The 110,996-nt window shown below is 67.9% G+C and carries 110 protein-coding genes and 3 pseudogenes (2 of these 113 only partly in view); 47 read left to right on the top strand and 66 right to left on the bottom strand.

What is annotated here, in order from left to right:
* From J2X45_RS17330 to J2X45_RS17280, 11 genes are all read right to left on the bottom strand, one after another.
* On the bottom strand, positions 1-1,094 hold the 5' portion of the coding sequence (locus J2X45_RS17330; RefSeq protein WP_310217263.1) for a terminase gpA endonuclease subunit. Its footprint begins 1,039 nt before the window's first position; the window shows 1,094 of its 2,133 coding nt (coding positions 1-1,094); its start codon is at positions 1,092-1,094; its stop codon lies off the left edge, out of view.
* Positions 1,091-1,747, bottom strand: coding sequence for a hypothetical protein (locus J2X45_RS17325; protein ID WP_310217261.1), 657 nt, complete (start codon positions 1,745-1,747; stop codon positions 1,091-1,093). Before J2X45_RS17325 ends, J2X45_RS17330 begins: the two co-directional genes overlap by 4 nt.
* Positions 1,748-2,115: 368 nt before the next feature.
* The gene (locus tag J2X45_RS17320) at positions 2,116-2,820 is read right to left on the bottom strand and encodes a transcription termination/antitermination NusG family protein (protein WP_310217259.1); all 705 of its coding nucleotides are present in this window, start codon (positions 2,818-2,820) and stop codon (positions 2,116-2,118) included.
* A gap of 88 nt (positions 2,821-2,908) precedes the next feature.
* Positions 2,909-4,807 carry a hypothetical protein gene (locus J2X45_RS17315; protein WP_310217256.1) on the bottom strand — a complete coding sequence of 633 codons (1,899 nt, stop codon included), beginning with the start codon at positions 4,805-4,807 and terminating at the stop codon, positions 2,909-2,911.
* Between the two features lie 8 nt (positions 4,808-4,815).
* The gene (locus tag J2X45_RS17310; RefSeq protein ID WP_310217253.1) at positions 4,816-6,012 is read right to left on the bottom strand and encodes a CHC2 zinc finger domain-containing protein; all 1,197 of its coding nucleotides are present in this window, start codon (positions 6,010-6,012) and stop codon (positions 4,816-4,818) included.
* A complete protein-coding gene (locus J2X45_RS17305) occupies positions 6,012-6,497 on the bottom strand; it encodes a winged helix-turn-helix domain-containing protein (protein ID WP_310217251.1) in 486 nt (161 codons plus the stop codon). The genes J2X45_RS17310 and J2X45_RS17305 overlap by 1 nt, the downstream gene beginning before the upstream one ends.
* On the bottom strand, positions 6,494-7,234 hold the full coding sequence (locus J2X45_RS17300; protein ID WP_310217248.1) for a hypothetical protein: 741 nt from the start codon (positions 7,232-7,234) through the stop codon (positions 6,494-6,496). Before J2X45_RS17300 ends, J2X45_RS17305 begins: the two co-directional genes overlap by 4 nt.
* Positions 7,231-7,863 (bottom strand): AsnC family protein, encoded by a 633-nt coding sequence (locus J2X45_RS17295; RefSeq protein ID WP_310217244.1) that lies wholly within the window; start codon positions 7,861-7,863, stop codon positions 7,231-7,233. Before J2X45_RS17295 ends, J2X45_RS17300 begins: the two co-directional genes overlap by 4 nt.
* Positions 7,860-8,237, bottom strand: a complete 378-nt coding sequence (locus J2X45_RS17290; protein WP_310217242.1) for a hypothetical protein — start codon at positions 8,235-8,237, stop codon at positions 7,860-7,862. Before J2X45_RS17290 ends, J2X45_RS17295 begins: the two co-directional genes overlap by 4 nt.
* Before the next feature lies 1 nt (position 8,238).
* Positions 8,239-8,568, bottom strand: coding sequence for a hypothetical protein (locus J2X45_RS17285; protein ID WP_310217240.1), 330 nt, complete (start codon positions 8,566-8,568; stop codon positions 8,239-8,241).
* The gene (locus tag J2X45_RS17280) at positions 8,565-8,807 is read right to left on the bottom strand and encodes a hypothetical protein (protein ID WP_310217238.1); all 243 of its coding nucleotides are present in this window, start codon (positions 8,805-8,807) and stop codon (positions 8,565-8,567) included. Before J2X45_RS17280 ends, J2X45_RS17285 begins: the two co-directional genes overlap by 4 nt.
* Positions 8,808-9,339: 532 nt before the next feature.
* Here J2X45_RS17280 and J2X45_RS17275 point away from each other — a divergent pair.
* Positions 9,340-9,618 (top strand): hypothetical protein, encoded by a 279-nt coding sequence (locus J2X45_RS17275; RefSeq protein WP_310217236.1) that lies wholly within the window; start codon positions 9,340-9,342, stop codon positions 9,616-9,618.
* Positions 9,619-9,622: 4 nt separating this feature from the next.
* Here J2X45_RS17275 and J2X45_RS17270 read toward each other — a convergent pair whose 3' ends face one another.
* The gene (locus J2X45_RS17270) at positions 9,623-9,886 is read right to left on the bottom strand and encodes a hypothetical protein (RefSeq protein ID WP_310217233.1); all 264 of its coding nucleotides are present in this window, start codon (positions 9,884-9,886) and stop codon (positions 9,623-9,625) included.
* Positions 9,887-9,982: 96 nt separating this feature from the next.
* On the opposite strand from J2X45_RS17270, the gene J2X45_RS17265 reads away from it, so the two are divergent.
* Complete coding sequence (locus J2X45_RS17265) at positions 9,983-10,576, top strand: S24 family peptidase (protein WP_310217231.1); 594 nt, start codon at positions 9,983-9,985, stop codon at positions 10,574-10,576.
* Here the strand turns inward: J2X45_RS17265 and J2X45_RS17260 are convergent.
* Entirely contained in the window at positions 10,573-11,205 is a 633-nt protein-coding gene (locus tag J2X45_RS17260; RefSeq protein WP_310217228.1) for a hypothetical protein, read from the bottom strand. The genes J2X45_RS17265 and J2X45_RS17260 overlap by 4 nt on opposite strands.
* Positions 11,206-11,422: 217 nt before the next feature.
* Here J2X45_RS17260 and J2X45_RS17255 point away from each other — a divergent pair, with 217 nt between their 5' ends.
* The 19 genes from J2X45_RS17255 to J2X45_RS17165 all read left to right on the top strand — a co-directional run bounded on the left by J2X45_RS17255 (position 11,423) and on the right by J2X45_RS17165 (position 20,926).
* Positions 11,423-11,704, top strand: a complete 282-nt coding sequence (locus J2X45_RS17255) for a DUF6948 domain-containing protein (RefSeq protein ID WP_310217226.1) — start codon at positions 11,423-11,425, stop codon at positions 11,702-11,704.
* 20 nt (positions 11,705-11,724) lie between these two features.
* Entirely contained in the window at positions 11,725-11,922 is a 198-nt protein-coding gene (locus J2X45_RS17250) for a hypothetical protein (protein ID WP_310217223.1), read from the top strand.
* 111 nt (positions 11,923-12,033) lie between these two features.
* On the top strand, positions 12,034-12,456 hold the full coding sequence (locus J2X45_RS17245) for a helix-turn-helix transcriptional regulator (protein ID WP_310217220.1): 423 nt from the start codon (positions 12,034-12,036) through the stop codon (positions 12,454-12,456).
* On the top strand, positions 12,456-12,794 hold the full coding sequence (locus J2X45_RS17240; RefSeq protein ID WP_310217217.1) for a hypothetical protein: 339 nt from the start codon (positions 12,456-12,458) through the stop codon (positions 12,792-12,794). The genes J2X45_RS17245 and J2X45_RS17240 overlap by 1 nt, the downstream gene beginning before the upstream one ends.
* On the top strand, positions 12,794-13,360 hold the full coding sequence (locus tag J2X45_RS17235; protein ID WP_310217214.1) for a hypothetical protein: 567 nt from the start codon (positions 12,794-12,796) through the stop codon (positions 13,358-13,360). The genes J2X45_RS17240 and J2X45_RS17235 overlap by 1 nt, the downstream gene beginning before the upstream one ends.
* Positions 13,357-15,000: a ParB/RepB/Spo0J family partition protein gene (locus tag J2X45_RS17230; protein ID WP_310217212.1), complete on the top strand. Its 1,644-nt coding sequence runs from the start codon at positions 13,357-13,359 to the stop codon at positions 14,998-15,000. The genes J2X45_RS17235 and J2X45_RS17230 overlap by 4 nt, the downstream gene beginning before the upstream one ends.
* A complete protein-coding gene (locus J2X45_RS17225) occupies positions 14,987-15,298 on the top strand; it encodes a hypothetical protein (RefSeq protein WP_310217210.1) in 312 nt (103 codons plus the stop codon). Before J2X45_RS17230 ends, J2X45_RS17225 begins: the two co-directional genes overlap by 14 nt.
* Before the next feature lie 18 nt (positions 15,299-15,316).
* Positions 15,317-15,619 (top strand): hypothetical protein, encoded by a 303-nt coding sequence (locus J2X45_RS17220; protein WP_310217208.1) that lies wholly within the window; start codon positions 15,317-15,319, stop codon positions 15,617-15,619.
* A gap of 12 nt (positions 15,620-15,631) precedes the next feature.
* Positions 15,632-15,892 carry a hypothetical protein gene (locus J2X45_RS17215; protein ID WP_310217205.1) on the top strand — a complete coding sequence of 87 codons (261 nt, stop codon included), beginning with the start codon at positions 15,632-15,634 and terminating at the stop codon, positions 15,890-15,892.
* A 68-nt stretch (positions 15,893-15,960) separates the two neighbouring features.
* Positions 15,961-16,239, top strand: coding sequence for a hypothetical protein (locus tag J2X45_RS17210; RefSeq protein WP_310217202.1), 279 nt, complete (start codon positions 15,961-15,963; stop codon positions 16,237-16,239).
* Positions 16,240-16,242: 3 nt separating this feature from the next.
* The gene (locus J2X45_RS17205) at positions 16,243-16,479 is read left to right on the top strand and encodes a hypothetical protein (protein WP_310217200.1); all 237 of its coding nucleotides are present in this window, start codon (positions 16,243-16,245) and stop codon (positions 16,477-16,479) included.
* Positions 16,480-16,482: 3 nt separating this feature from the next.
* On the top strand, positions 16,483-16,965 hold the full coding sequence (locus tag J2X45_RS17200; RefSeq protein WP_310217197.1) for a hypothetical protein: 483 nt from the start codon (positions 16,483-16,485) through the stop codon (positions 16,963-16,965).
* Positions 16,955-17,266 carry a hypothetical protein gene (locus J2X45_RS17195; RefSeq protein WP_310217195.1) on the top strand — a complete coding sequence of 104 codons (312 nt, stop codon included), beginning with the start codon at positions 16,955-16,957 and terminating at the stop codon, positions 17,264-17,266. The genes J2X45_RS17200 and J2X45_RS17195 overlap by 11 nt, the downstream gene beginning before the upstream one ends.
* On the top strand, positions 17,259-17,663 hold the full coding sequence (locus tag J2X45_RS17190) for a hypothetical protein (protein WP_310217194.1): 405 nt from the start codon (positions 17,259-17,261) through the stop codon (positions 17,661-17,663). The genes J2X45_RS17195 and J2X45_RS17190 overlap by 8 nt, the downstream gene beginning before the upstream one ends.
* A gap of 3 nt (positions 17,664-17,666) precedes the next feature.
* Positions 17,667-17,951, top strand: a complete 285-nt coding sequence (locus J2X45_RS17185) for a hypothetical protein (protein ID WP_310217190.1) — start codon at positions 17,667-17,669, stop codon at positions 17,949-17,951.
* A gap of 3 nt (positions 17,952-17,954) precedes the next feature.
* Positions 17,955-18,503: a hypothetical protein gene (locus J2X45_RS17180; RefSeq protein WP_310217187.1), complete on the top strand. Its 549-nt coding sequence runs from the start codon at positions 17,955-17,957 to the stop codon at positions 18,501-18,503.
* A 2-nt stretch (positions 18,504-18,505) separates the two neighbouring features.
* Positions 18,506-18,745 carry a hypothetical protein gene (locus tag J2X45_RS17175; RefSeq protein ID WP_310217185.1) on the top strand — a complete coding sequence of 80 codons (240 nt, stop codon included), beginning with the start codon at positions 18,506-18,508 and terminating at the stop codon, positions 18,743-18,745.
* A gap of 238 nt (positions 18,746-18,983) precedes the next feature.
* Positions 18,984-20,243 carry a tyrosine-type recombinase/integrase gene (locus tag J2X45_RS17170; protein WP_310217183.1) on the top strand — a complete coding sequence of 420 codons (1,260 nt, stop codon included), beginning with the start codon at positions 18,984-18,986 and terminating at the stop codon, positions 20,241-20,243.
* On the top strand, positions 20,240-20,926 hold the full coding sequence (locus tag J2X45_RS17165) for a hypothetical protein (protein WP_310217181.1): 687 nt from the start codon (positions 20,240-20,242) through the stop codon (positions 20,924-20,926). The genes J2X45_RS17170 and J2X45_RS17165 overlap by 4 nt, the downstream gene beginning before the upstream one ends.
* A gap of 276 nt (positions 20,927-21,202) precedes the next feature.
* Here the strand turns inward: J2X45_RS17165 and J2X45_RS17160 are convergent, their stop codons facing one another.
* The 3 genes from J2X45_RS17160 to J2X45_RS17150 form a co-directional block, all read right to left on the bottom strand.
* Entirely contained in the window at positions 21,203-21,841 is a 639-nt protein-coding gene (locus tag J2X45_RS17160; protein WP_310217179.1) for a protocatechuate 3,4-dioxygenase, read from the bottom strand.
* A gap of 126 nt (positions 21,842-21,967) precedes the next feature.
* Positions 21,968-23,587 (bottom strand): AbgT family transporter, encoded by a 1,620-nt coding sequence (locus J2X45_RS17155; RefSeq protein WP_310217176.1) that lies wholly within the window; start codon positions 23,585-23,587, stop codon positions 21,968-21,970.
* Positions 23,588-23,922: 335 nt separating this feature from the next.
* On the bottom strand, positions 23,923-25,899 hold the full coding sequence (locus tag J2X45_RS17150; protein WP_310217173.1) for a M10 family metallopeptidase C-terminal domain-containing protein: 1,977 nt from the start codon (positions 25,897-25,899) through the stop codon (positions 23,923-23,925).
* A 256-nt stretch (positions 25,900-26,155) separates the two neighbouring features.
* On the opposite strand from J2X45_RS17150, the gene J2X45_RS17145 reads away from it, so the two are divergent.
* The gene (locus J2X45_RS17145) at positions 26,156-27,373 is read left to right on the top strand and encodes an OmpA family protein (protein ID WP_310217170.1); all 1,218 of its coding nucleotides are present in this window, start codon (positions 26,156-26,158) and stop codon (positions 27,371-27,373) included.
* Between the two features lie 239 nt (positions 27,374-27,612).
* Here J2X45_RS17145 and mnmD read toward each other — a convergent pair whose 3' ends face one another.
* The 3 genes from mnmD to motA form a co-directional block, all read right to left on the bottom strand.
* A complete protein-coding gene (gene mnmD / locus J2X45_RS17140; RefSeq protein WP_310217168.1) occupies positions 27,613-29,388 on the bottom strand; it encodes a tRNA (5-methylaminomethyl-2-thiouridine)(34)-methyltransferase MnmD in 1,776 nt (591 codons plus the stop codon).
* A 207-nt stretch (positions 29,389-29,595) separates the two neighbouring features.
* Positions 29,596-29,922, bottom strand: coding sequence for a hypothetical protein (locus J2X45_RS17135; protein WP_310217165.1), 327 nt, complete (start codon positions 29,920-29,922; stop codon positions 29,596-29,598).
* A gap of 110 nt (positions 29,923-30,032) precedes the next feature.
* Complete coding sequence (gene motA, locus J2X45_RS17130) at positions 30,033-30,899, bottom strand: flagellar motor stator protein MotA (RefSeq protein ID WP_310217162.1); 867 nt, start codon at positions 30,897-30,899, stop codon at positions 30,033-30,035.
* Between the two features lie 134 nt (positions 30,900-31,033).
* On the opposite strand from motA, the gene J2X45_RS17125 reads away from it, so the two are divergent.
* Positions 31,034-32,350, top strand: a complete 1,317-nt coding sequence (locus J2X45_RS17125) for an MFS transporter (RefSeq protein WP_310217160.1) — start codon at positions 31,034-31,036, stop codon at positions 32,348-32,350.
* A gap of 124 nt (positions 32,351-32,474) precedes the next feature.
* On the opposite strand, the gene fixK is transcribed toward J2X45_RS17125, so the two are convergent.
* A complete protein-coding gene (gene fixK, locus J2X45_RS17120) occupies positions 32,475-33,125 on the bottom strand; it encodes a transcriptional regulator FixK (protein ID WP_310217156.1) in 651 nt (216 codons plus the stop codon).
* Positions 33,126-33,298: 173 nt separating this feature from the next.
* Between fixK and fixT the strand changes: the two genes are divergently transcribed.
* Positions 33,299-33,676, top strand: a complete 378-nt coding sequence (gene fixT, locus J2X45_RS17115) for an oxygen-responsive sensory/signaling system negative regulator FixT (protein ID WP_310217154.1) — start codon at positions 33,299-33,301, stop codon at positions 33,674-33,676.
* Between the two features lie 306 nt (positions 33,677-33,982).
* The gene (locus tag J2X45_RS17110) at positions 33,983-34,270 is read left to right on the top strand and encodes a hypothetical protein (RefSeq protein WP_310217332.1); all 288 of its coding nucleotides are present in this window, start codon (positions 33,983-33,985) and stop codon (positions 34,268-34,270) included.
* 349 nt (positions 34,271-34,619) lie between these two features.
* On the opposite strand, the gene J2X45_RS17105 is transcribed toward J2X45_RS17110, so the two are convergent.
* A complete protein-coding gene (locus J2X45_RS17105; RefSeq protein ID WP_310217152.1) occupies positions 34,620-35,831 on the bottom strand; it encodes a glycosyltransferase in 1,212 nt (403 codons plus the stop codon).
* An 88-nt stretch (positions 35,832-35,919) separates the two neighbouring features.
* Between J2X45_RS17105 and J2X45_RS17100 the strand changes: the two genes are divergently transcribed.
* The gene (locus J2X45_RS17100; protein WP_310217150.1) at positions 35,920-37,284 is read left to right on the top strand and encodes a glycosyltransferase family 1 protein; all 1,365 of its coding nucleotides are present in this window, start codon (positions 35,920-35,922) and stop codon (positions 37,282-37,284) included.
* Positions 37,285-37,324: 40 nt separating this feature from the next.
* Positions 37,325-38,518, top strand: coding sequence for an LptF/LptG family permease (locus tag J2X45_RS17095; RefSeq protein ID WP_310217148.1), 1,194 nt, complete (start codon positions 37,325-37,327; stop codon positions 38,516-38,518).
* Between the two features lie 10 nt (positions 38,519-38,528).
* On the opposite strand, the gene fixJ is transcribed toward J2X45_RS17095, so the two are convergent.
* Positions 38,529-39,137: a response regulator FixJ gene (gene fixJ, locus J2X45_RS17090; protein WP_310217147.1), complete on the bottom strand. Its 609-nt coding sequence runs from the start codon at positions 39,135-39,137 to the stop codon at positions 38,529-38,531.
* A complete protein-coding gene (locus J2X45_RS17085) occupies positions 39,130-40,617 on the bottom strand; it encodes a PAS domain S-box protein (RefSeq protein ID WP_310217144.1) in 1,488 nt (495 codons plus the stop codon). The genes fixJ and J2X45_RS17085 overlap by 8 nt, the downstream gene beginning before the upstream one ends.
* A gap of 110 nt (positions 40,618-40,727) precedes the next feature.
* On the opposite strand from J2X45_RS17085, the gene J2X45_RS17080 reads away from it, so the two are divergent.
* A complete protein-coding gene (locus tag J2X45_RS17080; protein WP_310217329.1) occupies positions 40,728-40,835 on the top strand; it encodes a hypothetical protein in 108 nt (35 codons plus the stop codon).
* An 8-nt stretch (positions 40,836-40,843) separates the two neighbouring features.
* Here the strand turns inward: J2X45_RS17080 and J2X45_RS17075 are convergent, their stop codons facing one another.
* Both J2X45_RS17075 and cydD read right to left on the bottom strand, forming a co-directional pair.
* A complete protein-coding gene (locus J2X45_RS17075) occupies positions 40,844-42,448 on the bottom strand; it encodes an ATP-binding cassette domain-containing protein (RefSeq protein ID WP_310217141.1) in 1,605 nt (534 codons plus the stop codon).
* Complete coding sequence (gene cydD / locus J2X45_RS17070) at positions 42,445-44,085, bottom strand: thiol reductant ABC exporter subunit CydD (protein WP_310217327.1); 1,641 nt, start codon at positions 44,083-44,085, stop codon at positions 42,445-42,447. Before cydD ends, J2X45_RS17075 begins: the two co-directional genes overlap by 4 nt.
* A 123-nt stretch (positions 44,086-44,208) precedes the next feature.
* Here cydD and J2X45_RS17065 point away from each other — a divergent pair, with 123 nt between their 5' ends.
* The 4 genes from J2X45_RS17065 to J2X45_RS17050 all read left to right on the top strand — a co-directional run bounded on the left by J2X45_RS17065 (position 44,209) and on the right by J2X45_RS17050 (position 47,804).
* The gene (locus J2X45_RS17065; RefSeq protein ID WP_310217138.1) at positions 44,209-45,771 is read left to right on the top strand and encodes a cytochrome ubiquinol oxidase subunit I; all 1,563 of its coding nucleotides are present in this window, start codon (positions 44,209-44,211) and stop codon (positions 45,769-45,771) included.
* Between the two features lie 14 nt (positions 45,772-45,785).
* Positions 45,786-46,937: a cytochrome d ubiquinol oxidase subunit II gene (gene cydB / locus J2X45_RS17060; RefSeq protein WP_310217136.1), complete on the top strand. Its 1,152-nt coding sequence runs from the start codon at positions 45,786-45,788 to the stop codon at positions 46,935-46,937.
* Between the two features lie 133 nt (positions 46,938-47,070).
* Positions 47,071-47,190: a cytochrome bd-I oxidase subunit CydX gene (gene cydX / locus J2X45_RS17055; protein WP_310217135.1), complete on the top strand. Its 120-nt coding sequence runs from the start codon at positions 47,071-47,073 to the stop codon at positions 47,188-47,190.
* A gap of 161 nt (positions 47,191-47,351) precedes the next feature.
* Positions 47,352-47,804 carry a chemotaxis protein CheW gene (locus J2X45_RS17050; RefSeq protein ID WP_096053661.1) on the top strand — a complete coding sequence of 151 codons (453 nt, stop codon included), beginning with the start codon at positions 47,352-47,354 and terminating at the stop codon, positions 47,802-47,804.
* A gap of 64 nt (positions 47,805-47,868) precedes the next feature.
* Here the strand turns inward: J2X45_RS17050 and J2X45_RS17045 are convergent, their stop codons facing one another.
* From J2X45_RS17045 to J2X45_RS16975, 14 genes and pseudogenes are all read right to left on the bottom strand, one after another.
* Positions 47,869-48,354 (bottom strand): ASCH/PUA domain-containing protein, encoded by a 486-nt coding sequence (locus tag J2X45_RS17045; protein WP_310217131.1) that lies wholly within the window; start codon positions 48,352-48,354, stop codon positions 47,869-47,871.
* Positions 48,355-48,585: 231 nt separating this feature from the next.
* The gene (yihA, locus tag J2X45_RS17040; protein WP_310217128.1) at positions 48,586-49,275 is read right to left on the bottom strand and encodes a ribosome biogenesis GTP-binding protein YihA/YsxC; all 690 of its coding nucleotides are present in this window, start codon (positions 49,273-49,275) and stop codon (positions 48,586-48,588) included.
* Positions 49,275-51,122, bottom strand: a complete 1,848-nt coding sequence (gene yidC, locus J2X45_RS17035; RefSeq protein WP_310217127.1) for a membrane protein insertase YidC — start codon at positions 51,120-51,122, stop codon at positions 49,275-49,277. The genes yihA and yidC overlap by 1 nt, the downstream gene beginning before the upstream one ends.
* A 7-nt stretch (positions 51,123-51,129) precedes the next feature.
* Positions 51,130-51,567: a ribonuclease P protein component gene (gene rnpA / locus J2X45_RS17030; RefSeq protein WP_310217124.1), complete on the bottom strand. Its 438-nt coding sequence runs from the start codon at positions 51,565-51,567 to the stop codon at positions 51,130-51,132.
* A 93-nt stretch (positions 51,568-51,660) separates the two neighbouring features.
* The gene (gene rpmH / locus J2X45_RS17025) at positions 51,661-51,795 is read right to left on the bottom strand and encodes a 50S ribosomal protein L34 (protein ID WP_004622337.1); all 135 of its coding nucleotides are present in this window, start codon (positions 51,793-51,795) and stop codon (positions 51,661-51,663) included.
* Positions 51,796-52,019: 224 nt separating this feature from the next.
* Positions 52,020-52,997 carry an NADPH:quinone oxidoreductase family protein gene (locus tag J2X45_RS17015; RefSeq protein ID WP_310217123.1) on the bottom strand — a complete coding sequence of 326 codons (978 nt, stop codon included), beginning with the start codon at positions 52,995-52,997 and terminating at the stop codon, positions 52,020-52,022.
* Positions 52,997-54,067, bottom strand: a pseudogene (locus J2X45_RS17010) (alpha/beta hydrolase); the annotation flags it as partial. The gene J2X45_RS17015 and the pseudogene J2X45_RS17010, both read right to left, overlap by 1 nt.
* Positions 54,068-54,083: 16 nt before the next feature.
* On the bottom strand, positions 54,084-54,719 hold the full coding sequence (locus J2X45_RS17005; protein WP_310217119.1) for a TetR/AcrR family transcriptional regulator: 636 nt from the start codon (positions 54,717-54,719) through the stop codon (positions 54,084-54,086).
* 221 nt (positions 54,720-54,940) lie between these two features.
* Positions 54,941-55,192 (bottom strand): DUF2164 domain-containing protein, encoded by a 252-nt coding sequence (locus tag J2X45_RS17000; protein WP_310217116.1) that lies wholly within the window; start codon positions 55,190-55,192, stop codon positions 54,941-54,943.
* A 112-nt stretch (positions 55,193-55,304) separates the two neighbouring features.
* Positions 55,305-56,687, bottom strand: coding sequence for an NAD(P)/FAD-dependent oxidoreductase (locus J2X45_RS16995; RefSeq protein ID WP_310217114.1), 1,383 nt, complete (start codon positions 56,685-56,687; stop codon positions 55,305-55,307).
* A 94-nt stretch (positions 56,688-56,781) separates the two neighbouring features.
* Positions 56,782-57,093 (bottom strand): hypothetical protein, encoded by a 312-nt coding sequence (locus tag J2X45_RS16990; RefSeq protein ID WP_310217112.1) that lies wholly within the window; start codon positions 57,091-57,093, stop codon positions 56,782-56,784.
* Between the two features lie 155 nt (positions 57,094-57,248).
* The gene (locus J2X45_RS16985) at positions 57,249-58,700 is read right to left on the bottom strand and encodes a carotenoid oxygenase family protein (protein WP_310217110.1); all 1,452 of its coding nucleotides are present in this window, start codon (positions 58,698-58,700) and stop codon (positions 57,249-57,251) included.
* A gap of 75 nt (positions 58,701-58,775) precedes the next feature.
* Positions 58,776-58,958: pseudogene (locus J2X45_RS16980) on the bottom strand (hypothetical protein); the annotation flags it as partial.
* Positions 58,934-60,262, bottom strand: coding sequence for a sorbosone dehydrogenase family protein (locus J2X45_RS16975; protein WP_310217108.1), 1,329 nt, complete (start codon positions 60,260-60,262; stop codon positions 58,934-58,936). The gene J2X45_RS16975 and the pseudogene J2X45_RS16980, both read right to left, overlap by 25 nt.
* An 84-nt stretch (positions 60,263-60,346) precedes the next feature.
* Here J2X45_RS16975 and J2X45_RS16970 point away from each other — a divergent pair, with 84 nt between their 5' ends.
* The gene (locus J2X45_RS16970; RefSeq protein WP_310217325.1) at positions 60,347-61,006 is read left to right on the top strand and encodes an arylesterase; all 660 of its coding nucleotides are present in this window, start codon (positions 60,347-60,349) and stop codon (positions 61,004-61,006) included.
* 148 nt (positions 61,007-61,154) lie between these two features.
* On the opposite strand, the gene J2X45_RS16965 is transcribed toward J2X45_RS16970, so the two are convergent.
* The 12 genes and pseudogenes from J2X45_RS16965 to J2X45_RS16910 all read right to left on the bottom strand — a co-directional run bounded on the left by J2X45_RS16965 (position 61,155) and on the right by J2X45_RS16910 (position 72,827).
* Complete coding sequence (locus J2X45_RS16965) at positions 61,155-64,235, bottom strand: efflux RND transporter permease subunit (RefSeq protein ID WP_310217105.1); 3,081 nt, start codon at positions 64,233-64,235, stop codon at positions 61,155-61,157.
* Between the two features lie 11 nt (positions 64,236-64,246).
* On the bottom strand, positions 64,247-65,383 hold the full coding sequence (locus tag J2X45_RS16960) for an efflux RND transporter periplasmic adaptor subunit (protein WP_310217102.1): 1,137 nt from the start codon (positions 65,381-65,383) through the stop codon (positions 64,247-64,249).
* Positions 65,384-65,472: 89 nt separating this feature from the next.
* A complete protein-coding gene (locus J2X45_RS16955; RefSeq protein ID WP_310217099.1) occupies positions 65,473-66,105 on the bottom strand; it encodes a glutathione S-transferase family protein in 633 nt (210 codons plus the stop codon).
* Between the two features lie 144 nt (positions 66,106-66,249).
* Positions 66,250-67,422: an acetyl-CoA C-acetyltransferase gene (locus J2X45_RS16950; RefSeq protein WP_310217096.1), complete on the bottom strand. Its 1,173-nt coding sequence runs from the start codon at positions 67,420-67,422 to the stop codon at positions 66,250-66,252.
* A 44-nt stretch (positions 67,423-67,466) separates the two neighbouring features.
* Positions 67,467-67,916 (bottom strand): hypothetical protein, encoded by a 450-nt coding sequence (locus J2X45_RS16945; RefSeq protein ID WP_310217093.1) that lies wholly within the window; start codon positions 67,914-67,916, stop codon positions 67,467-67,469.
* A gap of 71 nt (positions 67,917-67,987) precedes the next feature.
* On the bottom strand, positions 67,988-68,332 hold the full coding sequence (locus J2X45_RS16940) for a hypothetical protein (RefSeq protein ID WP_310217091.1): 345 nt from the start codon (positions 68,330-68,332) through the stop codon (positions 67,988-67,990).
* Between the two features lie 185 nt (positions 68,333-68,517).
* Positions 68,518-68,880, bottom strand: coding sequence for a hypothetical protein (locus tag J2X45_RS16935; RefSeq protein ID WP_310217089.1), 363 nt, complete (start codon positions 68,878-68,880; stop codon positions 68,518-68,520).
* A 133-nt stretch (positions 68,881-69,013) separates the two neighbouring features.
* A pseudogene (locus tag J2X45_RS16930) lies at positions 69,014-69,214 on the bottom strand (helix-turn-helix transcriptional regulator); the annotation flags it as partial.
* A gap of 60 nt (positions 69,215-69,274) precedes the next feature.
* Positions 69,275-70,333: an L-glyceraldehyde 3-phosphate reductase gene (mgrA, locus tag J2X45_RS16925; protein ID WP_310217086.1), complete on the bottom strand. Its 1,059-nt coding sequence runs from the start codon at positions 70,331-70,333 to the stop codon at positions 69,275-69,277.
* Between the two features lie 77 nt (positions 70,334-70,410).
* Positions 70,411-71,139 carry a FadR/GntR family transcriptional regulator gene (locus J2X45_RS16920; protein ID WP_310217084.1) on the bottom strand — a complete coding sequence of 243 codons (729 nt, stop codon included), beginning with the start codon at positions 71,137-71,139 and terminating at the stop codon, positions 70,411-70,413.
* A gap of 162 nt (positions 71,140-71,301) precedes the next feature.
* On the bottom strand, positions 71,302-71,910 hold the full coding sequence (locus J2X45_RS16915; RefSeq protein WP_310217081.1) for a 2-dehydro-3-deoxy-6-phosphogalactonate aldolase: 609 nt from the start codon (positions 71,908-71,910) through the stop codon (positions 71,302-71,304).
* Positions 71,907-72,827, bottom strand: a complete 921-nt coding sequence (locus J2X45_RS16910) for a 2-dehydro-3-deoxygalactonokinase (protein WP_310217079.1) — start codon at positions 72,825-72,827, stop codon at positions 71,907-71,909. The genes J2X45_RS16915 and J2X45_RS16910 overlap by 4 nt, the downstream gene beginning before the upstream one ends.
* A 337-nt stretch (positions 72,828-73,164) precedes the next feature.
* Between J2X45_RS16910 and J2X45_RS16905 the strand changes: the two genes are divergently transcribed.
* The 4 genes from J2X45_RS16905 to J2X45_RS16890 all read left to right on the top strand — a co-directional run bounded on the left by J2X45_RS16905 (position 73,165) and on the right by J2X45_RS16890 (position 82,572).
* Entirely contained in the window at positions 73,165-76,125 is a 2,961-nt protein-coding gene (locus J2X45_RS16905; RefSeq protein ID WP_310217076.1) for a TonB-dependent receptor, read from the top strand.
* A 133-nt stretch (positions 76,126-76,258) separates the two neighbouring features.
* Complete coding sequence (locus J2X45_RS16900; RefSeq protein WP_310217074.1) at positions 76,259-77,770, top strand: tryptophan 7-halogenase; 1,512 nt, start codon at positions 76,259-76,261, stop codon at positions 77,768-77,770.
* A 297-nt stretch (positions 77,771-78,067) separates the two neighbouring features.
* Positions 78,068-79,708 carry a DUF5597 domain-containing protein gene (locus J2X45_RS16895; protein ID WP_310217072.1) on the top strand — a complete coding sequence of 547 codons (1,641 nt, stop codon included), beginning with the start codon at positions 78,068-78,070 and terminating at the stop codon, positions 79,706-79,708.
* Positions 79,609-82,572: a TIM-barrel domain-containing protein gene (locus J2X45_RS16890; protein ID WP_310217067.1), complete on the top strand. Its 2,964-nt coding sequence runs from the start codon at positions 79,609-79,611 to the stop codon at positions 82,570-82,572. Before J2X45_RS16895 ends, J2X45_RS16890 begins: the two co-directional genes overlap by 100 nt.
* Before the next feature lie 126 nt (positions 82,573-82,698).
* Here J2X45_RS16890 and J2X45_RS16885 read toward each other — a convergent pair whose 3' ends face one another.
* Positions 82,699-83,598 (bottom strand): LysR family transcriptional regulator, encoded by a 900-nt coding sequence (locus J2X45_RS16885; RefSeq protein ID WP_310217065.1) that lies wholly within the window; start codon positions 83,596-83,598, stop codon positions 82,699-82,701.
* 138 nt (positions 83,599-83,736) lie between these two features.
* Here J2X45_RS16885 and wrbA point away from each other — a divergent pair, with 138 nt between their 5' ends.
* From wrbA to J2X45_RS16870, 3 genes are all read left to right on the top strand, one after another.
* Complete coding sequence (wrbA, locus tag J2X45_RS16880; RefSeq protein ID WP_310217062.1) at positions 83,737-84,336, top strand: NAD(P)H:quinone oxidoreductase; 600 nt, start codon at positions 83,737-83,739, stop codon at positions 84,334-84,336.
* 527 nt (positions 84,337-84,863) lie between these two features.
* On the top strand, positions 84,864-85,685 hold the full coding sequence (locus J2X45_RS16875; protein ID WP_310217059.1) for a flagellin: 822 nt from the start codon (positions 84,864-84,866) through the stop codon (positions 85,683-85,685).
* A 338-nt stretch (positions 85,686-86,023) separates the two neighbouring features.
* Positions 86,024-86,845 (top strand): flagellin, encoded by an 822-nt coding sequence (locus J2X45_RS16870; RefSeq protein WP_310217057.1) that lies wholly within the window; start codon positions 86,024-86,026, stop codon positions 86,843-86,845.
* A 94-nt stretch (positions 86,846-86,939) separates the two neighbouring features.
* Here J2X45_RS16870 and J2X45_RS16865 read toward each other — a convergent pair whose 3' ends face one another.
* Positions 86,940-88,523 (bottom strand): alpha-L-fucosidase, encoded by a 1,584-nt coding sequence (locus J2X45_RS16865; protein WP_310217054.1) that lies wholly within the window; start codon positions 88,521-88,523, stop codon positions 86,940-86,942.
* A gap of 8 nt (positions 88,524-88,531) precedes the next feature.
* A complete protein-coding gene (locus J2X45_RS16860; protein WP_310217051.1) occupies positions 88,532-90,508 on the bottom strand; it encodes a glycoside hydrolase family 97 protein in 1,977 nt (658 codons plus the stop codon).
* 122 nt (positions 90,509-90,630) lie between these two features.
* On the opposite strand from J2X45_RS16860, the gene J2X45_RS16855 reads away from it, so the two are divergent.
* Together J2X45_RS16855 and J2X45_RS16850 are read left to right on the top strand one after the other, a co-directional pair.
* Complete coding sequence (locus tag J2X45_RS16855) at positions 90,631-93,111, top strand: exo 1,3/1,4-beta-D-glucan glucohydrolase (protein ID WP_310217049.1); 2,481 nt, start codon at positions 90,631-90,633, stop codon at positions 93,109-93,111.
* A gap of 82 nt (positions 93,112-93,193) precedes the next feature.
* Complete coding sequence (locus J2X45_RS16850; protein WP_310217046.1) at positions 93,194-95,119, top strand: sialate O-acetylesterase; 1,926 nt, start codon at positions 93,194-93,196, stop codon at positions 95,117-95,119.
* A gap of 14 nt (positions 95,120-95,133) precedes the next feature.
* On the opposite strand, the gene mutL is transcribed toward J2X45_RS16850, so the two are convergent.
* Positions 95,134-97,047 carry a DNA mismatch repair endonuclease MutL gene (gene mutL, locus J2X45_RS16845; RefSeq protein ID WP_310217043.1) on the bottom strand — a complete coding sequence of 638 codons (1,914 nt, stop codon included), beginning with the start codon at positions 97,045-97,047 and terminating at the stop codon, positions 95,134-95,136.
* 154 nt (positions 97,048-97,201) lie between these two features.
* Between mutL and J2X45_RS16840 the strand changes: the two genes are divergently transcribed.
* Positions 97,202-98,212, top strand: a complete 1,011-nt coding sequence (locus tag J2X45_RS16840; RefSeq protein ID WP_310217323.1) for a TraB/GumN family protein — start codon at positions 97,202-97,204, stop codon at positions 98,210-98,212.
* A 58-nt stretch (positions 98,213-98,270) separates the two neighbouring features.
* Entirely contained in the window at positions 98,271-99,212 is a 942-nt protein-coding gene (locus J2X45_RS16835) for a TraB/GumN family protein (protein ID WP_310217039.1), read from the top strand.
* A gap of 45 nt (positions 99,213-99,257) precedes the next feature.
* Here J2X45_RS16835 and J2X45_RS16830 read toward each other — a convergent pair whose 3' ends face one another.
* From J2X45_RS16830 to J2X45_RS16795, 8 genes are all read right to left on the bottom strand, one after another.
* Positions 99,258-99,827 (bottom strand): DUF3035 domain-containing protein, encoded by a 570-nt coding sequence (locus J2X45_RS16830; protein ID WP_310217037.1) that lies wholly within the window; start codon positions 99,825-99,827, stop codon positions 99,258-99,260.
* A 112-nt stretch (positions 99,828-99,939) separates the two neighbouring features.
* Complete coding sequence (gene lspA / locus J2X45_RS16825; protein ID WP_310217035.1) at positions 99,940-100,440, bottom strand: signal peptidase II; 501 nt, start codon at positions 100,438-100,440, stop codon at positions 99,940-99,942.
* A 123-nt stretch (positions 100,441-100,563) separates the two neighbouring features.
* Positions 100,564-103,473: an isoleucine--tRNA ligase gene (gene ileS, locus J2X45_RS16820; protein ID WP_310217033.1), complete on the bottom strand. Its 2,910-nt coding sequence runs from the start codon at positions 103,471-103,473 to the stop codon at positions 100,564-100,566.
* Between the two features lie 76 nt (positions 103,474-103,549).
* Positions 103,550-103,594 (bottom strand): hypothetical protein, encoded by a 45-nt coding sequence (locus J2X45_RS16815; protein ID WP_181242883.1) that lies wholly within the window; start codon positions 103,592-103,594, stop codon positions 103,550-103,552.
* Between the two features lie 177 nt (positions 103,595-103,771).
* Complete coding sequence (locus J2X45_RS16810; protein ID WP_310217030.1) at positions 103,772-104,863, bottom strand: trypsin-like peptidase domain-containing protein; 1,092 nt, start codon at positions 104,861-104,863, stop codon at positions 103,772-103,774.
* 122 nt (positions 104,864-104,985) lie between these two features.
* Entirely contained in the window at positions 104,986-105,927 is a 942-nt protein-coding gene (locus J2X45_RS16805; protein ID WP_310217028.1) for a bifunctional riboflavin kinase/FAD synthetase, read from the bottom strand.
* Positions 105,927-106,352 carry a MaoC family dehydratase gene (locus J2X45_RS16800; protein WP_310217026.1) on the bottom strand — a complete coding sequence of 142 codons (426 nt, stop codon included), beginning with the start codon at positions 106,350-106,352 and terminating at the stop codon, positions 105,927-105,929. The genes J2X45_RS16805 and J2X45_RS16800 overlap by 1 nt, the downstream gene beginning before the upstream one ends.
* 112 nt (positions 106,353-106,464) lie before the next feature.
* Positions 106,465-107,325, bottom strand: coding sequence for a TIGR01459 family HAD-type hydrolase (locus J2X45_RS16795; protein ID WP_310217024.1), 861 nt, complete (start codon positions 107,323-107,325; stop codon positions 106,465-106,467).
* A 147-nt stretch (positions 107,326-107,472) separates the two neighbouring features.
* Between J2X45_RS16795 and J2X45_RS16790 the strand changes: the two genes are divergently transcribed.
* A complete protein-coding gene (locus tag J2X45_RS16790; RefSeq protein ID WP_310217022.1) occupies positions 107,473-108,039 on the top strand; it encodes an NnrU family protein in 567 nt (188 codons plus the stop codon).
* Between the two features lie 147 nt (positions 108,040-108,186).
* Here the strand turns inward: J2X45_RS16790 and J2X45_RS16785 are convergent, their stop codons facing one another.
* The 3 genes from J2X45_RS16785 to J2X45_RS16775 form a co-directional block, all read right to left on the bottom strand.
* A complete protein-coding gene (locus tag J2X45_RS16785; protein ID WP_310217020.1) occupies positions 108,187-108,873 on the bottom strand; it encodes a 2OG-Fe(II) oxygenase in 687 nt (228 codons plus the stop codon).
* Positions 108,870-109,097, bottom strand: a complete 228-nt coding sequence (locus tag J2X45_RS16780; protein ID WP_310217017.1) for an Ada metal-binding domain-containing protein — start codon at positions 109,095-109,097, stop codon at positions 108,870-108,872. The genes J2X45_RS16785 and J2X45_RS16780 overlap by 4 nt, the downstream gene beginning before the upstream one ends.
* Before the next feature lie 78 nt (positions 109,098-109,175).
* Entirely contained in the window at positions 109,176-110,444 is a 1,269-nt protein-coding gene (locus tag J2X45_RS16775; protein ID WP_310217014.1) for an EAL domain-containing protein, read from the bottom strand.
* A gap of 188 nt (positions 110,445-110,632) precedes the next feature.
* On the opposite strand from J2X45_RS16775, the gene J2X45_RS16770 reads away from it, so the two are divergent.
* Positions 110,633-110,953 (top strand): ferrous iron transport protein A, encoded by a 321-nt coding sequence (locus tag J2X45_RS16770; RefSeq protein WP_310217012.1) that lies wholly within the window; start codon positions 110,633-110,635, stop codon positions 110,951-110,953.
* A 4-nt stretch (positions 110,954-110,957) separates the two neighbouring features.
* Positions 110,958-110,996: the 5' portion of a ferrous iron transport protein B gene (gene feoB, locus J2X45_RS16765; RefSeq protein ID WP_310217009.1), read on the top strand. Its footprint extends 1,869 nt past the window's final position; the window shows 39 of its 1,908 coding nt (coding positions 1-39); its start codon is at positions 110,958-110,960; its stop codon lies off the right edge, out of view.

Here is a 110,996-nt window from a genome sequence, read left to right as displayed (position 1 = left end):
TGCCAGAAATGATAGCTGCCCAGGCGGCCTTCGGTCGGGCGCTGGCGCCAGCGATTAAACTCCGATCGCGGCACCGAATTGCCCGGCGCAGGGTTTTCTGGATTGTCGGATTTGAAGGTCGGCAGATAGCCGGCCGCCAGATGGTCGCCGATTTCATGCAGCCGATCCGGCCCGAGGGTTTCCTCCAGCTCGAGGCGCTCGCGGATCAGGCGCTTGAGGGCGGGAAGGTCGCGCTCCTCGACAATGGCCCCCGTCTCATGGCCGCAGCAGGGCGGAATGACGTAGGGATCCTGTGAACCATCGTCCGGCACCACGAAATCTTCCCAGTCGATCCGGAAGGCGTGGTCGCAGTGCGGACAGGGTAGGTAGATTTGGCGCTGGTCGCCGGCCATGTACTCGGCCGAGATCGGGCACTCGCCCTCTTCGCCGGGCGTGCTTTCGTGCAGTTCCTTGGTGCCGGCGGCTTCCCAGCCGTCCATCCGCGAGCGGGCCTGGCCGATCGGCGAACCGCGCGAGCCCAGCTCTGCCTTGAAGTTCGGCGTTTCGGTGAGCCAGAGCGCGCCGTAGCTTTCCGCCTGCAGATCGTTGACCGACGCGGCGCTGAAGATCGTCAGCGAGCCGCCGGGATAGTTCTTCTGGATCGACGTCGAAGCGCGGGCCTTGCGCGAGCCCTCCGGCACGACACGCTCGCGCAGGATCGGCGTCTGGTCGATGACCGGCTGCAGCTTCTTGCTGTTGAACGCCTGAGCCTTCGGGCGGCTCGGAACGCCCAGACCCATCGGGCGCGGGGCGCGGACGATCATCCAGGATGCCCAGGTAACGCCGATGTTCGACTTTCCCGTCTGGGCGGCGGCCATCACGAGCACGCGCAGGCTGGGGTGATCGAACTTCAGGCGCTCCAGCGGCTCCAGGCAGTACTCGAACCCATCCCAAGACAGCGGGCCGGGGCGCGCGGTGTTCGCCTCGGCCGGAATCACCACCCGACCTTCCGCCCAGGCGTAGATCGGCTCGTCCGGCGGAGGCGCGACGACCTGCGCGAGAGACAGAAACAGGGCGGCGACCTGGGGGCCGGCGCCGATCAGCGCCGGGTTCATTGCGCGGCGAGGGCTTCGGGCTGGGCGGCCAGCGCTAGGTCATTGAGGGCGTGTGCGAACGCCGCTCGCACGTCGCGCTCATAGGTCCGCATCGCCTGGTCAGCGCCTCGGGCGTCCTGGGCGGCGCGGATCGCGTCGACGACGCCCCGGCGCTTGTCCTCCATCGCCCGCAGCAGGGCGACGCCGGCGGCTTGGAACGCCAACGAGACCTGATCCTTGTCGATCAGGCGGCCTTCCAGCTCCTGGGCGCGGATCTTGGCCGAGCGCGCGTTGAACTCGGCCGTCTCGGTGTCAGCGATGGCCTTCCGCTTCGCCAGCTCGGTGCTGAAGGTCGCCTCGCGAGAGGGCTTCTCTTCGGCTTCGGGCTCAACGGCCGCGACCACCAGGTTGAGCGTCGGCGTCTCGCCGATCGGCAGCTGGTGCACCGGCGTCGGCGTCGAAGACGGACCGCGACCACGGCGAGTCGCCCGAGACCGCACCAGGCTGGCGAAGTCGATCATCTGAGCCTTGCCCGGGCCCAGGTCCTTCCGCGCAACCTCGGGGTGCTTCTTCAGGTACTGGCTGAGCGCGGGCTGGCTGATCTCGTCTTGACGGGCCGCCAGGAGGCGGACCGCCTCTGACTGCGAGACCCATTCGGTTGTTTCGGCGGTCATAAGGGCGACCTCCGGGGTTATAAGTGGTTGTCACTCATAATGTTTTTCCACAACGAGCGATCTTTTGAAGGTCACGCTCCGCTGTACCGTATACGCCCGGCGGCGGGGGAAGGACCCGTCGACCCCAGGGGGTGCGGCGCGAGGGGCGGGCAAAAGGCCTTGTGGTTCAAGGGTTTGGCGAGGGCAATGCTGCGCTAGCGTGCTCGGGATGGCTCTGGCGATCGCCGAACCTCCGAACCGGGTGGCCTGCCGCTCTCTGGCGGTCGGTCTTATCGGGGCTAAGCCCTGGGCCATCGTCCGCGACCCCGAATAGCAGGGCCATTGGTCCATGTTGTGCCGCTATTCGGGCGCGAACGCAATAGGTTGCGTTATGGGGTTATGTCGGGTGACGGCGGCCAGAGGTTCTTGGACGGGTCGACCGGCAGTGGATTGGCCGGCTCGACCGCTTCCGGCTCGACTTTGACCCGGATAGGCTGGCCGTTCGCGATGGGCTGACCTTGCGCGTCGATCGGCTCGAGCAGCAGCTTGAGGCGGCCGCTCTTGTTGGCGACGAACTGAGCGATGCGACCCGCCATGGCGCCGGTGACGATCCGAACCTCGTCGCCCTTGGCGTAGTTAGGCCGCCCGCGCGGCTGGTAGTCGAAGGCGCCCTTGGCTTGGGCCGCTTGCAGAGCGTCGATCCAGCGATCCGAGATCGATCGCACCTTGCCCGCCACCACCACCAGGCCCTTCACCATCGGCGAGGCCTCGCGCAGTGCGTCGCGGTCCAGCGTCGGCAAACCAAGATCCGTCACCGGGAGGCGGACGAACACATAGCCCGGCAGCAGGGGGACCTCATAGCGCTTGCGGGCCTGCTTTCGCGAGTGGCGGGTCAGATGCGTCTCGACCGGGCAATAGGCCTCAACGCCAGCGTCTTCCAGCTGGGCCAGGGCGCGCGGCTCTTCCTTGGAAACGACCTCAGCGACGAACCACGCCGAGCGTTCCGGGGCGTTCCGGGGGGCGTTCCTATCTATCTCTTTGATAGTCTTAGAAGAAATAGAAGGTGGAACGGATGGAACGCATGGAACGGACATGTACACTCCCGCGCCCGCCTGCCCATGTGCATGCAGGAGACCATCTGGCGTTCCATGCGTTCCACCCGTTCCAGGTGGAAGATTGTCGTTACCAGTCAACGCTTTCCTCCGGAACGCTGGTCGGAACGGCCCTGGAACGGCCGCCGGGCAGATTGTCGAGCAAGGGGGTGAGGGGGATCGCTAGGCCGCGCTGTTTGACGCCCGCGCCATAGCGCAGGGGCTTGGTCGGCCAGGTCTGGAAATCCGGTCCGAGGTCATCCAGGAACGACAGCGAGCGCCGCCAATCTCGCCAGACCGTGCCGGCGAAGATCTTCTCCAGCGCAGGGTGCTTGTTGGCCACGATCAGGAACGGCCCAGGACGGCCGCCAGGGCCGCCGCTGGACGCCTCCCAGGCCGGAGGGTCGCCATCCTCCCAGAGCTGGATCCCGTAGCCCCTGAGGGTCTCGGCGAACTCTCGCTCGTGCTTGGCGATACGCTCAACCATGGCGCCTATCGAGAGCCGCCTGTCGGACCTGTAGAGCGAACTCTCCGCAGCCATCATGTGCGCAAAGGCGTCGGCCCCCACGTTGGTCACCAGATCCTGCGATTGGCGCTGATAGATCAGAGGCGCCCAGAACCGGACCTCATCGTCGGCTGAGGCCTCATCGAGCGGCTCGTCGACCAGCAGTAGCCTTCGCCCCGCCGCCAGCATGGCCACCAGGTCGGCCGTGCGCGGGCTCTGACCGCTTCGTCGCAAGGCCGCCTTCATGGCCGCCACGTCGGCCTTGTAGCGCCCCGCATTGGCCAGAGCGCGCCCTAGCAATGCAGGCGCCAGCTTCTTGGCCTTCTCGCGGGCCTCGCGGATTGTCGCGTCCGGATCCCGGCCGTCCTGGGGGAGCGGGGGAAGGGGGCGAAGCCGGATCTCGACCATGCGCGTCGCGTCGGCCGACTCGAGCTTTGGCGGCGTCACAGCCCCCAGCATTGCAGCGCCCACAGCCGTCTGGGTGGTCACACCGCCGTCGCCGCCGCCCTGCTTACGCACCGAGCCGTCGCCGGTGGCCATACGGCGCAGGAGGCCTAGAGCTTGCTCCACAGGCCCAGGCCCATGGCCGTCAGACGCCGCTTCGGCCTCATCCAGGAAGGCCGCTCGCGCCATGCCCGAGATCTCGGCGCGGAAGCCGGCTTCGGAGAAGCTGTCCAGCAGCGGCCCAGCGTTGGCCGAGACCAGATCGCGCGCTAGTTTAACCAGGGTGGTCTTGCCTGCCCCAGGCGGGCCGTAGACGATCAGGTGACCCCGGAACGGGGCGACCGCGCCCAGCAACGCCGGCAGCAGCCAGCCGGCCACGATGTCAGCCCCGCTCAACCCCTCGTCGTCGAGACGCTCGAACCCCCAGTGGTCCAGTTGGTCGCGGACCCAGGCGCCGTCCGCCGCCGTTGCAGGCTTGGCCGGCCGCATCGCCGGCGGCTGGACGCGATACAGCGGCCCGTTCCTGTGGCGCAGCATGTCGGCGATCGACCGCTTGACCGCCTTCTTGCCGCCCAGCAGCCAGACCTCGTCGCCTAGGTGGATCACCGGCGCGCCGTCGTCGCCGGGCCATACCCCCAGCAGGCGGACCTCGCGGCTGTTATCCCAGTAACCGGCGTCGCGGCACTGGCGCACAAACCACACGACCGCGAGCTCGCGGTGAAACTTGTCCTTCTTGTCGCGCCAATAGGTCAGGAACGATCGCGACGCCTCGCTGGCGAAAATGTCGACCGTGATCATCTGGCCCAACTTCGCGGCCGGCTCGATGCGGATCTCGCCCTCTGGCATGGCGAACACGACGTTCTTGCCGAACCAGCCCAGCGGCACGACGGGACACTCGCTCAGCGGAGGATTCGGGAAGCCCTTCAGCCCTTCGCCGCTGTCATTGTCGGCGTCACCGCCGTCCTGGGGCTCTTCCAGGTTCAGCGGCTCATAGTCCGCCGCCAGGGGCTCTTGCCCCGCGCCCAGGTGATCTTCGTCCATGCCCTCGCTCACGCGCACGCCCCTATCCGCGCCTGGTCAGCCTCGACCCGGCGCTGCAGTTCGTTGTTCCAATCCTTGTTGGGCGGCGGCAGCAGAGGGCGGACGCTCGGTTGCCCGAACGCCCGCCACTGCTGCTTCACCAGGATCCCGCACAGGGCCGCCCGGGCCTGCGCGTCCAAGACCATCTGCACCGGCTTTCCGCGCCCGGTGCGGCCCATGGTCTTCCAGGGCTTCATGTCGTGATCGATCCCGACCAGGATCTCTGGCCAGGGCTGGGCTTCAGGCGCGGGCCAGAGGAACGGCGGATGCTCGAGATCCGCCTTCGGCGCATCCAGATCCATGCAGCCTTCGGCGTCGCGCGCAATCAGGCCCTGCAGCCGGTCCAGCGACAACGCCGCGACAGCTCGCACGCGACGCCCCTGGGTCCAGGCCAGCGAGGCCAGAGACAGCGTGGTTTCCAGCCCTTCGGCAAGCACCAGCGGCGTGCCGTCATAGCCCTCGCGCACGGGCCCGATCAGCCAAGCCCCCGCCCGCCGACCGTCCTGATCGGCGTGCGCGCCCCACATCTTCTTGCCCAGCGCCTTGTCGCGACCTGAGCCGTCGCGCAGCAGGTAAGTCGCGTGAATCCCTCCGGTGGGCCCGCTCACCGTCTCAACGCGCAGCAGCAGCGCCGGCGCGGTCACCCACACCCGCAGCCCCTCGTCGAAGCTATGCAGAGCCGCAGGGTGGAAACGCAGCGCCGGCGCGGCCGCCACGATCACCGCCGGGTGGATGAACCGCGCCAGCAGGTACTTTTCGGCCAGGGTCCCCAGGATGGGCTTGGCCTCGCGCCACATGCGCTCCGCCAGCTCGAGGCGCTTGCGATCGCGCGCCTGCTCTTCCACCGGCGTGTAGACCTTGCGCGGGGCCGAGGGCTTGAAGTGCTCGCCCAGCAGCCGCCGCGCCGCATCCGACGCGGTTCCGCCGCCCAGCTGCTGCTCAAGATCGATCACGTCGCCCCAGACGCCGCAGCTGTAGCAGCGGAACCAGCCCTTGGCGGGCCAGACGGCGAAGGGCGAGGTCTTGGACTTGGTTCCGCAGCCCTGCACCGGGCACACGCCGCGCTGCTGAGTCTGGCCGCCGCGCAGCTTCGATCCCGCATGCGTGGCCAGATCGGCGACCGACACGCGATCGCGCGCGCGTGCGAAGAGGTCTTCCTCGCGCATCACGCCCCCACCATGCGAGCGCCGCTCGCATCCCGGCGAACCAGCTCTCCGCTTTCGAGATCCGCCAGCCAAGCCTTGATCGCGGGCGCAGCGGCAGGCGCGATGCGATAGCCGTGACCCCAATAGGTCTCGATCACGTCGTGAAAGCCCGCTACCCGCAGGAGCCGCCGCAGGCGCGAGATCCGCACCTTGACGATCTCGATGCTTGTGTCGCTTTCCAGCCCCCGACTGGCGACCGTAAACAGTCTCGGGTGCGGGCAGATTTCGGGAGAGGCCTGCAGCAGCGCCAGGAGCACCCGGAACTCGGCCGGGCCAAAGTACTTCAGGTCTTGCTTGAGAACCCTGACCGCCTGGCGCACCAGGGTGGCGATCTGAATGTCCAGCGCAGACGCCGCGACCTGGTCGCGCACACGCCACTCGGCAAGCTCTTCCTGCAGCTCGCGGATCTGCCGGCGCAGGCCGTCGCAGTGGGCGCAGCCGATCATGCAACGCCCCCGTCGAACAGCGGCGCCGGAGCCAGCTTGGCGTATTTGCGCACGTCATCCGCATGCCACAGGCGATCGCGGGTGCCCGGCGGAAACAGCCCGTGCAACCACAACCCCTCAGCGCGCGCCGCCTCGATCGCCAGCGCCAGCGGCGAGGCCGCCTCAGCCGCCGGGTGCATCCAGTAGAACCAGCCGTAGGATGTCGCCGAGCTGGCCTCCGGATCCCAGCGGCCAAGCACCATCGGAACGCGCTCGCTGAACGTCACCTGCACCGCCAGGCGCTGCATGATGTCGTGGCGCTTGATGCTCTCGACCGCCGATGTCCTCAGCAGCAGAGCCACGCCCGCCTTGGAGGCCTCGAGGCCTCGCGCCACGAACGCTTCCAGATCCTTGAACGGTGGATTGGTCTTGACCCAGTCCGCCTTCCAGAATCGTCGCGTCGGGCTGGGCTGCAGGAAGTCCTCAACCAGGCCAAAGCCGTGCGGATGGATGTCGGTCACGCAGACCGCGAAATAATCCTGCAGCGGTCCGGCGATATGCCCCTCGCCGCAGGCCGGCTCCCATATCGTGCGCGCCGTCGGATCAAGGCGCAGCAGCATCTCGGCGCCAGCCCGAGCCGCCCAGGGCGGCGTCGGCAGATAGTTGAGCGCGCGATAGAGCGCGGTCTGCGCATCGTCGGTTTCGACGAGGGCGGGCGCGTGGCCTTCCATCACGGCGCGGCTGGGCTTGCGGCTCATGCAGCTTCACCCAGCGCCGAGGCCAGCGCGTCTTCCGACACATCGAACAGATGGGCCACTTCCTCCAGGGACCAGCGCGCCCTGCGGAAGTGGCCCGCCCACGCCGCCACCCGTGGGCTGACGGGCTTCAGCCGAACAGCGCCGAGGAGGGCGCGCCGTGCGGCAGGCGGCGGGGGAACGGATGCGGCGACCGGCAGGGGCGTCTCGCCCTGGACGGCCTGGCGCGATGGACGCGGCGCCGCCGGCTTGCTGCGCTCGACCCGAGGCGCAGGAGGCTTGGGAGCGGAGCGGGGCGGAGCGGGGCGAGGCTGAGCCCTGACGGCTTCCACGCGGACGGCCGCCGGCGCAGGGGGCGCGGGGACCGCCGTCGCCTGCGCGATCACCTCGACCATCGACTTGAGCAGCAGCGCGAACGCCTCGTCGCCGAACGCCGCCAAGCCCGCCAGATTGACCGCCGTCTTGCCGGCGATGCGATCCAGCGCATCGGCCGCCGAATAGACCTTCAGCGCGTCCAGCCGATTGTAGACCTTGGCTTCCGACCAGCCGACCATGACGGCGATCGAGGCCGACGACATGCGCGCGGCCCTCAGGTTCAGGATCTCGAGATCCTTCTTCGACAGTGCGGTCATCCGCGTTGCTCCTGGAAGAAATCTTCGACCAGCTGCGCTGCCGCGATCAGGGCGGGTGCAAAGGCCCGCCGGCGGCGCGAGGACGCGGCGACAAAGGCCCGGCCGGCGCTGACCAGCAGCGCCCAGGCCTGTCGGCCGTCAGGGTCGCTCAGGGCCGGGGCGACGGCGCTGCAGCCGTGCGCCAGCTCGTCGTTGAAGCGGATCAGATCCCAGCGGGCCGAGCCGCTGGGGTCGGGCTGCGCCCCGTTCATTTCACCCAGCGCCGCGCCGCCCAGATGCAACGCCGCCAGCGCCAGCTTTCGGCAGCGCACATGCGGATCCATCGCTTCCTTGCGGCGGGCCTGTTCGACGGTGAAGGACCGGCGGCGCGTCATCTCAGCCATCCAGATCCGCGCGCTTGCGGGCTGGGCGCGAGGCCAGGGCCTGGTCAACCTCGTCGGCTAGGCACAGCAACTCGGCCGCCTTCGCGGCGCGCTGGTCCTGATGCAGGCCGGCAAACACCTTGCCCAGCTCGACCAGGCGCTGGAACGGCGAGCCCTTCACGCAATAGGCGGGCGGGATCTGAGCGCGGCTGGCGACCTTGGCGCGCTTACCGAGATCTCCAGCCCAGGCCATGGGCGAGGCGGCTTGCTCGCGCGCGGCCTTGGTCAGGCGCGCCCACTTGGCCAGGTCTTCGGTGCTGGGTTCGGGCAGACGGCGGCTCATAGCGCGGCGCCCTCGTCGGCGGAGGCGGTTTGGCCGCCCCCGCCGACTCGGCTTTCCATGAGGGAACCACTACCCACGGAGAAGCTGAAATGAGTGAAGCCCCGACCCAGACCGAGATCGAGCTGCGCGCCGATGTGCTGGCGCTGAAGATCCTCTTGGGAAACCTGCTGTTGGTCTTGGCCGCCGAGGAACCGGTCGAGCCCCACCTTGAGCGCATGGTGGCTGTTATCGGGGATCATGAGCTATCCCCCACTCGTCTTCCCCTATCGGCAGGATGGGGAGACGCACACCGTCAATTGCTATCCGCCCGAGTCGTGGCGACAGCGCGTGAGATCGTCGATATGGCGCAGCACCAGCTGAGGGCGCAGGGGCGCTGAAATTGGAAAACTGCAGGCGCTGTCGGATCCGGGCCGTGGCCTTGAAAGCCGCATAGTCCGAAGCCAGTAGCTCGCGGGTCCGAGCGATCGCCTGCGAACGCGCGGCGACGTCCAGCCGTAGCCGCTCAAGGCGGGCCTCGAAAGACCTTCTCCAGTGAAGGTCTGAGATCGCGCCGGGGCGGAAGCCGGTTAGCGTAAGCCGGGCGCTCATCGGCCGCCCTCGCGACGCGAGGATTTCGCGGCCCGCGCGAGATCCGGCTTATGACTCGGAATGCAACCAAAGGTCAATTGAGTCACACTGTCGCAACCGAAGCGTTGCCTTTTAGGTTGCACGCAATTCAAGTATCGCCTTGAATTACCCGTGCGACGAGTTGTCGCGGCAGGAGTAAAGCCAGTGTTGAGTGAGAGAGAAGCCGCCGTTGAGCGCGTGCTCAGCGACTTGCGCGTGCTGCTGATCGGCCGCGCCGATACCGCCTGCCCCTGCGGAAGGGGCGAGCGATACACGGTGACGCAGGGGGAGGTCTTGGCGGAGCCCAAGACGTTTAGTGCCGGCGAGCATGAGACGCGCAGGCGCCAGATCGGCCGCGCGCGACTGCACCTAGAAATCGCAAGCGAGCAGCTGGATCGCGCTTTCGACCAGGTGGACGCGCTGGGCGACCGGATGGGCATTTGAGCAGTCACGCCAACAACCCCGCCAGGCTTGGGAAGAGGATGTCCGGTCGGATATCGAGCTTCTCAGCCCTGGCCCCGGCGACGATTTTCGCCGCGTAGTCCAGCGGGATCGGCTGTTCGTCGCCATTCCTGCTAAGCCATTGATAGGGTGTTGCGTCGCTGACGCCGCACCACGCGGCAAGCCGCTTTGCTCCGATCACCTTGAGGATGATCTCACGGGCGGTCGGAACAGCTTCCGACGCGGGCGCGTGACAGGCGCCATCGGTCATGACATAAGCTCCTGACGAAATGTCATGACGAGGGGTGAAGTGATCCGCGCGAGTCGTCAACGACTGCGTTCTGACATTTCGTCAGAGTCCGGCTCCATGATGGATCCGGAAATCGCCGCAATTGACGCTGCCATGCAGGAGCAGGGCAAGACGAAGGCCGACCTCGCGCGTCTGCTCGGCCTGGATAGCGCTTCGGTCAGTCGCATTTTTGGCGGCAAGCGACGCCTACAGCTTCACGAGGCGCGCACCATTCAGGAATGGCTCGGCGGTCTCCCCAGCACAGTCGCGGCGGGCGGCAAGGTAATGCCGATGCCTGGCCTGGTGCCCCTCTACGGATGGGTTGGGGCGGCCAGTGAAAGCCGACTGACGATCGCGGAGCAGAGCTTGCGTGGATACGTGCCCATGCATCCAAACCAGCAGCACGTGCGCGACGCGTTTGCGCTTGAGGTGGCGGATATCAGCATGAGCCCCCGGTATGAGCCGGGCGAGATCATCTATGTTGCTCCCAACCGCTGGCCGTCACGAGGGCAGGATTGCGTGCTCGTCACGACCGAGGGCGGCGGGTTTCTTAAGCGGTTTATACGTCGCGAGGCCGAACTGCTCGTCCTGCATCAGCTCAATCCGGACCAGGATCTTGAGTACCCAATCACTATTGTGCAGGCCATGCACAGCGTAGTGGGGCGGGGCTAGAAGGCCGTGGTGCTGCGAGCGATCTCGCGCGGTTTGGATGTCATTGAAAGCCAGCTTTTATCGTAAACAAAGAAGCGAGCATAATCCTCTACCAACCACTTGCCTTCTACTTTCGTCAGAACGACTTTGAATCGGTCGCCAGTAGTGGCGTCTTCTTTGCTATATTCAGAAAGGCTGTAGCCCTCAGGAATCGGTGTTTCATCGTAGACGGTGTAGAATGCAACAGCCCTGCTTTCGGTCTCCGTCTTTATTTCATTGATTTCTCGACGCAGTACGTCTGGCTTGCAGCTTTCGGTCAGCGCCCTCGCCGCCAAGAAGCTTTCTTTTGCTGCGCCCGTCAACGTGTCGGCTGGAGGGAGTGGGCGCACAAGTATGCCGAACCGCTTTGCCTCCGCAGTCTCCCCCTTAACTAGCTCGTTCCGGACCGTGCAGGACGATGCTCGGTACCAATCCGCGTAGGCCCATTGCGACTTTAGCGCCCGGTCAGGTGTGGACAGGTCCATGGCCGGCGCAGCTGCGGGCGCGGCCACGCCTTGAGCCGTCGGCTCTTTGGGCTTTGCTGCCTGCGGCGCTTCGCAGCTCATCAAGCCGATAGTGGCCAACCCGGCGAAAACGGCCAGCGCCCTCATATTCAACCTCTCGGAAGCTTGAGCAGCAACGCTATCGCCAGGGCCGCAACGCGTCTCCTGACATGATGTCTTGACAGAATGTCAGAATAGGCGCTGACAATCCCTCAACCTCCCGCCGACTCACGACGCCCCAATCGTCGTTTCGGAGAGGCCGACCAGGTTCCCGCCAGCCGCCGGGAATGTCTGGCGAGCGGCGGGAGGCCTGAAGGAGAGCAAGATGACGGAACAAACTCAAACCACAGGCGAGGCCCACGGGCTGGCGCTGGTGGTGGCCGACCGGGGCTTTGTCTGGGTCGGCAAGGTGATCACGACGCCGGATTGGGTCGAGATCGAAGGCGCCCGGCCGGTGCGCCGCTGGGGCACCAAGGAGGGCCTGGGCCAGCTGGCCAAGGAAGGCCCGCTGCCTGACACCCGCCTCGACGCCGCCGCCGACCTCAAGGTCAGCCGCAAAGCCCTCATCGCCATCATCCCGTGCGAGGCCGAGAAGTGGGCCGCTTAGCGACCCTCGACGGCCAAGGAGTGGGCGGTGCCCGCTCCGACGGCTACGGCGACGGCTACGGCGACGGCTACGGCTACGGCGACGGCGACGGCTACGGCTACGGCTACGGCGACGGCGACGGCTACGGCTACGGCTACGGCGACGGCTACGGCGACGGCGACGGCGACGGCTACGGCGACGGCGACGGCGACGGCTACGGCTACGGCGACGGCTGGTGAGCCGGAGGGCCGGCCAGGGCTCGGCGTAGCCCTACCGCCCTGGCCGGCCCTCCTCATTCCGAAAACTTCAAACCCCGGAGCGCCCAGCGCGCGCTCCTACAGGAGACCCCCATGGCCTTCGACGATACGAGCGACGCTCGCACCGCCAATCCGGTCGACGAACACGTCGGCCGCCGGATCCGGATGCGGCGCAAGCTGCTGAACATGAGCCAGACCGAGCTGGGCGACGCCCTCGGGCTCACCTTCCAGCAGGTCCAGAAGTACGAGCGCGGCGCCAACCGCGTGAGCGCCAGTAAGCTGTATGAGACCGCGCGGACCTTGAAGGTCGAGATCGGCTACTTCTTCCACGGCCTGGCGGACACGGTCGATCCGGACGCTGAGTTCGATCCCGAAAACCCCTGCCTGGCTCTGGCCGGGCTGTCGCACGGCGCGGATCTGGCGCTGGCCCTGCAGCGCATCGATGGCCGCCTGCGCGGCAAACTGCTGGGCCTGGTCGAGCAGATGGCCGCCGACGCCGAAAAGGCGGCTGCGTGATGGCCCGCCCCGCCGCTCTCTACGCCCAGGGCCAGCACGTGGCCGACGCCATCGCCGCCCTGGCCAGCGCCCCCGCGATCAGCATCTGCGCCGCGCCGCTGGTCGTGCTCTCGCCCGATCGTGACCCGCGCCAGGTCATCGGGCTTCACGCCGGTGGCCGAACCATCCGCCTGGACGCCGACGAAACCATCCTGGTGGCCGTCACCTTGGAGCAGGAGCGCCCGTTCGTCGGCGCCGAGGCCTTGGCCGCCGGCCTGCGCAGCGCGGTGGCATTGACCGACCTGCTGGCCTTGGGCGCGCGCATGAAGGTCCTGCGCTCGCCGACGGGGCAGGGGTGATGAGCGCCGACGTCGTTTCCTTCGCGGCCGCCGCCGCCCAACTGGCCAGCGCTGGCGAAGTGACCGAGGCCCGCGGCCCTGCCGGCGCGGATTTCGGCGCGGCCCCGCCGGCTGAGGTCAAGTTCGCCGAGGGCGACGACGTCACGATCATCTATCGCGCGGTTGAGGGGCGGCCCGAGATCCGCTCGGTCCTTTACGGACCGACCACGCGGCGGGTGGCCTGGGGCCTGTGTCGTGAACTGGCCAAGCGCGGCGCTGACGACGTTCCAACAGCCCAGGCGATCGCCCAGACCGCCGACCGCATCATCGCCCGCCCGGCCGGTAACCCGCGCCCCTTCGACCTTACGTGGATTGAGATCGCCCCGGGCCATCCGGACGCCGGCCTGCGTCTCGCCCGGGTAAGCGGCGTCACCCACACCCAGCTCAACATTGCGCTCGGCCGACCCGTCGCGCGCCTCGAGCACAGCCACACCGGCGGGCGCGCCGTGCCGCTGTTCGATCCCGAGGGCCTGGCGATCGGAGCCGAGCCCGCGCCCTTCCACATCGAGACCGGAGAAGACGAATGACGTCGCTGTCGCCCACCACACTGACCTTTGAAGACGTGCTGCGCGCCCTCAGCGGCCCTTGGACCGGCACCGGCAACACGCTCGACCAGTTGGTCGACAGGACAGGCCGCGTGCGCTCCAACCTCAAGCGCGACCTGGGCAAGCTCGTCGAGCTGGGCCTGGTCCAGGGCGATGCGGATCTCGGTTGGACGCGCACTCCGCAAGGCACGGAAGCCCTCGACGCGATCGATCGCGCCAACGGCTTCGTGCCCGCCGGAGCCATCGCGCGCTTTGCGCTCGACCGCATCGACTTCAATCCGGACAATCCGCGAAAGTCGGTCGACCAGGACGCCCTGGAAGGCCTCGCCGACTCGATCGCTGAGGCGGGCGACCTGCTGCAGCCGATCGTCCTCTACAAGGCCAGCCCCGGTCAACTGAACCGCATGCTGCACGCCGGTGAGCGCCGCGTGCGCGCCTGCCGCCTCCTGCAGGCGCAGGGCCGTCTTCCCGAAGCCCTGGCCCAAGGCCTGCCGTTCATCCAACGCGAGGCCAGCAAGGCCGAGGCGCTTTTCATCGGCCTGGTCGAGAACGGCCAGCGCGAGGACCTGTCGCCCTGGGAAGACGCGCAGGCGCTGAAGGCCTACCGCGACGAGACTGGCCTCTCGGCGCGCCAGATCGCGCTCAAGCTGGGGCGCGCTCAGGAGGGGAGCGAGAAGGGCGTGCGCGACGTCCAGGAGAAGATCGCCACCCTCGACCGCGCCAAGCCGGCAGCGATCGAAGAGGTCCGTAGAGGCCGCCAGAACTTCGACTGGCTCAAGCGCCAAGTGCGCAAGCGGATCGAAGAGGTCTCGTCGCAGCTGCGGTCGATCGACCTGATGACGATCGCCGAGGTCGTCCACAAGGGTCGCAACACGCCGTTCACGCGCTTCACCTATGGCCTCGAAACCGAGTGCGACCATGACGCGCCCAAGGATCCTGTCTTCAAGGGTCTCGTAAGCCAGGGCGTCTTCCGGTTCACCGCTCTCAACTACAACGACCCCAGGTCATCGGTGAACTTGGGCAGCAGCGACCAGCTGAGCGAAGTCCTCATGTCCGAGGAGTTCCTGCCGATCTACACGCCCGGCAGTAACGCTGCTGACGCCATCGCTGCTCTCCACGCGCTGCGCGTGGCGGCCGTGGGCGAAGAGAAGGCGAACGCCGCAACCGAGGCCGGCCAGTATGTTTCGAGTTGGCTGAACGCGCCCTTCGCCTACACCGAAGAGCAGCAGACCAAGATGGCCGCGCTCAAGACGGCGAAGGCCGCCAACCGCGCCGAGACCAAGCGCATCAGAGAGCGTGACGCAGCCAGGCTCGAGCGCGTGATCTCGGTCGACGAACAGGTCATCGCCAACGGACTTAAGGATCACATCATCAAGGGCCTGCGCGAAGAGTTCGCGGAAAAGGCTGTTGATTTCCCGCTGCGGCCAAAGCGTCGGGGAATTGTCGACGCGCAGGGGCGCTACCTCGTCATGAGCGGGGGCATTGGCCACCAGTATCAGCCGCGCGAGACCGAACTTCTCCACCTGATCTGTACGGTCATGAACGCCGCGCTGGCGCCGACGCCGCTTGAAGCTGCGATCAACAAGGCCGCCAGCCAGGACGCGTCCGATGCGGCTGCTTAACGCCCCGGCCGCCCAGGCCGCCGCCGACATGGCTGCGCGCTACCAGCTGGTGGCGTCTGGTCACCGCTTGGCGGCGGCCGTCGCCCACCCCGTCCGCGCCGAACGCCTGCAGGCCGCCGCGCTGGAGGCGGGCCGGATCTCCCGGCGCTTCGCCCAGCTCGCCCAGGCCCTGCAGGGCCGCGAGCTCGGCCGCGCCACGCTGCGCCAGCTCAGCCTCGACCCCGCCGCCGGCGACGAGCTGCTGCGCCTTCTCGCCGATCTGTCGATGCGAGCGCCGCTCGCACGCCCCGCCGCCTAACCCACAGGAGACTGAGCCTTGGCCTACGACGATACCTCGCCCTATCCGCGCCTACCCGATCCCGCGCCGCGGCCGGCCAGCCGCCACGAAGGCTGGGTGCGGTTCTATCTCCTGGTGCAGTTGGGCCTTGGCCTGCTGCTCGGCTTCTATTCGGTGCTGCTGGCGGCCTCGACTTTCCTGCCGATCATCGCCGGACGCGGCGCCGACGCCATCAACGTGCTGCTGCTGGCCACCTGGAGCATCGCCGGCCTGGTCTGCGCCACGCGCTGCATCAAGGCCTGTTGGCGGGTGCTGGCTCGCTCCTCGCGCGGGGAGGGCTGAGCGGTGCAGGAAATGGATTTTGAAGCCTGCCAAGCGATCGCAGCCGTGCTGGTCCAAGTTGCAGGAGAAGCCGCCGAACGGCTTGGCGGGGAGCCAGAGGTCGGCAGCGTCTTCCTGCTGATCAATGCGCTCTCGCAAGCGCTTGTCACGCTAGCCGGCGACGGCGCGGACCAAGATCGCCTGCAACAGGGCATTGACCTGGCGACGTCTCAGCTCGGCGAGCTCACGCCGTTGGCGTTTCAGATGCGCCAGCGCCCCACCTTGCACGCCTAGCGCTGCGGTCGAGCCATCGGCCCGCCGGTGGTTCCTCCGCATCGCTCGGATGCGAACGGGAGACCCCTATGAAGAACGTTCACCGCTGGACGGCCAATCGGTCGGGCCCGGCCATCACTATCACCGGCGACGACGACCAGGGCGTGGCCGTGAAGATCACCGGCGTTAAGGCGATCTCGGCCGACGCCCTGTGGCCGATCGCCACCGACGAGCACGGCCAAAGCTGGCGCCTGCTGCCGGCGAACTACGCCCAGATCCGCGCGGCGATCGCCGCCTCGGTCTCGCCCAGCGAGCTGGTGGGGTTCCTGGGCGAGGACGAGGACGACCTTGAGATGGCGGAGGCCTGAGCGATGGGCTTCGGAAATCCTGCCGGCCTGATGAAATCGGGCCTGGAGTTCGCGGCCGAGAAGATCGCCGACCACATGGACAAGATCCTCACCCACTTCAAACCTGGGTCGAAGATCACCGTGCTGGTGCGCCAGCCCGACAACGACCAGGCAGACTTCTGCTTGTCGAACGACGACATCGCCCAGGCCCTTGCCGCCCTGCAGCGCCGACTCGACGCCGGCCAGACTGGGGAGGTCTGAGCGATGGACCTTGCGAACCTCCCCCTAGGCCACACCGCGTGGCACTCGAGCGACGAGGACAGCGGGCCTGACGTGGGCCTGCAGCTGGGACTGGGTGACGGCGCGTCGATCTATGTCGGCGAGCTGGCGACCACGACGGTGATCGATAACCTGGACAACGCCGGCGAGTTTCCTGACCGGTCGTGGATCGCCCTATTGGACGGCGACGAAACCCGGATCGCCGGCGCGGTTGCTGACGACGAAGCCGCCAGGGCCGTGTTCGACATCGTCGCGAGCCTGGCGCGGAAGGCCGCCGCCTGGGACCGGATCGACTTCGAGGCTTTGGCCCAGGAGCTCACCCGAGCCGCCGCCGATCCCGGCGCCTTCGTCGGCCTCAAGGACAACCGAAGCCTGATCCAGTGGCAAGGGGACGCGCTGCGCGTTGCACTTAAGCAGACGCTGATGGCGCAGGCCTCGAGCGGGGAGGGGCCGACCCATGGCGAATGAGATCACCAAAGACCCAACCATCCAGCGCTGCCTGGACCTTGGGGTCACGCCCCTGGAACTGGATGCGCTTCGCCGATGCGTTGAACGCGGCTCTACCCGGACCAACGACGGCGGCATGACCGACTGCCTCCTGAGCGGGCTTTGCTCGAAGCCTGCTGACGGGCCGCTCGTCGCTTGGCGGGTCAATCCTAATAGCTGGATCGACGGCTATATCAGCCTCTATGAGCCGACAGAAGCCGGCCGCCGCGTCGTGGCCGCCGCCGCCGACTTGGTGTTTCCGGAGGCGCCCGCCCATGGCTGACGGAACCGCCAAGAGCCTGGGCGAGAAGCTGCTCGAGGCGCTCGTCATTGCCCGCGCCGAAACGACGACGTGGTTCGCCCTGTCGGATGCCGAGCGTACGATCTGCGAACAGGCTGGCGTCGCTTTCGCCGCCAGCATCTCTCACGACGAGACCGCGAACGCAGTCATCACCGATCTACGCGAGCGCCTGCAAGCTACCGAGGTGCGGGCGCAGAAGGTAGAGGCGGCGCTGAAGAACGCAGCCGCCTATGTAGATGAAGCGGGCGGGATCTGTCTCGCCTTGGCGATGTCCGGCAAGGATCATCCACGCCTAGACGAGTTGCTGATGGGCCTGCAGGCGAAATCGCAGGCCATTGCCCCAACGCTCCGCGCCGTCCTCAAGACTGAGGGGGCTTGATACATGAGCGACGAAAACTGCCACGAACAGACCGAGTTCACGGCGCGCCTCAAGGCGATGTCGGCCGATGAACAAGCCGAGCTGCTGCGCTTTGCCAACATGGTGCAGGCGTGGTCGCTAAGGGGTCACCGACGGACACCGCGCTACGGCACGTTCGCCCAAGCAGCGCAGCACTTCGGAACCTCAGTCGAGCGGATCGCCCTCGCCGTCGAGGCTCACTACTGGATGTTCGCCGACGACCCGACCGCGCCGCCTGGCGAGCGCCAGATCGAGCACGAGGGGGAGTGAGCGATGGATCAACACGTCAAAGACGCCATCGCCGATCTCAGCGCGTGGGCGGCGACCGCGCCCAGCAAGTTCAAGCTCCGCAAGGCGCGGATGCGCGATGAGCGCCTGGCGAACGCGATCGCCGTCGTTGTCAGCGAGCTGAAGCGCAAGGATCAGCTGGTCGAGGACATCGTGTTCGTCCTGACGCATCCCCATGAACCCGCGGACTACCAGCCCACACCGTTTGAGCGCGCCAGCATGACCATGCGCGGCTATTGCCACAACCTCGCCCTGGTCGATGACGCACTCTACGGCCCTCAGCTGCTGGACATCGGCTGCAGGCGCACCGAGGCCGCGATGCGGGCGCTGTATCAACTCAATCCGGTGACGGAAGAACCATCGAGCCCAGACAGCAATCCGACCGGGCCGACCAGGCCGGTTCCCTTCGAAGCCCTTGAGGCGGCCTATCCGGGCGCCTGGAGACAGCTTCGGGCCGAGGCGGTGGCCGTGACTGTGGCCCTTGGGCCTCTCTGGATCCCCGGAACAGCGAAACCCTCCGAGCGGGAGGCGTAGACATGGGTGATGCAGTCAGCCGCTTCATCGTCGCAAAGTTCGGCCATGAGATTCGCCATGATGAGCCCCTGGAGTTCACCGTCGACGAGTTCCGCCAGGCGGCGCGCTTAGCTGCGCTGGCTGGCGACGAGGAACGTATCGCTCTGCGGGCGGCCCTCGAGGCGATCAAGGATCTGTCACCGGCGGAGATCAATCACCGGGCGCGGATCATCGCGCGCGACGCGCTAAAGGCCTTCGCCTAATGCCCGCCCGCCGAGACCCCCTTGCCCGCGCCCACCGCCGGCCGGATCCGGCCGACTGGGCCGACGACGACCAGATGACCCTGGCCGAGTATGTGGCTGTGTTCTGGCCGCACGGGCCGGTCACCGTCTCGTCGCTGCGCACTGAGATCGCGCGGGGTCGATTGACCCCGGCGCGAGTCCGTGGACTTTTGTGGGTGACTCCAGCGAGCGTAAAAGCGCTCTTTCAACCCGCAGAAGCATGCCCCGTCCGTCCAAAGGCCCCCGGCTCCACCTTCGCAGTGGTCGCGTCCACCCCAGGACCGGCAAGCCGATCCCAGACATCTACTACATCCGAGACGGACAGACTGAGATCAGCACAGGCTGCGGTCCTGATCGCCTCTCAGGCCCTGAAGGGGCAGAGGCCCAGCTCGCCGCCTACATCAGCCAGAAATGGGCGGTTCGGGCCGAGGAAGAAGAAGCTGCAGATGATCGGCGGCGGCGAGGTGACCCGTCTAAGGTCCTGATCGCCGAGGTCCTGGCCTACTACCTCAAGGGCCGGGCGCCCAAGCTGGCCGACCCCAAGGCCACCGCCGTCCGGGTCGATGCCCTGATGCGGTTCTGGGGGACCAAGAAGCTGAGCGAGGTCTATCGCTCCGAGTGCGAGGCCTATGTGGCCGAGCGCATGACCCACACGATCAAGGCCGCCCGGCGCGGCCCGGCGCTGGAAAAGCGCGTCACCGACCAGGGCGCCCGGCGCGAGCTCGAGGACCTGTCGGCCGCCATCCACTACTGGAACGGCGAGTACCCCCTGACGGTCCGGCCGAAGGTCTGGATGCCCGAGAAGCCCGACAGCCCCCGCGACGCCCTCACGCGGGGCCAGGCCGCCCAGCTGCTGCGCGCCGCCATGGGCTACCGCAACGAAGGGCTCGACGCCCAGGGCAAGATCATCTGGAAGCGCCTGGGCGCCAGCGCGATCGCCAACCGCATGCACCTGCGCCGCTTCGTTCTGATCGGCCTCTACACGGGCAACCGGCCGGCCGTGACCATGGCGATGCTGTGGCAGGAATCGCCGCTGCAGGCGTGGGTCGATCTCGACAGCGGCATGATCTGGCGGCGCGGCAAGCGCGAGAAGGATCACAAGACCAAGCGTCGGCCGGTCGTGAAGATGCCGCGCGGCCTCCTGGAGCACATGCGCCGCTGGAAGCGCCTGGACGAGGCAAAGGCGGCCGAGATCCGCGAGCGCGACAGCCTGGAGATGGCCAACAGCGTCCTGCACCACGGCGGCGCGCCGGTGGCCAAGGTGCGCAAGGGCTTCGAGGCGATCGTCGCCGACGCCGGCCTGCCGGCCGAGATCACGCCGCACTGGCTGCGGCACACCTGCTGCACCTGGTTGATGGAAGCCGACGTCCCTGCCTGGGAAGCGGCCGCCTTCGCCGGCATGACGGTCAAGGCCCTCGAGGACAACTACGGCCACCACCGGCCGACCCACCAGGCGCGCGCGCGAAAGGCTTTGGGATGAAGGCGGAGCTCACTGTCATCAACATCAACGGCGCGGCCGAGTACCTAAAGTTCATCGCCGAGATCGTCAAAGCCATCGCTTGGCCTGTCGTCGTTCTGCTGCTGGCGGCACGGTTTCACACCGCCATCCAGAATTTCGCGGCCGAGCTCGCGAAGAGAATTAAGCAGCTCACAGGCCCTGGCGGCATCAGCGCTGACTTTGACATGGGCAAGGCGGTCGAGGAACTACAGGAGGATACAGAGAGGGCGCAGACCAATCGGCCCGGCGAGTTTGAAGGGCAGCAGGAATTCATCGTCGCAGGGACGCTTCAGCCGCCTCAAATAAAGAGCGATGCCGATATGATGGCCACCGTTCTAAAGCACCAGCCGCTCAGCCCACGCGAGGTGAACGCGTATGTCATGGTGCTCGTTGTCGCTGCTTGGACCTCGATCGAAAGCGAGTTGCGGCGAGTTTGGGCGCCGATCGAGTCTTGGAAATCGAGCAGCAGCCCTGATGTCATCACCATGCTCTCGGATCTAGTGGCGCAGAATAGACTGGCCGAAACAACCGCGGGTTTGATCTCCCGGGCCTACGAGATCCGGAACAAGGTCGTCATCAACGATCACGCCAACATGAGCAGGAGCGAAGGTCTAGCTTACTACCGCACGGCTCGAAAGATCTTGAGGCTGCTGCAGAGCAAATGAACGCCCCTGGTTCCCAGTTATTTCCCAGAAACCCCACGAAAAGACGTGAACAAAACGGGGAACCAACGAACGCCAAGCGCTGAAAATTCAATGCCTTAGCGCCATGTCGCTACGTTGACATCGTAGGGGTCACAGGTTCAATCCCTGTCGCGTCCACCATTCCCCCCCACTCTCAAAGCCGAACGCTCGCGCATTTCGCGCGACTGCGTTGCCGTGCAGGTCCGGGCTGCCTCTGGCGCTTTGAGCTTTGAAGACGAGGGCGGCTGGAAGCCCGCTTCAGCCTTCCAGCATGAGCATTGTCCAGCCGAAGCGCGCCACGCCGTCGGCGCCGCGCTCCAGGGGACGGGCCAGGGTCATGGCCAGGTCGGCGGGGCTCAGCGGCGTGACCACGCGGTCCTGGGCCAGCAAGGGGTCGTCGAACATCATCTGGAAGGTGCTGCGGGCGGCCTTTCCGGTGGCGTCCATATGGATGTGCGGCGCCCGCATCCAGCCGGGTCCCGCCGGGTAGGGCGCGGGTTTGATGGTGGTGATCCGGAATTCGCCGTTTGAGTCCGTGGTCAGATTGGCGAAGCCCTGGAAGTCCGGATCCAGCGGCGCGGTGTGGGTGTCGGACGGATGGGCGTAGCGACCGGCGGCGTTGCACTGCCAGATCTCGACCTTGCCGCCCACGATCGGGCGTCCGCGCTGGTCGACCATGCGGCCCATGACCTGGATCACTTCGCCCTTGGCGCGGCCGCTGCGGCCGGCGATCCGGGTCAGATCCGCGTCGGTGTCGGTGGGGCGCAGCACCGGATAGAAGGGGCCCAGCTCCAGCGCCGGCGTGGTCGTCAGCGGCTCCTCGCCGCGCGCGGCGCCGCCGACCAGGCCCAGCGCCAAGCCGCCGGCCAACACCCTACGCCTGCTCCGATCCGTCATCGCCTTGCCCCCTAAAAGCCCGCAGGCAGCGTAGCGGCGTTCCGTCTCTCGTCAACGTGGCGCCGGTGAGGGGCTGTCGGATGAGGGCCCGAGACGCCGTGCGGCGCCTCGGGTCTTGATCGCGGACTATTTCAGCAGCCCGCCCGGCGGGGTGTAGTGAACCTGGGCCGCCGGGCCCAGCGGCCAGTCGAAGGCCACCCAGGCCAGGGTCATCAGCACGCCGGCGACCATGAAGGCCAGGGCGTAGGGCAGCATCAGGGCCAGCAGCGAGCCGACGCCCATGCTGGGATCCCAGCGCCGCGTCATGGCCAGAACCAGCGGGAAGTAGCTCATCAGCGGCGTCATGAGGTTGGTGAAGCTGTCGCCCATGCGGTAGGCGGCGGTGGTCATCTCGGGCGAGACGCCCAGCAGCATGAACATCGGCACCACGACAGGGGCCAGGGCGCTCCACTTGGCCGAGGCCGAGCCGATGAAGAGGTCCAGCACCGACGAGAAGCCCAGCACGCTGACCAGCAGCAGGGGCGCGGGCAGGTTCATCGCCTTCAAGGCTTCGGCGCCGTGGATGGCGGCGATGGGACCCAGGCGCGACCAGTTGAACATCGCCACGAAGTGGGCGGCGAAGAAGGCGAAGACGATATAGGGGGCCACCGAGCGCACCCCGTCGGCCATCATGGTCACGACGTCGCTTTCGGACTTCACCGATCCGACCCCGACGCCGTAGGCGACGCCGCTGGCCAGGAACAACATCATGAAGGCGGCGATCAGCGCGCCGTAGAATGGCGTCAGCTGGGCGGGACCGGTCTTGGTCTCGTCGATCAGCGGGGTGAACCCGGGAATGAGGCTGAGCGCCGCGAACAGGGCGACGATGGCCAGGGCTGCGAGGCCCGCGAACTTCAGGCCGCGCTTTTCGTCAGGCGTGACGGCCGACTTGGCCAGCTCCGCCTTCAGGGCGTCGTCGGCCTGACCGCCCCAGGGGCCCAGGCGCGGCTCGACCACCTTGTCGGTCAGGAACCAGGCGATCGGCGTGAAGACGATGACGATGGCCAGGATGAACCACCAGTTGCCCAGCGGGTTCATCGTCCAGGTGGGGTCGATGATCCGGGCCGCCTCCTGGGTGAAGCCGAACAGCACGACATCGAACTGGCCGGGCGTCAGATTCCCGGCGAAGCCGCCCGAGACGGCCGCGAAGCCGGCGGCGATGCCCGCCAGCGGATGGCGGCCGACGGCGGCGTAGAGCAGACCGGCCAGCGGGATGAACACCACATAGGCCGCGTCCGAAGCGTGGTGCGAGACCATGCCGATGATCACCACCAGGGGCGTGAGGATGCTCTTGGGCGCCTCGCGCAGGCTGGCGCGGATCAGGGCGCTGAACAGGCCCGAGCGCTCGGCGACGGCGGCGCCCAGAATCACCACCAGCACCAGCCCCAGTGGGGCGAAGCTGGTCAGGGTCTTGGGCATCTCGGTGAACAGGCGGGCCAGATTCGCCTCCGAGAACAGGCTGCTGGCGGCATAGGTGAGGACGCCGTTCTCAAGTTCGCCGAACTGTGGAGCTTCATCGCCCGCATAGGTGATGGACGCGGACCAGCCCAGAGCCTGCCCGATCGCCGACAGGACCATCAGGCCCAGGATCAGCCAGACGAAGATCATCACGGGTTCGGGGAGGAGATTGCCCAGTCTCTCGACGGCTCCGAGAAAACCCTTCTGGCGGGGCGGCGGAGACGTGGCGGGGGGCGCGGCGTCGCTCATTCGGCGTCCTGATCCGTTGTTGGAGCCCCCTCCATCGACATGGCTAGCGGGCGCCGCGCGCAAGGTAAAGCTGCCCGGGTGCTGAAAACGACGGGCCCTCATCGGTGAGCGGGTGATGAGCCTTGCGTCCGCTGCGCTTGGCGTGGGCAAAGCGACGCCAAACTCCATTCTGGGTATTTTGGGCTTGCTAGTCATGGCGGCCTGCGGCTAGCTCTGCGTCCCCTTCACCACCCCACCGGTGAAGCAACTCGGGCGGCGACCTTTTCGGGGGAGGGCCGCCCGCCCTTGCCCAAAAATCAGTTTTCGCGAGTCTGCGGGCGCTTGCCGTCGCCCGCTCAGGTCAGGGCGTATTCCGGCCTAGCGTAGACGCCGATGAGATCCACCCCATAGACGTCCTTGGTGGCCTGGTCGGCGAAGAAAGCCTCCGCCGACTTGGCGTACACGCCGATATCGGCCTTGCCGGCCTCGGCCATCAGCCAGCCGACCATGGCCGCCTTGGTCCCCAGGCCGTCCACGCCGTCCCGTCCGTAGGCGGCGAAGTAGTCGGCGCGGCCGTCGATCAGGGCGCGCACCTTCTCGTCGGTCGGTGTCAGGCCGAAGATGGTCGCATAGGCTTTGCGCGTCGCGTCGAACAGGCTGAGACCGCCGTAGTCGGCCGAGAACTGGGCCGCGCCTTCGCCGATCTTGCCCAGATTGACCGCGAAATTGATGTAGCGGTTCTCGAGGTTGAACGACTGATAGTAGGCGCTGTTGAGGTTGTTGGCGTTCACCCCGTCCGGATTGACCAGATAGTCCATGCCCGCGGCTGTCGGCGTCTTGCCGGTGAAGAACTGGTAGGCCAGCACAGCGACCGCGCTGGTCGAGAGCGCAGCCTTGGACACCTGATCGATCGCGTCAGAATAGCTGGTTCCGGCCGCCATCGCGGTCGCCAGGCTCTTGGTGATCGGCTCGGCTGCGGCGCTGAAGGTTTGAAGGCGCAGGATGTTGCTGATCGCGGTCGCGACGCGGCTGTCGACCAGCGCGACGGTCCGGTCGGCGAAGGCCATGAACTCGATGTTCAGCAGGCTGTCGGTCCCGTCGCCGCCGGCGCGATCCAGCACCGTCCAGGCGCCGTTCGCGCCGGCGGTGAGGGTGTAGCCGCCATAGGCGCCGGAAAAGACGGCCGTATCGACGCCCCGTCCGCCGTCCAGGATATCGGCGCCCGCCCCGCCCGTGAGCCGGTTGCCGACCGCGTTGCCGTTGATGGTGTCGGCGGCCGAACCGCCAATGGCGTTCTCGATCACCGCGTTCATGGCGATGGTGACGTTGCCCTTCAGCCCGCCGACGCTGGAGAAGTAGCCCGACCGCAGGTCGATGGTCTGGGCGACGCGGTAGCCGGAGAAGTCCAGGGTGTCGACGCCGCCCGCGTCCCAGACCGCGAACACCAGACGGCTCGAGGATGAGGTGGCCAGGAACCAGTCGCGCTCCGCCGTTGAGTTGAAGCCATACACCGTATCGCCGGTACGGGTGGTCATGTTGGCGCCATAGGCCAGCTGGGCGGCGGCGATGTCGTCGAGCAGAGGCGACGACGCGTAGGCCCCGGAGAAGGAGCCTCCCGTGTTCGCCTCCCCGAAATAGGACATCACCGTGTACTGGCGGCTGTCTTGGTAATAGGTGGCGTCCTTGGAGTAGGTCAGGGTTTCGTCGGCGCTGGCGTTGTATTCGCTGGGGTGGGCCAGGCCGATGGCATGTCCCAGTTCGTGCACCAGCACCATGCCGCCATAGTTGGAGCCGGTCGGATTGGTGTTGTAGCTCGCCGTCGACTTGATCCAGACGTCGCCGGACCGACTGCTGACCGCAGTGTTGCCAGGGTAGTAGGCGAAACCGGCCGAGCCGTCGCTTCCCGTGCTGAAGTTGGCGAACAGGATCGAGGCGTTGTTGCTATAGGCTTCAGGGCCGGACGTGCCTTCTCCGACCCGCACGAACGTGATGTTCGCCACGTCTGACCAGGACTGCAGCGCCTTCTCGGCCTGGAGAATCTGGGCGGCGTTGAACTGGGAAAAGCCGCCGGTGTCGGTCGGCATGGTCGCCGGCGCCGTTTCGCGGAACGCGTAGGTCACGGTGGCGGGTATGAGGAATTGGTTCGACCAGCCCGGCTCGCTGCGCAGCAGCTGCAGGGCGGCCTCGGGGACCGTCAGGCTCTTCTTGCCTGCGACGGTTCCTTCGCGCGAGTCCGCGTCGACAAAGGCGTGGGGACCCTCGCCGCCCCAGACGGCGGCGGAGATGTCATCCCCGTGGAGGTTCAGGCCAAACCGCTCGCACTGAATACACACCGACGCGCTCCACTCACCAACCAGGCGAGTATGGAGAAACCGATTTTCTTCTGCAATCTTAGCTATTTGCGACAGTTTCGCACGGCGCCGAGCAACCCATAGCTTCGCTGTGGCATGGCGCGTCTCGCCACATTTTTCGCAATTTCGCCGATTTTGTTGCTCTGGCGCCACACCTGAATCCGCGCATGGCGCGTTTGTGCTCCAGGTCCCGGGGAAGATGTCGGGTCCGCGACTTTCGTAGGAAGAGGGTTTTCAAATGAACATGCGGTTGCTGGTCGGCGTCGCGGCGGTAGCGCTCTGCGCCGCCTCGGGCGCTTCGGCCCAAAGCGCCCTGAGCGGCTGGTACGTCGCGGGCGACGCCGGCTATCACGAGCCGAAGGACGTCAAGGCGACGTCCTCGAACGGCTATCAGTGGAACTTCAACGCCGACAAGGATTGGGCCGCCTTTGGCCGCTTCGGCTACAAGTTCTCTCCGAACTGGCGGGTTGAAGCCGAATACGGCTATCGCCCCAGCGATATGGAAGGCGTGCGCGGCGCCGGTCTGAGCGGCGCCCAGCCAATCGGCCTTTGCGCTCCGGGCGTGGCCCGGACCTCCGCCGCTCCGGATTGCGTCGCGCCGAACGGCAAGCTCAAGGCTTCCACCCTGATGGCTAATGTCATCTTCGACATGGGCGGCGACTCGCGCTTCAGCCCGTTCATCGGCGTCGGCGCCGGTACGGCCTGGGTGCACAACAAGGTCTATGGCCAGCTGTCGGGCGTTCCGGCGGGCGCGGCCATCTACCAGAACACCAACTTCGACGACGTGGACCAAGCGTTCGCCATGCAAGGCCTCCTGGGCGTGGCCTGGAACTTCGCCGACAACTGGTCGATGGACCTGACGGGCCGCTACCTGCGGACCTCGAAGCTCGACTGGGGCTCGGTGACGCAGAACACCGGTCCGGCCGGCGGTTCGATCACCGACGTCGGCACGTTCTCGGGCCGCTACAAGGACACCTCGGTGACCCTGGGCCTGCGCTACACCTTCGGCGCCCCGCCGCCGCCGCCGCCGCCACCGCCCGTGCTGCCGCCGCCGCCGCCTCCGCCCCAGCCGGCTCCCCCGCCGCCGCCTCCGCCGCCGCCGGCCGCTCCGGCCTATGAGGCGCGTGAGTTCGTGGTCTACTTCCCGTTCGATCAGTACGTGCTGACGCCGGAAGCCCAGGCCGTGGTCCAGCAGGCCGCCGAATACGCCAAGGGCGGTTCCGCCACCCGCGTCGTGGTGACCGGCCACACCGACACCTCGGGTTCTGACGCCTACAACCGCAAGCTCTCGGAGCGCCGTGCGCGCGCCGTGGCCGACGGTCTGGTGAGCATGGGCCTGAACGCCACCACCGTGGCGGTCGACTGGAAGGGCGAAAGCGCTCCGGCCGTCGCCACCGGCGATGGCGTCAAGGAGCCGCTGAACCGCCGCTCGGCGGTCTCGATCAACTTCCAATAAGGATGTTCTGATCGACGGAATGGGGGGCTGGCCGCAAGGCCGGCCCCTTTTCTGTTGCGTGAGACCGTCCAACGAAAAGACGCTCCCGATGGGGCGTCGGGAGCGTCTGATCCGGCGGGCCAAGAGGGCGGCGGTCCGCCGTCACGTGGCCGGCTATGAAGGGGGCGCCGGCCAGATGTGTTCTCGTGGGGCCCGGAGCGCGCCAACGTCGCCAACGACGCTCCGATAACCGTGTTCGACTATACGCCGATGCGCGTCACAGGCGAGTCGAAACGCGTCAGTTTGAGCAGGTGCGACAATTGGCGCGGAAGCGGTGAGGGAACGCCGAGCAACCGGGCGACCAGATGCTCGGCGAGCAGCGGCGCGAGGCAGAACCCGCGCGAGCCCAGGCCGGTCAGGACGATCACGCCGTCTTCGCGGACGTCCGCCAGCGGCAGCCGGTCGGGCGTGGTGGCGCGAACAGCCGCTCGCCCCTCGAAGGTCGACCCCGTCAGGCGCTCGGCCAGGGCCGGCAGGCCCTTGGCCAAGGTCGCGAGGTTTCGGGCATGGTCCTCCGGACGCACGTCGGTCTGGACGTCGTCCCGGTCGTGCGTGGCGCCGAACAGCAATCCGTCGCGGGTGGGGATCGCATAACCGCCGAAGGCGGCCGGGGGCGTCGCCTGGCCGCGCGTCCAGCTGGCCTGGCCTCGTACGGGTCGCAGCGGCGCGTTCGCCAGCAAATCCGCCCCCGCCGCGCCGCCGGCCAGGGCCAGCCGATCGGCGCGCGTGATCAATTCACCGGCGGCATCGAGCAACCGCCAGCCTTCGCCGTCGCGTTCAACCTTCGCCACCCCGCGCCGTACGACGGGACCCGCCCAGGCCGTCGTCACCTCGGCCGGCGCGATCACCCGCGCACCCGCCATGGCCAGAGCCGGTGTGGGGGTCTCCAGGCGAGCGTGGGTGTCTTCGGCGTCCAGTGTCCGCATGTCGCCCGGTTCGAACAGGTCTTGTCCCGCCACCGTGGCGAAACGGGCCGGATCACGCTCGCCGGCGGCCAGTTGCAGCACCTCGCGCGCGATCACCGCCTGGGGCTCGGCCTCGTACAGCGCCACGGCGCGGGCCAGGGCCTGGGCGTAGAGCGCCGCGCGCGGACCGCCGCCGGCGTCCAGCGCCGGGGTCACCAGAGCGGCGGGATTGCCCGAAGCGCCGAACGTGTCCGGGTCATCGACGACCACCACGGAGAGGCCCTCGGCCCGCGCCGCTCGCGCCAGCGAAGTCCCGGCGATTCCACCCCCGATGATGGCCAGGGTCTCGGGCCGCCGCGCCGCTGGACGAACGCCGGGGCGCCACGCTTCCAGACGTTCGCGCTTGCGGCCAAAGCCGGGGCGCTTGGCGATCTCGAAACCCGCCGCCGAGAGGCCGCGACGCACCGCGCCAGCCACTGTGAAGGTGGCCGCCCGCGCGCCGGGCGCCGAGCGCGCGCCGACCGCCGCCAGCACCTCATCGCGCCACATCGCCGGGTTAAGGGCCGGAGAGAAGCCGTCCAGGAACCACGCGTCCGCCAGGCCGTCCCAGGCCTCCAGCGCTTCGATCACGTCCATCACCGCCAGGTCCAGCACCGCGTCGAAGCCAGGAAGGTCCACGCGATGGAAGCCTCGCGCGCGGCCGGGCCAGTGGTCCAGCAGCACCCGCGCGGCCTCCCCCAACTCAGGCCAGTACGCGAGAATCCGCGCGGCCTCGTCCCGCGACAAGGGGTGAGCCTCGATCGAGAAGATGTGCAATCGCCCGCCGGGCGGCTTTTCGCGACGCCAGAGGTCGAGCAGGGCGGCGATATTGAGCCCCGAACCGAAGCCCAGCTCACCGACCACGAAGTCGCGTCGCTCGGCGAAGCGTTCGGGCAGCCCGCAGCCGGCCAGGAACACCGCCCGCGTCTCGGCCAGACCGTCGACGCTGGAGAAGTAGACGTCGCCGTAGAGGCTGGACTGCGGCAGGCCGTCGTCGCGCCAGACCAGCGGGGAGGGGGCGGTGGGATCCATGGGGTTGCTAGAGCGCGGCGCGGGGGACGGGGTCAAGTTGGTTCCTGGCGAGGCCATCCCAATCCGAACTCCCCGGCGGAGGCTAGGGCCCAGATCCATCCCGAGCGTCAGACGCAAAAGCGCCCTCCGCCGAGGATCGACGAAGGGCGCTGTGGTTTCGATCTGGGCCCCGGCCTCCGCCGGGGAGATCGGTATTTCGCTGAGGGCTTAGTGCGCGGCCTTCTTCTCTTCCGGCTTGGCGGCTGCGGCCGGGGCGGCCGCGTCAGCGGGCGCGGTGGTCGAGGCGGCGCCCGTGGCGGCGGCGTCGGCCGGATCGACCGGGGCGGCGGCGGCGTCGGCGGCGGCCTTGTTAGCGTCGGCGGCGGCCTGGTCCTTGGCCGAGGCCGCGTCGGTCACGGTCGAGGCGTCAGCGGCGGCGGCCTTGGCGGCGGCGTCTTCAGCGCCGCCTTCTTCCTTCTTGCCGCAGGCGGTCAGCGACAGGGCCGAGACGGCGACGCCTGCGATCAGCAGCTTACGGATCATGGTGGAGGTCATGCGGTTTCCCCTTCGACTGGCCGCGTCGCCTTGGCGGCGACGTCTTCGCCCCGATAGGAATACCGGTTCGAACGACCGCGCAAGTTACGAGTCGGTAGGGAGCCGTCGACCTATTCGTTCGGCATCTGCGACAGGGCTTCTTCCAACTCGGCGAAGCTGGGCTGGCAGGCGGTCGGCACGTTGCCGCGACCGATTTCGACCGAGATCTGCGCGGCGTTGCCGTGCAGGTGGGCGACCAGGACGGCCTGGATGATCTTGTAGAAGGCGTGGTCCTCGTCGAGCACCGCGCCCAGGCGCGTGGCCATCGGACCGACCAGGCCATAGGCCATGAACACGCCCATGAACGTACCCACCAGAGCGCCGCCGATCATGGTGCCCAGCACCGCCGGCGGCTCGGTGATCGAGCCCATGGTCTTGATGACGCCCAGCACGGCGGCCACGATGCCCAGAGCCGGCAGACCGTCGGACAGCTGCGTCAGCGCGTGGGCCGCCTGGTGGGCTTCGTGATGGTGCTTTTCGAGCTGCTTCTCCATCGCGTCCTCGACCTGGTGGGGGTCTTCCAGGTTCATGGTCATCATCCGCAGCGTGTCGCAGATGAAGTCGACGGCGAAGTGGTCGTGAGCGATCTTGGGGTAGCGCGAGAAGATCGAGCTTTCCTGCGGCTTCTCGATGTGGGCTTCCAGGGCGATGACGCCCTTGGACTTCATCGTCTTGGTCAGCAGGAACAACAGGCTGAGCAGGTCGCGATAGTCCTGCGCCTTCCACTTGGGGCCTTTGAAGATCGTGCCGAAGCCCGACAGGGTGGCCTTGATCACGGTCATCGAGTTCGAGATCAGGAACGCGGCGACGCCGGCGCCGCCGATGGCCATCAGTTCGTGCGGCGCGGCGTGAATGATCACGTCCATCTTGCCGCCCGAGATGATGTACGAGCCGAACACCAGTGCGAACAGCAGAACGATGCCGATGATCTGGAACATGGCCTAGGCGCACCCCGAGTTTGACGGCGCATCATCGCGGTTAATGATTAATCCAAGGTTCTCGCCGTTCAGCGCGTGGCCCGGCGGCCCGCGACACGTTGCGCGGGCGGGGACGCGGGTCTAACGGTTGTTTGATGACTGCGAAAACTCAAGACGGCCGGAGCAACCGGCGGGCGTTCGCCATCCTCTTCGGCGTGTCGGTGGCGACCGCCCTGGGGAACACCGGCATGTTGTCGGTGCTGCCGGCGATCGGTCGCGAAATTGGCATCCCCGACGCGCTGGTCGCGGGGATCTTCTCGCTGTCGGCGGTGCTCTGGGCGGTGACCTCGCCGTTCTGGGCGCGGCAATCGGACCTGCGTGGGCGCAAGCCGCTGATCATGCTGGGCTTGGCCGGCTTTGCGGTCTCGATGACGTTGTGCGCGATCGTGGTCTCTGCGGGCCTGCACCATCTGGCGCCGCCGATGGTGATCTTCGTGCTGTTCCTGCTGGCGCGGGCGCTGTTCGGCGGGTTCGGCTCGGCGGCCAATCCCGCCACCCAGGCCTATCTGGCTGAGCGGACCAGTCGCGAGGAGCGCACCCAGACGATGGCCAGTCTGGCCGGCGCGTTTGGCCTGGGGACGGTGGTGGGGCCGCTGCTGGCCCCGCTGTTCGTACTGCCCATCATCGGATTGGCGGGCCCGATGGTCGCGTTCGCAGCCCTGGCGGCGGCGATGCTGGTGGTGGTCCACCGCGGCCTGCCCGAGACCTTCAAGCCGGGCGGCGGCGAGACTCCGCCGCGGCGACGCAGCCTGGGGCTCCCCTGGCGGGGCGAGAGCGCGGCGCTGTGGAAGGATCCGCGCCTCAAGCCTTTTCTGATCTTCGGCTTCCTCGTCGCAACCTGCCAGACGGCCCAGACCCAGACCCTGGGCTTTCTGATCATCGACAAGCTGGGCCTGTCGCCGATCAAGGCGCAGGGCTTCATCACCCTGGCCATGGCGGCCGGCGCGGTGGCGGGTCTTCTCGCGCAATGGGGCCTGATCCGGATGTTCCGCATGGGGCCGCGCGAGCTGATGCGCTGGGGCGTCGGGGCCGCCGCCTTGGGCAACATCATTGTCGCCTTCGCGCCGGACTACGCGGCCGTGGCCATTGGCTACGCCATCGCCAGCCTTGGCTACGGCTTCGCCCGGCCGGGCTTCACGGCGGGGGCGTCGCTGTCGGTCGAGGCCAAGGACCAGGCCGGCGCGGCTGGGGCGATCGCCGCGATCAACGGCCTGAACGTGGTCGTCGCCCCGCTGTTCGTGCTGCTCTACGAGCAGATCGGCTGGGCGCCGTTCGTGCTCAACACGGTGATCCTGCTGGCCATGCTGGTCTACGCGATGCGGCAGGTCATGCTGCGCTCGGTCAACCAGGGCGACGCCGACGAGGAGGCCGCCATCGCCGGCCTGGAGCGGTCCGACGAGGGCGGGGTCTAACCCGCCGGGTCTTAGAGCCTGTCTGGTTTAGATGGAGTCATCTAAACCAGATAAACAGGCTCTATTTCATACACTTAGAGCGCGTTCGAGCGGTTTAACCGCTCACAGTTAAACCTAACGCGCTCTAGGCGACCAGGCGCTCCAGCGCCCGGCGATCCTTCAGCACCATGTGGCGGACGGTCGGCAGCGCGATCAGGCCTTCCTCCTGCAGCGCGGTCAGGGTGCGCGAGACGGTCTCGATGGTCAGGCCCAGATAGTCGGCCATGTCCTGGCGGCTCATCGGCACGTCCAGTTCGGCGTCGGCGCGGGTGCGGGCGGCGATGTCCAGCAGCAGGCCCACGACACGTTCCTGGGCCGAGCGGCGGCCCAGCATCAGCACGTGGTCCTGGCAGCGCTGCAGGCCCTCGGCGGTCAGGCGGAACAGGGCCCGGGCCGCGTCGCCGCGCTGGGCGGCCAGGTCGCTGAGCGCGCCTCGGCGGATCATCCGCACTGTGGCGTCGGACATGGCCTCGGCGTTGATCCGGTGGGTCTCGGTCATCTCCAGGCCGAAATAGTCGCCTGCGAAGTGGAACTCGTCGATCTGGCGACGGCCGTCCCGCAGGATCCGGTAGGTGCGCACCGAACCCGACACGACCTGATAGACGTAGTCGGCCGCCTCGCCCTCGCCGAAGATTTCCTCGTCGCGGTGAAAGCGCGCGCAGGCTCCCGGCGCGGGCAGCACGGCGTCGAAGAAATGGTCGTTGTCGAGCGTCTTGGCGCGGATCGGAGACAGCATGGGAAACCCCCTCGTTTGTTGTGGGTTTTTTGCGCCATCTCAAACCGATCCGATATTCGGGGCATGCGCCTAAGGGGGGCTCGCTAAGGGGAGTCCCTTAGGCGGCGACTCGGAGGCGAACGATTTTGACTCCGATCAAGGCCGCTCCGACCCGAGTGTGACGTGATGCGGCTATGTGCGACCGGCCCGACCTGTCGGACGGCGAAACAGACCGTCCCATGATCCTCCTCCTGGTGGAGGACGAGGCCCTGCGTGATGCGTTGCGGTTTTCTCTGGAAACCGACGGTTACGCGGTGCGCGCGCCGGTGGACACCCATAGCTGTCTGGCCTGTTCGGAATGTCGCGCGGCGGCCTGCGTCGTGATCGACGACGGCGACGCCAGCTTGCCCCCGCCAACGCCAGGGCGGCCGACCATCGTGCTGACCGGCGACGCCCAGCGCCTGACCCGGCGGGGCGTGACCGGCGTCACCCTGGTCGAAAAGCCGCTCCTGGACGACAAACTGGGGCGCGAGCTCTCGGCTCTTCTGGCCCGCGCAGCGCCCGGGCTTTAGGCCTCGGCGACGCTACGCCTGATGAGTTTGGCCAGATGGCTCGCCAAGCGGACACCCCCTAGGATGAAGATGACCCCGAGGTGCATCAGCAGGGTCGCCAGGGCCAGCGCCGCCAGAAGCACCGCCACCGGGGCCTGCGGACCCAGCAGGAAAACCATCAGATTGCCGAACACCAGGTCCTTGTTGGCCAGCAGCGGAATGCGCGAGACCAGATAACGGACGGCCATCAGCACCAGCCAAAGCTCGGATGCGACCTCGGGCAGGGCGATCCGCCAGATCATCACGGTCAGGGCGGTCGAAACGACGATGCGCAGCGCATGGGCGCTGGTGACGAACAGCAGAAGACGGGCCGACAACGAGAACACCCAGCGGCCGAAAACCACCAGTCCGATCGAGATGGCGACGGGGATCAGACCGGACCACAGCGCCGGTCCGAGTTGCTTGACCAGGCCCAGCTCGGTGAGTTGCGTGACGCTGACGGCGGTCAGCGCCAGGGTCAGGAGGTTGCCCAGCAACGCCGATATGATGCTGGCGTCCTTGATGGCCGCAAACGGCGCGACACCCGTCCCGCTCATCCGGCGGGCCCATACATAAAGATAGGCCTGGCCGCTGTAGCCCAGCACGGTCTCGTTGATCACGTTCTTCAGCAGCAGGACGCCAAAGCCGGACCAGGGCAGGTTCCAGGTCCGGCGATAGACGGCGAAATCGCAGATCGGCTGGGTCAGATACAGCAGCACCATGGCCGGCCAGACGGCGAGCGGCAGCTGAGCGATCATCTTCAGCGCGTGGGCCGTCGCGTCGTCCAACTGGAACAGGATCGCCACGACCAGGCCCGCCGATACGGCGACGCCGGCGATGTTCCACCAGAGCGAAGGGCGCTTGGGCGTCCAAGCGTCCTGGCTCTCCGATGGAGACATGGGAGCTTCGGATGGCGCTGTGGTGGTCAAGGCCTGGCGCCTCGGGCGGTGGGGGCTTTGACCATGGCGGTTGGATCCCAGGCCTGCTTCGCGATCGACTGGTAGTGATCGAAAAGCTCGGCGAAGTGGTCGATGTCATGCCTGACGCCGTCCGCCGCCGCCAGCGCGCCAGTCTTTAGCGTTTCAGGATCGCGCGCGAACAGGCGGAGAAGGGCGGCGGCGGCGGCGTCCGGATCGCCTGACCGGTAGATCTCGGCGCTCTCGGGGCGGGCGAGATCGGCGAAACCGCCGCGATCGGGGCCGACCAGGGGCAGGCCGCTGGCCATCGCTTCGGCGGGCAGCAGGCCAAAGGTCTCCGAGTCGCAGCCGTGCGCCAGCACGTCCGCGCTGGCCAGGTGGGCCGCCAGCAGGGGCCGATCCCGGATCGGCGGGATGATGTGGACGTTCGGTTGACCGGCGGCCGCGCGCCGGACGCGGGCGCGATCGATGCCGTCGCCGACCACCACCAGACCGATCGGCGTGGTCTTTGAGGCCTTCACGGTCGCTTCGATCACCATCGGCCAGCGCTTCTCGGGATGGAACCGTCCAACCGCCAGGGCCAGCTTGGCGTCATGGGGCATGCCGCAGGCCTCCAAGAGACGCGCCCGGAGCGCCTCGTCCCGTAAGGTGGGCGAGAACGCGCCCCGATCGATCCCCAGCGGGATGCCCGCGACGGGACCCAGGCCGTGCTGCTCGAAGCGCTGGGCCAGCCAGTGTCCGCCGGCGACGGCCGAATCGAAATGGCGACGCAGGGACCGCAGATACCGCCAGAACCACGCGAACCATTGGTCGATGCGCTCGGGGCTGGCGATGCGGCCGAACCAGCGCTGCGGATAGATCGCCACGGGGTCGGCGTGCATGAACATCGCCCGCGCGGCGCGCCCGCGCCACCGAGCGACGACCCATGCCCCGCGCCAGGGCGACGAGCCCTCCACCAAGTCCGGAGCCAGGGCGTCCAGGTGTTTGTGCACCGGCGCGGCGTCCCAGAACATGTAGTAGTTGGCGTCGAACGGCAGGCGCGGTGCGCGCACCCAGATCACGCCGCCGGACGGGCGCGGCTCGAAGCGGTCTTCGGGCCCGGGGGCGATGACGAAAAGCTCGTGGCCAAGCTGGGCGGCCACTTCGAGCTTGCGGTCGATGTAGGTCCGAACGCCTCCGCCCGTGGGCGAATAGAACTCGGCGACGTCCACGATCCGCATCCGGCGGTCCCCCAGAACAACACTTCCGCCACCGGTAGATCAGTACCGTGACGGTCGTGCGTCGGAGACCTTCACAAAACCGACGGCGTTGGCTGCTCTAAGTCGCGATCTGAGCTGCTTCCGGGGGGGAGCGGAACCGCCTGGGCGACGTCCGAGGCGCTCACAGGAAAGCACGGCGATGGACACCAAGGCCTCGATGTTCGCCCCTGGCGCGCGCCCGGCGCGGATCGCCCTGTTTTCCGGCAACTACAACTACACGCTCGACGGGGCCAACAAGTCGCTGAACAGGCTGGTCGACCACGTGCAGCGCACGACGGGCGCGCAGGTTCGGATCTATTCGCCGACTTCGTCCACGCCGGCCTTCGCCCCCGTCGGCGACCTTGTTTCAGTGCCCTCAGTCACCCTGCCGTTTCGCAGGGACTATCGCTTGGCGCTGGGTCTTCCGCCGTCTGTGCGGCGTGACATCGAGGCCTTCGCCCCCGACCTCATTCACCTGTCGGCGCCTGACCTGCTCGGATCGGCCGCGCTGAAACTGGGGCGGAGCCTGAAGACGCCTGTGGTCGCGAGCCTGCATACGCTGTTCGACTCCTATCTCGACTACTACGGACTGGGCGGTTTACGCGCCCTGGCGCGGCGTCGGCTCTGGCGGTTCTACGGCGCATGCGACTATGTGATGACGCCCACCGAGGCGATCGGCGATGAGCTCCGCGCGCAGCGCCTGGGCGTTCAGGTCCGGACCTGGGCGCGCGGCGTGGACGCCGAGCTCTTCAATCCGGCGCGACGCAGCAAGACCTGGCGCGCAGCCCAGGGCTTTGACCCTGATCGACCCGTGATCGTGTTCCTCGGGCGTCTGGTGATGGAGAAGGGTCTGGCGGCGTTCGCCGACACGATCGACCGGCTCGCGGCGGCGGGGCCTGCGCCGCAGGTGCTCATCATCGGGGATGGACCCGCCCGAGCCTGGTTCCAGGACCGGCTGCCGACGGCGACCTTCGCGGGCTTCCTGACGGGCGAGGCGCTCGCTACGGCGCTGGCCAGCGGCGACATCTTCCTTAATCCCAGCACGACCGAGACTTTCGGCAACGTCAATCTGGAGGCGATGGCGTCGGGCCTGGCCATGGTCTGCGCCGACGCGCCCAATACCCGGGCGCTGCTGCGCGATGGCCGGGATGCGATCCTCTGCGCGCCGAGCGATCCGGCGCGCTATGCGCAGGCGGTGCAGGGGCTCTGTCAGGATCACGACCGCCTGCGTCGCATGGGCGCCAAGGCTCTGGATCGCAGCGCGGCCTATCGCTGGACCGAGATCCTCGACGAGGTCGTGCAGGTCTACGCCGAGGCCTTGGAAGCGCACGCGCGGACGCCCAGCCGGTCTGAGACGACGCCTGAGGCCCGGCTCTGGGGGCAGGGGCGCGCGGGGCGCGTCGACGCCCAGGCCGCCGCCTTGTCCGTCCGCTAGCGCTGCATCCTGAAAGGCTCTCGAGACGACGAGCTCCGCCTTGATGTTTCCCAACACGCTCGATCGTTACCTGCTGCGGCGGACCCTGGCGCCGATGTCGGCCGTCCTCATCAGTACGATGGTGGCCTTCCTGATGGAGCGCCTGATACGGTCGTTTGATCTGCTGTCGCAGACGACGGACGGCTTGCGATATCTCACCGAACTGCTGGTGAACCTGACACCGCACTATGTGGGCCTGACGTTGCCCGGCGGCTTCTTCATCGGCCTGTTCGTGGTCGTGAACGGCTTGAACAAGAGCTCGGAGATCGACGCGATCCTGGCGAGCGGCACGTCGCTGACGCGCTTCACCGCGCCCTTTGTCGCCCTGGGCGCTGTGCTCATGGTCCTGAGCGTCTTCCTGTTCGGTTTCGTGCAGCCCTACAGCCGCTACGCCTATCACGCCGTGTTGCACGCGGCCGAGAACGCCGGATGGAACGGCGACGTGCGGCCCAAGGCGCTGCTGTCGGCGGGCTCGGACTTCTTCCTCACCGCCGATCGGACGGACGCCAGCGGACGTCATCTGCAGCAGGTCTTCATCCGGCGCATCGAGCCGAACGGTCGCGAAGACATCGTCACCGCCGTGTCCGCCGTCGTCCACAAGAGCCCTGCGGATAGCCGGATCGCGCTGGAGCTGACGAACGGACGCCAGATCAGCACCCTGGCCGGCGCTCCAAGTTATGTCGTCAACTTCTCGCGCTTGATGTTCAACGTGCCCGCCGGCGATGCGGGGTTGCTGCGGCTGCGCGGCGAGGACGTCAGCGAACTGACGCTGATCGAACTGGCGCGCCAGGGTCTTGGTCTGGAGCCCGCCGTCTTGCCAAGAGAAACCTTGCTCGCGGCGCTCTACGCGCGTCTCGCCCGTGCGCTGATCCTGCCGCTCCTGCCGATGATCGCCGTGCCGTTTGGCCTGAGCGCCAAGCGCGCGGGTGCGGGCGCGGCGGTCGCCACCGGCGGCGTCCTGTTGTTCGCCTTCGAGATTCTGATGGTCCTGGGACAGGCGACGGCCACCCGCGCCACGGCCCTGGTCGCCGTGGCCCTGCCCGCCCTGATCTTCGCCGCGATCTGCATCGCCACGTTCGTCGTCAGCCAGCGCCGGCCCGGCGAGAATCCGGTCAGCTGGTTCATCGAACAGGTCGCTACCGTGGCCGAGGCCGTGATCACGGCGGTCCGTCGCCGGCGCGCCCTCCCGATGTGAGCGGTGGAGCTTAGCCGCCGCGCACCGACAGGGTCATGCGCACCAGGGCCGCCAGGTTGTCGGCCTGCATCTTGGTCATCAGCTTGGCGCGATAGATCTCGACCGTGCGGGGGCTGATGCCCAGGTCGCGGGCGATGACCTTGTTGGCGTGACCGGCCACCACGCCGTCCAGCACCTGACGCTCGCGCTCGGACAGGCTCTCGATCCGCTTGAGGATCACCTGCTGGTCATCCGAGACCGGCGCGGCCTCGACGGTGGCGAAGGCGCGCTTGAGGGCGTCCAGCATCCGCGATTCCGAGAAAGGCTTCTCCAGGAAGTCGACCACGCCCGAGCGCATCGCCTCGACGGCCATCGGGATGTCCCCATGACCAGTGATCATCACGATCGGCATCTTGATCTTCAGCGCCGACAGGCGGGCGACCAGGTCCTGGCCGCTCATCTCGGGCATGCGGACGTCGGTGATCACCACCCCGGGCTTGGCCTGCGGCAGGGCGTCGAGGAACGCCGGCGCGCTGGCGTAGGTCACGACCTCGAAGTCGGCCGACTCCAGCAGGAACGCCAAGGACTCGCGGGCGCTCTCGTCGTCATCCACCACGTGGACCACGGGGGCGTCAGTCATCAATGGTCTCCTTCTCGCCGGCCACAGACTCGGCTGGCGGCAGCGTAAATCGGAATAGCGCGCCGCCGCCAGGATTCGCCTCGGCCCAGATGCGGCCGCCGTGCGCCTCGATGATCGAGCGCGAGATCGACAGGCCAACCCCCATGCCCTGCGGCTTGGTGGTCATGAACGGCTGGAACAGGCGCTCCAGCACCTCCGGGGCGATGCCGGGCCCGGTGTCGGCGACACTGACCTCCGACCAACCCTCTTCGGTCAGGCCGGTGCGGATCAGCAGGGCGCGCTTGCGCGGCTCTTGCGCCTGCATGGCGTCGATGCCGTTGCGGATCAGGTTCAGCAGCACCTGCTGGATCTGCACCCGGTCGGCGAAGACGTCGTCGGCCTTCGGATCCAGCTTCAGGCGCACGTCGACCTGGCGTTCCTTCTCGCCGATCAGGGCCAGGGCCGAGGCCTCCTCGATCAGCTTCGACAGGCTCTCGGCCTCGCGCTCGCTGGCCCCGCGCCGGGCGAAGTCGCGCATGCGGTGGATGACCTCGCCGGCGCGTAGCGCCTGGGCGGCCGCGCGGTCGATGGCGTCGCGCACCTTGGTCTGGTCGGCTTCTCGGCCACGATCCATCAGGCGGCGCGAACCGGTCAGCAGGTTGGCGATCGCCGACAGGGGCTGGTTCAGCTCGTGGGCCAGGGTCGAAGCCATCTCGCCCATGGCGGTCAGGCGCGAGACGTGAACGAGTTCGTTCTGCAGCTCTTGCAGGCGGGTCTCGGTTTCCTGGCGCTCGGTCAGATCACGGATGAAGCCGGTAAACGAGGGCGTCGGGCCCCTGGTCTCGCCGACAGCGAGCTCCATCGGGAAGGTCGAGCCGTCCTTGCGCTGACCCACCACGACGCGGCCCGCGCCAATGATCCGCTTCTCGCCTGTGCGGGCGTAGCGGTCCAGGTAGCCGTCATGGGAGGATTGATAAGGTTCGGGCATCAGCATGCTGACATTGCGGCCAAGCACGTCGGCCTCGGTCCAGCCGAACATGCGCTGCGCCGCCGGGCTGAACGAGGTCATGATCCCCGCGCGGTCGATGACCACCACGGCGTCGGGGACGGTGTCGAGGATCGAGCGCAGGTGGTCGTTGATCGCCGCCGCCCGCCGCCGCGCGGCGTGGAACCAGCCGCCGCCGACCGCCATGCCAAAGCCGACCGCCAGAAAGATCGCCGCCGACAGGCCGCTGACCAGGTCGAACGGGATATCCCGCGTCACCCACCAGACCGCCGCCCAGGCGAAGGTGGTGCCGAACACGCCGGGCCCGACGCCGCCCAGCGCCGCGCTGACCAGCACCGCCGGCACGAACAGCAGGAACGACGACGGGGCGGTGAACGCCTCAGGCAGGTAGAGACGCGCCACCGCCGTGGCCATCACCGCTGCGAAGGCGGCGAGGTAGGCGCCCGGATGCGGGTCGCTGAACAGGCTCGAAGACAGGCCTCGGGTCGGTTTCATCGTCGCCTGCGGCTCCCTGAATCTCATGCGGTTATAGCCGCGCGCGTTTGAGGCAGGTCAAGGCCGGGCGAAGCGGATGCGCGCAGCCTGACGGTCTCTAGCAAGGGAGACTGTCTATGTCGGGCGGACAATTGGCCTATCTGGGACTGGTGATCGGCGCGTTTGCGACCTTCGCGGTGGTGCTGTTCACGACCCATATCCGGGTGAACCTGAAATAGGGATCCGATCATAGGGTGGGGACGAGGCTCGGCGACGCGGTCGCCGGGCCTTTTTCGTGCGTGTCGAACCGAATGCTCCGCGCGCAGAGACCCAGAGGCGCGGCGCGATGGCTGACCACCACGAGGCCTTGGCCGGTCCGCTTCAAGCGAGAGTCCAGTCGCGCCACGACCGACGCCTCGGTGGTGGGGTCCAGGCCTTCCGTCGGCTCGTCCAGCAGGAGCCAGGGCGCCTCACGCAGATAGGCCCGGGCCAGGGCCAGGCGTCGTCGCTCGCCGCCCGACAGCCGTTCGCCATCGTCGCCGACATAGGCCGACAGGCCCTCTGGCGCGGCGCGGATGCGGTCGGCGAGACACGCGTCTTCCAGCACGGCCCAGAGGTCGGCGTCGCTGGCCTTGGGCGCGGCGAGGCGCAGGTTCTCGCGCACCGTGCCGGCCACCAGACCGGCGTCCTGCGGCAGCCAGGCGAAGGCGTCGCGCGTCATGGGCGCCGAGGCCTCCCGAAGGCCCAGCAGCGTCTCGACCGCTGTGGTCTTGCCGCAGCCCGAGGGGCCCGAGACCGCCAGCCGCTCGCCAGGATTCAGTGTCTGGCCCAGCAGGGTCAGAGGCTCGGCCTTGGACGGCGACGGCCGCGACGGGCTGGGTCGATGTCGTAACACAGCGTCGAGGCGCTGGCGGGCTTCGTGCGCGGCGCCATCCTGGTCGAAGGCGTTGGCCAGGCCGGTCAGGGCGTCCAGGCTCATCACCGCCGCCAGGCCGGCCAGCGCGGCCAGGGCCGCGCCTGCAGGGGCGGCGCAGGCGACGGCGGCGGCGACGGCGAAGCCCGCGATCACAGACTGGCTGGCGATGATCAGGCCCTGCGCGCGGGCGGCGGCGTGTCGGGCGTCCTCCAGGCTGGCGGCCCGGGCGTTGAGCGTCTCGCCCGCCCAGTCGGCCAAGCCATAGGCCCGCAGTTCCGCCGAAGCCGAAACGAGGGCCGCGACGGAGTCTTTCAGCGCGCCGGTGCGCGCCTGAACGGCGGCGCGGGCGGGGGCGGAGTAGCGCTTCGCTAGCGCGCGGGCCGACAGGAGCGCCGCGCCGGCGGCGGTCAGGATCGCCAGGGCCGGAACCCATCCGGCCAGCACAGCCAGCGCCACCCCCGCGCCCAGGCCGGCCGCGGCGCTCCATGGCGCGGACAGACGCACGAAGCGAGTCTCGATCGCGTCGACGTCCTGGACGAGCCGCGCCGAGGCTTCACCGCGCGACAGGCTCAGGGACTCGGAAGGCGGGGCGGCCGCCAGGCTCTCGAACACCGCCGGGCGGATGGCGGCCAGGGCGCGCAGGGCGGCGGCGTGTCCTGACACGCGCTCCCCATAGCGGGCGGCCGTGCGCAGGATGGCCAGGAAACGAATGCCGGCGCTGGGCAGCAGCACGTTGAACGCATGGGCCGCCGCCAGGCCCGCCGCGCCGGCCGCGGCGCTGGCGACGATGAACCAGCCCGAAAGACCGAGCAGCAGGGTCGAGGCCGCGCCGACGGTGACGGCGCTGAGCGCCGCCAGGCGCAAGGCGCTGGCGCGCTGGCGCTTCTGGGCGCGGATGAGGGCGTCGAGCGGGCTGGTCACAGGCGAGTGCGTCATAGGCGGATCACCTGGTCGGCGAGGGCGGCGACGGCCTCGGAATGGGTGGCGATCAGGGTGGTCCGGCCCTTGGCGGCAAGGCGGATGGCCTCGACCATGGCCGCCTCGGCCTCGGTGTCGAGATTGGCGGTCGGCTCGTCCAGCAACAGGATCGGCGCGGGCTTGAGCAGGGCGCGGGCCAGCGACAGACGCCGCCGCTCGCCGCCCGAGAGGCCCGAGCCGCGTTCGTCCAGCAGGAAGTCCAGACCGCCCGGACGGCTGGCGAGGGCGGGGCCCAGACCGGCGCGCTCGGCGGCTTGCGCGATCTCGGCGCGGCTGGCGTCGCGGCGGGACAGAGCGATGTTGTCGGCGATCGAGGCGGGCAGGATCAGCGGGGACTGTCCGGCCCAGGCGATATCGAGCTCTACGTCTGTATGCGGACTATTATTGACGCGGATGGCGCCGGCCGTCACCGGCGAAAGGCCCAGCAGAGCGTTGAGGATCGAGCTCTTGCCCGCGCCGCTGGCGCCGACGAGGGCGGTGATCGAGCCGGCGGGGGCGACCAGATCGAACGCCCGCACGGCGGGGGCGTCGGTGTCGGGATAGCGGATCTCGACACCCTGGAAGCGAAGCGTCGGAGCCGTCGTGAGCCGCACGCGCGCGGGGCGCGGGGCGGGGGGCTCGAAGGTGACGAGGCTGGCGGCTGCGGCCTCGGCGGCCTGGCGGTCATGATAGGCGGCGGCCAGTCGACGCATGGGCGCATAGACCTCAGGCGCGAGGGCCAGCACGAAGAAGGCGCGTTTGAGGTCCAGCTGCTCTGGAACCGGGAAGGGCAGCAGGCGCAGCAGGTTGAAGCCGCAATAGACCGCGACCAGGGCCACCGACAGAGCGGCGAAGAACTCCAGCGCGGCCGACGACAGAAAGGCCACGCGCAGGACGCGGATCGTCCGCTCGGCGAGGTTCGAGGCCGAACGGGTCAAGGCCAGCGTGGTCGCCCCCTCGGCCTGGAACGCCAGCACCACCGGCAGGGCGCGGACCCGGTCGAGGAACAGCGCCGACAGCCGCTCCAGGGCCTGGAACTGGGCGCGCGCCTCGGCGGCGGCGGCGGCGCCCGTCAGGATCATCGCCAGGATGAACGGGATCAGCGTGCCCAGCATGATGGCGGCGGCGATCGGACTGGCGACGGCGGCGGCGGCGATCATCAGCAGCGGCAGGACGCTGGCGGACAGGCGGATGGGCAGGAAGCGGGCGACGTGACCGTCCAGCGCTTCGACGCCCTCCAACAGGGCGGTCGTGGCCTCACCCGCCGGGCGGCGTGGGCCGGAGAACACGGCGCGGGCCAGCGAGATCCGAAGCGAAGCCTTGGCCTGCGTCGCCGCCTGGGCGCCGATGACGCCCGTCGCCAGAGTCAGACCGCCTCGGACCGCGAGCGCGGCGGCGGCCACAAGCAGCCAGCCGAAAAGCGCTGTGGGTCCAAGCGCCCGGGCGATCGCATCGACGCTCAGCGCAAGACCGGCCGCGAAGGCGATCGCGGCGATTCCGTCCACGAGACCCAGCAAGCCCGAGCGGCGGACCGTCGGCGCGACGGTTCGCTCCCATTGCTTGAGCCAGACCTTGGCGGAGCCACGAGGATCAATCTGCACTATGCGGGCGCCCATGAGTTGAGTGTAGGGTGGGGTTATCCGCTTGCCTTGATCCGGATCAAGGAACGGACGGTCGGGCGGGTCTAGGGCATGGCTCTCGATCGGCCTGATCATCGGCCGTTCGCCTCGGAGTTGTCCATGGACCCCGCTGTCGTAGACCTGTCGCGACTCCAGTTCGCGCTCACCGCCCTCTACCACTTTCTGTTTGTGCCCCTGACGCTGGGGCTGTCGTTCATGCTGGTCATCATGGAGAGCATCTATGTGATGACCAAGCGTCCGATCTGGCGGACGGTCACGCGGTTCTGGGGGACGCTGTTCGGCATCAACTTCGTGCTGGGCGTGGCGACCGGGATCACCATGGAATTCCAGTTCGGCATGAACTGGTCCTACTACTCGCACTATGTCGGCGACATCTTCGGCGCGCCGCTGGCGATCGAGGGCCTGATGGCCTTCTTCCTGGAAGCCACGTTCGTGGGCCTGATGTTCTTCGGCTGGGACAAGCTGTCGCGCGTCGGCCACCTGTTCGTGACCTTCATGGTGGCGCTGGGCACCAACCTGTCGGCCCTGTGGATCCTGATCGCCAACGGCTGGATGCAGAACCCGGTGGGCGCGGTGTTCAATCCCGACACCATGCGCATGGAGGTCGAAAGCTTCCGCGAGGTGCTGTTCAACCCGGTGGCCCAGGCCAAGTTCGTCCACACCGTCAGCGCCGGCTATGTGATCGCCGCCGCCTTCGTGCTGGGGATCTCGGCCTTCTACCTGTTGAAGGGCAAGTATGCGGGCGTGGCCAAGCGCTCGATGACCGTGGCGGCCGCGTTCGGCCTGGCCTCGTCGCTGTCGGTGGTCGTGCTGGGCGACGAGAGCGGCTACGCCCTCACCGATAACCAGAAGATGAAGCTGGCCGCCCTGGAGGCCATGTGGGAGACCGAGCCCGCGCCGGCCGGCCTGACGGCCTTCGGCATCCCCAGCATGGCCGACCGCAAGACCCATCACGAGATCAAGATCCCCTATGTGCTGGGCCTGATCGCCACGCGCAGCCTCGACAAGCCGGTGGAAGGCATCTTCCAGCTGGTCGCCAAGGCCGAGGATCGCATCGAGTCCGGCGTCATCGCCTACGGCGCGGTCGAGGCGCTGAAGGCCAATCCCAACGATGTCGCCGCGCGCGCCACCTTCGAGCAGCACCGCCGCGATCTGGGCTATGGCCTGCTGCTCAAGCGCCATGTCGCCGACCCGCGCCAGGCCTCGCCGGAACTGATCAAGCAGACCGCCTGGGACGTGGTGCCGCCGGTGCCGGTGATGTTCTGGGCTTTCCGCATCATGGCCGGGATCGGCTTCCTGATGATCGCCCTGTTCGCCACGGCCTTCCTGCTGGTCACCCTGCGCAAGCACGAGACCAAGTGGTTCCTGGTCCTGGCGGTCGCGGCCATCCCGCTGCCCTGGATCGCGGCCGAGATGGGCTGGGTGCTGGCCGAGGTAGGTCGTCAGCCCTGGGCCGTGGAGGGCGTGCTGCCCACCTTCCTGGGCGCGTCCAGCCTGACCGTCCCGCAACTGCTGACCAGCATCGCGGTCTTCACTCTGCTCTACGGCGCCCTGGCGGTGGTCGAGGTCGGCCTGATCCTCAAGACCATCAAGCGCGGCCCGTACGCCCTGCACGATCCCGCCCCCGACGGTTCGCCCGAACCCGAAGCCGCCGTCGCCTGAAGGAGCGCCTCACAATGGAAATCCCCGTCGATTTCGCCACGCTTCGCGTGATCTGGTGGGCCCTGGTCGGGGTCCTCCTGATCGGGTTTGCTTTGACCGATGGCTTCGACATGGGCGTCGGCGCGCTGCTGCCCTTCGTCGCCAAGACCGACAAGGAACGCCGGATGGTGATCAACACCGTCGGCGCCACCTGGGAAGGCAACCAGGTGTGGTTCATCCTGGGCGGCGGGGCGATCTTCGCGGCCTGGCCGTTCGTCTACGCCATCAGCTTCTCGGGCTTCTATCTGGCCATGTTCGTGGTGCTGACCGCCATGATCCTGCGGCCCGTGGGCTTCAAGTACCGCTCCAAGCGGCCGGATCCGCGCTGGCGCGCGTTCTGGGACTGGGCGCTGTTCGTCGGCGGCTTTGTCCCGGTGCTGTGCTTCGGCGTGGCGCTGGGCAACGTGCTGCAAGGCGCGCCCTTCCGGCTGGATAGCGACCTGCGCGCCTTCTACGACGGCACGTTCCTGGGCCTGTTCTCGCCGTTCGCCCTGCTGTGCGGCCTGTTGTCGGTGTCCATGCTGGTGCTGCACGGCGCCACCTGGATCACCGTGAAGGGCGAGGAAGGTCCCGTGGCCGAACGCGCCCGCCGCATCGGCGAGCTCGCCGGCCTGGCCAGCATCGTGCTGTTCGCGGCTGGCGGCTTCTGGGTGGCGTTCGGCGGCATGGGCTTCCGGATCGAGGGTCTGGCGGACGCCGCGGGCCCCTCCAACCCGCTGCGCGGCGCGGCCGCGGTGCGCGACCCGGGCGCCTGGCTCGACAACTACGGCCGCCACGGCTGGATGATCATCGCCCCGGTCCTGGGCTTCGCCGGCGCCGCCCTGGCCCTGCTGGGCCTGCGCCGGAAGAGCGCCTGGATGGGCTTCGCCGGGTCCTCGGCCTCGGCCACGGGCATCATCGCCACGGTGGGTCTGTCGATGTTCCCGTTCATCCTGCCCAGCAGCGTCGACCCGCGCTCGAGCCTGACGGTGTGGAACGCCTCGTCCAGCCACATGACCCTGTTCATCATGCTGGTGGTGACGATCGTCTTCCTGCCGATCGTGCTGGCCTACACCGCCTGGGTCTACAAGGTCCTCTGGGGCCGCAGCACCACGGCCGCCCTGGCCGTCAATCCAGACCTCTACTGATCCCTAGAGCCCTTTAGCTTTAGATGGAACCATCCAAAGCGTTACAAAGGGCTCTAAGTGTTTGATTTTCGAGCCTGTTTATCGAGTTTAGATGGAACCATCTAAACTCGACAGGCTCTAAGGAGACGAACCGATGTGGTATTTCGCTTGGATCCTGGGCCTGGGCCTGGCTGTCGCCTTCGGCGTGCTGAACGGCATGTGGTACGAGTTCGGCCTGTCCGACGACGGCGATGAGGGCCTGGACGAGGCCTGAAGCCTCCTCTCCCGGACCCGAATTGAGGGGGCGCGACATTCGAGCGCGCCCCCGTCGTTCACCAATTAACGGTTGTTAAACGCGATGTGGGGTCTTGTGGCATAGGCCCAGAGCGCGTCGATCGCCGCTCCGGGTCGCGTTATTCGAATCGGGGACTCGTCATGACCGACAACACCGCGCCCGCTCTGGAACTGATCTCGTTCTGCATCGGCGAGCAGGAGTTCTGCATCGACGTGAAGACGGTGCGGGAAATCCGTGGCTGGACGCCGGCCACGCCGATCCCTCACGCGCCCAACTACATGCGCGGCGTCATCAACCTGCGCGGCGCGATCATGCCGGTCATCGACCTGCGCAATCGCCTGGGCCTGGGCGTCACCATCCCCGAGACCCGCCACGTGATCGTCGTCGTCGAGTGCCGCGACCGTCTGGCCGGCATCCTGGTGGACGCCGTGTCGGAAACCTTCACCGTGCCGCGCGAAAGCCTGCAGCCAGCGCCGGACGTCGGTGTCGAGGAGCTCCGCTACATCCAGGCGATCATCTCGATGGAAAACCGCCTGATCACCTATCTGCGCATGGACGATGTGTTCCCGGCCCAGGTCAGCGAAGCCGCCTGATCCGTCGAGACATCGGAAAAGAAAAAGGCCGCCGGGGCGATCCCGGCGGCCTTTTTCTTTGGTCTCAGCCCTGGCTGACGATCCGCGCCGCCTGGGCATGGAAGCTGGCCTCGGCCTCGGCGGCGTCGGCCACCGCGCCGTGACGGTCGGCCGCGACGCTCATGTTGTTCTTCGCGTAGCTCTCGGAAACCTTGCGAGCCTCCTGCGCGCGCAGCGAGGCGTTGGCGGAGGCCGTCTCATGCCAGGCCGCCAGGTCCTTGGCGGTCAGCGCGCCCTCGGCCGGCGCCGTCGGGTGGGTCGGGACGTCGCCAAAGCCGATCGCCACGAAGCCGTGGATGACGCCGCCATAGTCTTCTTCCGACAGCAGGAAGGTGATCTGCCGCTCTTCGGACTGGCCGGTATAGGTGTCGGTGGCCGGGTCGAACTCGCGCAGGACCAGGATGTCGCCCACCGCAAACTCGCGATCGTTGCGACGGATTTCGAAGCGCTTCTGGCCGGAGCGAACAGCGGCGAAGTACTTGGGCCAGGTCTTCAGGTCGTGGCGGTTCATGGCGGGGAGACTTTTTCTGGAAAACGGGGAGGCGGGGGTTCTGGCGTGCGAACCCTAGCGTGGGGTTAATCCGACGGACATATCCCCAATAACCGATTTCCCCGGCGAATGCCGGGGCCCAGATTCATCCGGACCGGCTGGGGTGGGCGCGCCGACCGTCTGATCGGCGTCCCATAGACTGGCGGTTCCGATCTGGGCCCCGGCATTCGCCGGGGAGATCGGTTTATACGCTCACTCGTCGATGCAGAGCCGCACGATCTCGGCGCGCAGTTCCGGCATGCCCAGGCCCTTCTCCGAAGAGGTGGCCAGCACGCGGGGGAAGGCCGCGGCGCGCTTGGCGATGGCCTTGGTGGTCTCGGCCACGACCTTGTCGACCTCGGCCGGCTTGATCTTGTCGGCCTTGGTCAGGACGATCTGGTAGGACACCGCCGCCACGTCCAGGGCGTCCAGCGCCTCCAGGTCGACCTTCTTGAGACCATGGCGGGCGTCGATCAGCACATAGACGCGCTTGAGGTTCGGACGACCGCGCAGATAGGCGCGGCCCAGGTCCTGGAACTTGTCGGCGACCGAACGCGAGACCCGCGCGAAGCCATAGCCGGGCAGGTCGACCAGGCGAACCTTCTCGGCCAGCAGGAAGAAGTTGATCTCCCGCGTGCGGCCCGGCTCGTTCGAGGCGCGGGCCAGGTACTTCTGGTTCACCAGGCCGTTGATCAGGCTGGACTTGCCCACGTTCGAGCGGCCGGCGAAGGCCACCTCGGGCAGGTCGGACGGCGGCATGGCGTCCATGCGCACCGCCCCCATGATGAACGAGACCGGCTGGGCGAAGAACACGCGCGCCGTCTCGATCTGCTCGTCCGTGAAATCGGCCGCGCCTGGCAGAAGGACTGGCGGTTCCTTGGGGAGCTTCTGGTCCTCGCTCATCAGGTCGCGCTAGCCGTCTTGCCCTGCAGGCGAGCGATGATCTTGTCGATCGGGTTCTCGACCTTGTAGCGGCGCATGATGATGTACTGCTGGACGATGGTCAGCACGTTGCTCCAGCACCAGTAGATCACCAGACCCACGGCGAAGCCCGACAGGGTGAAGGTGAAGATCACCGGGAACCACTGGAAGATCTTCTGCTGGATGGGGTCGCCGGCCGGCGGGTTCATCGCCGTGGTCAGCCACATGGTGAAGCCGTACAGCAGCGGCCACACGCCCAGGTGCGCGATCATCGCGCCGATCAGCGGCAGCGAACCCGGATCCCAGGGGATCAGGCCGAACAGGTTGAACATCGTCGTCGGATCCGGCGCCGACAGGTCCTGGATCCAGCCGAAGAACGGCGCGTGGCGCATTTCGATGGTGACGGTCAGCACCTTGTACAGGGCGTAGAAGACCGGGATCTGGATCAGCATCGGAAGGCAACCCATCATCGGGTTGATCTTTTCCTTCTGATACAGGGCCATCATCTCCTGCTGCTGCTTGGCCGGATCGTCCTTGTGCTTGGTCTTCAGCTTTTCGACCTCGGGGGCGATCTTCTTCATCTTGGCCATCGACTCGTAGCTCTTGTCGGCCATCGGGTAGAGGACGAGCTTGAGCACGACGGTCAGCAGCAGGATGGCCAGGCCGAAGTTGCCGACCAGCTTGTAGAAGACTTCCAGGATGTTGAAGATCGGGCGCGTGAAGAAGCGGAACATGCCCCAGTCGACGGCGTCGTCGAAGCGCGGGATCTCCGCCTTGGTCTTGTTCCAGAACTCCCAGATGGCCGGGGCCGGGGTCGCGCCGTACTCGTACTTGCGCAGCAGCGGCACGGTCTTGGCGCCGGCGAACAGGCGGGTGGTCTGGCTGACGGTGGCGCCGGGGTTGAGCACCTGCACCGGGCCCAGGAAGTTGACGTCATAGACGTCGGTGCCCGCCACGTTGGTCACGCGGTATTGGGCCTTGATCGCCTGGTCCTGGCCGGGGATCAGGGCGGCCAGCCAGTACTTGTCGGTGATGCCGGTCCAGCCGCCGACCGAGTCGAAGGACTGCAGCGGCTTGTCCTTCTTCCACTTGCCGTACTTGGCCATCTCCAGCTTCTGGTCGTCGACCCCGCCCAGCACGCCGATCGCGCCCTCGTGGACGATCTGGTTCTTGCCCAGGCTGTCGTGGACGCCCTGGCGCTGGACCGTGGCGTAGGGGGCCAGCTGCAGGCCGTTGGTCCCGTTGTTCTTGACGCTGTCGGAGACGGTGAACATCGCCTGATCGTCGACCGAGATCACCCGCGTGAAGGTCAGGCCCTGGCCGTTGTCATAGGTCAAAGTCACCGGCGCGTTGGGACGCAGAACTTGGCCCGGCGCGGCGGTCCACACGGTGCGGCTGTCGGGCAGGCCCGGCAGGTTCGCGCCCGCCCAGCCGAAATCGGCGAACCAGGCGTGCTCGGCGCCCTCGGGGCGGAACAGCTCGACCGGCGGCGAATTTTTCTTGGTGGTTTCGTCGTACTTGCGCAGGAACAGGTCGTCGATACGCGCGCCCTTCAGGGCGATCGAGCCCGACAGCGAGGGCGTGTCGACAACGATGCGGGGGCTCAGCGCCTTGGCGGCGTCGCGCGACAGGCGCAGCGGCGCCGGGTTGCCGTTGGCGTCCAGCGTCACGCCGGCCTTGGCGGCCGACTGCTGTTCGGCGGCCTTCTTGGCGCGGAACTCGGCCTCAGCCTTCTTTTGCTGCGGACCCAGGACGAAGAACTGGTACCCGATCAGGATCGCGAACGCGCTGACGATGAACATCAGCGTGTTTTTGTTGTCGTTCTGCATGGAGCGCTTAACCGGAAACTGTGGGATCGGGTTGAGAGGGAGAGGCGGCGTCGTCTTGAGCGCCGCTCGAACGTCGGGAAACCTTGGGTCCCCCGCGATCTTGGTCGGCGGCGAGGCTTATCAGCGCGGTTTTGACATCGTCAAGCAAACGCGCCCATTCGCGAGTGCCGGTGCCGCCTCTGGCGATGAACACATAGTCATGCGACGGGCGCGCATGAAGGGGCAGGACCAGCCGGGCGGCCTCGCGGAGGCGGCGCTTGGCGCGGTTGCGCTCGACAGCGCCGCCGATCTTCTTGGTGGCGGTGAAGCCGACCCGGACCGTCGGATCGCCGTCGGCGCGCGGGCGCATCTGGATGAACACCGCGCCGCGGGACAGGGCCGGGGCCTTGGCGGCCAGCAGGAAGTCGGGGCGCTTGCGCAACCGCTCGAACTTGAGATCAGCCATGAAAAAAGCCGCCTTTCCGGCGAGAACCTGAGGACAGGTCTGTGGAAAAGGCGGCTTTGATCATCGTCTCGCCTCCCGAGGGAGGAAAGAGAATTAGGCGGTCAGGCGCTTGCGGCCCTTGGCGCGGCGACGCGCGACGACCTTTTGGCCGTTCTTGGTGGCCATACGCGCGCGGTAGCCGTGACGGCGGGCACGCACGAGCTTCGACGGCTGGAAGGTGCGCTTCACGACGTGGCTCCGAATAAAAAACGTTGAACGCGGGCCGGGTGGCTCGCGAGTGAGGCGCGGTGGATAAAAGAACGTCGCGGGGATGTCAACCTGAGTCGGTTCAGGGGGTTAGATACTTGCCCCCTCCGGGCCTGCAGCCCTCCTCCCCCATAGGGGGAAGAAGGATCACCGCCCACCTTCTTCCCCCTCCGGGGGAGGAGCGCGAAGCGCGGAGGGGGCCAGTATCACGGCGTGATCACCGCCTTGCCCACCACCTTGCGGTCGGCCAGCAGGTCGAACGCCTCGCGCCAGCGCTCCAGCGGCAGCTCGGCGTGGACATGGGGCCGGATGACACCCTCATCGGCCATTTTCCAGATCGCGTCGGCGTTCTCGCGGCCCTTCTCGGGAAACTGGCGTCCGTATTCGCCGGCCCGCACGCCCATGACCGAGAATCCCTTGATCAGCGGCATATTGACCGAGACGTTGGGAATCCGGCCTGAGGTGAAGCCGATCACCAGAAGCCGCCCGTCGAACGCGATGCAGCGCACGCTCTCGTCGAAGACGTCGCCGCCGACGGGGTCGTAGATCACGTCCGCGCCGTGGCCGCCTGTGATGGCCTTGACCTGTTCGCGGAAGCCCTGGGTGACGTTCACGACCGCGTCCGGGGCGTAGAGGGCCTTTACCTGCTCCAGCTTGGCGTCCGAGGCCGAGGCGGCGATGACCCGCGCGCCCAGGGCCTTGGCCAGGTCCACAGCCGCCAGGCCGACGCCGCCGGCTGCGCCATGGACCAGCACCCATTCGCCCGGCTCCAGCCGCGCGCGCCGCACCAGGGCGACATAGGCGGTGAGATAGGCCGCGCCATAGGCGGCGGCCTCGGCGAAGGACAGCCGCGCTGGCTTGGGCTTCAGCGCGCTGGCCGACAGCACCGCGTACTCGGCGAAGCCGCCCAGCCGTGCGCCGCCCACGACGGCGTCGCCGACCGCCAGACCGGTCACGCCGCCGCCCAGCGCCACGACCTCGCCGGCCAGATCCAGGCCCGGCGTGAAGGGCAGGGGCGGCTTCAGCTGATACTCGCCGCGGGTCATCAGAAGGTCGGGAAAGTTGACGCTGGCGGCCCGCACGCGCACCAGCGCCTCGCCCGATCCGGGCTGGGGCGTGGCGACCTCGTGGATCGCGCAGCCGGCGTAGTTCGGGGCGAGCTCCTCGACGACGAGGGCGCGCATCACAGCGTCCGCTGCTCGAACATCTCGCGCACCAGCCAGGCGATCTCGCGGCAGGCGTCGTCGGCGGCGGGGATCGCGCCGGTGAAGGCGGTGAAGCCGTGGGCCAGGCTGTCGTAGCAGCGGTAGCTGACCGGCACGCCGGCGGCCTTGAGGCGTTTGGCGTATCCCTCGCCCTGGTCGGCCAGCGGGTCGAAGCCGGCGGTCGCGACTACGGCGGGGGCGAGGCCCGTCAGGTCGGCGGTCTTGTCGGGCGACAGGCGCGGATCGGCCGGGTCGGCGTCGGCGCCGATATAGTGACCCATGAACCAGTCCATGGTGGCGCGGGTCAGCGGATAGGCGTCGGCGTAGGTGGTCATCGACGCGGTCTCGCTGGCGACGTCCACGGCCGGATAGATCAGGATCTGCACGGCCGGCTGCGGCTCGCCCTTGCGCATCATTTCCTGGGCGACGATGGCCGAGAAATTGCCGCCCATGCTGTCGCCGCCGATCGCCGGAGGAACGGCCGCCGCGCCGAAGCGGGCGGTGTTGTCCCGCGCCCAGCGATAGGCCGCCAGCACGTCCTCCAGACCCGCCGGGAACTTGTGGTCCGGGGCCAGGCGGTAGTCGACCGAGATCACGGTCGTGCTGCAGATGCTGGAGAGGATCGAGCAGAAGGCGTGGCAGGTCTCCAGATCACCGATCACCCCGCCGCCCATGTGGGCGTAGACGATCAGCGGGGCCTTGGCGTCCGTCTGGGGCGGGCGATAGGCCCGGCAGGGAATGGGGCCGTTGGGCCCTTCCACCGACAGGCTCTCGGTCCGCACGCCGGGCTCCAGCGGCCCCTGCACGGCGGCCAGGCCCTTGGCGCTGCCGGCGACCGCTTCGGCCGGCGACAGGCTGGTCATCGGCGGCAGTTTCTTGGCTGCGTGGGCGAAGAACTGGAAGCGCGGGTCCAGGGTGCGCCCGCCCTTGTAGACGACCCCGCCCCCCGACATCGCCCGCAGGATGGGGCTGGGCAGGGACAGGATCAGTTTCAGGATCGTCTTCTGGGCGGCGTCGGATGCCATGGTTTCCCCCCACGCGTTGGTGGTTTTGTTGTCGTTGCGTCTAAAGTCTCGGCAGGGCGGGCAGGCCGCCCAGGATCAGGTGAACGGCGAAGTCGGCTGCGCCTTGGGTGTCAACCGGGCGGCGCTCCAGCATCTTGTCGCCGATTTCGCGGGCGACGGCGATGCAGGCGGCGGTCAGGTAGTCGAGGTCGACGGGCGGAGCGTGCTCGCGTTCCAGCACGCGCGCCAGGGCCTCGTGGACCTCGTCGAACACGGCCACGACCTCGGGCGTCGAGCGCGCGTGCGGCAACGGCTCGCCGGGCGGCCGATCCAGGCGCCAAGCCTCCTGCTCAAGAGCCACGAAGTTGAAATAGGCGAGGATCGCGCCACGCAGGAACGACTCGAAGTCGGTGGCCTTCTCGGACTCGGCGCGCAGCAGCGGGCGGAACCGGCGCGCGCCGTCGTCCGCCAGGGCGTCGAACACCTCTTCCTTGGACTTGTAGTAGTTATAGAAGGTGCCCGACGCCAAACCCGTGCGGCGGATGATGTCGCGCACCGTGGCCGCGTCATAGCCCAGCTCGCCGAACACCTCACGCGCCGCGTCCAGGATCGCCTGGCGGTTGGCGGTCTTGGTGCGCTCCCGCTTGCCCGGTCGCTGATCGACGTGGGGCTTGGGGAAATAGGCGATGTTCGACATGGAAAACGACTCAAGCTCGGGACGATCGTGACGCCCCGTCATGATCGTGGCCCTACTCTGGGTCGGGATGCAAGCGTTTGGCGAGCGCTCCCTAGATGTCCGACCTTCCCGGCGAACGCCGGGACCCAGATCATAAGGCTGTGAGGGAGCCGGCTGAAGTACCGTTCCGGCCTTCATCTGGACCCCGGCGTTCGCCGGGGAGGGCGGAATGGGGAGGGCTGTCACAACGGTTTCACTGGCTGTTCGATGTCCCACACCGCCTCGGTGATCGCCTCCAGCTTCTCGCGATACAGGGCCGCAGCGTCGTGGAGGCCCTGGTTGTAGTAGTAGGGGCCCAGGCGCTCGCTGATGAAGTCCAGCAGGAACTCGGCGTCGAAGCCCTTCACCTCCAGATCAAGCTCCGACCGCAGATAGTCCGAGAGGCCGCCGACCAGCTTGGCGCGGGTGTCCTTGTCGAAGGTGATCTTGGGCATGCCTTAAATCCTGTCATCCCGGACAAGCGCAAAGCGCGCTGATCCGGGACCGCCGGAAGCTCCGAGTTCGTGGCGGTCCCGGCTCTTCGCTACGCTACGGCCGGGATGACAATCAACTCTCCGCCAAAGCTTCCGCCTTCCCCTCCGCCCGCGCCGGCACTGGCAACTTCCCGCCCGCGTTTCGCGCCCGGGCCTCGCCCTTGGCGATCTCCTTCTTCAGGTCGGCGCAATAGACGTTGAAGTCGACCTGAATGGTGTGCCGGGCCGAGTCATAGAAGTGGCCGGTATGGCGGTGCTCGTCCTTGGCGGTGATGCGGGCCATCTCGGCGGGGCTGGGAAGCGCGTACTTCCCGGCCAGATAGGCCGCCGCCAGCTTGGCCTGCTGCTCGGCGAAGTTCACCAGGGTCGGCAGCGGCTGAGCCAGGCCCATATAGAAGAGGTTGGGGATCTCCGGCTTCATCATCCGCTTGAACAGCGGCATCCGGTGATCGGCGTCGGGCAGCAGGGCCGGGTCGTCGAAGAACGGGAAGCTGATCTTGTAGCCGGTGGCGAACACGATGGCGTCGACGTCCTCGACGCTGTCGTCGGCGAAGCGGACGCGCTTGCCCTCCAGCGCCTTGATCGCCGGCTTGAACTTGATGTCGCCGCAGCCCGCGCGGGTCAGGAACTCGCCCGAGACCGACGGGTGGGCCTCCAGCGGCTCGTGGTCGGGCTTGGGCAGGCCGTAGTCCTCCATCCGGCCGATGGTCTTCTTCAGCACCGAGCGCGACAGGGCCACGCCCAGCTTGCGCGGCATCCAGGCGGGCAGGGCGGTCTTGTCGGCGGGTTTGCCGTTCAGATATTTGGGGAACACCCAGACCCCGCGCCGGGCCGAGACCCAGAGGTTCTTGGCGATCGGCCGCTGGGAGAGCTCGCTGGCGATGTCCATGGCCGAGTTGCCCATCCCGACCACCACCACGTTCTTGCCGCGCATATCCACGGGATCGAACGGGTCGCAATAGGCGTGGGCGTGGAAGGCCGGACCGTCGAACTCGCCGGGATATTCCGGCACGCGCGGGTCCCAGTGGTGGCCGTTGCAGACGAACAGCACGTCATAGAGCCGCGTCTCGCCGCTCGCCAGGGTCACCGCCCACAGGCCGTCGGCGGTGCGTTTTGCGCTCTCGACCTTGGTGTTGAAGGTGATGGTCGGACGCAGGCCGAAGTGATCGACATAGTCCTTGAAGTACTGAAAGAGCTGCGCGTGATGGGGAAAGTCCGGCCAATCCCTCGGCACAGGGAAGTCCTCGAACGCCAGCCGCCACTTCGAGGTATCGATATGCAGGCTCTCATAGCAGGCCGACATCCCGTTGGGGTTCTTGTAGTACCAGTTGCCCCCGATCTCGTCGGACATCTCGAAGCAGTCGTACGGGATCCCGTAGTCCTTCAGCCGCTTGATGGTGGTGAAGCCGCTGCAGCCCGCGCCGATGACGCACGCCTTGGGAAGCCTGCCGGTCATGTCCCGCCCTCTGACTTATCGTTGTTCAGGTGAGCGTATCAGCGTTATCTGATGCGGCAAGCGGCCGTTGCGGAAGGGAAGGGGCGCTTTCTCGCTACCGGCCGAACCGCGCGGCGGAATAGGTCGCCGTGCAGGCGGCGTTGCACTGGGCCCAGCGGGCGCCGCAGCCGTCGTCTTCGGTGGACTGACAGAAGTAGAGCGTCCGGGCGCAGGTGGCCCTGCACTGGGCGACGTCGCCCCCGGGCCGCCCCACGGCCAGCGGGATCGGGGCGGGCAGCACGATGCTGGGCGCAGCGATCGGGGTCTGCGCCGGCGGCGACTTGGTTGTCGCGGGAAGCCTGGCCTGTCCGGCCAGGGCCGGGGCGGCCATGGCGATCACGATCAGGGCGAGCAGGACGCGGCGCATGGCGGGATCATGCGCGATCAGGGTAAAGGGGCGATTAACCATAAATCTTGTCATCCCGGCCAAGCGCGGAGCGCGCCGAGCCGGGACCGCCGGACGCTCTGAGCCTGTTGCGGTCTCGGGTCTCCGCTGTGCTCCGCCCGGGATGACAGGTGAGCCTAACCCCGCAGCATCTCCCGACCCGCCCAGACGCTGTGGGTGCCGCTGCTCAGCTTGTGGGGCAGGGCGACCCGGCAGACGACCTCGAAGGCTCGCGCGTCGACGATCAGGCACTCGGACGTTCCCTTGTTCTCGTCGATGATGAAGCTGACGAGATAGCCGTCGTCCTCGTCGACCGCGCCGACCTTGGGCGCGAACGGCGCCTCGCTGGCGTAGCGGCCTTCGGGCAGGCTGATCGACCAGCTCTCGCCGGTCTCCAGGTCGTGCTTGACGAAGCCGTTGAACAGGAACCAGCCCGGCTTGGCGGTGGTGGAATAGGCGTAGCGATACGGCTTGCCGGCGTATTTCTGATTGAACATGCCGAACTCCAGCACCCGGTCGTCCAGGTGCTTTTCGGTCGTCTCGCCGGTCTTCAGGTTGAAGCGCCAGCGGTGCAGCTTCGGCAGGAAGCTGTGCTCGTCCAGATAGGCCATCAGGTGGCCGTGGCCGTCGGGGGCGCCTTCCAGCGGGCGGGGGATCGGCTTTTCCTGGAAGTAGCCGTCCAGCACCACCTCGTCGCCGTCCTCGTACGCGTTCAGCCAGTGCAGCACATAGGTCGGCTCGGCCTCGAACCAGCGCGGCTCGCCGCCCTCGCGCGGCACCAGGGCGAAGCGGCTCGGGACGCCCTTGTGCAGGCGCACCGCGTGGATGTCGCGCGCCATCAGGTCCTGGTCCCAGAACACCGGCAGGTCGTTGAGGATCGCGTACTTCGACGAGAACGCCATGTCGTGCGGCAGGCGCGGACCCGGCAGCGGCACGCCCTGATAGACCTTGCGCTTCCCGTCGGCGCCGACCACGCCGTAGTGCATGTAGGGCCAGGCCTTGGAGTAGTTGAAGAACATCAGCTCGCCGGTGGCCTCATCGACCTTGGGGTGGGCCGAGACGCCCTCCAGCGGCGCCCAGCTGGCGACGCCCAGGTTCTCCAGGGTCAGCGGATCCAGGCGATAGGCCTCGCCGCACTGGTAGAAGGTGGCGATCGCCTCGCCGTTATGGACGACGATGTCGGTGCTGGCGCTGTCCTTCAACGATCCGTGGGCGCCGAAGCCCGGCCGCTTGGAGACGCCCGGGCCGTCCATCAAGCCGCCCCACAGGCCCTCATTGACCTCCTGCTCGGCCTCGAAGCAGCGGGTGCGGACAAAGCGGTTGCGATAGGTCGCCTGACCGCCCTTGAACTCGATCTGGTGGATCATCCCGTCGCCGTCGAACGGGTGGTAGCGGCCGACCGGGTCGTGCACCGGGTTTTCGGTGTTGCGCAGATAGACGCCGTCGAGGTCCGCGGGAATGGCGCCTTCCAGCACTTCCAGGTCCCAGGCGTTGACCTCTTCGTGCTGCGGCGTCCAGGGGCCGGTCATGTAGGGATGGTTGGTCGGCCCCAGCGAGGTCCGCACGGGCGGCAGGCGTTCGACTTTCATGGGCGGATCCTCCGATTTTGGGAGGAGCTTACGGTCAGTCAGTCTTGTTGTGCAAGTTTCCCTGTGGGGCGGGGGAAACAGAATCCCTCTCCCAAAGGGAGAGGGCGGGGCCCGCCGCAAAGCGGTGGGAGGGAGAGGGGGTACAAGGCTAGACGGCGTGCCGGCGCTCCGTCGAACGCCGTAGCCCCTCTCCCCAACCCTCTCCCTCTGGGAGAGGGCGCTTGAAACGCCTCCTACTTCGCCGCACTCACCCGCCAGACCACGTCGCCCACATCGTCGGCCACCAACAGGGCGCCTTCGCTGTCCACCGTCACACCGACCGGTCGTCCCTGGGCCCTGCCTTCGCTATCGAGGAAGCCGGTCAGAAAGTCCTCCACCCCGCCCGCCGGCTTGCCGCCGCTGAAGGGGATGAACACGACCTTGTAGCCGGCCTGTGGATTGCGGTTCCACGAGCCGTGCTGGCCGACGAACACGCCATCCTTGTAGCGGGCCGGGAAGCTGGCGCCGGTATAGAAGGTCAGGCCCAGAGAGGCGGTGTGGGCGCCTAGCGCGTAGTCAGGGACGATGGCGCGCTCGACGAGATCGGGGCGGCGGTCCTTGTCCTTGATCCGCTTGTCGACGTGCCGGCCGAAATAGCTGTAGGGCCAGCCGTAGAAGCCGCCGTCGCGCACCGAGGTCATGTAGTCGGGCACCAGATCATTGCCCAGCTCGTCGCGTTCGTTGACCGAAGTCCACAGCTGGCCATTGGCCGGGTTCCACGACAGGCCGACGGGGTTGCGCAGGCCCGAGGCGAAGACGCGCTTCTGGCCCGTGGCCAGATCGACCTCGAGGATCGCGGCGCGGTCGATCTCGTTGTCCATCCCGTTCTCGCCGACATTGCTGTTGGAGCCGACGGTTGCGTAGAGCTTGGTCCCGTCCGGGCTGGCGATGATGTTCTTGGTCCAGTGGTGGTTGATCGGCCCGCCCGGCAGGTCGGCGATCTTGCGGGGGCCGTCCGAGATCGTCGTCGCGCCCTCGACATAGGGGAAGGCGACGATGGCGTCGGCGTTGGCCACGTAGAGCGTGTTTCCGACCAGGGCCATGCCGAACGGCGAGTGCAGATTGACCAGGAACGGGGTCTTCAGATCGGCGATCCCGTCGCCGTCCTGGTCGCGCAGCAGGCTGATGCGGTCAGCGCTGGGGACGCCCGCGCCGGCCTTCTTCATCAGTGTGGCCTCGGCGAAGGCGCGCAGACCCTTGGGCTTGTCCTGGCGGGCGGGCTTGTTGCTCTCGGCGACCAGCACGTCGCCATTGGGCAGGACCAGCAGCCAGCGGGGGTGATCGAGGCCCGTCGCGAACGGCTGCACGGTGAAGCCGGCGGGCGCACGGGGCTTGGCGTCATTGGACCAGCCGACGACCTTGGAGATCTTGACCGTCGGCAGCAGGCTGCGGCTTGGCTCGGGCAGGGTCGGATTGGGCCCGTAGCCGACCGTCGTGTTCGGCGCGCCCGGGCTCTGACCGCAGGCGGTGAGCGCTCCGGCCGCCACGCCGATGATCAAGATTTCGCGAACCTGTCGGCGCATCGGCGCTTCTCCCCTTCAGCCTGCGTTCAACGCGCAGGGTCATGATTATGTTCTGAAGGAGAACGATACGGTTTGCCCATGGTGATGTCCCAGCCTTTGTCAGCCCCCGATCGCCGGCGCGTCCTGGCGACTCTTCTGGCCCTGTCCATGCCCGGGGCGGCGGTGGCCGCGTCGCGCAAGCCCAAGGCGCCGCCGCCTGCGCCGGTGGTGACGGTGCTGGGCGACTCGATCACCGCGGGGCTCGGGCTCACGACCGACCGTGCGCTCCCGGCCCGCCTGCAGTCGGCGCTGGAGCAGAGGGGCGCGCGCGTGCAGGTCCGAGGACTGGGGGTTCTGGGCGACACGACGGGCGGGGGTCTCGCCCGCGTGGGCCGCGTGCCGGCCGAGACCCGTGTCTGCGTTGTGGCGCTGGGCGGCAACGACCTGCTGCAAGGCGTCGACCCGTCCAGGGCCAAGGCGAACCTGCGGGCGATCATCCAGCACCTGAAGTCGCGGGGCGTTCGAGTCGTGCTGGCGGGCGTCAGGGCTCCGGCGCTACTGGGCGCGGCCTACGCCCGGCGGTTCAACGCCATCTATCCGGATTTGGCCCGCGAGCAGGGGGTGTTCTATGCGCCCGACTTCTTCACTGGGGTGATCGGCATGTCGCGCTACATGCAGCGCGACGGCATCCATCCGAACGCCGACGGCGCCCGCGTCATCGCCGAGCGCCTGGCCCCGGTCGTGGCCCAGGCGTTGCGGGGGTGATGGGAAAGCCTCCGATCTCCCTGGCGAATGCCGGGGCCCAGCTTCATTCGGTGAGTTGGATGTGCAAACGCCCTCCGCCGAGAGCCAGCGAAGGGCGTTGGTGGATTCGATCTGGGCCCCGGCATTCGCCGGGGAAGCCGGATTTACACTACTCCACGATCGGCTTCTTGGCCGCCACGTGGTGCTGGCCGCCGAACATGCGGGCCATCAGCCGTTCGGCGCGGACCTTCAGGCCGTCCATCAGCACGAACACCACTGGGATGTAGAGCAGCGACAGCAGGGTCGAGGTGATCAGGCCGCCGATGACGGCGATGGCCATCGGGGCGCGAAACTCGACCTCGGCGCCCAGGCCGACGGCGGTGGGCAGCATGCCCGCGCCCATGGCCACGGTGGTCATCAGGATCGGACGGGCGCGCTTGTGGGCGGCGTCGATGATCGCCGTGCGCTTGTCCATGCCCTGTTCCTTCATGGCCATGATCGCGTACTCGACCAGCAGGATCGAGTTCTTGGCCGCGATGCCCATCAGCATCAGGATCCCGATCAGGGTCGAGATCGAGAAGCTGGAGCGGGCCAGGACCAGCAGGCCAAACGCGCCGCCGATGGCCAGCGGCAGGGCCACCATGATCGTCACCGGATGGGCGAAGCTACGGAACAGCAGCACCAGCACGACGTACATCAGGAGGATGCCGGTGATCAGCGCGCCCAGGAAGCCGGTGACCATCTCCTGGATGAACTCGGCGTCGCCGGCGGCCACTTCCTTGACGCCGGTCGGCAGATTCTTGACCGACGGCAGATCATGGACCCGCTTGGAGGCCTCGCCCACCACGATGCCGTCGAGTTCGGCGGTGATGGTGGCGACGCGGGCGCGATCCTGGCGGTTGATCTGCGAGGGACCCGCGCCGAAGCGCACGTCGGCCACCGCGTTCAGCGGCACGGGGCCGTTGGGCGAAGGCACCTGCAGGGTCTGCAGCACGGCGATGTCGGCGCGGGCGCTGTCATCCAGGCGCAGGCGGATCGGCACCTGGCGGTCGCCCAGATTGTACTTGGGCAGGTTCTGGTCGACGTCGCCGATGGTGGCCACGCGCACGGCCTGGGAGATGGCGCCGGCCGTGACGCCGGCGCGGGCGGCCTGGTCGGGCCTGGGCGTCACCACGATCTCGGGACGGGCGATGGCGGCGGTGTTGACCACGTGCGCCAGGCCCGGGACCGAGCGCATCTCGGCCTCGACCTTGCGCGCGGCGGCTTCTAGGGCCGGGCCGTTGTCGCTGACGAGGCTCAAGGTGTAGCTGCCGCCGTCCGACGGGCCGCCGCCGCTGTTGCTGCCGGCCCCGATGCGTGCGCCGGGGATGGCGGCGAACTGGTCGACCATCTGACGGCTGAACACCTTCTGGCTGATCCGCTCGCCCTTGTCGGTCAGGTCGGCGGTGACGCTGGCCTTGTTGACCGCGTTGTTCTCGCCGACGGCGGCGTAGACGCTGACGACCTCCTTGCGGGCGCGCAACTCGCGGGTGACGCGCTGAACGATGGCGTCGGTCTCATCCAGCGTGGCGCCGGGCGGCAGCTCGATCGAGAACTCGGCCCGGCCGCGGTCGACCTGCGGCTGGAACTCGAACGGCAGCAGGGTGGCCAGGTAGATCGACAGGCCGAACATCGGCACGCCCATCCACAGGACCTTCCAGCGATTGTTCAGGCCCCAGTTCAGGCTCTTGAGGTAGGGGCCCATCCACGGCGGGTCCTTGTCCTCGTGCTTGGCGTCGGCCTTGAGCATGTAGGCGCCCATCAGCGGCGTCAGCAGGCGGGCCACGACCAGCGAGAACAGCACCGAGATACAGGCCGCCAGGGCGAAGGCCTGGAAGAACTTGCCGATGATCCCCGGCATGAAGCCGACGGGCGCGAACACCGCCACGATGGTGAAGGTGGTCGCCACCACGGCCAGACCGATCTCGTCGGCCGCCTCCATCGCCGCCGCGTAGGGACTCTTTCCGCCCCGCATGTGGCGGACGATGTTCTCGATCTCGACGATGGCGTCGTCGACGAGGATGCCGACGGTCAGCGACAGGGCCAGCAGGGTGATGCCGTTCAGCGACTGGCCCATCGGCGCCAGGATCGCGAAGGTTGGGAACAACGAGGCCGGGATGGCCACCGCCGCCAGCAGCGTGGCGCGCCAGTCGCGCAGGAACAGCAGCACCACCAGCACGGCCAGGATCGCGCCGACGATCAGGGCTTCCATCGAGGCGAGATAGCTCTCCTCAATGTACTTCACGTTGGAGGTGATCTCCTTGATCTCGAGCTCGGGGCGGGCCTCGTCGAGCTTCTCGATCGCCTTGCGGACCTTCTGGGCGGTCTGCACCTCGGACGCGCCGCGGCCGCGGACCATGTTGAAGGTCACGACCTCCTGGCCGTCGAAGCGGGCGCGCGAGCGGGGCTCGGCCCAGTGGTCGGTGACCGTGCCCAGGTCCGCCAGCCGCACGGTGCCGCCGGACGACAGGGGCACGCGGGTCTCGCGCAGCTGCTCGATCGAGCCGGCCGCGCCCAGGGTGCGGATGGCGCGCTCGGAGCCCGAGACGGTCACCCGGCCGCCGGGCAGGTCGGCGTTGGATGAGACCAGGGCCTGGCTGACGGCGGCGGCGGTGACGCCGCGCGCGGCCAGACGGTCGGGATCCAAGGCGACCTCGATCTCGCGATCGACGCCCCCCTGTCGGTTGACCTGCCGCACGCCCTTGATGGCCAACAGGGTTCGGCTGACCTCGTTGTCGACGAACCAGCTGCGCTGCTCGGGCGTCATGGTGGGGGCCCTGACCACGTAGGTGATCAGCCCGCCGCCCGTGACGTCGATGCGGTTGACGATCGGCTCCTGCATGTCCTGGGGCAGAGCGCCCCGCAGGTTGGACATGGCGTTGCGGACGTCGTTGGTGACCTGCTCGTGGTCCACCCCCAGCTCGAACTCGATGAAGGTGGTCGAGGCGCCGTCCACGATGGTGGAGTTGACGTGACGCACCTGGCCCAGGCCCGAGATCGAGTCCTCGATCAGGCGGGTGACCTGGGTCTCAAGCTCGCTGGGGGCCGCGCCGGGTCGCACGGCCGTGACGACGACGAACGGGAAGTCGACGTCGGGATTGTTGTTGATCCGCATGCTGCGGAAGCCCGCCAGACCCGCGATGGTCAGCAGCAGGAACAGCAGGATGACGGGGATCGGGTTCTTGATCGACCAGGAGGAGATGTTGCGCATGGGGCGCGTCCTCAGCGGGCGGTCGTGGCGGGCGGAAGGGTCTTCTCGCCGCTGACGCGGACCAGATCGCCTTCGCCCAGGAAGCCTGCGCCCTCGACCACCACGTGCTCGCCGGCGGTCAGGCCGGCGGCGGCGATGCGGTCGCTGGTCGTGGCCAGGATGGTGATGCGGCGGAAGTGAGCCTTCCGGGCCGCGTCGACCACGAACACGCCGGGCCGGTTCTCGCGGTAGAGCACCGACTCGCTGGGAACGACCAGGGCCGGTTGGTCGCCGGCGTCGATCGTGGCGCGGGCGAACATGCCAGGGCGGAAGCCGCCCATGGCGCTCAGCGAGATGCGCGCCGTGCCCAGGCGGCTGGTGGGATTGACCTCGGAGGTGACCAGACGCACCCGGCCGGTCATCTCGCCGACCTTGTCGGAATAGACGCGCGCGGGCATGCCGGCCTTGATGGCGGCAAGGTCGGTCTCAGGGATCTCGGCGTCCAGCTCCAGCCGGCTGTCGCGGACGATGCGGAACAGTTCCGAACCGGCGCTGACGATCTGGCCCTTGGTGACGCTGCGGCGGCTGATCAGGCCGCTGACCGGGGCGCGGATGGCGGTCTGGGCCACGCGCGCGGCGGTCTCGCCCCGGCCCGCTTCGGCGGCGGCCAGGTTGGCGGCGGCGGTCGCCTGCCGGGTGGTGGCGGTGTCGAGACCCGCTTGCGACAGATAACCCTTGGCCTGCAGTTCACGCGCCCGGTTCAGCGCAGCGTTGGCCTCGGCGAGCGTCGCCTTGGCGCTGGCCACGGCGGCCTCCTGCTGGCGCAGTTGGGCGCTGATCAGCGCATCGTTCAGCTTGACCAGGACCTGGCCCGCCTGGACGACCTGGCCTTCCTCGGCGTTGACCGAGAGGGCGGTGAGGCCGCCGGTCTCGGCGCCGACCGGCACCTCTTCCCAGGGCGAGATGGTGCCCGTGGCGTTGATCTCGCGGGCGATCGTCTGGCTGGCGACGACGATGACGCTGACGGTGGCGGAAGCCGACGGTGCGGACTTCGGGGCCTTGGCCTTCTTGTCCCCGCATCCGGCCAGAGCGATCGCGCTCACGCCCAGAACCAACACCAGCGCGCTCAAACGGGGGCGACGCCCGTTGATCCCGTGCAACACGACCATATCCCCAGCCCAAGTTGGAAGTCCGAGGGCCTTCTAGCCGACAATGCCCGTGGCGCTCAGTTAATTTGCCGTAAGACGATAAAGCTCGGCTACAGGCTGGGCAAAGCGTCCTGCTGAGCGGCCTGGGCGCGCAGAAACGCCGGCCGTTCGCGCATCCGCGACCAGTAGGCCGCGACGGCGGGCGGGAAGTCTCCGTCGAGCTTCAGCGACTGGGCCAGCAGCAGCGCGTAGGCCACCGATATGTCGGCGCCGGTGAAGCGGTCGGCGGCCACGAAGGGGGAGCGTTCCAGGATGGCCTCGAGCCCCCGCAGCCGCGCCAGGAACCAGCGCGCGTAGTCGCTGGCGACCTGTGGCTGGCGGCGTTCTTCAGGCTCCAGCCGCGTGTAGCGCAGCACCAGGGTCTGGGGGAACGTCAGGGTGGCTTCACCGAACAGCAGACCGTTCAGATAGGCGCCGTAGCCGGGCTCCTCCGGTCGCACCGAGAGATGGCCGTCGCCATGGCGCATCGACAGGTACTCGATCATCGCCGAGGACTCGGTCATCCGCGTCTCGCCGTCGACCAGCAGCGGGATGGTGCCCAGCGGGTTCTCGTCCAGATATTCCCGCGCCAGGAAGCGCGGCGGGAAGGGCAGGAGCTTCAGCGCATAGGGCAGCTCCAGCTCCTCCAGCGCCCACAGCGGGCGGAAGGAGCGGGCGTCGCGGCAGTGCCAGAGGGTGATCATGGGGGCTTCTCCAATCCCTCTCCCCTTGCGGGAGAGGGTGGCCGCCGAAGGCGGTCGGGTGAGGGGTTTCTCGGCGGCGCCGGAGCCACCCCTCATCCGTCATCCTGCGGATGACACCTTCTCCCGCAAGGGGAGAAGGGGAAATCAGAGCCGCTCGACAATCGTCACGTTCGCCAGGCCGCCGCCCTCGCACATGGTCTGCAGACCATAGCGGGCGCCGCGGTCCTTCAGAGCGTGGACCAGCGTGGTCATCAGCTTGGCGCCTGAGCCGCCCAGCGGGTGGCCGAGCGCGATGGCGCCGCCGTTGACGTTCAGCTTGTCCGGATCGCCGCCTGTCACCTGCAGCCACGCGGTCGGCACCGAGGCGAAGGCCTCGTTGACCTCGTAGAGATCGATGTCGTCGATCTTCATGCCGGCTCGTTCCAGCGCCTTCTGGGTGGCGGGGATCGGGGCCTCCAGCATGATCACCGGATCATGGCCGATGACGGTCATGTGGTGGATGCGGGCCAGGGGCTGGACGCCCAGGGCCTTCAGGCCGCGTTCGTTGACGATCATCACGCCGGCCGCGCCGTCGCAGATCTGGCTGGAGGTGGCGGCGGTCAGGCGGCCGTCTTCGCTGAGCAGCTTCACGCCGCCGATCGACTCCAGCGTGGCGTCCCAGCGGATGCCTTCATCGGCGTCGTGGGTCTCGACCGAGCCGTCGGGCAGGGTCACCTGGATCGGCACGATCTCGGCGGCGAACTTGCCGCCCTTGGTCGCGGCCATGGCGCGCTGGTGGCTGGCCAGAGCGAAGGCGTCCAGCTGCTCGCGCGACAGGTCATACTTCTTGGCCAGCATCTCGGCGCCGGCGAACTGGCTGAACTGGATGCCCGGATAGCGCTCTTCCATGCGCGGGCTCTTGTAGGTCCCGAAGCCGTTCTTGTAGGGCAGGGCCGAGGACAGGCCCATCGGCACGCGGCTCATGCTCTCGACGCCGGCCGCGATGACGATGTCCATCGCGCCCGACATCACGGTGGCGGCGGCGAAGTGGATCGACTGCTGCGACGAGCCGCACTGACGGTCGACCGAGGTGGCCGGCACGCTCTCGGGCAGCTTGGAGGCCAGCACGGCGTTGCGGGCGATGTTGATGGCCTGCTCGCCCACCTGGCCCACGCAGCCCATGATCACGTCCTCGATCAGGGCCGGATCGGCGCCGCTGCGGTCGACCAGGGCGTTCAGCACCTCGCCCGCCAGATCGGCCGGATGCCAGCCCGAGACCCGTCCGCCCTTGCGTCCGCCGGCCGTGCGCGCGGCCGCCACGATATAGGCTTCGCCCATCAGTTCCTCCTCTTGGTTGGCGGGAGGAAAACAGGCGCTGACGGCTATGTCAGCCGTGACGCGGCGTCACGCGTTGGCGGCTGGTCAGGCCGTCTCCGGCCGACCGCGCCGAGGAACAGCGCCAGCATCGTCAGATAGCTGAACAGGCCGCTGGCGATGAAGCCGGCGCGGCTCCAGATGCGCGGATCGGCCAGCATCGCCAGCGCCAGGACGACCGAGAGGCCATGGAACGCGCAGGCCCACATCGGCCACCAGCGCTCCGACTTCAGCGCGATGACGAGCAGCACGAGAAAGAGGGCGATGTCGATGACCATGATGATCGCCTGCGGACCCAGCCGCTGGTCGGCGTCATGCAGCCACGCGCTGGCCAGCCAGGCGAGGATCATCGCCACGGCGGCGGTCCGCTCGGGCCAGCGTCCCCGCCACAGGGCGACGCCGGTGGCCAGCAGGAGGGCGAGCAGATTGGCCCATTGGTAGAGTGCGCCGAAGGTCATCGCCGGCAGGTTGAGGCTTGGCCGCGGAAATGCAACTCCCCTCCGCCGGCGCTGGAGGGGAGCGATGGCGTTCAAGCCGCGTCGACGACGGTCAGGCGACCTTCGGTCGGAGGCTTGGGCTTTTCGCCGCCGGTGCCGAACGCGATGGCGCCCAGGCCGATGTCGCGCTGTGCGATCGACAGCTGCTTGTGCGTGGCGACGATGTTCTGGCGCGCCAGGGCCAGGGCCTGCATCGTCTCGACGGCGCCCATCAGCGCCTCCTGGCCGACCATGGCCGACAGGTTGGCGGACTGGCGGCTGGCGGGCATCAGGCCCGCCAGGGCGGCGGTCTGGGTGATGGCCGCGTCGATGGCCTTTTCTGCGGCGAACAGAGCTTCGGCGACCGTCTCAGCCGCCAGGCGACGTTCCTTGAGCATGCGTGGTCTCCTCGCGCCGATCGGCGTCGGCGCGTTGCAAGGGGTCATGGGGGGCAAGCCCGGCTCCCTGGGCGAGGGTTAGGGGAACAAACCTTCGAGCGCGTGGAGCCCAGCCAGGATCGAACCAAACGCCAAGGCGGTCACGATCATCACGGTCGCGATGAAGGCCAGTCGCAGGGGTAGACTCAGATGGTTTGGTCGTCCGCTTCCGAATCCGAGCAGGACAAGTCCGGCGGAAAGGTCTCGTCCATCACCGCGCTGGCGATGCACAGGATCTCCCGCATCACCAGTTCGCTGGGCTTGAACGTGGCCTGCTTGCGGGTGGCCGACACCAGGTCGTGAACCATCGCCGCGCCAGCCGCCGTCGCTGACAGGCTGGCCAGTTGCCGCTCCAGTTCGCTCCAGGTGATCGGCGGCAACAGATCCGCCGAGTTCAGCCGTGGCCAATCCTGGTGGAAGCTCGCCACCTCCCGTCGCAGATGGGCCGCCTTGCCAATGGCGTCCTTCTGATAGGGGTTCAGTTCCGGGTGCGGGGTCGACGCGTTCACGGGGGTCTCCTTCCTCAACGCCCCGAGCAGAGCGTGCGGAAGTCTCCTCGCCTAGCCGCGCCGGATCGGACCCCGACGCGATCGGAGGGGGGGCAGGGCCCTGATGCGCGCGGTCGGACATCCGCCGCGCGGCGTCGTAGCGATCGGTCGCGCCCAGGCGGCGGCGCGCCTTGTCCAGGTGCCAGTCGACGGTGTGCTTGGACAGCCCCAGCTCGCGCGCGATTTCCTTGGAGCTCATGTGGCGGTCGACGAGTCGAAGGCATTCGCGCTCACGCTCGGTGAGGCGATGGAGGCCCTCGGCCTGATCCGAAAGGATGTGCTCGCCCTTAGCCATCGGAAGAACCTTATGCGAACAGTCCGGTTCGGCAAGCGCCGGAACATTAAACCTTGGCCGCTACCGTTGCGGCAGGTCGCTTCCTGCCAGGTCCGACGACACCTTCCACAGGTCCACGCCGCCTTCCGAGGCGTGGAGGTCGATCTGGGCCAGTTCCTCGGTGGTGAAGCTCGGCGTCTTCAGGGCGGCCAGCGAGTCCTCGAGCTGCGCCACCGTCCGCGCGCCGATCAGCGCCGAGGTGACGCGCGGGTCGCGCAGGGTCCAGGCGATCGCCATCTGGGCCAGGGTCTGGCCGCGGCGCTGGGCGATAGCGCCCAGGGCCTGGATCCTGGCCAGGTTCTCCGGCGTCAGCATCCGCCCGTCGAAGGAGCCGGCCTTGGCCACGCGAGAGTCGTCCGGCACGCCGTTCAGGTACTTGTTGGTCAGAAGCCCCTGGGCCAGCGGCGAGAAGGCGATGCAGCCGACGCCGAGATCGGACAGGGCGCCCAGCAGCTCATCCTCGATCCAGCGGTTGACCATGGAGTAGGACGGCTGGTGGATCAGCAGCGGCACGCCCTCGGCCTTCAGGATGGCGTGGGCCTGGCGGGTCAGCTCCGGCGAGTACGAGGAGATCCCCACATACAGCGCCTTGCCCTGGCGATGCAGGTGGGCCAGGGCGCCCATGGTCTCCTCCAGCGGCGTCGTGGGATCGACCCGGTGCGAGTAGAAGATGTCGACATAGTCCAGCCCCATGCGCTTGAGGCTCTGGTCGCAGCTGGCGATCAGATACTTCCGCGAGCCGCCGATCCCGCCGTACGGGCCGGGCCACATGTCCCAGCCGGCCTTGGTGGAGATGACCAACTCGTCGCGATGGGCCTTGAAGTCGGTGGCCAGGACCTTGCCGAAATTCTCCTCCGCCGAGCCGTAGGGCGGGCCGTAGTTGTTGGCGAGGTCGAAGTGGGTGACGCCCAGATCGAAGGCCCGACGCAGGATGGCGCGGCCGGTCTCGAAGACGTCGGCGCCCCCGAAATTCTGCCACAGGCCCAGCGAGATCGCCGGCAGGTCCAGCCCGCTGCGCCCTGTCCGGCGATAGGGCATGGCGGCGTAGCGGTCGGCGCTTGCGACATAGGGAACTTGCACGTGAAAACGCTCCGAGACGGGCATGGGTGCGACAGCGTTGTCATGCTGGCCCGCGACCTGGCCGCGCGCAAGCCCGTTCAGGCGTCCCGGCGCGCGCGCTCGCTCTCGGTGGCGGGAGACGCCGCGCGGATCAGCTCCAGGACGTCGGCGATGATCTCGCGCATGACCGCGGCGGCGCGATCCGCGTCACGGGCGATGATCGCGTTGGCCACCGCCTCGTGCGACGGGATCGAGGCGGTGCGGCCCTTGATCCGGTTGGTGAAGCGGATCGAGATCCGCAGCGCGGTGTTCACCAGTTCGTGCAGCTCGCGATAGAACGGGTTCTTGGTCGCGTTCAGGATCGCGATGTGGAACGCGATGTCGGCCGACAGCGGGTCGTCCTCGCCCTCGGCGGCGGCCTTCATCCGGCGCAGGCCCTTGCGGATCTCCTCCAGGCCCGCCTCGTCGGCGTGCCGGGCGGCCAGGGCGGCGGCGGTGGGCTCGATGCCCATGCGCATCTCGGTGAAGTCGGCCAGCAGGCGCAGCGAGAACTTGCGCTCCAGCAGCCAGCGCAGGACGTCGGGGTCGAGCATGTTCCACTCGGCCTCCGGCTCGACGACGGTGCCGTGCCGGGGACGGGCGCTGAGCAGGCCCTTGGCGGTGAGCATCTTCACCGCCTCGCGCGTCACCGTGCGGCTGGCGCCGAACTGCTTGGACAGCTCTCCCTCGGTGGGAAAGCCGCCATTGGCGTACTCGCCGGTCACGATGGCCTGTCCGAGCTGCTCGACCAGGCCATAGGTCAAACTCAGGCCGGGCTGAGTGCGCATCTACGGCTCTTCTTTCCTGCGACGGCGAGGCGAAAGGGCGCTCGCCGCTGTGTACCTTGGTTTGCTCCGTCCGCAACGGGACGGTTGCCATGACTACAGCCGCGACCGTGGCGTTCGGCAAGCGTGTTCGGGCCGGACGTCATCCCGCGCGGCGAAAAGGACTTACCCATGCCACGCGGCCACCAGGCGCGCGGCCCGTTCGGCCACGTCGGCGGCGCGATCGCCAGGACGATAGAGCTCCCCGCCCACGCCGATCCCGTCGACGCCGACCGCGCGCCAGGCGTCCAGATTGCCCGCGCCGACCCCGCCCACGGCGTAGACGGCCACGTCGCGCGGCAGCACGTCCTTTACGGCCTTGAGGTGTCCGGGTCCGAAGGTTCCGGCCGGGAACAGCTTCAAGGCGCGGGCCCCGGCCTTGATGGCCGCGAACGCCTCGGTCGGCGTGGCGAAGCCCGGCATGACCGTCAGGCCCAGCGCCGCGGCGTGGGCGATGACGGCGGGGTCGGTGTTCGGGGTCACGATCAGCATGCCGCCCGCCTTCGCCACCGCATCGACCGCGTCCGTCGTCAGGACGGTGCCGGCGCCGCACAGGGCCTGGTCGCCGAAGGCCTCGCATAGCCGGCGGATGCTCTCCAGCGGGTCTGGCGAGTTGAGCGGAACCTCGATCGCGCTGACGCCGGCGCCGACCAGGGCGGCGGCGATATCGACCACCTCGTCGGGCTTCACCCCGCGCAGGATGGCGACGATGGGGGGCAGGGGCGAGGCGCTCATGTCGAGGCGTCCTGGTGTCGGGTGATCGTCGAAAGGCCCGCCAGCACGGCGGCGTCGCCGTCCACGGCCGACGCCGTGACGCCGGCGGCGGCCAGGGCCTGAACATAGAGCGCCGCGAGGGCGCCGTCGCCGATCACGGTGGCGGCGGGCATGGCGCCGAACCAGTCCCTCGCGGCGGCCACGTCGGCGCCGATCAGCAGTCCTGACAGAAAGCCCATGGCGTCGGCGGGCGACATCGCGTCCACAAGCTGGCGGGCGCGGGTCTCGAACATCAGGTGGGTCAGGCGTTGCGCGCCCTGTTCGGCGATGCGGGCCAGGCCCAGCGCGAAGCCCGAGGCCGAGCCTTCGGCCAGGCTGCCGCCGCCCGCGCCCAAGGTGGAATGGGCCTTGAGCAGGGCGAAGGTCTCGCCGATCGGCGCAGTGAGGAACGCGGCGATCCGGCCGTCCTCGACCACCACCCACTTGTTGTGCGTGCCGGGCAGCACCAGCAGATGACGGCCCGACCGCAGGCCTGCGTCCAGGGACAGGGCGCCGAAGACTTGCGTCTCCTCGCCGCGCATGACGTCGGGTCCGCCCAGCGGGTTGACGCAGGACAGGCCCGGGACGATCCGAACCGGCAAGCCCTCGGCCTCGAGGGCGACGGTGCGCGCGGCGACCTCGGCCGCGGTAGCGGGACAGGGCGCATAGGGCGCCTCGATCCAGCCCATCCGTGATCCGACCATGCCGCACAGGATCGCGTGGGCGGGCCGCGCCTCGCGCCAGTCGCCCACCAGATCCAGGAAGGTCTTCTCCGGGCTGTCGGTCAGCGCCGTCACGCCGGGGCCATCGCGGCGATGGATCACGCTCTTGCCCTGGCGCAGCCACAGGCGCAGGCGCGAGCCGCCCCAGTCCCCGACGATCACGATGTTCTGGTCCATCAGGCCGATTCCAGTCTCACGGCCCAACCGAAAGCGCCAAGCGGGAAGTCCGTCGGCGCTCGTTTATAATATAATATCGGAGCCAGCAATCGGAGGCGCCGCCTCTGTGGGCGAGCCCGCAGGCCTCCGAATCTCTTACAGGCGACCGGTGTCACGGCCCGGACGTGGCAAAAACGACGCTAGGCGGCCCTCGAAATGATAGCGCTATCAAATTCGGCTTGAAGGTATCAATTATACGATTATAGCTTGCCGACATCGAGCAGCGGCGGAGGGCCGCGCGCCACCGGTCACCCAAGAACGGACCGGGGCGGCTCCTGACAGGGGGAAGGGAACGGCCATGCAGCGCCTTGATTCGACACATCGCAAACTCATGCTGACGGGCGCGTCCGCGCTGGTGCTGTGCCTCGCCGCGCCGACCGCGGTGTTCGCGCAGCAGACGGCGCAGGACGACACATCGGTCGAGGCGGTGGTCGTCACCGGCCAGCGCGCGGCCATCCAGTCGGCCCAGAAGATCAAGCAGAACGCCTCGGAAATCGTCGACGGCATCAGCGCCGACGACATCGGCAAGCTGCCCGATCGCTCGGTCACCGAGGCGCTGCAGCGCGTCGTCGGCGTCACCATCGACCACACGATGTCGCGCGGGGATCCGGAGCACTTCTCGGTCGAGGGCTCGGGCGTGAACATCCGCGGCCTGACCTATGTCCGCTCGGAGCTGAACGGCCGCGACAGCTTCACCGCCAACGGCGGCCGGGCGTTGTCGTTCGAGGACGTGCCGCCTGAGCTGATGGCTGGCGTCGACATCTACAAGAACCCCTCGGCCGAGCAGATCGAAGGCGCCATCGGCGGCCTGGTGAACCTGCGCACGCAGATGCCGTTCAACTTCCCGGGCCTGAAGGTCGGGGCCTCGGCCTCGCTGGGCTATGGCGAGCTCTCCAAGGGCAAGGCCAAGCCGTCGGGCTCGCTGCTGCTGTCCAACCGCTGGGACACCAGCCTTGGCCAGTTCGGCGCCCTGTTCGATGTGGCCTATTCGGAAAGCCACACCCGCACCGACGCGATCCAGCAGGAAGCCTATTTCCCGCACCTGCCCTCGACCCAGGACGCCAGCAACAGCTGGAACACCACCGGCAAGACCGTCTGGCTGCCCAACGGCCTGCAGTGGCGCACGCTGGACTTCGACCGCCGGCGCCTCGGGCTCTACGGCGCGCTGCAATGGAAGCCGAACGACAAGTTCCAGACCAGCCTCACGGGCTTCCGCAGCGACTACAAGATGGACTGGGGCGAGTTCGCGATCTTCTCCCAGATCGGCAATCCCGGGAACGTCGTCGTCGCCAACGGCAAGTATGACGACAAGGGCGTCCTGACCTCGGGCGTGCTGTCTGATCCGGCGGACGGCGGCATGCCGTTCAACGACGACGTCCGCACCGCCAACCGCAAGTCGGTGACCACCGACTTCGCCTGGTCGGCGCAGTTCACGCCCGACGACAAGCTGACCATCAAGACCGACGTGCAGTACGTGCGCGGCACGACCAAGGGCTTCGACTCGACGGTCGCCACGGGTCTCTTGATCCCGTCCCAGACCATCGACCTGACCGGCTCGCTGCCGACCATCGGGGTCGACAAGGCCTTCATGACGAACCCCAACAACTACTATTGGGCGTTCACCATGGACCACTTCGACGAAAGCGTCGGCAAGGAGTGGGCCTGGCGGGGCGACGTCGAGTACGCCTTCGACAGCGACGTGCTGAAGTCGCTGCGCTTTGGCGCCCGCTACACCGACCGCTCGGCGCTGAACAAGAACACGCCCTACAACTGGCAGGCCGTCAGCCAGACCTGGATGCTGGGCTGGTACATGAACAGCCTGGCCTCGGTGGGGACCTACAAGGCGCCGACCACCACCTACGACTTCCCGAACTTCTTCAACGGCGGCGCCTCGCTGCCGTCGGCGGTGGTGTTCCCGGCCCTGGAGCTGGCGACCGGCTGGCCCGCCAGCTACCAGACCCTGCACAAGTTCCGCGCCCAGAACAGCATCTATGACCAGGGCTACACCTGGTCGCCGGCAACCTATGGGCCGGGCGCGATCAACGAGCAGTCGGAAAACACCTACACCGGCTACGCGATGCTGCGCTTTGGCTGGGACCAGGCGAAGTATCCGGTCGACGGCAATATCGGCGTCCGCGTGGTCAAGACGCGCTCAGAAGCGATCGGCTCGTTCGTCGGCGCCGCCACCCCGGCCGTCGATCCCAGCATCCCGGCCGGCAAGATCCCGATCTTCACGGCCACCACGACCGAGGGCACGTATCACAACGACTACACCAACGTGCTGCCCAGCCTGAACCTGCGGGTGAAGTTCACCGACACGCTGCAGGCGCGCTTCGCGGCGGCCAAGGCGATCGCGCGTCCGGACTACAGCCAGCTGCAGGCCTATACGACGCTCAGCGTGGGCATCACCGGCTCGGGCCCCAACGCCGTGGCCGACCTCACGGGCAATGGCTCGGGCAATCCGTACCTGAAGCCGACCCAGTCCAACCAGTATGACGCCACGCTGGAGTGGTACTTCGCCCCCACCGGCTCGCTGACGGCCGCGGTCTTCTACAAGGACCTCAAGGACGTCGTGACCAACGCCCTCTACAACGTGCCCTATGCGGCCACGAACGGGACGGTCTACCCGTTCGCCACGACGGCGCCGGTCAACGGCGCCAAGGGCACGGCCAAGGGCTTCGAGATCGCCTACAGCCAGTTCTTCGACTTCCTGCCGGGCTGGCTGAGCGGCTTTGGCGTGCAGGCCAACTACACCTATGTCGACAGCGACCAGACGCTGTACGGCAACCCGCAGAACGCCACGACCAGCCAGCTGACGACCTACGTGCAGAACACGTTCGGCGTCGACACGGACGGCTCGACGTTCGCCACCCTGCCGCTGACCTACCTGTCCAAGAACAGCTACAACCTCGCCCTGATGTACGAGAAGGGGAAGGTCTCGGCGCGCCTGGCCTACAACTGGCGCTCCAAGTACCTGCAGGCGGTGAACGTCAACGGCACCAACGGCGGCAACGGCTTCAACAAGGCCACCAAAGGCTATGACCAACGTTGGGCCCTGCCGACCTGGGCGGACGACTACGGCCAGCTGGATGGCTCGCTGTTCTACAAGGTCACCCCCAGGATCACCCTGGGGATCGAGGCCCAGAACCTGACCGACAGCACCTACAAGCAGCTGATGCAGCAGAACATCGGCATGAAGGGCCGGGCCTGGTTCGTCACTGGCCGCCGCTTCAACGCCCAGATCCGCTACACGTTCTAGGTTTGGCGAAAACGGAAACCTCGCCCTTCGACAGGCTCAGGGTGAGGTTTCCGATGGGTTCCGGCGCGAGATCGTCCTCACCCTGAGCTTGTGGAAGGGCGAGGGCGATCTTGCTGTCGAAGAGGCGGTCGGCATGAACGACAGGCGCATACGCAAGGTGGTGATCGTCGGCGGCGGGACCGCCGGCTGGATGACGGCCGCCGCGCTGGCGCGTTTCCTCGAGCATCAGCCCGCGGCGATCGAACTGGTCGAGTCCGAGGCCATCGGCACGGTCGGGGTGGGGGAGGCGACGATCCCGCCGATCCGCAATTTCAACGCCGTGCTCGGCATCGACGAGATCGACTTCATCAAGGCCACCCAGGCGACCTTCAAGCTGGGCATCGCCTTCGAGGACTGGCGGGTTCCGGGCTCGCGGTGGTTCCACGGCTTTGGCGACTATGGGCCCAAGATCGACGGGGTCTCGCCGCACCATCATTGGCGGCGGCTGCGGACGGCGGGCGATCCGACCAGCCACGAGGCCTATTCGCTGACCACCCAGATGGCGGCGCTGAACCGCTTCCGGCCGCCGGTTCCGGATCCGCGCTCGGTCTATTCCAACTACGCCTACGCCTTTCAGTTCGACGCCGGCCTCTACGCGCGTTACCTGCGCGGCTACGCCGAGGCGCGGGGCGTCACGCGCACCGAGGGCAAGATCGCCAAGGTCGACCTGCGCGGCGCCGACGGCTTCGTCGAGGCGGTGGTGCTGGAAGACGGCCGGCGCATCGAGGGCGACCTCTTCATCGACTGCTCGGGCTTCCGGGGCCTCTTGATCGAGGAGGCGCTGGGGACCGGCTATGAGGACTGGTCGCACTGGCTTCCGGTCAACCGCGCCCTGGCGGTCCCGTGCGCGCGGGTCGGCGAGCTGACCCCCTATACGACCGCCAGCGCCGACGCGGCCGGCTGGCGCTGGCGCATCCCGCTGCAGCACCGCACGGGGAACGGCTATGTCTTCTGCGACGCCTTCATCTCCGAGGACGAGGCGGCTGCGACCCTGGTGTCCAAGCTGGACGGCGAGGCCCTGGATACGCCCCGACCCTTGCGCTTCGTCACGGGACGCCGCCGCAAGATCTGGAACCGCAACGTCGTGGCCGTGGGGCTGTCGTCCGGCTTCATCGAGCCGCTGGAAAGCACCAGCATCCACCTGATCCAGAATGCGATCGGCCGCCTGATCGAGTATTTCCCCGACCGCGACTTCGACCCCAAGCGCTCCGAGCGCTTCAACACGCTCAGCGCCGCCGAGATCGAGCACATCCGCGACTTCATCGTGCTGCACTATGTGACCGCCCAGCGCGACGACACGCCGTTCTGGCGGCATGTTCGCAGCATCGATCCGCCGGACGCCCTGAAGGAACAGCTGCAGCGGTTCCGGCGCACCGGCGAGGCCTTGCTGAAGACCGAGGACTCGTTCCTCGAGCCCAGCTGGCTGGCTATCTATCTGGGCCAGGACATCGTGCCCGAGGCGCACGATTCGCGCGCTGACCAGATCCCGCTGGCCGAGCTGTCGGACGGTATGCGTCGGCGCCGCGAGGCGGTGCGGCAGGCCGCCGAGGCGCTGCCGCCGCACGCGGCGTTCATCGACCGCTTCTGCAAGGCGACGCCGCTCTGAAGCGACCTGACAACGTTATCAAATCCGCTTGCTGGTCTGAATTATATGATTATAGTTTTGCCGTGTCGGGCCGGGGCCACTTACCGGTTCGTCGGTGCGGGGAAGGGCTCACCGGCCTTCGCGCGCCTCGCGCGGCGCCTCTCCCCGAGGCCGCGCGATGTCCTGACCCGCGCATCGTCACCTGCGACGGTGCGCGGATTTTTTTGACTGGTGGCGAAGCCCGGACTTGCCGACGCTGCAGAGCCCGGCGATCGTCCATCAAGAACTGGTAGCGCTACCAAGTAGAGCGCGCCGTGAGTGGAGGAGGCGATGGGGATTTCACGCTTCGCGACAGCCATCGCGCTGAGCCTTGCCTTGGCCGGCGGCGCGGTCGCAGCGGACGCCGAGCGGCCGCTGCCCAAGCTGGTCAGCAAGGACGGCCGCCACGCCCTCCTGGTCGACGGTGCACCGTTCCTGATGCTGGGCGCCCAGGTCAACAATTCCAGCGCCTGGCCCTCGCAGATGCCAAAGGTCTGGCCCGTCATCGAGAAGATGGGGGCCAACACCGTCCAGGTTCCGATCGCCTGGGAGCAGATCGAGCCGGTCGAGGGCCAGTTCGACTTTTCCTACCTCGACCTGCTGCTGACCCAGGCCCGCGAGCGTAACGCGCGGCTCGTCCTGCTGTGGTTCGGCACCTGGAAGAACTCTTCGCCGTCCTATGCGCCCGAGTGGGTCAAGCTGGACAACAAGCGCTTCCCGCGCCTGAAGAAGGAGACCGGCGAGCGCTCGTACTCGATGTCGCCGCTGGCCAAGTCGACCCTCGACGCCGACCGTAAGGCGTTTGTCGCCCTGATGACCCATCTGAAGGCCAAGGACTCCGCCCAGAAGACCGTCATCATGGTCCAGGTCGAGAACGAGACCGGCACCTACGGCACGGTGCGCGACTTTGGTCCGGCGGCTCAAAAGGTTTTCGACGGCCCCGCGCCCGCCGCTCTGGTCAAGGCGCTCGGCGCCAAGCCGGGGACGTGGTCCCAGGCCTTCGGCAAGGACGCCGACGAGGTCTTCCACGCCTGGCACATCGGCCGCTTCGTCGACCAGGTCGCCGCCGCAGGAAAGGCGGTCTATCCGCTGCCGATGTATGTCAACGCCGCCCTCCGCGATCCGATCAAGCCAGGCGATCCCAAGTCCTATTCGGCCGGCGGCCCCACAGACAACGTCATCGGCGTCTGGCAGGCCGCCGCCCCCTCGATCGACCTGATTGCGCCCGACATCTACATGAAGGAGTCGGTGAAGTACGAGGCGGTGCTGGGGCACTATGGCCGTCCCGACAACGCCCTGTTCGTCGCCGAGACCGGCAATGATCCGGCCTATGCCCGCTATGTGTTCTCCACCCTGGGCAGGCAGGGGATCGGCTGGTCGCCGTTCGGCATGGACTATACCGGCTACGCCAACTATCCGCTCGGCGCGGCCAAGGTGGACGAGGCGACAATCGAGGCCTTCGCCGCCAACTATCGCCTGCTGGCGCCGATGGCCCGCGCGTGGGCCAGGCTGTCCTTCGAGGGCAAGGTCTGGGGCGGAGCCGAGCCTGATGACCGCGCCGCGCAAACGACGACCATGGGCGACTGGACGGTCAGCCTTCGCTACGGCAAGTGGCAGTTCGGGGCCTCGGACTGGGCCTGGCTGAAGGATCGTGCGCCGGGACCGCAAGGTCCTGAGGGCGGCGGCCTCGTCGCCCAGCTCTCGCCCGACGAATTCCTGGTCACCGGCCGCCATGTCCGCGTCGAGTTCGGCCGCGCCAAGTCCGACGGCAAGCCGATGCTGCTGGCGCGGGTCGAGGAAGGCCACTTCGAGAACGGCCAGTGGGTCTTCGACCGCCTGTGGAACGGCGACCAGACCGACTACGGCCTCAACTTCACCGGCGGCTCGCAGATCCTGCGGGTCAAGCTCGCCACCTACTGACGGGAACAGCCATGCGTATTCTAGCCCTCTCAGCCTTCGGGCTGGCTCTTCTGGCCTCGACCTCGGCGCTGGCCCTGGACGGCGGCTTTGAAAAGACCGCCGACGGCGTGGTCATCACCCCCGCTTCGGGCCCGGCCAAGACGGTCCGGCTGCAGGTGATGAGCGACCGGGCCATCCGCATCACCGCTTCGCCGACCGACACGATCAGCGTCCCGCCCAGCCTGCAGGTCATCGCGACGCCCAAGACCAGCGGTTTCACCGTCGAGCAAGTCGGCGGCAAGGTCGTGCTGAAAGCCGGCAAGGCCACGGCGGAGGTGGCTCTGGCCACGGGCGCGGTGTCGTTCAAGGACGCGGCCGGCAAGACGGTTCTGACCGAGCAGACGCGCTCGAACTTCAAGCCGCTAACGATCGACGGCAAGGGCTTCTACGCCATCAGCCAGCGGTTTAATCCAAACACGGACGAAGGCTTTTACGGCCTGGGCCAGCACCAGAACGGCCAGATGAACTACAACGGCCAGGACGTCGAGCTGGCCCAGTACAATCGCGCCATCGCCATCCCGTTCGTGCTGTCGACCCGCAACTACGGCGTGCTGTGGGACAACAACGGAATCAGCCGCTTCGGCGACCCGACGCCCTACGCCCTGGCCTCGCGCGACCTGCAGATCTTCGACGCCAGCGGCAAGCCGGGCGGCTTCACCGCCAAGTACTATATCAACGGCGAGCTGAAGCTGACGCGCGTCGAGCAGGACATCGACTACCAGTACCTGGACGACCTGCCCAAGTGGCCGGCCGAGCTGACCGGGCCCGACAAGAAGCCGCTGCGCGGCGCCAAGGTCGTCTGGGAAGGCTCGGTCGAGGGCGGGGTCAGCGGCCTGCAGAAGTTCAAGCTCTACTCGTCCAGCTACGCCAAGCTGTGGATCGACGGCCAGCTGAAGATCGATCGCTGGCGGCAGAACTGGAACCCGTGGTTCCACAACTTCACCGCCCCGATGAAGGCGGGCAGCCGTCACAAGGTGAAGGTCGAGTGGGAGCCCAACGACGGCTATATCGCGCTGCTGCACAACAATCCGCTTCCCGCCGCCGAGCAGAAGTCGCTGACCCTGACCTCGGACGTCGCCCACGCGGTCGACTACTATTTCGTGGCGGGCGAGAACCTGGATCAGGTCGTCAGCGGCTATCGCGAGCTGACCGGCAAGGCCCAGGCCCTGCCGCGCTGGGCCTATGGCTTCTGGCAGAGCCGCCAGCGCTACAACACCCAGGACGAGCTGGTCGGGGTGGTTAAGGAGTACCGCAAGCGCGGCGTGCCGCTCGACAACATCGTCCTCGACTGGCGCTACTGGAAAGACGACAGCTGGGGCAGCCACAAGTTCGACGAGACGCGCTTCCCCGACCCAAAGAAGATGCTGTCGGACGTTCACGGCATGAACGCCCACTTCATGATCTCGATCTGGCCGAAGTTCTATCCGACCACCGACAACTACAAGGAGCTGGACGCCAAGGGCTTCATGTATCGCCGCAATGTCGAGCAGGGCGCGCTGGACTGGGTGGGGCCGGGCTATCTGAACTCGTTCTACGACCCCTATACGAAGGAAGCGCGCGACATCTACTGGCGCCAGATCAAGGACAATCTGGGCGGCATCGGCATCGACGCCTGGTGGATGGACAGCAACGAGCCGGACATGCACTCCAACCTCGACATCCCCGAGCGCACCCTGCGCATGGGGCCGACGGCCAAGGGGCCGGGCGCGGAGTTCTTCAATTCCTACCCGCTGATCCACACCCAGAGCGTCTTCGACGGCGAGCATGAGCGAACCCCCAACAAGCGTTCGTACATCTTCTCGCGGTCGGGCTTCGGCGGCATCCAGCGCCAGGGCGTGGCGCTGTGGAGCGGCGACGTGGTGGCGCGCTGGGACGACTTCCGCGACCAGATCTCGGCCGGCGTGAACCTGTCGATGACCGGCGTGCCCAACTGGACCACCGACATCGGCGGCTTCTCGGTCGAGGATCGTTACATCAAGAAGGAGCCCCAGCACTGGCCCGAGTGGCAGGAGCTGAACCTGCGCTGGTACCAGTTCGGCGCCTTCAGCCCGCTGTTCCGCAGCCATGGCGAGGAGCCGTTCCGCGAGATCTGGAACCTGGCCGACGAAGGCAGCGAGGTCTACGACTCGCTGGTCTGGTACAACAAGCTGCGCTACCGGCTGACGCCCTACACCCTGACCCTGGCGGGCGAGACCTATCATCGCGACGGCACCATCATGCGCGGCCTGGTCATGGACTTCCCGCAGGACCTGAAGGCCCGCAATATCGACGACCAGTACCTCTATGGTCCGTCGTTCCTGGTGGCGCCGGTCACCCAGTTCAAGGCCCGCTCGCGCGCGGTCTATCTGCCGGCCGGGACCACCTGGTACGACTTCGAGACTGGCAAGGCCCATGCGGGCGGCCAGACCATCCAGGCCGCCGCGCCGCTGAACCGGATGCCGCTGTTCGTGAAAGCCGGCGCGATCGTGCCGACCACCGAGGTGCAGCAGTACATCGGCGAGAAGCCCGACGCGCCGATCACTTTGGTCATCTACACGGGCAAGGACGGCAAGTTCGAGCTCTACGAGGACGACGGCCTGTCGATGGCCTATCAGCGCGGCGCCTACAGCCGCATCCCGATCAGCTATGACGACGCCGCGGGGCGGGTGGTGATCGGCGCGCGGTCGGGCAAGTTCGACGGCATGGCGGACAAGCGGGTGTTCAAGATCCGCTTCATCGGCGCCAATGGGGTCGGGGGCGCCAAGCCGACAGACTTCGACGCGGCGGGCGACGCCGCAGTCGAGTACGCCGGTCAACCGGTCGTGGTCGTGGCGCGGAAGCGCTGACGTCCTTCTCCCCCTTGCGGGAGAAGGTGGCGCCGGAGGCGACGGATGAGGGGTTTCTCAGCGTTGTCGCGCGACCCCTCACCCGACCCGCTGCGCGGGCCACCCTCTCCCGCAAGGGGAGAGGGCTTAAACCGCCTGCCCCTTGAACCGCGCGATCAGGAACGCCGTCGCCGGGCCCGGCGGCGTATCGTTGCGATAGACCGCGTGCAGCGGATAGATCGCCTCCTTCAGGTCCGGCATGTCCAGGCGCTTCAGGCGGCCAGCGGCGAGGTCGTCGCGGACCATGGGCTCGGGCATGTTGCCCCAGCCAAAGCCTTCCTTCAGCAGCAGGTGCTTGGCCCCCAGGTCCGCCAGCCGCCAGGTGTGAGCGCTGGCTACGGCAAAGTCGCGGCCCTCGGTCAGACGTGAGCGGTCGGTCAGGACCAGCTGGGTGTGGCCGCGCCCGGCGCCCGGCGGGTTGGCGCCCTGCGCCAGGGGATGATCCGGCGCCGCCACCGGGATCAGCACGGTCGAGCCGACGGCGATATAGTCCAGCTCGTCGCCGCCATGCACCACCTCCAGCGGCCCCGCCACGCCCAGGGTCGCGGCGCGGTCCAGCACCATCTGGGTCACCGCGCCCAGGCCTTCGACATGCAGGCGCAGGGTCACGGTCGGGAAGGTCTCGCGAAAGGCGCGCAGGGCGTCGACCACCCGCTCGGTCGGCAGCATGACGTCCAGCACCAGATTGACCTCGGCCTCCAGGCCTTGCAGCAGGCCCTTGGCCTTGGCGCGCAGGCTGGCGACGTCGCCGGCGATCACCCGGGCTTGGGCCACCACCACCTTGCCCGCCTCGGTCAGCACCGGACGCTTGGCCGCATCACGATCGAACAAGACGAGGCCCAGCTGGGCCTCCAGATTGGCGATCGCGTAGCTGATCACCGAATTGGCCCGGTTCAGCCGCCGCGCGGCCGAGGCGAACCCGCCGGTTTCCACCACGGCGAGCAGAACGTTCAACTGATCCAGGGTTGGCGCGCCGGGTTCGTTCAAGACCGCCTCATCGTTCGAGTTTATCGAACATAACAGACGATTTTATTCGACTGTTTCGCAAGCCCTTTCCCGCGCAAAACCGTTCGCAACGCCGGGGCGTTCCGCCTCGTCCCCTTTTCAAACCCACGGGAGGCCCGCATGGCCAAGGTTCTGGTTCTTTACTACTCGTCCTACGGTCACCTCGAAACGATGGCCAAAGCCATCGCCGAGGGCGCGCGCGAAGCCGGCGCCAGCGTCGACATCAAGCGCGTGCCGGAAACCGTGCCGCTCGAGATCGCCAAGGGCGCGCATTTCAAGCTCGACCAGGAAGCCCCGGTCGCCAAGGTCGAGGACCTGGCCGACTACGACGCCATCATCGTCGGCGCCCCGACCCGCTTTGGCCGCATGGCCTCGCAGATGGCGGCCTTCTTCGACGCGGCCGGCGGCCTGTGGGCGCGCGGCGCGTTGAACGGCAAGGTGGCCGGCGCCTTCACCTCCACGGCCAGCCAGCACGGCGGTCAGGAGACGACGTTGTTCTCGATCATCACCAACCTGCTGCACTTCGGCACGACGATCGTGGGTCTCGACTATGGCTATGCGGGCCAGCTGACCCTGGACGAAGTCACCGGCGGCAGCCCCTACGGCGCGACCACTATCGCCGGCGGCGATGGTTCGCGTCAGCCCAGCGAGAATGAGCTGGGTGGCGCCCGCTACCAGGGCCGCAAGATCGCCGAAACCGCGATCAAGCTGCACGGCTGATCCGGCGCTCGCCGGTCCCTCAGCCCCCATTGACCGACCGGCGATAGGGTCGGCTGGCTCCTTCCCCCTCCCAGGGAGCCGGCCGGCCCTTTCTTCGTTGAATAGGAAAAGGAGGATCTCTCGATGCGTCGTCGTTCCGGTTTCCTGTCGCAGGCCTGGCGGTTCCTGGTCTTCATCGTCACCATCCGCGCCGTCGCCGGCCGGTGTCGCTCGCCCCGACTTTATGTGGCGGAGCGCTGAATGACTCTATTGGTGGTGATGTGGAGTGGTGAGGGCGCCTCCATGACGCTGCGCTGAATCATCAGAACGGCGCCATGTGTGCCATTTTGAGACAAGAGAACTCTAAAAATCCGCCTGTCTATTCATTGATGTTCATTTCATTATTAACAAAATAGTTTCAATTCTTAATTCTGTTTTGTCTTTTCCTCAACGAAGTGGAAAGCTCGTTGCGGGATATTGCGCGTGGGCAAAACGCCCACCGACCGTCAAAATGACGTCGGAACACCTCGAATAGGAGTTGTTTCGTTATGGCGCTGAACAGCATCAACACGAACTCGGGCGCTCTGATCGCCCTGCAAAACCTGAACTCGACGAACGCCGAACTGACCCAGGTTCAACAGCGTATCAACACCGGCAAGAAGATCGGTAGCGCCAAGGACAACGGCGCCATCTGGGCGACCGCCAAGAACCAGTCGGCCACCGCCAACAGCATGAACGCCGTGAAGGACTCGCTGCAACGCGGCCAGTCGACGATCGACGTCGCGCTCGCCGCCGGCGACACCATCACCGACCTGCTCGGCAAGATGAAGGAAAAGGCCCTGGCCGCTTCCGACACCTCGCTGAACACCGCTTCGTTCAACGCCCTGAAGTCGGATTTCGATTCGCTGCGTGACCAGATCACGAAGGCCGCCTCGAACGCCAAGTTCAACGGCGTCAGCATCGCTGATGGCACCACCACCAAGCTGAGCTTCCTGGCCAACTCGGACGGCTCGGCCTTCACGGTCACCGCCAAGACCCTGACCCTGGCGGGCCTGGGCCTGACGGCGAGCTCCAGCTTCACGACGGCCGCCGCCGCCAAGACGATGATCACCACCATCGACACGGCGCTGCAGACGGCGACCAACAAGCTGGCCTCGCTGGGCACCAGCTCGACGGGTCTGGACACTCACCTGACCTTCGTCGGCAAGCTGCAAGACAGTCTGGACGCCGGCGTGGGCAACCTGGTGGACGCCGACCTCGCCAAGGAAAGCGCCAAGCTGCAGTCGCTGCAAACCAAGCAGCAGCTGGGCGTCCAGGCGCTGTCGATCGCGAACCAGTCTTCGTCGTCGATCCTGAGCCTGTTCCGTTAAGCCGGACTTCGACGCGTTCGTCGTCGAGAGGGGCGGATCTTCGGATCCGCCCTTTTTCTATGTCGATATGAGTCTAGGTATCGAAAAGCCGGATGGCGGCGCTCCGTCGCCTTCGTCGTCTTAAGCATTCGTGAATCGCGAAAGCCGCGAAGACTCGGTGTTTTATTAAATGCGGGTTGCTCTGTTGTTTTTGTAAAGTTAATCGAGTCTTGACTCGTTAATCCGATAACGACGTTTCGTGAACTATATCGAAAGCGTAGCGTCATATTGTCGCGGTGGGCAAAACGCCCACCGGTCGTCAAAACGACACCGGAAACCTCCAAAGGGAGTGTTTCGTCATGGCGCTAAACAGCATCAATACGAACGCGGGCGCGTTGATCGCGCTGCAGAACCTGAACACCACCAGTTCTGAACTGAACACCGTCCAGCAACGCATCAGCACCGGCAAGAAGATCGGCAGCGCCAAGGACAACGGCGCCATCTGGGCGACCGCCAAGAACCAGTCGGCCACCGCCAACAGCATCAATGCGGTGAAGGACTCGCTGCAACGCGGCCAGTCGACGATCGACGTGGCCCTGGCCGCCGGCGACACCATCACCGACCTGCTCGGCAAGATGAAGGAAAAGGCGCTCGCGGCGTCGGACACCTCGCTGAGCACGGCGTCGTTCAACGCGCTGAAGGCCGACTTTGAGTCTCTGCGCGATCAGGTGACCAAGGCCGCGTCGAACGCCAAGTTCAACGGCGTCAGCATCTCCGACGGCACGACCACCAAGCTGACCTTCCTGGCCAATTCGGACGGCTCGGGCTTTACCGTCAACGCCAAGACCCTGACCCTGGCGGGCCTGGGCCTGACCACCGGCTCGACCTTCACCGACGCCGCCGGCGCCAAGACGATGATCACCAGCGTCAACACCGCCCTGCAGACGGCCACCAACAAGCTGGCCTCTTTGGGCACCAGCTCGACGGGTCTCGACACCCACCTGACCTTCGTCGGCAAGCTGCAAGACAGCCTGGACGCCGGCGTGGGCAACCTGGTGGACGCCGACCTCGCCAAGGAAAGCGCCAAGCTGCAGTCGCTGCAAACGAAGCAGCAGCTGGGCGTCCAGGCGCTGTCGATCGCCAACTCGTCCAGCTCGGCGATCCTCAGTCTTTTCCGATAGGCTGACGACCGGACGGGCGGATCAGGCTTTCGATCCGCCTCAACGGTTGCGGCGATAGACTTGAAAGGGACGGTCCTCGCGGTCCGTCCCTTTTTCAGGTCAGGCCCGGTCCTTCGATCCGCAGAACCGGCGTGAAAGCGGGGCGGTGATCGGGCAACGCGACGACCAGCGCGTCAGCGTCGTGGCGGAAGGGCAGGGCCTCGGCGCCGCCCACGAGGCTCACCCGGCGCACCTTGTCTTGAGTTCCGCGCAGGCTCCCGATCCGCATCTCGCCTTTCGGCCAATCCATGGCCAGGGCGTAGAGCGCCCCGGCCTTGGTGGTGAAGCGGATGTCGTCGGCCTCGAACGGCTTGGCCGCGCCTTCGCCGTGCATGCCCTCGGCGAGCCGCGTCGGACCCTCGCCGAACAGCCGCCAGGGTCGCGTGCCGTGGATCGCCTCGGCGTTCACCGCCATCCAGCCGGCCATGTCGGCCAGCACCTTTTCCTCCAGATCGTCGATCGAGCCGTCGCCGCGCTGGGGAATGGACAGCAGCAGGCTGCCGTTCTTGCTGACCACGTCGATCAGCCGCTGGATCACCTCGCGGCCGGACTTGTAACCGCCGCGCTCATAGAGCGGCCGGTCATAGTGCCAGCTGCCGATACAGGTGCAGGTCTGCCAGGGTTCGTCGCGCAGCCGGTCCGAGAAGCCGCGCTCGACATCCTCGACGATCGCGCGGCGCTGCAGCGGTGACAGCTTCTTGCCGGTCACCACGGCGTCGCCGCCGCGCAGATTGTAGTAGTGGGCGGTGGCGTCCAGTCCCGCCTGGCCCAGCGGCAGGCCGTAGTTGTCGAAATAGACCATGTCGGGCCGGTAGCGCTCGACCAGGTCGTTCTGGCGCAGCAACCAGTTGCGGACAAAGCCCGGATTGTTCGGCGGCGGGGTCTCGACCCATTGGCCGTCATGGGCGTCATGCCAGGCGTTGGCGGCGGCGATGCTGTCGATCCCCTCGGGGATCACCATGTTGCGACCGGTATAGAGGTCCTGCGGATCCAGCCCCTCCCACCACTGGCCCTTGCCGTCAGCCTTGGTCAGGCGAAAGGCGTCGTAGCGCTGGCCCTGGCGCGGACCTTCGGCGTCGTAGCCATAGGCCGTCTGCCACCAGTGCCAGGCGTGGGCGCCGTGGTTGGAGACGCCGAACTTCAGGCCATGGGCCCGGGCGACCTTGGCCCAGGTCCCGACGATGTCGCGCCTGGGGCCGACGCGCGTGGTGTTCCAGGCGTGGTGGCGACTGTCGAACATGTCGAGGTTGTCGTGGTGATTGGCCATCGACATGAAGTACCTGGCGCCCGCCGCGACATAGGTCCGCATCAGACCCTCCGGATCCCAGCTCTCGGCCTTCCAGCGCGGGATGAACTGCATGAAGCCGAAGTCGGCCGGATGGCCGTAGGTCTTCACATGGTGGTCGTAGAAGGGGTTACCCTGCTGGTACATCTGCCGGCCGTACCAGTCGCCGAACTCGGGCACGCACTGCGGACCCCAGTGTGACCAGATCCCCAGCTTGGCGTCCCGGAACCAGTCCGGGACCTTGTAGCCCGCCGCCAGCGACTCCCAGTTCGGCTGGAAGCGCGGGGCGGCGAGGGCGGGGGAGGCGGCAAGGGCGGCTCCGCCCGCCAGCAGGTTCCGTCGGGTGACGCGCATCGCCGATCCTAGCGCACTGGCGTGAGGCGCACGGCGCCGCCGCCGCTGGGGGCGAGCTTCAAGGTCAGGGCGTCCTTGCGCGTCACCGCCTGCGTGCGGGTCTTCAACGCCGTCGGCTCGGGGCCGTCCTCGCGAACCTCCGCCGAGAAGGTCCCGTCGCCGAGGAAGCTCAGCGGAACCTTCACGGTCCGCCCCGCCTCGTTGGTCATGGCCCCGACCCACCACTCGGCGCCCTTGCGGCGGGCGATGACGATCGACTGGCCGATCTCGCCGGACAGCACGCGGGTCTCGTCCCAGGTCGTCGGCACGGCGCTGATGAAGTCCAGCCCGGCCGGAGACGCGGCGTAGGTGATCGGGCTGTCCGAGACCATGGTCAGCGGGCTGTCATAGACCAGGTACATGGCCAGGGCCTGGCCGCGGGTGGTCTGTACGGTGGGCAGGATGAACTGGTTCTTGAAGTCCTTTGGCGCGACGTTCCGGAAGCCGCCGGGCGTGTAGTCCATCGGCCCCAGCAGCATTCGCGTGAAGGGCAGGGTGACATTGTGGGTGGCGGTGATGCGCCGGCTCCACTTGTTGTACTCCGCGCCCAGAACGCCCTCCTGGGTGACGTAGTGCGGATAGGTCCTGACAAGGCCCGTCGGGCGATAGGCGCCATGCAGGTCGACCATCAACTGATGCTCGCCCGCCTTGGTCAGCAGACGGTGATAGAAGTCGACCATCGGCTGGTCGTCGCGGTCCATGAAGTCGACCTTGATCCCCTTGATCCCCCAGGCCTGATAGGCCGCCAGCGCCTCGTCCATCTGGGCGTCCATCGCCTTCCAGTGGACCCACAGCATGATCCCGACGCCCCGCTCGCGGCCGTAGGCGACGAGGTCGGCGATGTTGATCGCCGGGATCGGGCGCGTGGCGTCCGTGCCCGGAAGAACCACCGGCGCCTGGCCTGACCCGACGTACCAGCCGTCGTCGATCAACATGTATTCTAGCTTGTGGGCGGCGGCGAAGTCGATGAAGCCCTTCATCGCCGCGTCGGTCATGCCCTCGGCGTTGGCGGTCTTGCCGCCGTTCCACCAGTCCCAGGCGGCCTTGCCGGGCTTGATCCAGCTTGTGTCGGTGAGCGCGGTCGGCGGGTTCAGGCTGGTCATCAGGTTCGAGGCGATGAGCGCGCCCGGCGTCTCGCCAACCATCACCACCCGCCACGACGAGACGGTGTCGGTCCCGATCCGCGTCAGGACGGCCTTGCTCGGATCATCCAGGCGCGGCGACAGCTGGGCCTGCAGGCCAAGACCGCCGTCGCCCCGGCCGCTCAGATAGAGCCCGGCCCAGTTCCGCAGGTCCGCCTCGGCCAGGGCGAAGGTCGCGCCCTTGGCGGTCTGGCAGACGACGGGCAGTTCATACAGGGCCGAGGCCCGGAAGCCGCTGGCCATCACCGGATCGTACTCGCCCTCGTGCGAGGTGCCGAAGCGGCCAAGGTTTAGCGCCCAGCAGCGGTCGTCGCCGGCGAAGTCGAAGCGGGTCTCCTCCCCGCGCACCGCCACGCCGGCGAGGGTCGGCTGGTCGGGCAGCACATAGCGGAACGCCACCCCGTCGTCATAGGCGCGGGCGATCACCTTCAGCCGCCGCTGCAAGCCGCCCGTTTCGAGAAATTCTACGGTGGTCTCGTTGTAGCGATCGCGCACCGTGCGGGTCTTGCCGACGACGAGGTCATAGGTCTCGTCGACGCTTCGGCTGGCGGCGTTGACGATCTTCACACCGCCCGACAGGGCGCCGCCCTTGTCGAGCACCAGGCCCAGAGGCGAGGGGGCGATCAGGGTTTCGCCCTTGAACTGCAAGGTGAAATTGGCCTGACCACTTTGATCCGACAGGCTGATCCGGGTCCGGCCGTCGGGCGAGGTGACCGCGTGATCGGCGGCGAGAGCGGGAACCCCGGCGGCGCTGAGATAGCTCATCGCTGCTAGCGCTGTCAAAAGGTGGCGTGTGGCCTGCATTTGAAGTTTCCAACCCGATTGTGCTTGTCTATTTGTCATACAAACTAGACGGCCTCTGGATCGGCGTCGAGGGGTATGACAACGTTGTCGAAGCGGCATGTGGCCGTCGAAAGAAAAAAGAGTTGGGGAGTATGAACACCAAGACCCTTTGCGTCGCCCTCTTGGCGTCCACCTTCCTGGCCGGCGTCGCGTCGGCCGAGAGCACAGCAAAATCCACCGCTCAGCCGGCCAAGTGGCCCGCCGCCAAGAGCCAGGGGCTCGTTGATCCGGCGACGGAAGCCTTCGTGGACTCGGTGCTGGCCAAGCTGACCCTCGAGGAGAAGGTCGGCCAGCTGATCCAGGCCGATATCGGGTCGATCAAGCCCGAGGATTTGAAGACCTATCCGCTGGGCTCGATCCTGGGGGGCGGCAGCTCCCCGCCGCTGGGCGCGCCGGACCGCTCGCCGCAGAAGCCATGGGTCGACACCGCCAAGGCCTTCCGCGAGGCGGCCGCGCAGCGCGTGGGCGGGACGCATGTGCCGCTGATCTTCGGCATCGACGCCGTCCACGGCAACAACAACGTCGTCGGCGCGACCCTCTTCCCGCACAACATCGGTCTGGGCGCGGCGCGTGATCCCGAGCTGATCCGCCGCATCGGCAAGGCCACGGCGCTGGAAACCTCGGCCGCCGGTTTCGACTGGGCGTTCGGCCCGACCCTGGCCGCGCCGCGCGACGACCGCTGGGGCCGCACCTATGAGGGCTATTCGGAAGATCCGGCCATCATCCGCCAGTACGGCGGCGAGATGATCCTGGGCCTGCAGGGCGCGGTCGCGCCGTTCACCGGCGGCAAGGGCGGGGTGATCCAGCAAGGCCTCGTGGCGGCCAGCGCCAAGCACTTCCTGGGCGACGGCGGCACCGAGAACGGCGTCGACCAGGGCGACACCAAGGTCTCCGAGGAGGAGCTGGTCCGCGTCCACGCCCAGGGCTATGTGCCGGCCATCAACGCCGGCGCCCTGACGATCATGGCCTCGTTCAACAGCTGGAACGGCCAGAAGATGCACGGCAACAAGAGCCTGCTGACCGACGTGCTGAAGGGCAAGATGGGCTTCGACGGCTTCATCGTCGGCGACTGGAACGGCCACGGCCAGGTGGCGGGCTGCAAGCCGACCGACTGCCCGCAGTCGATCAACGCCGGCCTCGACATGTTCATGGCCCCCGACAGCTGGAAGGCGCTGTACGACAACACCCTGGCCCAGGCGAAGTCGGGCGTGATCCCGATGGCCCGCATCGACGACGCGGTCCGCCGGATCCTGCGGGTGAAGGCCAAGATGGGTCTCTTCCAGGCGGCGCGGCCCCATGAAGGCCGCGAGGGCGTCATCGGTGCGCCCGAGCACCGCGCGATCGCTCGCGAGGCGGTCCGCAAGTCGTTGGTTCTGCTCAAGAACGACGGCGTTCTGCCGCTGAAGAGCTCGGCCAATGTGCTGGTCGCCGGTTCGGGCGCCGACGACATCGGCAAGCAGTCGGGCGGCTGGACCCTGTCCTGGCAGGGCACGGGCAACACCAACGCCGACTTCCCCAACGCCGAGTCGATCTGGACCGGCGTGAAGTCGGCGGTCGAGGCCGGCGGCGGCCGCGCGACGCTCAGCGTCGACGGCAAGTTCGACCAGAAGCCGGACGTGGCCATCGTCGTGTTCGGTGAAAATCCGTATGCGGAAGGTGTTGGCGACCTCAAGACCTCACTGGAGTATCAGCCGGGCGACAAGGCCGACCTGGCGCTGCTCAAGCGCCTGAAGGCCCAGGGTGTGAAGGTGGTGTCCGTGTTCCTGACCGGTCGACCGCTGTGGGTGAACCCCGAAATCAACGCCTCGGACGCCTTCGTGGCCGCCTGGCTGCCGGGCTCGGAAGGCGGCGGCGTGGCCGACGTGCTGATCGGCGACAAGGCCGGCAAGCCGCATCATGACTTCCGCGGCAAGCTGTCGTTCAGCTGGCCAAAGACCGCCGCCCAGTTCCGCCTGAATAAAGGCGAGAAGGGCTATGATCCGCTGTTCGCCTACGGCTATGGCCTCAGCTACGCCAAGCCGGGCAAGGTGGGGCGCCTGTCCGAGGTTTCCGGCGTCACGGCCCAGGCCGACAACGTCGTGAACTACTTCGTCGGCGGCAAGACCCCGGCCCCGTTCGCGTTCAAGGCCTCGCCGTCGTCAAGCGTGCAGATCGCGCCGGTCGATGCGGGCAACGTCCAGGAAGCCGGCCGCCAGATCACCTTCGCCGGCGACAAGCCCGGCAAGCTGTCGATCGTCGGCGACAAGCCGCTGGACCTGTCGTTCCAGACCAACGCCGACATGGCGCTGAGCTTCGCCTATCGCCTCGACGCCGCCGCGACCGGGCGCGTGAGCCTGGCGATGGGCGCGGGACGCCTGGACGTCACGCCGCCGGCCGGTTCGCCGACCGGGCAGTGGGCCAGCGTCAAGATCCCGCTCAAGTGCTTCCAGGCCGCCGGGACGGACGTGACCAAGGTCACCGCGCCGTTCGAACTGATCTCGGCGGGCGCCTTCCAGGTGTCGATCGCCGAGGTGAAGCTGACCGCCGATCCAGCCGGGGCGGTCTGCCCGGCGAAGGCGCAGTAGCGCTCAGAAGACCCCTCAAGCTCCGACCTCCCCGGCGTTCGCCGGGAAGGTCGGGTGAACGGGACGGGAAGAGGAAAGACCCATGTCGCTGAAAGCCCTGATCCTGGCCACGGCCATGGGTCTTTCCACACCGGCGCTGGCGGGGCCGCTGGCGTCGGTGTTCAGCGACCATGCGGTGCTGCAGCGCGATCAGCCGATCCGCGTCTGGGGCCGCGCGGCGCCGAACGCGAGCGTGGCCGTCGACCTGTCGGGGCAGGGCGTCTCGACCAGCGCCGACGGTGACGGTCGCTGGAGCGTGGTCCTGCCCGCGCGCCCGGCGGGCGGCTCCGCCCTGACCCTGACCGCGCGCGCCGGCGATCAGACTCAGACGGTCTCGAACCTCGCCATGGGCGATGTGTGGCTATGCTCGGGCCAGTCGAACATGGAGTACCCGCTGCGCCAGGCGCTGAACGGGGACGGCGAGGTCGCTTCAGCCGGCAATCCCGACATTCGCCTGCTGCAGACCGGAAAGATCAGCCGCTCCGAGCCGCAGGACAGCCTGCCGGCGGGCGTGGTCTGGAAGGTGTCGACGCCCCAGACGGCGGCCAATTTCAGCGCCGCCTGCTTCTTCATGGGCCGCGAGCTACGCAAGACCACTGGCGTTCCCATTGGCCTGATCGACGCCACCTGGGGCGGGTCGGTCATCCAGGACTGGATCAGCCGCGAGGGTCTGACCGCGCTGAAGACCTATGACGAGGGCCTGTCGGTGCTGTCCGACTACGCCCGCGACCCGGCGCTGGGCGTCGCCCGCTGGAGCCAGTCGCTGGGCCGCTGGGCGGGGGCCAAGACCCCGGTCGCGAAGGGCTGGGAGAAGCCCGAGCTCGATGACCGCGCCTGGAAGTCCCTGCCGACCGAGGGCTTCTGGGAGCAGACCGCGCCCGAACTCGCCGGCTTCGACGGGACCGTCTGGCTGCGGCTCGAGCTGACCCTGACCCGGGCCCAGGCGGCGCAGGGCGCGACCCTGGCGCTGGGACCCGTGGACGATATCGACACCACCTTCCTCAATGGTCGCGAGATCGGCTCAACCCAGGGCTGGGACACGCCCCGCACCTACCGCCTGGCGCCCGGCGCGCTGAAGGCCGGCCGCAACGTGCTGGCCCTGCGCGTGATCGACATGGGCGGCGGTGGCGGTCCTTGGGGCAAGGCGGCGCTGAAGGCGCTGACCCTGGACGACGGGAGCGTCGTGCCGCTGCCCGGCGCTTGGCGCTACAAGATCGCCGCGCCGCTGTCGGAAACGGCCTTGCCGCCCAGCGCCCCGTGGCGGGGCGCCAGCGGGCTCACCACCCTGCGCAACGGCATGATCGCCCCGCTGGCGCCGTTCGGCGTCAAGGGCTTCGCCTGGTACCAGGGCGAGGCCAATGTCGCCGAGGCCGCCGAGTACGCCCGCCTGATGCCGGCCCTGGTCGCCGACTGGCGCGCGGCGTTCGGCGGCGGCAACCAGCCGTTCCTGCTGACCCAGCTGGCCGCCTTCGGTCCCGAGATGGATCGGCCGGTGAACTCGGCCTGGGCCGCCCTGCGCGACGTCCAGCGTCAGGTCGCGGCGGCCGACCCGATGGTGGGCATGGCCTCAGCCGTCGACATCGGCTCACCCTATGACATTCACCCTGCCGACAAGCTGCGCGTCGGCCAGCGTCTGGCCCTGCTGGCGCGGAAGCTGGCCTATGGCGAGGCGGTGGTGGCGTCAGGCCCCGCGCCACTGTCGGCCCGGCGCGAGGGCGACACCGTCGTCGTGACGCTGGACCAGCCCGGCGTCGTCCATGCGGGCCATCGGCCGATCGGCTTCGAGCTTTGCGACGCCAGCGCCTGCCGCTTTGTCGACGCCACGGTTGAGGGAAGCCTCGTTCGCCTCGCCGCGCCCGCCGGGATGGCGGCGACCCAGGTCCGCTACGCCTGGGCCGACAGCCCGATCATCAATCTGTTCGGGGCCACGGGCCTGCCGGCGACGCCGTTCGCGCTGACCATCCGCTAGACGCGGCGCTCGGCTCACCGCCGGCCGAACAGCTTTTCAATGTCAGCGAGCTTCAGCTCGACATAGGTCGGGCGGCCATGGTTGCACTGGCCCGAGTGGGGCGTGGCCTCCATCTCGCGGAGCAGGGCGTTCATCTCGGCGCCGTTCAGGCGGCGCCCGGCGCGGACGCTGCCGTGGCAGGCCATGGTCGAGCAGACCTCCTCCAGCCGTTCCTTCAGCGCCAGGGCCGCGCCGTTCTCGGCCAGGTCGTCGGCGATGTCGCGGACCAGGGCCGCCGCGTCGGTCTTGCCGAGAAGGGCGGGGGTCTCGCGCACCAGCACCGCGCCGGGGCCGAAGCTCTCGATGACGAGGCCAAGACTGGCCAGCTCCTCGGCGCGGGCGACGACGCGCTCGGCCTCGGCGGGGTCCAGGTCCACCACCTCGGGCAGCAGCAGGGTCTGGCGGGTCACGCCGCCGGCCGCCATCTCGCCCTTCATCCGCTCATAGACGAGGCGCTCGTGGGCGGCGTGCTGGTCGACAATGACCATGCCGTCGCGCGTCTGGGCGACGATATAGGTCTCGTGGACCTGCGCCCGCGCGGCGCCGAGCGGATAGTCGACCGGGTCGAACGCGGCGTTGGCCGCCATATAGTCCGTGGGCGGACGATCCTCGAAATCCGCCGACGCATAGGCCTCGCGCACGACCCCGGCCAGATCTGCGCCGTAGCCGGGCTCGACCCGCGCCGACACCTCGTTCAGGCCCGGCAAGTCCATCGGCCGCTGCGTCGGCGGCGTCCAGCCGCCTTCTCGCCAGGTCGAGAAACCGGCGGGGGAGGGGCCGGGTTGATACTGGGGTTGGTATCCCGGGAAAGGGCTCTGCTGGGCGCGGATGCTGTCCAGCGCCTGGGCGGCCACGGTGGTCGACGCGCGGTGCCCGGCCCCGGCCAGGGCATGGCGCAGGGCCCCGACGATCAGGCCGCGCACCAGGGCCGGATCGCGGAACCGCACCTCGGCCTTGGCCGGGTGGACGTTGACGTCGACCTCGGTCGGTTCCAGCGTCACATAGAGGGCCGCCGTTGGGTGACGGTCGCGCGCGAGGAAGTCGGCATAGGCCGCGCGCAGGGCGCCTTGCAGCAGGCGGTCGCGCACCGGCCGTCCGTTGACGAACAGGTACTGGTGGGCGGCGTTGCCCCGGTTGTAGGTCGGCAGGCCCGCAAAGCCCGACAGCCGCACGCCGTCGCGGGTCTGGTCGATCTCCAGGGCGTTTTCCTGGAACTCGCGGCCCAGCACGGCGGCCAGGCGCGCCAGGCGTCCCTGCGGCCCCGGATGCTCGGGCGGCAGGCGCAGCACCCGGCGGCCGTCGATGTCCAGCGAGAAGCCGACGCTCTCATTGGCCATGGCCTGGCGCTTGATCTCTTCGGTGATCGCCAGGGCCTCGGCGCGCTCGGACTTCATGAACTTCAGGCGGGCGGGCGTGGCGTAGAAGAGATCCCGCACCTCGATCCGCGCGCCGTGCGGGCCGGGGAAGGCGGCCGGGGCGACCTCGCCGACCTGTCCGCCCTCGACCAGGATCGAGAAGGCGTCCTTGGCCCCCTTGGCGCGCGAGGAAATCTGCAGCCGCGCCACCGAGCCGATCGAGGGCAGGGCCTCGCCCCGAAAGCCCATGGTGTGGATGCGCAAGAGGTCCCACAGGCCGTCCGCGTCGGGGGCCAGCTTGGAGGTGGCGTGGCGCTCGATGGCCACCGGCAACTCTTCGGGCGACAGGCCGCAGCCGTCGTCGGCGACGAGGATGCGGGTCAGGCCCCCGCCGTGCGCCTCGACCTCGATCCGCGTGGCGCCGGCGTCGATGGCGTTGTCCACTAGTTCCTTGATGGCGCTGGCCGGCCGCTCGACCACCTCGCCGGCGGCGATGCGGTTGACGGTCTCGGGCGGCAGGCGGCGGATGGGCATCAAGCGGACTTTCACGGGGCGCGCCGGGGTCCGCAGGTGGGGCCGGGCCGCCGACATTGCAACTCCTTAAGTTGACCGGGCGAACGCCGATCAGCCAACGAAGAGGCGAGGGATGACTTTAGTGCGATTCCGCGCGCCTTCGAGGATCTGAAACATCGTGACCCTGACCCGTTTCGCCGCCGCCGGCCTGGCGCTTTCGTTGCTTTGCGGCGGCTCCGCCCTGGCCCAGGCTCAGGGCAAGAACGAGGTGTCGATCCACCAGACCAAACCGGTGGACCTGACCCCCGTCGACAGCCAGGCCAACCTTGTCGAGGAGCTGATCGTCAACGCCCGCCTGCCGGGACCGGCCTGGTGGAAGGTCAGCGACGGCGACACCAATGTCTACGTGATGGGCGTTCCGGCCTTCGCGCCGCAGAAGCTGGACTTCGACGACTCAGTGCTGCGTCGCCGGCTGGACGGGGCCAATGTGCTGATCATCGGCCAGGAGCCCGAGGTGCGGATCCTGAGCCTGTTGGCCCTGATCCCCGGGCGTGGCAAGCCGTTCATCATGGACAGGCCGATGCGCGACACCCTGCCGCCGGAGCTACGCGCTCGCCTGGAAAAGCAGCTGGCCAAGCGCGCCAAGCCGCTGACCGAATACGACGAGCTCAAGCCGGCCCTGGCCGGGTTCATCATCGCCAATGACCGCAGCGGCAATGTCTCGATCACCATCGGCGACCTGACCGACCGCATCCAGAAGCTGGCCAAGAGCAAGGACATCGCCGTTCAGCCGCGCATCAAGAAGCTGGACGACTACGACCTGATCGGCATGGTCAAGTCCCTGGGCGAAGCGCCTCAGCCGCTGCAGGAGCTGTGCCTGGACGCGGGCCTCAAGGAGGCCGAGAACGGCCTGGCTGGCGTGCGCGAGACCGCCGACCAATGGGCCGAGGGCCAGGTCAAGGCGGTGGTCGCGGCCGAGCGCGGCTATCAGCGCTGCCTGGCCTCCACGCCCTGGATCGCCCGCCAGTTTGAAGACGGCCAGGATGACGCGGTGGGGGCCATCACCTCGGCCCTCAAGAAGCCGGGCAAGGCGGTCGCCGTGATCGAGCTGCGCTCGCTGCTGACCGAGGGCGGCGTGCTGGATCGCCTGCGGGGCAAGGGTTTCACCGTCACCGCGCCGGAATAGGGTCAAGCTTCGGTCACAGGGTCAGGCCAAGGTCAGGCGTCATGCGAGGGGGATCCACATGCGGGCGATAGCGGCGGCCTTGGCCATCAGTCTCACGATCGCCAGCGGCGCGGCCGCCCAGGTGATCGACGACCCCGAGGCCACGGTCGTCGAGGCCCTTGTCGTCAGCGCCAAGCTTCCGGGCCCGGCCTGGTGGCGGATCTCCGACGCCGACACGACTGTCTACATCCTGGGCACGCCGGGCGCGACGCCCAAGGGCATGACCTGGGACAGCTCGGTGGCCGACCGACGGCTGGACGGGGCCTTCGCCCTGCTGACGCCGCCGACGTTGCGGGCGGGCCTGACCGATATTCCGGCGCTGCTGCGTCTGCGCGGCAAGATGAAGGATGACGGCGATTGGGCGGCGGCCGAGCCGGCCCTGGCCGTCCGCGTGCAGCGGGCCTGGTCGGCGGTGGAGCCCAAGGACCCCGATGGCTGGCGCGACTGGAAGCCGCTGGTGCTCGGCGGCCTGATCGCCGGCAAGACCAACCGCAAGGCGGGGCTGGAATACGGCCAGGTCAGCCGCCGGATCGAGAAGCTGGCCCGCAAGCATCGGGTCAAGGTCCGCGCCGCCGAGACCTACAAGGCCATGCCGCTGATCAAGACCGTTGCCCGCCAGGCCGAGGATTCGGCCGGCCTCGTCTGCCTGACCGAGACGCTGGACACCGTAGAGCAGGGCCAGGACCGCTACCGCGTCGCCGCCCAGGCCTGGGCAGAGGGCCGCGTCCGTGCGGCTCTGACCGCGCCCCGCAGCGCCGATCGCTGCCAGTACCTGCTGCCCGGCGTCGCCGAGATGACCCAGCGCCTGACGGCCGCCGAGGTAGACGCCCTGGCGAACCTCTTGAAGACCCCCGGCCACGCGGTCGCCCTCTACCCGATCCGCAGCCTCGTCGCGGAAGGCGGCGTGCTGGACCAGCTTCGCGCGCGGGGGATCACGGTGCGGACGCCGGGCGACGGGTAGGGGGGGCGGAAATCCCTCTCTTTTCGAGAGAGGGATTTCAAAACCTTACAGGCCCGGCAGCTTAATGCCGGTCTTCTTTTCGCGGCTGATCACCACGCCGCCCGAACCGACCAGCTTTTTCAGCCGGGCTTCCTCGGCGGCGGCGTCGATTTCCAGCGGGGCGTTGGCGCCGGTCTCGGCGGCCGTGGCGACGTTGGTCTTGGCCTCGCCCTTCTTCCAGAACATCACCTTGCTGGCGAAGCTCTCGTCCTTGTGGGCCAGGTCGCCGTTCTCGTCGTCGACGACGAAGCGGATCAGCGGGTCGGCCTTGTCGCTGCCCGCGCGGGCGACCAGCAGGCGCTCGCCTTCCGAGCGGCCGGCGGCGGCGTTCTGGCCGATCAGGGCGGCGCGGGCGGCGCTTTCGGGCTGCAGTTCCTGAGGGCGCGGCTCGCCGGGCGCCGGCGGGCGCAGGGCGTAATCGGGCGGCACGGCCAGCGGGGCCTTGGCCACCACGCGGAACTCGTCAGGGACCACCTTGCTCATGCCCAGAGCCTTCTGGGTCGATTGGCAGCCCGCCAGGCCGATGGCGGCCACGGCGGTCAGGGCGCTCACGGTCGCGACCCGATTGAAATTCATCTAACCACGCTCCAGCAGGCCGACCCCCGGCCCAAAAATTCGGACGCTCTCGATACGACATCATCGCGCGGGCGCCAATGTCCCACGCGATTGCGGCGGCATTCGGCCGAAACTACTCGGTCTGGTGCGAGAGTTTCTTCTCTTCCGACAGGAAGCTGTCGAGCAGCAGCAGCGCCACGCCCACCGAGATCCCCGAGTCGGCGACATTGAACACCCAGGGGAAGTAAAGCCGCGACACGTCGATGAAGTCGACGACATAGCCGTACAGCACCCGGTCGATCAGGTTGTTGCCGATCGCCCCGCCGATGATCATGCCCACGCCCAGCGCCGGCAGCGGCTTGGCCGCCTTTCGGATCCAGAGGGCCAGGCCGATCACCACCAGCACCGAAAAGCCGATCAGCAGCCAGCGGCCCCACTCGCTGTTGCGCAGCAGGCCAAAGCTCATGCCGTAGTTATGGACCATGGTCAGGTGGATCGGACCCAGGAACGGCAGGCTCGCGCCCTGCTCGCGGCCCAAGAGGCCCAGGATCCACAGCTTGGAGATCTGGTCCAGCACCACCGTGGCGGCGGCGACGGCGTAGGCGATCCAGCCTTGGCGGGTGATGGAAGTCATTCAGCTACCTAAGCCGTCCCCGATCAATCTGTCATCCCGGCCGAAGAGCCGGGACCGCCGCAAGCGAGGCGTTTCCGGCGGTCCCGGATCGGTCCTGCGGACCGTCCGGGATGACAGGTTTGCTTAAGCGCGCCCAGCGTCCCAGTAGGCCACGGCGTCGGCGTCGCGAAGGCTAAGCTCCGGATAGCGCGGATCGGTTCCGACTTCCGGCAGGATGCGCCACGAGCGGGCGCATTTCTGACCTTCGGCCTTGTTGGGATCCACCGACACGCCCTTGACCTCGTCGACGCGGAAGGCGCCGGCGTCGCCGGCCACCAGGGTTGCGGCGCTGGTCCGGAACACCTCGGCGGCGTCCAGGCCTTCAAAGGCGGCCAGCAGGTCTTCATCGGCGACATGCACCACCGGCGCGGCTTCCAGCGCCGAGCCGATGCGCTTTTCGCGGCGTTCGACTTCCAGGGCGCCGGTCACGACGCTGGTGACCTTCTCGACCTTGGCCCAGCGCTTGGCCTCGCCGTCGTTGCGCCAGGCGGCCGGGGTTTCCGGGATCACGCGATAGGCTACCGGGCCCGCCTCGGGGAAGCGGGTGGTCCAGGCCTCTTCCATCGTGAAGCTGGCCAGCGGGGCCAGCCAGATGGTCAGGCGGTCGAAGACGTAGTCGAGCACCGTGCGATAGGCCCGGCGCTTCAGGGCGTCGGGACGGTCGCAATAGAGGCTGTCGCGGCGCACGTCGAAGAACAGCGCCGACAGGTCGCCCTGGCAGAACTCGATCAGCGGGCGGATCACGTCCGAGAAGGCGTAGCGCTCGTAGGCGGCGCGCACCTGGCCGTCCAACTCCCACAGGCGGTGCAGGATGTACTTCTCCAGCGGCGGGAACTGGTCGTAGTCGGTGACCCGTTCGGCCTCGTCGAAGCCGGCCAAAGCGCCCAGCAGGTAGCGCATGGTGTTGCGCAGCTTGCGATAGGCGTCGGTCGTGGTGGCCAGGATCGTCTTCCCGATGCGCTGGTCCTCCTGGTAGTCGACCATGGCCGTCCACAGGCGCAGGATCTCGGCGCCGGACTCCTTGGTGATCGACTGCGGCTCGACGGTGTTGCCGCGCGACTTGCTCATCTTCTCGCCGTTCTCGTCCATGGTGAAACCATGGGTGACGACGGCCTTGTAGGGCGCGCGGCCGCGGGTGCCGGAGCCTTCCAGCAAGCTGGACTGGAACCAGCCGCGGTGCTGGTCGGAACCTTCCAGATAGAGATCGGCCGGCCAGGCGCTGTCCTCGCGGCCCTCGATGGTGAAGGCGTGCGTGCAGCCGGAGTCGAACCAGACATCGAGGATGTCGGTGATCTTCTCGTACTGGGCCGGATCGTGGGCGCCGAGGAAATCACTGTCGGGGCGGGTGAACCAGGCGTCGGCGCCGCCCTCGCGGATGGCCGCCAGGATCCGGGCGTTGACCTCGGGGTCGTTCAGCGGGTGTCCGGTGTGCTTGTCGACGAACATCGCCAGCGGCGTGCCCCAGTTGCGCTGGCGGCTGATCAGCCAGTCGGGGCGGGTCTCGACCATCGAACCGATGCGGTTGCGGCCGCCGTCGGGATAGAAGGCGGTGTCGGCGATGGCCTGCACGGCCACCTCGCGCAGGGTCTTGCCGCCCAGGCTGTCGACCGGGTGGTCCATGCGGATGAACCATTGCGGGGTGTTGCGGAAGATCACCGGGGCCTTCGAGCGCCAGCTGTGCGGATAGCTGTGTTCCACGCGGCCGCGCGCCAGCAGGTTGCCGGCCTCGATCAGCTTTTCCATGACCGCGCCGTTGGCGGGGCCGAACTTGCCGACCTTCTTGCCTTCGGTCTCGAGAACCTTCAGGCCGCCGAACAGGGCCACGTGCGGATAGTAGGCGCCGTCCGGATCGACGGTGTCGGGGATCTCGCGGTGACCGTGGGCCAGCCAGACCTGATAGTCGTCGGCGCCGTGGCCCGGCGCGGTGTGGACAAAGCCGGTGCCGGCGTCGTCGGTGACGTGGTCGCCGGCCAGCATCGGCACGGCGTAGCCGTAGTGGCTGTCGAGGTCGGCCAGCGGGTGGGCCAGCACCATGCCTTCGCAGTCGACGGCCTCGACCGTCTTCCACGATGCGACCTTGGCGGCCTTGAAAACGTCGGCGGCCAGCTTGTCGGCGATGATCAGGCGATCGCCCGGCTTGGCCCAGGGCTCGAACTCCAGACCCTCTTCCAGCGCGGTGACTTCAAACACCGAATAGGGGATGTCAGGGTTGTACGAGACCGCGCGGTTGGCGGGAATCGTCCACGGCGTGGTGGTCCAGATCACCAGCTTGGCGCCCGTGGCCGCGTCAGAGCCCTCGACGACCGGGAACTTCACCCAGATCGTGGGCGAGACGTGATCGTGGTATTCGATCTCGGCGTCGGCCAGGGCCGTGCGTTCGACCGGGCTCCACATCACAGGCTTGGAGCCGCGATAGAGCTGGCCGGTGGCCAGGAACTTGTGGAACTCCTCGACGATCTTGGCTTCCGAGGTGAAGTCCATGGTGGCGTAGCGGTTCCACCAGTCGCCCAGCACGCCCAGGCGCTGGAACTCGGTCTTCTGCGCCTCGATCCAGCCGGCGGCGTAGGCGCGGCATTCGCGGCGGAACTCCTCGGCCGGGACCTCGTCCTTGCGGCGGCCCTTGGCGCGGAACTGCTCCTCGATCTTCCACTCGATCGGCAGGCCGTGGCAGTCCCAGCCGGGCACGTAGTCGACGTCGTAACCCAGCGCGAAGCGGCTGCGGACCACGAAGTCCTTGAGGATCTTGTTCAGCGCGTGGCCGATGTGAATCGCGCCGTTGGCGTAGGGCGGGCCGTCGTGGAACACGAACAGTGGCGCGCCGTCGGCCTGGCGCTTGGCGCGCACCGCGCCGTAGAGGCCCTTGTCGGAGAGGGCGGCCCAGCCCTCCAGGATTTCCGGCTCCTTCTTGGGCAGACCCGCGCGCATCGGGAAAGGGGTGTCGGGAAGGAAGACGGTTTCGCGATAGTCGCGGGCGGTCGTGGCGTCGTCGGCCATGGGATGGAATCCGGCTCTGGAAATTTCGGAAGAAGGCGGGAGAACCCGGCGCGCGCTGGAGGATCGTCCGGCGGCGTCACGCCGGGCGGATAATTCGCGAAATCTTCCGAACGGAACTCATGGGGTGAGGATAGCAGAGGCGGGACGGCAAGGCCAGTGCGTCAACGATCCTCCCCCGCGACGCGGGGGAGGTGGCCCAGAGGGCCGGAGGGGGCGATCTGGATGCTCGCCGCAATGGCCCCCTCAGTCGCTCCGCGACAGCTCCCCCGCATCGCGGGGGAGCATCTTGTGCGCCCGCCTAAGCCCCCGGCTTCCTCAGCCTCGGCGTCACGGTCACCTGCATCAGCCGCGCGTGGCGGATCAGGGTGAACACCGTCGGCTTGCCGATGCTGTGGTTGTCCAGCGCCCGCAGGAGGTCGTCGAGGCCGGTCAGCAGCATCTCGCCGGCGGCGATCAGCAGGTCGCCTTCCTTGATCCCGGCCTTGGCCGCCGGGCCGCCGGCGTCGACATGGGCCACATAGACCGCATAGGGCTGATGCACGCCGGTCGCCCGCGCCAGGGCTGGCGGGATGGGCGCCTGCTGGGCGACGAGCCCGATCGAGCCGCGGCGCACATGGCCGTGGGCCAGGAGCTCGCCGATCACGAACTTGGCGGTGTTGGCCGCGACCGCGAAGCACAGGCCCTGGTAGCCGGCGATGATCGCCGTGGCGATGCCCACCACCTCGCCGGTCGAGCTGACCAGCGGTCCGCCGCTGTTGCCCGGATTGAGCGCCGCGTCGGTCTGGATCAGGTCCTCGATCAGCCGGCCGCGCTCGGCGCGCAAGCTGCGGCCCAGGGCTGAGACGACGCCGGTGGTCACCGTGGCCTCGAAGCCCAGCGGCGCGCCGATGGCGATGACCAGCTGGCCGCGCCGCAGCTTCTTGGAGTCGCCCAGCCGCGCCACCGGGATCTCGACAGCCTGGTCGACCTTGATGACGGCGAGGTCCGTGTCGGGATCGTCGCCGACGCAGCGCGCCGTCAGGCTACGGCCCTCGGCGGTGATGACGATGAAGCGGTTGGCGCCCTGGACCACATGGCTGTTGGTCAGGATCAGCCCGCCCTCGGCGATGGCGAAGCCCGAACCGACGCCCTGCATCCGGGGGTCTTCCAGCATCGGATGGATGCGCACGACGCTGGGGCCCACATGCTCGACGGCGCGGACCACGGCGTTGGAATAGGCGTCCAGCAAGTCGCCGTCCGGCAGGGCGCAATAGCCCCCCTCGACCTCGACCGCCTTGCCGGTGTCGAACACGAACTGCGCGCCGTCCGGATAGGCCAGGATCTCGTGCCGACGCTGGGCGACAGGCCGCCGGGCGCGCGCGAAATGATGATACTTGCGACCCTTGAGCATCCGGCCCCCACGGAAGTTAACCAAGGTTAACGGGTGGGGCGGCGGGAGGAAAGGGCTTCTCCCGTGGCGGGAGTGGGGGGCTTTTTTGAAGCCCTCTCTCTAAGAGAGAGGGAATCCTCTCCCTAAAACGCCGGCGCCACGATCGCCCGGGCGGCCTGCTCGTCGCGGCGGATCTGGTCGATCATCAGCTCCAGGCTGTCGAACTTCAGCTCCGGACGCAGGAAGGCGATCAGCTGGGTCTCGATGATCTGGCCGTAGAGGTCCTCGTCGAAGTCGAACAGCCAGGTCTCCAGCCGCGTCTCGACATGGCCCGTGGTCGGGTTGTTGCCGAGATTGGCCACGCCCGGCGCCTCGCGGCCGTCGGGCAGGCGGGTGCGGGTGGCGTAGACGCCGAGTTTCGGGACCACATAGTCCTCGACCTCGACATTGGCGGTGGGAAAGCCCAGCTGGCGGCCCAGCTGCTGGCCGCGCCGGACCACGCCCTCGATGGCGAACGGCCGCCCCAGGATCGCCGCCGCCTGCTCGGGCTGACCGGCCCGTAGGGCGTCGCGCACGGCGGTCGACGAGAACTTCTCGCCGTCGCCGCTGGCCACCGGTTCGGCGATCGAGACGGTGAAGCCGTACTCTTCTCCGTAAGCGCGCAGCAGGTCGGGACTGCCGGTGCGGCCGCGCCCGAACGAGATGTCGAAGCCGGCGGCGACATGGGTGACGCCCAGGCCCTCGACCAGCACCTTCTCAACGAACTCGCGGTCGCCGTAGCTGGCCATCTCAAAGTCGAACGGCAGCAGGTAGAAGGTGTCGACGCCTAGCCCTGCCAGCGCCCGGGCCTGCTGGCTGTGGGTCATCAGCTTGAAGGACGGCTCGGTGGGCCGGAACAGGCGGCGCGGATGCGGGTCGAAGCTGATCACGCCCAGCGGCGCCTTGCTGGCCATGGCCGCCTTGGCGGCCTGGGCGATCACCTGCTGGTGGCCGCGATGCACGCCGTCGAAATTGCCGAGCGCGACGGACGCGCCGCGCTGCTCCGGCGGCAGGGTCTTCCAGGCGTGGACAGTCTTCAGGGGCATCAGGCGGCCTTGCGGGGGACCATGACCACAGCCTCGCCGTCGACCACCGGCTTGCCGCCCACCAGGCAGACGGTGGCGAGGGTGACGCGGGCCTTGGCCTCGTCGATTTCGGTGATGGTGGCGCGGGCGGTGACGGCGTCACCGATCTTCACCGGGCGCTTGAAGCGCAGCGCCTGCGACAGGTAGATCGCGCCGGGCCCGGGCAGGGTCGTGCCCAGCACCGCCGAGATATAGCCGGCCGACAGCATGCCGTGGGCGATGCGTTCGCCGAAGCTCGTCTTGGCGGCGTAGTCGGCGTCCAGGTGGACGGGATTGTTGTCGCCGGTGACCTCGGCGAAGGCCACGATGTCGGCCTCGCCGACGGTGCGGACCAGCTCGGCCGATTGGCCCACGCTCAGCTCTTCCAGGAATTTGCCCTGCATCACGCGTTCCCCTGCGGTTCTTATTGTGCGTTGCACACAGTGTAGCCGCGTAAGCGCATCCAGCAAAAGTGCTTCCGGTTTTGCGGCTGGATGCGCGCCCACAAGACGTCCTGCTTCACCAGACCAGATCGCCGATCGCGTGGGTCGCGCCCACGGCCTCGGCGTCCAGCAGGGCGTGGACGGCGTCGGGAACCAGCTGGCCGTCGGGACCCACGGCCTTGTCGCCATGGATGCCCTTGGCCACGAACAGGCAGGCCAGCTTCTGGTCGTGAGCGCCCTTCACGTCGGTGATGACGCCGTCGCCGACGCAGACGATGCGGGCGCGATCGACCGGGCGGCCCAGCAGCCGCTCGGCCTCGGCGACCGCCAGATCGTAGATCTGGCCGTAGGGCTTGCCGGCCATCACCACCTGGCCGCCCAGGCTCTCATAGAGATCGGCCAGGGCGCCGGCGCAGTAGATCAGCCGATCGCCGCGCTGCACCACGCGGTCGGGATTGGCGCAGATGAACAAGAGCCCCCGCTCGGCGGCGACCTTCAGGCGGTCGCGATAGTCCTCGGGCGTCTCGACCTCGTCCTCGTAGAGGCCGGTGCACGAGATGAAGTCGGCGTCCTCGCAGCCGGCGCCGATCAGGTCGATGCCCTCATAGAGCACCTCGTCGCGCGCGGGGCCGATCTTCCAGACCTTGCCCGGCGCGTTGGCCTTCAGCAGCGCGCGCGTCGCGTCGCCCGAGGTGACGAAACCCTGCCAGGACGAGCGCGGCACGCCCAGCGCGTCCAGCTGCGCCACCACGTCGTGCGACGGGCGTGGCGAGTTGGAGATCAGCACCACCGGACCCTTGGTCTGCGCCCACTTCGTCAAGGCGTCGCAAGCCTCGGGGAAGCTGGCCACCCCGTTGTGGATCACGCCCCAGACGTCGCACAGCACCACGTCATAGCGGTCGGAAAGGGCGGAAAGGCCGGGGGGAAAATCCATCATGGGCTCGGCGGTAGCGGTCGGGAGGCGGGGCGTCAATGCGATCCGGCCCCTTAGCTGAGCCCTGGGCGGCGGGATTCAAGGTCTCACGCGCCCCGCTATCGAAGACCGGTGTTCCGCGACTATCCTCAGGGCCAAAGGGAGGGCGTCATGACGATTCTGGTTCTTGGCCTTGTGCTGTTTCTGGGAATCCACTCGGTGCGGATCCTCGCCGCGCCCTTCCGCGACTCCCAGGTCGCCGCCAGCCCCAAGCGCTGGCGCGGGCTCTATTCGCTGGTCGCCGCCGCAGGGCTTGGCCTGATCATCTGGGGCTGGATCGTCTATCGCCCCGCCGCGCCGCAGCTCTACGACACGCCAGCCTGGGGGCGTCATGCGGCCATGCTGCTCGTCTGGCTGGCCTTCATCCTCTTGCCCACGGCCAACGCCCCGGCCGGACGGATCAAGGCGACGGTGCGCCACCCGATGCTGCTGGGCGTGATCCTGTGGTCGACCGGCCACCTGCTGGCCAATGGCGACCAGGCCTCGGTGATGCTGTTCGGATCCTTCCTGGCCTGGGCGGTGGTCGACCTGGTCTCCGCCATCGGCCGCAAGGAGCCCGCCCCCGTGGTGGTCAAGCCGCGCTCGGACCTGATCGGCGTACTGGGCGGGACGGTTGTGTATCTGGTGTTCGTGTTCCTGCTGCACCGGCTGCTGTTTGGCGTTTCGCCGATGGGGTGAGGGGGGGAGCGCCAAGATGCTCCCCCGCGATGCGGGGGAGCTGTCGCGGAGCGACTGAGGGGGCTAATGCGGCGCGGGCGGAGCTCGCCCCCTCCGGCCCTCTGGGCCACCTCCCCCGCGATGCGGGGGAGGAACAGTCCCCGCCCCCTACGTCGCATCGTGAAAGATCACCCCCAGCGTCCGCCGCCGGCCGGACCGAACTTCGCTGACCCCGTGCCGCAGCATCCGGCGATGCACGCCGCGCGTTCCTTCGGCCGGGCGCTCTCTGACCGCGAAGATCACGCCTTCCCCTTGTCTTAGCGGCACGACCTGGGGCGCGGACTGCTGGCGGGGGCGTTGCTCGACGAGGACGAACTCGCCGCCGTTGAAGTCGCGGCCGGGTTCGTCCAGCAGGAACGCCCCCTGCAGCGGGAAGACGTGCTCGCCATAGAGGTCCTGGTGCAGGCAGTTGTAGTCGCCGGGGCCGTAGGTCAGCAGCAGGGGCGTGGGGCGCGTCTGCCCCGCGTCGTGGCAGCGGGCCAGCATTGCCTCCAGCGTGTCGGGAAAGCGGCGGTCCTCGCCCAGGCGCTGCGCCCAAGCGTTGGCGATCACCGACAGCGGTCCATAGAGATCCTGGCGCAGGCGCTGCACGATGTCGGGCAGGGGATAGCTGAAATACTTGTACTCGCCGCGCCCAAAGCCGTGGCAGGCCATGACCACGCGGCTGCGGAAGCCTTCGTCGCGGGGATAAAGGTCGGCGACGGCGGCGCAGGTCTCAGGCTTCAGCAACGGGCCGGTCAGGGCCCAGCCGCGCGAATCCAGCTCGGCGGCGATGCGGGTCCAATCGAGAGTCATGCGGCCACGCGATCAGGCTTGCAGCGCAGGCAGGCGCGGAAGCCGGCGGCGCGGGCGGCTTCGCGGCTGTCGTGGAAGACGACGTTCTGGCGCAGCGGGCGGGCCGGACAGCTGGCGATGCAATAGACGCCAGTGGTGCGCACGGCCACGAAGAAGGCCCCGTCGGCGGCGCGGTCGCGCGTCTCCCAGGCCGCCCAGCGGGCGTCGTCGGTGTCATAGGTCATTGAGGGCTCCTTTCACGGGAGACCCTGCCGCCCGCGCGGGACGGCGTCATTCCGATGCTTGCGGTCTTCTGGCGGGTCCTACCAGCCCACGGCGCGGCGACGCATCGGCGCGCGGATGAAGTCGGCGGGCGGGTCGGCCTCGGCCAGCACCGCGTCGCGGATGGCGCGCGGCTCGCCGAACAGGTGGCCCTGGCCATAGCCGATGTCGAGGTCGAGGATCTCGGCCACCTGCTTTTCGGCCTCGACCTTCTCGACGATCACCTCGACGCCGTAGCGACGGGTCAGGGCGGCGAAGTCGCTGGCGTTCAGGTCGGGCAGAGAGGCGATCACCAGCTTGCCGTCCTGCTCCTCCAGCTGGTCCAGCATCATCTGGGCGCCGACCTTCAGGAACTTCACGTCGGCGCGGGCCAGATCCTGGAAGTCGACATCCAGGTCGTTGACCTTGTCCAGGCTGAAGCTGAAGCCCAGGCTGGCCAGACGGGCCATGTGGCGGGCCTCGACCGGGCCGCGACGATCGAACGCCGCCTGGCCCAGCTCGAAGATCACCGCGCCGGCCAGGTCCTTGTTGCCCTGCATGAACTCCAGGAACTGCGGGAAGAAGCTCTCGTCGCCCAGGCTGGCCAGCGAGATGTTGCAGAAGATGCCGACCTTGCGGTCCTGCTTGGCCAGGCGGCGCACGATCTGCACGCAGCGGAACAGCAGGAGGTTGTCGATGGCCGTCATCAGGCCTTCGCCCTCGGCCACCGCCAGATACTCGGCCGGCATCATCACGCGGCCGGTTTCATCGCGAAGGCGCGAGAAGCTCTCGTAGAAGACGGTCCGGCGCTGGGGCAGGCTGACGATCGGCTGCAGGTAGAGATCGACCCGGTTCTCGGCCAGGGCGTCCTGCACCACCTGCAGCATGTGGCTGGCGTGCGGGGCGCGCTCGCGGCCGCTGGTGCGGGCCGAGGCGGCGGCGACCTGGTGGGTCAGCTGGTGCTCCAGGCGGTCGTTCATCTGCTGGATCAGGTCTTCCAGCTGATGCACCTCGGTCGACAGCTCCTCGGAGCGGCGCTGGGCGTCGGCGGCGACCGTGTCGACGAGGTCGGTGACCCGGGCGTCGACCTTCTCGATCTGGTCCAGCAGGATGGCGTGGGCTTCGCGGATGGTGTCGATGTCGACGCGCAGGGCCGCGCCCATAAGGGCCTGGGCGATCAGGCCGTGGAAGGCGAAACACAGACCCAGCGTGCCGATGAACGCAGACACGCCGACAGTCGGCGTCGCTCCCGTCCTCCAGAGGAAGAGGGAGACGATCAAGGCCAGACAGAGATAAGCGCCCGTCAGGAGCGCCAGCATCAGCCTACGCATTATCCGTCCACACGAATCGTTACACGTAATCAGACCGGTCCCGGCCCGAAGAGTCGAATAGATTAACGGCCCTGCGCCATTCCGTCCCAACGATCCTTAAGGGCGCAGCATAACGCAGAACCCCAGGATCGCTGAATCGACATCGGGCGCTTCGACTGATAATCGTTCGCAATCTAATCGGAGCCATGATGTCCGAAGCGTTCGTTTTGTCGCCTGAATTCAACCCGGCCGAGAGCGCGTCGGGCGTGCGTCCCCTGGCCAGCGCCGGCCGCGGCGAGCGCGGTGTGATCGTCAAGGTCACCGGCCACAGCGGCGCGGCCGAGGCGGTGGTCGCCGAAGAGCTGGAGCGTCGCCTGCTGGAGATGGGCTTCGTCGAGGGCGCGTCGATCGAGGTGCTGCACGAGGGCCTGTTCGGGCGCGATCCGATCGCGGTGCGGGTGGACGACACCCGCGTGGCCCTGCGTCGGCGCGAGGCCGGCGCGATCAGCGTGAAATTCGACGGACGCTAAGACCTTGACCCCCCATTCCGGCGCCGCCGCGCCTCCCGTCGCT

Source organism: Caulobacter sp. BE264, from assembly GCF_031457805.1.
Taxonomy (GTDB): domain Bacteria; phylum Pseudomonadota; class Alphaproteobacteria; order Caulobacterales; family Caulobacteraceae; genus Caulobacter.
This window is presented reverse-complemented; position numbering and strand designations above follow the sequence as displayed.

What these genes read in the sequence shown, in the direction of transcription:
- J2X45_RS16900 (WP_310217074.1), top strand. Translation starts at nt 76,259, where the DNA reads ATGAACGACAGGCGCATACGCAAGGTGGTGATCGTCGGCGGCGGGACC.
- J2X45_RS16870 (WP_310217057.1), top strand. Translation starts at nt 86,024, where the DNA reads ATGGCGCTAAACAGCATCAATACGAACGCGGGCGCGTTGATCGCGCTG.
- J2X45_RS17160 (WP_310217179.1), bottom strand. Translation starts at nt 21,841, where the DNA reads ATGACGGATCGGAGCAGGCGTAGGGTGTTGGCCGGCGGCTTGGCGCTG.
- J2X45_RS16975 (WP_310217108.1), bottom strand. Translation starts at nt 60,262, where the DNA reads ATGCGCCGACAGGTTCGCGAAATCTTGATCATCGGCGTGGCGGCCGGA.
- J2X45_RS17270 (WP_310217233.1), bottom strand. Translation starts at nt 9,886, where the DNA reads ATGACCGATGGCGCCTGTCACGCGCCCGCGTCGGAAGCTGTTCCGACC.
- J2X45_RS17200 (WP_310217197.1), top strand. Translation starts at nt 16,483, where the DNA reads ATGGACCTTGCGAACCTCCCCCTAGGCCACACCGCGTGGCACTCGAGC.
- J2X45_RS16960 (WP_310217102.1), bottom strand. Translation starts at nt 65,383, where the DNA reads ATGGTCGTGTTGCACGGGATCAACGGGCGTCGCCCCCGTTTGAGCGCG.
- ileS (WP_310217033.1), bottom strand. Translation starts at nt 103,473, where the DNA reads ATGGCCGACGACGCCACGACCGCCCGCGACTATCGCGAAACCGTCTTC.
- J2X45_RS17210 (WP_310217202.1), top strand. Translation starts at nt 15,961, where the DNA reads ATGAAGAACGTTCACCGCTGGACGGCCAATCGGTCGGGCCCGGCCATC.
- J2X45_RS16770 (WP_310217012.1), top strand. Translation starts at nt 110,633, where the DNA reads ATGTCCGAAGCGTTCGTTTTGTCGCCTGAATTCAACCCGGCCGAGAGC.
- J2X45_RS17235 (WP_310217214.1), top strand. Translation starts at nt 12,794, where the DNA reads ATGAGCGCCGACGTCGTTTCCTTCGCGGCCGCCGCCGCCCAACTGGCC.
- J2X45_RS17225 (WP_310217210.1), top strand. Translation starts at nt 14,987, where the DNA reads ATGCGGCTGCTTAACGCCCCGGCCGCCCAGGCCGCCGCCGACATGGCT.
- J2X45_RS17290 (WP_310217242.1), bottom strand. Translation starts at nt 8,237, where the DNA reads ATGACGCGCCGCCGGTCCTTCACCGTCGAACAGGCCCGCCGCAAGGAA.
- fixK (WP_310217156.1), bottom strand. Translation starts at nt 33,125, where the DNA reads ATGCTGTCTCCGATCCGCGCCAAGACGCTCGACAACGACCATTTCTTC.
- J2X45_RS16830 (WP_310217037.1), bottom strand. Translation starts at nt 99,827, where the DNA reads ATGAATTTCAATCGGGTCGCGACCGTGAGCGCCCTGACCGCCGTGGCC.
- J2X45_RS17320 (WP_310217259.1), bottom strand. Translation starts at nt 2,820, where the DNA reads ATGTCCGTTCCATGCGTTCCATCCGTTCCACCTTCTATTTCTTCTAAG.
- J2X45_RS17315 (WP_310217256.1), bottom strand. Translation starts at nt 4,807, where the DNA reads ATGGACGAAGATCACCTGGGCGCGGGGCAAGAGCCCCTGGCGGCGGAC.
- J2X45_RS16965 (WP_310217105.1), bottom strand. Translation starts at nt 64,235, where the DNA reads ATGCGCAACATCTCCTCCTGGTCGATCAAGAACCCGATCCCCGTCATC.
- J2X45_RS17205 (WP_310217200.1), top strand. Translation starts at nt 16,243, where the DNA reads ATGGGCTTCGGAAATCCTGCCGGCCTGATGAAATCGGGCCTGGAGTTC.
- J2X45_RS16970 (WP_310217325.1), top strand. Translation starts at nt 60,347, where the DNA reads ATGTCCCAGCCTTTGTCAGCCCCCGATCGCCGGCGCGTCCTGGCGACT.
- J2X45_RS16920 (WP_310217084.1), bottom strand. Translation starts at nt 71,139, where the DNA reads ATGCGCACTCAGCCCGGCCTGAGTTTGACCTATGGCCTGGTCGAGCAG.
- J2X45_RS17155 (WP_310217176.1), bottom strand. Translation starts at nt 23,587, where the DNA reads ATGAGCGACGCCGCGCCCCCCGCCACGTCTCCGCCGCCCCGCCAGAAG.
- J2X45_RS17015 (WP_310217123.1), bottom strand. Translation starts at nt 52,997, where the DNA reads ATGCGCGCCCTCGTCGTCGAGGAGCTCGCCCCGAACTACGCCGGCTGC.
- J2X45_RS16915 (WP_310217081.1), bottom strand. Translation starts at nt 71,910, where the DNA reads ATGAGCGCCTCGCCCCTGCCCCCCATCGTCGCCATCCTGCGCGGGGTG.
- J2X45_RS17185 (WP_310217190.1), top strand. Translation starts at nt 17,667, where the DNA reads ATGAGCGACGAAAACTGCCACGAACAGACCGAGTTCACGGCGCGCCTC.
- J2X45_RS17085 (WP_310217144.1), bottom strand. Translation starts at nt 40,617, where the DNA reads ATGAAACCGACCCGAGGCCTGTCTTCGAGCCTGTTCAGCGACCCGCAT.
- J2X45_RS17110 (WP_310217332.1), top strand. Translation starts at nt 33,983, where the DNA reads ATGCGCAGCGCATGGGCGCTGGTGACGAACAGCAGAAGACGGGCCGAC.
- J2X45_RS17000 (WP_310217116.1), bottom strand. Translation starts at nt 55,192, where the DNA reads ATGCCCAAGATCACCTTCGACAAGGACACCCGCGCCAAGCTGGTCGGC.
- mutL (WP_310217043.1), bottom strand. Translation starts at nt 97,047, where the DNA reads ATGCCCATCCGCCGCCTGCCGCCCGAGACCGTCAACCGCATCGCCGCC.
- J2X45_RS17135 (WP_310217165.1), bottom strand. Translation starts at nt 29,922, where the DNA reads ATGACCTCCACCATGATCCGTAAGCTGCTGATCGCAGGCGTCGCCGTC.
- J2X45_RS17075 (WP_310217141.1), bottom strand. Translation starts at nt 42,448, where the DNA reads ATGACGCACTCGCCTGTGACCAGCCCGCTCGACGCCCTCATCCGCGCC.
- J2X45_RS16805 (WP_310217028.1), bottom strand. Translation starts at nt 105,927, where the DNA reads ATGCCCCTGAAGACTGTCCACGCCTGGAAGACCCTGCCGCCGGAGCAG.
- J2X45_RS17105 (WP_310217152.1), bottom strand. Translation starts at nt 35,831, where the DNA reads ATGCGGATCGTGGACGTCGCCGAGTTCTATTCGCCCACGGGCGGAGGC.
- J2X45_RS17240 (WP_310217217.1), top strand. Translation starts at nt 12,456, where the DNA reads ATGGCCCGCCCCGCCGCTCTCTACGCCCAGGGCCAGCACGTGGCCGAC.
- J2X45_RS17245 (WP_310217220.1), top strand. Translation starts at nt 12,034, where the DNA reads ATGGCCTTCGACGATACGAGCGACGCTCGCACCGCCAATCCGGTCGAC.
- J2X45_RS17190 (WP_310217194.1), top strand. Translation starts at nt 17,259, where the DNA reads ATGGCTGACGGAACCGCCAAGAGCCTGGGCGAGAAGCTGCTCGAGGCG.
- J2X45_RS17310 (WP_310217253.1), bottom strand. Translation starts at nt 6,012, where the DNA reads ATGCGCGAGGAAGACCTCTTCGCACGCGCGCGCGATCGCGTGTCGGTC.
- motA (WP_310217162.1), bottom strand. Translation starts at nt 30,899, where the DNA reads ATGTTCCAGATCATCGGCATCGTTCTGCTGTTCGCACTGGTGTTCGGC.
- J2X45_RS17305 (WP_310217251.1), bottom strand. Translation starts at nt 6,497, where the DNA reads ATGATCGGCTGCGCCCACTGCGACGGCCTGCGCCGGCAGATCCGCGAG.
- J2X45_RS17260 (WP_310217228.1), bottom strand. Translation starts at nt 11,205, where the DNA reads ATGAGGGCGCTGGCCGTTTTCGCCGGGTTGGCCACTATCGGCTTGATG.
- J2X45_RS17325 (WP_310217261.1), bottom strand. Translation starts at nt 1,747, where the DNA reads ATGACCGCCGAAACAACCGAATGGGTCTCGCAGTCAGAGGCGGTCCGC.
- J2X45_RS17280 (WP_310217238.1), bottom strand. Translation starts at nt 8,807, where the DNA reads ATGATCCCCGATAACAGCCACCATGCGCTCAAGGTGGGGCTCGACCGG.
- fixT (WP_310217154.1), top strand. Translation starts at nt 33,299, where the DNA reads ATGTGCGACCGGCCCGACCTGTCGGACGGCGAAACAGACCGTCCCATG.
- J2X45_RS16990 (WP_310217112.1), bottom strand. Translation starts at nt 57,093, where the DNA reads ATGCGCCGCGTCCTGCTCGCCCTGATCGTGATCGCCATGGCCGCCCCG.
- J2X45_RS16790 (WP_310217022.1), top strand. Translation starts at nt 107,473, where the DNA reads ATGACGATTCTGGTTCTTGGCCTTGTGCTGTTTCTGGGAATCCACTCG.
- J2X45_RS16945 (WP_310217093.1), bottom strand. Translation starts at nt 67,916, where the DNA reads ATGACCTTCGGCGCACTCTACCAATGGGCCAATCTGCTCGCCCTCCTG.
- J2X45_RS17125 (WP_310217160.1), top strand. Translation starts at nt 31,034, where the DNA reads ATGACTGCGAAAACTCAAGACGGCCGGAGCAACCGGCGGGCGTTCGCC.
- J2X45_RS16865 (WP_310217054.1), bottom strand. Translation starts at nt 88,523, where the DNA reads ATGCGCGTCACCCGACGGAACCTGCTGGCGGGCGGAGCCGCCCTTGCC.
- J2X45_RS16810 (WP_310217030.1), bottom strand. Translation starts at nt 104,863, where the DNA reads ATGCTCAAGGGTCGCAAGTATCATCATTTCGCGCGCGCCCGGCGGCCT.
- J2X45_RS16775 (WP_310217014.1), bottom strand. Translation starts at nt 110,444, where the DNA reads ATGCGTAGGCTGATGCTGGCGCTCCTGACGGGCGCTTATCTCTGTCTG.
- J2X45_RS16905 (WP_310217076.1), top strand. Translation starts at nt 73,165, where the DNA reads ATGCAGCGCCTTGATTCGACACATCGCAAACTCATGCTGACGGGCGCG.
- J2X45_RS17165 (WP_310217181.1), top strand. Translation starts at nt 20,240, where the DNA reads ATGAAGGCGGAGCTCACTGTCATCAACATCAACGGCGCGGCCGAGTAC.
- J2X45_RS16835 (WP_310217039.1), top strand. Translation starts at nt 98,271, where the DNA reads ATGCGGGCGATAGCGGCGGCCTTGGCCATCAGTCTCACGATCGCCAGC.
- J2X45_RS16940 (WP_310217091.1), bottom strand. Translation starts at nt 68,332, where the DNA reads ATGCTCAAGGAACGTCGCCTGGCGGCTGAGACGGTCGCCGAAGCTCTG.
- J2X45_RS17170 (WP_310217183.1), top strand. Translation starts at nt 18,984, where the DNA reads ATGCCCCGTCCGTCCAAAGGCCCCCGGCTCCACCTTCGCAGTGGTCGC.
- J2X45_RS17230 (WP_310217212.1), top strand. Translation starts at nt 13,357, where the DNA reads ATGACGTCGCTGTCGCCCACCACACTGACCTTTGAAGACGTGCTGCGC.
- cydX (WP_310217135.1), top strand. Translation starts at nt 47,071, where the DNA reads ATGTGGTATTTCGCTTGGATCCTGGGCCTGGGCCTGGCTGTCGCCTTC.
- J2X45_RS16985 (WP_310217110.1), bottom strand. Translation starts at nt 58,700, where the DNA reads ATGAAAGTCGAACGCCTGCCGCCCGTGCGGACCTCGCTGGGGCCGACC.
- J2X45_RS16785 (WP_310217020.1), bottom strand. Translation starts at nt 108,873, where the DNA reads ATGACTCTCGATTGGACCCGCATCGCCGCCGAGCTGGATTCGCGCGGC.
- J2X45_RS17265 (WP_310217231.1), top strand. Translation starts at nt 9,983, where the DNA reads ATGATGGATCCGGAAATCGCCGCAATTGACGCTGCCATGCAGGAGCAG.
- J2X45_RS17285 (WP_310217240.1), bottom strand. Translation starts at nt 8,568, where the DNA reads ATGAGCCGCCGTCTGCCCGAACCCAGCACCGAAGACCTGGCCAAGTGG.
- J2X45_RS17065 (WP_310217138.1), top strand. Translation starts at nt 44,209, where the DNA reads ATGGACCCCGCTGTCGTAGACCTGTCGCGACTCCAGTTCGCGCTCACC.
- fixJ (WP_310217147.1), bottom strand. Translation starts at nt 39,137, where the DNA reads ATGACTGACGCCCCCGTGGTCCACGTGGTGGATGACGACGAGAGCGCC.
- J2X45_RS17295 (WP_310217244.1), bottom strand. Translation starts at nt 7,863, where the DNA reads ATGACCGCACTGTCGAAGAAGGATCTCGAGATCCTGAACCTGAGGGCC.
- J2X45_RS17300 (WP_310217248.1), bottom strand. Translation starts at nt 7,234, where the DNA reads ATGAGCCGCAAGCCCAGCCGCGCCGTGATGGAAGGCCACGCGCCCGCC.
- J2X45_RS16780 (WP_310217017.1), bottom strand. Translation starts at nt 109,097, where the DNA reads ATGACCTATGACACCGACGACGCCCGCTGGGCGGCCTGGGAGACGCGC.
- J2X45_RS17045 (WP_310217131.1), bottom strand. Translation starts at nt 48,354, where the DNA reads ATGAACCGCCACGACCTGAAGACCTGGCCCAAGTACTTCGCCGCTGTT.
- J2X45_RS17005 (WP_310217119.1), bottom strand. Translation starts at nt 54,719, where the DNA reads ATGTCGAACATCGCCTATTTCCCCAAGCCCCACGTCGATCAGCGACCG.
- yidC (WP_310217127.1), bottom strand. Translation starts at nt 51,122, where the DNA reads ATGCAGAACGACAACAAAAACACGCTGATGTTCATCGTCAGCGCGTTC.
- cydD (WP_310217327.1), bottom strand. Translation starts at nt 44,085, where the DNA reads ATGGGCGCCCGCATAGTGCAGATTGATCCTCGTGGCTCCGCCAAGGTC.
- J2X45_RS16795 (WP_310217024.1), bottom strand. Translation starts at nt 107,325, where the DNA reads ATGATGGATTTTCCCCCCGGCCTTTCCGCCCTTTCCGACCGCTATGAC.
- rnpA (WP_310217124.1), bottom strand. Translation starts at nt 51,567, where the DNA reads ATGGCTGATCTCAAGTTCGAGCGGTTGCGCAAGCGCCCCGACTTCCTG.
- J2X45_RS16995 (WP_310217114.1), bottom strand. Translation starts at nt 56,687, where the DNA reads ATGACCGGCAGGCTTCCCAAGGCGTGCGTCATCGGCGCGGGCTGCAGC.
- J2X45_RS17195 (WP_310217195.1), top strand. Translation starts at nt 16,955, where the DNA reads ATGGCGAATGAGATCACCAAAGACCCAACCATCCAGCGCTGCCTGGAC.
- cydB (WP_310217136.1), top strand. Translation starts at nt 45,786, where the DNA reads ATGGAAATCCCCGTCGATTTCGCCACGCTTCGCGTGATCTGGTGGGCC.
- wrbA (WP_310217062.1), top strand. Translation starts at nt 83,737, where the DNA reads ATGGCCAAGGTTCTGGTTCTTTACTACTCGTCCTACGGTCACCTCGAA.
- J2X45_RS16850 (WP_310217046.1), top strand. Translation starts at nt 93,194, where the DNA reads ATGTCGCTGAAAGCCCTGATCCTGGCCACGGCCATGGGTCTTTCCACA.
- J2X45_RS16860 (WP_310217051.1), bottom strand. Translation starts at nt 90,508, where the DNA reads ATGCAGGCCACACGCCACCTTTTGACAGCGCTAGCAGCGATGAGCTAT.
- J2X45_RS17175 (WP_310217185.1), top strand. Translation starts at nt 18,506, where the DNA reads ATGGGTGATGCAGTCAGCCGCTTCATCGTCGCAAAGTTCGGCCATGAG.
- J2X45_RS17180 (WP_310217187.1), top strand. Translation starts at nt 17,955, where the DNA reads ATGGATCAACACGTCAAAGACGCCATCGCCGATCTCAGCGCGTGGGCG.
- J2X45_RS17050 (WP_096053661.1), top strand. Translation starts at nt 47,352, where the DNA reads ATGACCGACAACACCGCGCCCGCTCTGGAACTGATCTCGTTCTGCATC.
- J2X45_RS17145 (WP_310217170.1), top strand. Translation starts at nt 26,156, where the DNA reads ATGAACATGCGGTTGCTGGTCGGCGTCGCGGCGGTAGCGCTCTGCGCC.
- J2X45_RS16950 (WP_310217096.1), bottom strand. Translation starts at nt 67,422, where the DNA reads ATGGGCGAAGCCTATATCGTGGCGGCCGCGCGCACGGCCGGCGGACGC.
- yihA (WP_310217128.1), bottom strand. Translation starts at nt 49,275, where the DNA reads ATGAGCGAGGACCAGAAGCTCCCCAAGGAACCGCCAGTCCTTCTGCCA.
- J2X45_RS16875 (WP_310217059.1), top strand. Translation starts at nt 84,864, where the DNA reads ATGGCGCTGAACAGCATCAACACGAACTCGGGCGCTCTGATCGCCCTG.
- J2X45_RS16955 (WP_310217099.1), bottom strand. Translation starts at nt 66,105, where the DNA reads ATGATCACCCTCTGGCACTGCCGCGACGCCCGCTCCTTCCGCCCGCTG.
- lspA (WP_310217035.1), bottom strand. Translation starts at nt 100,440, where the DNA reads ATGACTTCCATCACCCGCCAAGGCTGGATCGCCTACGCCGTCGCCGCC.
- J2X45_RS17255 (WP_310217226.1), top strand. Translation starts at nt 11,423, where the DNA reads ATGACGGAACAAACTCAAACCACAGGCGAGGCCCACGGGCTGGCGCTG.
- J2X45_RS16910 (WP_310217079.1), bottom strand. Translation starts at nt 72,827, where the DNA reads ATGGACCAGAACATCGTGATCGTCGGGGACTGGGGCGGCTCGCGCCTG.
- mnmD (WP_310217168.1), bottom strand. Translation starts at nt 29,388, where the DNA reads ATGGATCCCACCGCCCCCTCCCCGCTGGTCTGGCGCGACGACGGCCTG.
- J2X45_RS17215 (WP_310217205.1), top strand. Translation starts at nt 15,632, where the DNA reads ATGGATTTTGAAGCCTGCCAAGCGATCGCAGCCGTGCTGGTCCAAGTT.